This window comes from Leucobacter luti (assembly GCF_004217175.1).
In the GTDB taxonomy this organism is placed as follows: Bacteria; Actinomycetota; Actinomycetes; order Actinomycetales; family Microbacteriaceae; genus Leucobacter; species Leucobacter luti.
In genome coordinates this window covers 291,135-406,477 of sequence record NZ_SHKI01000002.1, presented here as the reverse complement: position 1 = coordinate 406,477, position 115,343 = coordinate 291,135, and the positions used below count along the sequence as shown (strand labels likewise).

Sequence of the window (115,343 nt, the reverse complement as noted above, 5' to 3'; positions counted from 1 at the left end):
GTGCCGCACATCCCCGTTGACTTCGGCGCGCTCGGCGTCGACTTCGCCGCGTTCTCGGGCCACAAGATGCTCGGCCCCAACGGCATCGGCGTGCTCTACGGCCGCCCCGAGTTGCTCGCGGCGCTGCCGCCGGCGCGCACCGGCGGGTCGGCGATCACGCGGGTCACCATGGAGTCCGCGGAGTTCATGCCGCCGCCGCTGCGCTTCGAGCCCGGCACGCAGCCGGTCTCGCAGGTGGTCGGCCTCGGCGCCGCCGTCGACTTCATCACGCGCGCTGACCTCGCTCGCGCGGCGGTGCGCGAGCACGAGCTCGTTGAGCGGCTCGTGGCCGGGATCACAGAGACTCCGGGGCTCCGGCTCCTCGGCCCGGCCGACACCTCGCAGCGCATCGCGCTCACCGCGGTGTCGGTGGCGGGTGTCCACGCGCACGACGTGGGGCAGTTCCTCGACGAGCAGGGCGTTCTCGTGCGCGTGGGGCACCACTGCGCGCAACCGCTGCACCGGGCCCTCGGCATTACATCGAGCACGCGAGCGAGCGTGCACCTGACCACCACAGAGGACGAGGTTGATCGCTTCCTCGACGCGCTCCGCGGCGCACAGCGGTATTTCGGAGCGGAGGTGTCGGCGTGAGCGCGCTCGACGGACTGTACCAAGAGGTCATTCTCGATCACTCGAAGCGCCCCATCGGCAAGGGTGAGCTCGACCCGGCGGCGGGCGCGCTCACCGCGACGCACCACGAGTTCAACCCGAGCTGCGGCGACGAGATCGACCTGTCAATCGCGGTTGATCCCGAAACGGGCCGGATCTCGCAGCTCGCCTGGGAGGGCCAGGGCTGCTCGATCTCGATGGCGTCGGCCTCGATCCTCTCGCAGCTTGTGCGCGACGAGGAGCTGACGATCGCGGGGGCCCGCGAGCGGATCGACGCGTTCAGGCACATGATCCAGGCGCGCGGCGCCGAGGAGCCCGACGAGGATCTGCTCGGCGACGCGGTCGCACTGCAGGGCGTCTCGAAGTTCGTGATGCGCGTCAAGTGCGCGATGCTCGGCTGGGTGGCGCTCGAGGCGGATCTGGCGCAGGTCGACGCACAGCGCGCGGGGGCGTAGTCGTGGCCGCGATCGAGATCACCCCGGAGAGCGCGCTGCCGGAGATCCGCGCGGCCCTCGCCGCCCTTGAGGATCCGCGGGCGCGCGCCGTAAACGAGCGACACGGCGACGACCACGGCGTCAACCTCACCAAGCTGCGCGGCGTCGCGAAGGCGCTCAAGCGAAACCATCCGCTCGCGCTCCAGCTGTGGGCCACGGGTGGCTCGCCCGAGCGGCTCGTCGCACTGCTCATCGCAACGCCCAGGGCCTTCAGCGCGGCCGAGCTCGACGCGATGCTGCGCGACGCGCGGATCCCGAAGGTGCGCGATTGGCTCGTCAACTACATCGTCAAGAAGAGCCCCCACGTCGAGGAGCTGCGGCTCGCCTGGTTCTCCGACCCGGATCCCCGGATCGCCGGATCCGGGTGGGCCCTCACCTCCGATCGAGTGGCGAAGCGCCCCGAGGGGCTCGACCTCGCGGGCCTGCTGGATCAGATCGAGGCGGAGATGCCGGCTGCGCCCGAGGGCTTGCAGTGGGCGATGAACGAGTGCCTCGCGCAGATCGGCATTCACCACGCTGAGCTGCGCGCCAGGGCGCTCGACATCGGTGAGCGGCTGCAGGTCCTCGCGGACTACCCGACCCCGCCGGGCTGCGTCTCCCCGTTCGCCCCCATCTGGATCACCGAGATGGTGGCGCGCCAGAAGTAGCCGCTGCGCGCGGCTGCCTCGCGCCGCCACCCGCTCGGTCGCCCCGCGCCGCCCGCCCGCTCGGTGGCCTCGCGCCGCCGCCCGCTCAGCCGCCGACCCGGCTCACCAGCGTCGCGGTCGCGCTGCCGGAGGCGGCGAGGCGGTCGGCGACCTCTCGCGTCATCGCTTGCAGTGCCGCACTCGCGTGCGTGGGCGCCATGTCCGAGCGCCGGGCGAGGCTGACCGTGCGGGTGAGCGCTGCGCCGGCGAGCGGCGTGGCCCGCAGCTTCGGCCGGTCGACGGCCACCATCGCGGGCACCACGGCGACCCCGATGCCGCGTTCCGCGAAGCGCAGCGCCGCGTCCATCTCCACGCCCTCGACCGCGACCACCGGGGTGAGCCCTGCCGCGCGATACGCCGCGTCCATCGCCACGCGCAGGTCGTAGTTCTCCGGGAACACGATCTGCGGCACACCCGCGAGCTCCGCGATCGTCACGGCGCGCTGCGTCTCGTCGGGCGCCGCCGCGAACGGGTCGGGCCGGTCGGCGGCGGAGACGGCGACGAGGCGCTCGCTCAGGATCGGCTCGCGATCGAGCACCGCCCGCGCCTCCCCCGCACCGACGCTCGTCACGATGAGCGCGAGATCGAGCGCACCCTCCATGAGCGCGGCGATCAGACTGCGCGAGCCGCGCTCGAGGATCTCGATGTCGATCCCGGGGTAGCGCTCGTGAAACTCGGCGAGCACGTCGACCACGAGGCTCGTGCAGAGCGTGGGGGTGGCCCCGAGCCGGATCCTGCCGCGGCGGAGGCCCGCCATCTCGGCCATCTCGCTGCGCGCGGTCTCGGCGTCGGCGAGCATGCGGCGCGCGAGCGGGAGCAGGCGCTCCCCCGCGCTCGTGAGCGCGACGTTGCCGCGCACCCGGTGAAAGAGTTCCACGCCGAGCTCGCGCTCGAGCGTGGCGATTTGCCGGCTGAGTGAGGGCTGGGCGAGGTGGAGCTGCTCGGCGGCGCGCGTGAAGTGCCCGGTAAGGGCCACCTCCGCGAAACCACGCAACTGGTCGAGATTCACACTCAATAGCATATCCGCATCGTCGTCATCCGCTCTATTCATTGGAGTAATCGTCACTGAGTGCCTAGCGTGGTGCGCATGCACACCACACCAGCAGCAGATCGCCCCGAACGCCTCCTGTCCACCTCCGTCCTCGTCATCGGCACCGGCGGCGCCGGCCTGCGAGCGTCGATCGAGCTCGCCGAGCGCGGCGTCCAGGTCCTCGCCGTGGGCAAGCGCCGCGCGCACGACGCGCACACCACTCTCGCGGCCGGCGGAATCAACGCCGCGCTCGGCACGATGGATCCGGAGGACAGCTGGGAGCAGCACGCGGCGGACACGCTCCGCGAGTCGTACTACCTCGCCGATCCGGCGATCGTCGAGGTCGTCACGAAGGGGGCCGCGGAGGGCATCGCCGACCTCGAACGCTGGGGCATGCCGTTCGCCCGCGAGGAGGACGGCCGGATCAGCCAGCGGTTCTTCGGCGCGCACAAGTACCGGCGCACCGCCTACGCGGGCGACTACACGGGGCTCGAGATCCAGCGCACGCTGATGCGTCGCGCGGCAGAGCTCCAGGTGCCGATCGTCGACACGATCTACATCACCCGGCTGCTCACGAGCGCGGGGCGCGTCTTCGGCGCGTACGGCTTCGACATCGTTGACGGCTCCCCCGTGGTGATCCACGCGGACGCCGTGATCCTCGCGGCCGGCGGGCACACTCGCATCTGGCGCAACACCTCCTCCCGGCGCGACGAGAACACCGGTGACTCGTTCCGGCTGGCCGCGCTCGCGGGCGGCAAGATCCGCGACGCCGAGCTCGTCCAGTTCCACCCGTCCGGGATCCTCGAGCCGACCGAGGCCGCCGGCCTGCTCGTGTCGGAGGCCGCGCGCGGCGAGGGCGGGATCCTGCGCAACGCGCTCGGCGAGCGCTACATGGAGAAGTACGATCCCGAGCGAATGGAGCTCTCCACACGGGATCGAGTCGCGCTCGCCAGCTACACCGAGATCGTCGAGGGACGCGGCACCACGAACGGCGGGGTGTTCCTCGACGTGTCGCACCTGCCGCGCGAGCAGATCCTCGCGAAGCTGCCCCGCGTGTACCGCAACCTCATCGACCTGCAGATGCTCGACATCACCGAGGAACCGATCGAGATCGCCCCGACCGCGCACTACTCGATGGGCGGCGTGTGGGTGCGCCCCGAGGACCACGGCACCGGGGTGGACGGACTCTACGCGATCGGCGAGGCGTCGAGCGGACTGCACGGCGCAAACCGGCTGGGCGGCAACTCGTTGATCGAGCTGCTCGTCTACGGCCGGATCACGGGGGCCGACGCCGCCGCGTACGTCTCGGGGATCACCGAGGTGCGGCGCGACCCGGCCGCGGTCGCCGAGGCGCGCGCGGAGATGGCCGGGCTTCTGACCGAGCGCGGGGCGACGAGCGAGAGTCCGCGGCGCCTGCAGCGCGCACTGCGCGATCTCATGACCGAGCACGCCGGCGTGGTGCGCAGCGAGGAGGGGCTCACCGCGGGCCTCGCGAAGCTCGCCGTCCTCGAGGAGCGCGTCGCGAACGTCACAGCACACCCAGACATCGCAGGCTTCGACGACCTCGCGCACGCCTTCGATCTCTACGGTTCGCTCCTCGCCGCGCGCGCCACCCTCGAGTGCGCCCTCGAGCGCCGCGAGACGCGTGGCTGCCACAACCGCTCCGACTACCCGGAGACCAGCGCCGAGCTGCAGGGCAACTTCGTGTGGACCCCGGAGGGCGGGGCCACGTTCGAGCCGCTGCCCGAGGCGCCCGAGTCGTTCCGGGCGCTGGCGTACGCGACGGCGGACGAGACGGTCGTGGGCAAGCTCGTCGAGTAGCGCTGGGGTCTAGTGTGCGCCCGGGCTCCATTCGGGGCCCGGGCGCACGCGCGCGGGGCCGGGGCGCGTGGGGCCGGCGGGGTTCGGCCGCGGAGCTGGGCTTGGAACGCCGAGTGGCGCCTCCGCCCGCCGTCCACAGCCGCGATTTCTGACCCCCGAGCCCGAATTCGCCACCGTTTCTGTGGACAACCCGCGGCGCGTGCCCCGGCCGATGGACACTCGGAGCATGACTCAGCCGCAGACCGCCCCCAGCCCAGCCGCCCCGCGCGTTCTCACCTGCCACACCCCCGCCGACTACCTCGCCGCGCTCCCACTCCTGTTGGGGTTCACGCCACAGGACTGCCTGGTCGCGGTGTGCTTCTCGGGCAGTAGGTCCGGGCCCGCGCTCCGGATCAATCTGCCACCCGACGATTCTCCGGAGCGGGTCAGCGAGTTCGTCGACGTCTTCGTCTCGGCACTCGACTCGCTCCACGACGCCCCGCACGGGCGCGGCCACTCCGCAGCGCCGCCGCACGCAGTCGCCATCGCCATCGTCACCGACGAGCGCTTCGCTGATGAGCGCTTCGCTGACCCGCCGGATGCCTCCGGCGCAGCAGGCCCACCCGGCGCACCCCGCGTGCCCCGCGTACCGCGCACGCCCCACGCGCCCCACGCGCCGCACGCCGCACTCGCCCGGGGCGTGAAAGACGCGCTCATCGGCGCCGGGCTCGCGGTCCGTGAGCTGTGCTGTCTCGCGGCCGACGGCTGGGTCAGCTATCTCGATCCGCACGCACCAGCGGGTGGGCACCCCCTCAGTGAGATCGAGACCAGTCCCATCGCGCTCGCGGCGACCCTGCGCGGCGACGAGGTCCGCGATTTCGCGGCGGTGAGCGCGATTCCCGAGGCGGACCCCCAGCGCGCCGCCGCGGTCGTCGCCGCGCTTGCGCGTCTGCAACGCAGCGCCCCGTCGGAGCGGCCCTCGATCCAGCGCACCGCCGCGGCCGCGCGCATGCTGCGCCGGCCGCAGGCGCTCACCCCGCGGGACACCGCGGCGCTCATCCGCACGCTGGCCCACCCGGTGCAGTGGTTCGGCGTCGTGCTCGGAATCCTGCTGCCCCCGGAGCGCGCAGCGGTGCTCATGAGTGAACCCCAGACGGGCGCGCAGCTCCGGCGCATCGCGGGCGACACCGCGGCCGGGGTGGCACAGCACCGCGGTGCGCTCCTGTTCCTCCTCGCGTCGTTGAGTCCGGAGTTCACCGAGCACGAGCGGCTTCCCGCGGTGCGGGATCGCCTCCGCACCGCAATCGCTGAGTGTCCGAGCGCCGACCGGGCGCCACTCCTCGCGCTGAGCGCGTGGCTGTGGTGGATGTGTGGCATCCAGAGCGTCGCCCAGGTGCACGTCGATGCGGCGCGGGACATCGACCCGAACTCGGTGCTTGCGCTCACGGTCGACCGGGTCATCGTCGTCCCCAGCCACGTGAAGCGGGTCCCCGATGTGGTCGGCAGTGGCCTCTGACGCGGCGGCTGGGCCAGACGCCGCGCCTCAGCGCTCCGCGGGCACCCCGCGCGCTCGCCGCACTTCTGCCCCGAGTAGCTCAACGATCCGACGCACCTCGTCCGCCTGGAGCGGCGCTGGCAGCGTGAACCGCAGGGCGGTGTGGGCGTCCTCCGGCGACACCCCCAGTGCGAGCAGCACGGGCGACGGCTCGGATTTGCCAGCGGCGCACGCGGAACCAGACGACACGGCGAGGCCCGCCGCGTCGAGCGCCACCAGCAGCGATTCCCCGCTCACCCCCGAGACCGTCACTGAGGCGTGCCCGGGCAGCCGCTCCTCGGGGTGGCCGGTAAGCACAATCCCGGGCACCCGTTCGAGCAGTCCTGAGATCAGCGCGTCGCGGCTCAGCATGAGCTCGAGCGCGGTGGTCCCGATCTCCCGCGTCGCCGCCGCAACCGCCGCAGCGAAGCCGGCGATCCCCGCCACGTTCTCGGTGCCGGAGCGCACGCCGCCCTCCTGCCCGCCGCCGTGCACGAGCGCCTCGATGGGGGTGCCCCGGCGCAGCAGCAGCGCGCCGACCCCCTGCGGGCCACCGAACTTGTGCGAGGCGACCGTCAGCGCGTCGACCGCCAGGCCCGGCCAGGCCTCGGCGTCCCTGCCCGGCTCGGTGCCCTCTATGTCCGCGGCACCGCGGGCCTGGCCCGCGGTCGAGCCGAACGAGACCGGCAGGCTCGCCGCGGCCTGCACCGCGTCGGTGTGGACCGGCACGCCGAGCGCCCGCGCGGGTGCCGCGAGCTCGTGCAGCGCCTGCACGGTCCCAATCTCCCCGTTCGCTAGGCCGATCGACAGCAGCGTGGTGTCGGCGCGCAGGGCCTCCGCCACGGCCGCCACCGCCACCCGGCCGTCCGCGTCGACCGGCAAGATGCTCAGTTCGAAGCCGAACACGCGCTCAAGGTACCGGCACGATTCGAGCACCGAGGGGTGCTCGATCGCCGAGGTCACGAGGTGCCGGCCGCGCGGCCGCGCCAGCGCGAGGCCCACGATCGCGAGCGCGTTCGCCTCGGTGCCGCCCGAGGTGAACACCACCTCGCTCGGCACCGCGCCGAGCGCGTCAGCGATGCGCTGCCGCGCCGTCTCCACCTCCGTGCGCGCGCGAAAGCCCGCCGAGTGCACGCTTGAGGCGTTCGCCTGGCCCGCGTCCCACACGGCGAGCATCGCGGCGCGCGCCGCCGGTCGCAGCGGCGCCGTCGCGGCGGCATCGAGGTACCCGGCGCTCACCGTGCACCCCTCCGGCCCGCCGCGCGGAGTTCGGCCGCTCGGGGGCGGCCGGTGGCTTGAGGGTGCCTGGCGACTCGGGAGTGCGAGGGCCCGGCGACGCGCGGCGACATCACGCGGCGTCGAGCCCCAGGTCGAGCGCCCGGGCGCCGTGGGTGAGCTGCCCCACCGAGATCACGTCCACCCCGGCCTCCGCGATCCCCACCACCGTGTCGATCGTCACCCCACCGCTCGCCTCGACGATTGCCCGGTCGCCGATCAGCGCCACGCCGGCGCGCAGTTCGTCGGTGGTGAAGTTGTCGAGCAGGATCCCGGTCGGCCGCGCCGCCAGCACGGGCTCGATCTGCTCAAGCCGGTCGACCTCCACCACGATCGCGGTCGTGTGTCCGGCCCGCTCCCGCAGTCCGGCGAGGGCCGCGGTCGTCGAAGCTGCGTCGTCGGCGCCGAGCGCCGCGAGGTGGTTGTCTTTCACCATGATCGCGTCGGAGAGGCTAAACCGGTGGTTCGATCCCCCGCCCGCGCGCACCGCGTGCTTCTCAAGCGCGCGCAGTCCGGGCGTCGTCTTCCGCGTATCAGCGATCCGCGCACCCGTGTGCGCCACCGCTGCCACGAAGTGCGAGGTCAGCGTCGCGATGCCGCTCATGCGCTGACTAAAGTTGAGCGCCACACGCTCGCCGGTCAGCACGCCCCGCGCCGGGCCGGCAATCTGCGCAAGTACGTCGCCCGCGATGAACGGGGTGCCCTCCGCGACCAGCTCTGTGACGGTCACGCGCGGATCCACCTGCCGAAACGTCTCCTCGATCAGCGGGCCCCCGGCGAAGACTCCGGCCTCGCGCGCCACGAGCCGCGTGGCCACGAACGCCGCTTCGGGGGTTGTCAGCTCAACGGTGAGGTCGCCCCAGGGGGCGTCCTCACCGAGCGCGGTCTCGACGATGCGGGACACAAGATTTGGGGTCAGCATGATGACAGGCTCCTCACGGATTCGGGGACGGGTGACGGGGCGGCGGCCGCGCTGGCGGGCTCACGGGCGGAGCCGACGGCCGCTGCCGCACCTGCCGCCGCTGCAAGACCGTGGGGTCCGGCGGTGCGAAGCGTGAGCCGCAGGGGCCGCCGCTGGGCCTGCGCCGGGTCGGTCTCCGCGCAGTCCGCGCGCTGGTGCGAGCCGCGCGACTCCCGCCGTGCCGCGGCTGCCGCGCACACGAGCGCCGCGAGCGCCGCGGCGTCGCCGGAGTGCCGCTCGAACACCGTGGCGGCGGCGCGCAGCCCGCCCGCGTCGCGCTCGATCCCCAGCCCCGCACTGATCGCCGCGGTCACCGCGGTCGCGCTCTGAGTGCGGGCATCTGCGCTGGCCTCGGGGCCGGAGCCGACGGCGGTCTCAGCGACGGTACTGCCGGCAGTGGTGGCCGAGACGCCACCTCCGGCCGGGTCTGCGAACACCGTGGCGGCGGCGCTGCCGGCAGCGTGAGCCGCGGCCTCCGGAACCGCGACGGCGGCGGCACTGAGCAGCTCAGCAAACCCGCGGCCGCGGTGCTCCCACCCGCCCCGGTCCGTCGCGGCGGCGCGGCCCACGGCGGCACCCCACACGAGCCCTTCGAGTAGCGAGTTTGAGGCGAGCCGGTTGGCGCCGTGCACCCCGGTGGAGGCGACCTCCCCGGCTGCGAAGAGCCCGGGCACCGACGTCCGGCCGTCGAGATCGCACGCAACGCCGCCCATCGTGTAGTGCGCGGCAGGTGCGACCGGAATCGGCTCGCGCGCCCAGTCGAGTCCGCGCGCGGCGACGGTCGCCGAGATGCCGGGGAACTCGCGCGCGAGGGCGCCCGCGCCGCCGGCGCGCTCAATGCCGGTCGCGTCGAGCCACACCTCCGTCTCGCCGCGCTCGCGCAGCACGCGGTGGATCTCGCGGGACACCACGTCCCGCGGCGCGAGGTCGGCGAGCGGGTGCCGCCCCACCATAAACCGAGTTCCCGCGCCGTCGCGCAGCACGGCACCGGCGCCGCGCACTGCCTCGGACACCAGCTCACCGGTGCCGTCCGCGGCGACGTGCAGCACGGTCGGGTGAACCTGCACGAACTCGAGATCGGCGAGCAGAGCTCCCGCGCGCGCAGCGAGCAGCACGCCAGTGCCCCGCGCCCCCGCGTGATTGGTGGTGCCCGGGAACAGGCCGGCGTAGCCGCCCGTCGCAAGCACGACCGCGGCCGCGCGACGAGTGCTGCGCACGCCGCCCGGTCCCCGCAGCACGGCCCCGGTGACGGCGCCCGCGTCGCGCACCAGTGATTCGACGTGCGCGCCCTCGGTGAGCCGCAGGCGCCCCACAGCCGCAGCGTCGCGCACGCGGTCTGAGAGGAAGGCGTGCAGCACTGCGCCGGTGCGGTCGCCGCCAGCGTGGACGATCCTCGCCGCGCCGTGCGCCCCCTCGAGCCCCAGCTCCGGGAGTCCGTCGGGTCCGCGGTCGATTCCGAGCCCCGCCTGGATCAGCGCGCGCACCGCGCCCGCACCGTCGGCGGTGAGCTGCGCGGCGGCCTCCCGATCGACGAGTCCGGCGCCGGCGGTGATCGTGTCGGCGAGGTGCGCGCGCTCGCGGTCCCCCGCACCAATCGCGGCGGCCACACCACCCTGGGCGAGCGCGGTGTTCCCACCGGCAAGCCGATCCGCGTCCGGAAAGATCCGGCCCGGCGTCACGAGTTCAACGTCGGCTCCGGCGGCGAGCGCAGCGAGCGCGCACGACAGCCCGGCGACCCCGGCACCAACGACGAGGATCACGGCCGGGCCGCGAGCATCCGCTCAAGGGCGACCCGCGAGTCACCAGCAACGTCGTCCGACACGCGGATCTGGTTGGGGGTCTCGCCCGCGAGCAGCGCCTCGAGCGTCCAGGCGAGGTAGGCGGGGTGGATGCGGTACATCGTGGAGCACGGGCACACCACCGGGTCGAGGCAGAAGATCGTGAGGTCCGGCCGCTGCTGCTGCAGCCGGTTCACCAGGTTGATCTCGGTGCCGATCGCGAGCACGCTGCCCGGGGCGGCCGCCTCGACCTCTTTGCGAATGTACTCGGTCGATCCGGCGCCGTCCGCGGCCTCGACCACGGCCGCCGGGCACTCGGGGTGCACGATCACGCGCGCACCGGGGTAGTCCGCGCGCGCCTGCTCGATCTGGGCCACCGTGAATCGCTTGTGCACCGAGCAGAACCCGTTCCACAGGATCACACGCGCGTCGCGCAGCTGCTCGGGGGTGTTCCCGCCGAGAGCGAGGTGGGGGCGCCAGAGCGGCATCTGCTCCTCGGCGATCCCCATTTCCTTCGCGGTGTTGCGGCCCAGGTGCTGATCGGGGAAGAACACGACGCGCTGGCCGCGCTCGAACGCCCACTCGAGCACGGTGCGCGCGTTCGAGGAGGTGCACACGATCCCGCCGTTGCGACCGCAGAACGCCTTGATCGCCGCCGACGAGTTCATGTAGGTCACTGGGATCACCGGCTGGAGCTCGCCCTCCGCGGCCGTGCCGAGGGTGGCGGTGAGGTCGCGCCAGCAGTCCTCCACCTGCTCGATCGTTGCCATATCGGCCATCGAGCACCCGGCCGCGAGGTTTGGCAGGATCACTGCTTGCTCGGGGCCGGAGAGGATATCGGCGGTCTCGGCCATGAAGTGCACGCCGCAGAACACGAACGCTTCGGCCTCCGGGTGCTGCTTCGCGGCCTGCGCGAGCATGAACGAATCGCCCACGAAATCCGCGTGCTGCACGATCTCGTCGCGCTGGTAGAAGTGGCCGAGAATCTGCACCCGGTCGCCGAGCGCCGCCTTCGCGGCAATGATCCGCACGGTGAGCTCCGCATCGCTCGCTCCCGTGTACTCCGCGGGGAGCGGGCCTTGGCGCGGCGCGAGCGCGGGAATGTCGTCGGCTGCGGAGGCGCCCGGACCGTACCCGGGGGCGCGGTCGATCGCCCAGGGATCATCCGCGAGCTCGGTGTCGCAGCTCGAGACGCCGGTGGCGCGCAGCGCGATCGGCTTGCGGCCGGCCGGCACCAGCTGTGGTTTGCCGGGCCCGGTCGCCGGGGACAGCTCGGCGCGCTCCCGCGCCGCGGCGCCGCGGATGAGTTCGTGCACGCTGGTCATGTGATGCTCCTCGGTGAGTTCGGGGCCGGTGTCGCCGCCGGGGCGGCTGCTGGTGGGGTGTCATGGGGCTCGGCGGCGGGCGCCGGCTGCGCCGGCACGACAGGTTCGCCGGATCCGCCCGGGCCGCCGGACGCGCCGGAGCCGCCGGGGCCACCGGACGCGCCGGACGCGCTGAAGCGGTAGAGCCTGGCGGGCCGGTGCGCGCCGCCCGTGGCCATGCGCCCGGTGTCGGTGAGTCCGCCCCGCGCAAGCGCCTGGCGGCGGAAGTTCGCGGGGTCGACTGGCTGCCCCAGCACCGCCTCGGTCACGGCGCGCAGCCGCCCGAGGGTGAACTCGGGGCCGAGGAACCGGTGGGCCACGTCTGCGTACTCGGTTTTCGTGCGCAGGCGGGCGAGCGCGTGAGCCACGATCTCCGAGTGGTCGAACGCGAGTGGCGGCAGCAGGTCAGCTGAGAACCAGGCGACGTTGGCGGGCACCGCGTCGGTGCCTGCGCCGCCCGCGTCAGCCGCTTCCCGGGGCGCGGCAGCGGACGTCGGCCCGATGCCGGCCGGCACAGCCGGGTCATCCCAGCGCCGCGCGGCCCCGGCGACGGGAGCCGCTGCAGGAACCGGCAGGGCGGCGGCCGGATCCGTGTCGAGCTCGTGTTCGCCGTAGAGCGCCCAGTAGGCGATCGTGACGAGGCGCTGCGCCTCAGCTGAACGCTCCACGCTGCCAAAGGAGTACAGCTGCTCAAGGTGGCCGGGGCTGCGCCCGGTCGCCGAGCGCAGGCTGCGCAGCGCGGTGTCGTCGAGGGTTTCGTGCCACTCGGTGGGGCCGCCCGGCAGCGCCCACTGCCCGAGGAACGGTGCCCGGGTGCGGCGCACGAGCGGCAGCCAGATCGTGCTCCCCGCGCCGGCTGCGTCTGCGCTGCCCACAGCCGCACCCTGGGGTGGACGAAGCGCAAACGCGACAACCGACACCGCGACCGCGGGCGGAAGATAGCGCCGCTCACTCGCGCTGGTCTCCGCGTACCGCATCGTGCGCTCCCTCGGGTCACCGGCCGGCAAGTTAAAGTCAGAATGACTATAAGTGAGTGTACTCCCGCATCCCGCGGTGTCAATCCGAGATCGACGCGCCGCGGGCCACTCCCCCGCGTCCGTCATTTCCCGGAGGCGCCGCGGACACAACTGTGGTGCGATGTACGCACCGCTCGTGTGCGAGCGTTCGCCCCGTGCGCTCACCCGGAGTGCTCGGCTCATTCGAAGGAACCACATGGACCTCACCAGCACGCTCCCGCGCCGCGTCGTCGTGACCGGCGCAATGTCAGGAATTGGCCGCGCCGTCGCCGAGGGGGTGCTGTCGAGCGGCGGGAGCGCCCTCAGTCTCGACCTCGGCACGCACACGTGGGAGCACCCGCGCTTGAGCTCGCGGCGCGTCGATATCACGAGCGAGGCAGAGGTCACCGCAGCGTTCGCCGAGGCGGAGACGCTGCTCGGTGGGACCCCCGACGCGGTGGTCCACTGCGCGGGGATCTACCAGTGGGGGCCGCTCGAAGACACGACGGTTGCGGCGTGGGAGCGGGTGCTGCGGATCAACGCCACCGGGGCGTTCATCGTGTCGCGTGCGGCAGCGACCGCCCTTCAGACGGGGGCGATCGTGCTGCTCTCCTCGGTCGCATACGGCCGCGGCGACGAGATCGAACCCGGGGCCGCGTACTCCGCGAGCAAGGGGGCGATCGTGAGCCTGACCCGCCAGCTCGCCGCCGAGCTCGGTGGCCGCGGCATCCGCGTCAACGCGGTGGCCCCCGGCATGATCCTGACCCCGATGCTGACGCTTGGGGACGACCCGGCGGCAGTGACCGCGCTGACGCAGCGACTCCCGGCGCGCCGGCTCGGGACTGCGGAGGACGTCGCGGCTGCCTGCCTGTTTTTGGCGAGCGGCGCCGCGTCATACATCACCGGCGCGACGCTGCCCGTCGACGGTGGCTATCTGAGTTCGTAACGGCGTCTGAGCGCAACGCGGCCCGGTACGGGCCACCAGGTGATCCGTACCGGGCCGCGGGTGCTCCGCGAGCGGTGGGCGGCCGCTACGCGCGCTGCTCACCCCCGGGTCCCGCGGCAGCCACTGCGCCGGCGACGTCTTGGTGGCTCTCGTCGCCCTCGTCGCGCTCATCGTCCTCATCGTCCTCGGCCATCCACGCTTCAAGCTTTGCCCAGAGCCCGCTGAAGAACGGCACGAGGCCGCGCGGCATCGTGAGGATCACGACGAGCAGCACGACTCCGAGTGCCGCGAGACGCACCTCCGGGAGATCCTGCAGTTGCATCTGCACGAACGAGAGCAGGAGCGTGCCGACGATCGGGCCCGCGACCGTGCCCATCCCGCCAACGACGAGCATGGTCACCACGAGCGTCATCGGGCTGAGCCCCATGAGCGTTGGTGAGGCAACGGTGAAGACGTTTGCGTACAGCGCCCCGGCGACCCCCGCGAGAAAGCCGGAGATTGCGAATACAAGCATCTGGTAGGTCTTCTGGCCGATACCGCGCGCGGAGGCGAGCGCCGGGTTGTCGCGCATCGCGATCATGCCGTTGCCGAGCGGGGACCGCACCAGCACGAGCACAATCAGGGTTGTGGCCACCGCGGCGACGAACGCGACCCAGTAGTTCAGGCTCAGCGCCCCCGGCCCGGTGAAGCCGAAGCCGCCGAAGCCAGACAGCCCGTAGCTGCCACCGGTGATCCCCGACTGATCGGCGACGATCAGCAGGCGCACCACCTCGGCGAAGCCGAACGTCAGCAGCGAGACGTAGATGCCGCGCAGCCGCAGCACCGGGATCGACAGCAGCAGCGCGATCCCGCCGGAGACACAGCCGGCGATGATGAGCGAGAGCCACGCCGGCACCGGGAGATAGATGGTGATCAGCGCGGCCGAGTACGCCCCGAGCGCGTAGAACGCGAGCTGCCCAAAGTTCCACACCCCGCCGTACCCGAGCACCAGGTTCCAGCTCTGTGCGAGCGTCAGCGTGATCATCGCGAGCGTCGCAACGCTGAGCCAGCTCCGATCCGGCGCGATGAGCGGGAACAGGGCACCAATTGTGAGCGCCACGATGATGAGCAGCGGCCGCGGGCGCGGCCAGCCCATCGCGCGGGCATCCCATCGCGGCAGCGCCGCCATGCGGCCAAGAGTTGCAGTGTTGTCGGTCATAGCCTTGCCTCCTGCGGCTTGCCTGCGATTCCGAATGGGCGCACGATGAGCACCACAACGATGAGCGCGTACAGCACGGGCATCGCGTAGGTGGCGCTCCAGAAGATGGACACTGCCGCCTGCACGAAGCCGATAATGTATGCGGCGATGATGGTGCCGCGCGTACTCCCGAGCCCCGCAAAGATCGCGACGATCAGCGCCTGCAGCATCGGCAGCTCCCCCATCGTCGGCGACACGAAGTACACCGGCGCGAGCAGCACGCCGGCAAGTCCCGCGAGCCCGGCCGCAAGCCCCATCGTGAGCACATACGCCCGCCGAGCCGGAATGCCCATGAGCCGCGCCGCATCGAGGTTCTGTGCCACGGCGACAATCGCGAGCCCATAGCGCGACCGGCTCAGGAACAGGCCGAGCGCAACGAGCGCCACGATCGCGATGGCCGCGGTGAGGATCTGATGCCACGTGATCGACACCCCGGCCGTCAGTTCGATCCTGCCGGGCAGCAGCGTCGGGAAATCCTTCTGCCGCGGCCCGAAGCTGAGCTGGACGATGCTCTGCACGATCGAGGCAATCGCGAAGGTCGAGATGAACGCCGTCATCTCGAAGTCGACCCCGGCCCGTCCCACGAGCCGGCTGATACCCACGCCGTAGCTCAGCATGCCGAGAATGAACGTGACGATCACCGCGAAGATCATTGCAATCCACGGCGAGACGCCAGTGCCGTTGACAAGCGCCCACGCCGCGACACCGCCGACCATCACCATGACGCCCTGGGCCATGTTGAGTACCCGGAGCGTTCCGTACACGAGGCTCATACCGATCGTGATGAGCGCGAGCATCGAGCCCTGCACGAGCGCGCTCACGAGCGTTTGAAGAATGAGGTTCATTCTGAGACCCCCAAGTATGTTTCGCGGATCGCGCGATCGTCGAGCAGCTCGGAACCGCGACCGGAGCGGACGACCGTGCCGTTTTCGACCAGGTGAATGTCGCGCGCGAGGCTCCGCGCGCGGTTGATATTTTCCTCGACGAGGAGCACGGTCATGCCGGTATCGACGATGCGCCTGATCTGGTGGTACACCTCGTCGACGATCACCGGGGCGAGCCCGAGACTCGGCTCGTCGATCATGATGAGCCGGGCGTCGCCCATGAGGCCCCGCCCGATCGCGAGCATCCGCCGCTCGCCGCCCGAGAGCGTGCGGGCACGCTGGCCGCGCCGCTCAAGGAGACGAGGAAAGATGTCATACACTTCAGCAATGCGCTCGCGCGACCGTTTCGCCGCGGTGCGGGTAAAGGCACCGAGCACCAGGTTTTCCTCGACAGTCATGTCCGGAAACACCAGGTCCCCCTGCGGCATGTGGATCAGGCCGAGCTCAACGATCTTCTCCGCTTTCAGTTTGGTGATATCGGTGCCGTCGAACCGGATCGACCCCGAGCGCACTCGGAGCAGCCCGCTGATGGCGCGCAGCAGTGTCGTCTTCCCGTGCCCGTTTGGACCAACGAGCGCGGCGCACTCCCCGGTTGCCACACCGAGCGTGATCCCCTGCACGATAACCGTCGAGCCGTATCCGGCGACGACGTCGGTGAGTTCGAGCATTATGCGTCCCCCTTCCGTGCGATTCGATTCGCTGCGGTGGTGGTGGCTTCCTCGGCGGATGACCCGAGGTAGACCCGGACCACCTCCGGGTCGCTCATCACCTCGCGGGGCTCGCCCTGGCGCAGGGTGCGGCCCTGGTCCATGATGAGCACCCGGTCGGCGAGCGCCATCAGCGCCCGCATCACGTGCTCGATGAGCACGATGGTGATCCCCGCGTCATTAATGCGTTCAAGCAGTTGCAACAGCGCGTCGATTTCATCGTCGGTGAGACCACCGAACGGCTCATCGAGGAACAGCATCGACGGCGAGCTCGCGAGCGCCGAGGCGATCATGAGCCGTTTCTTGTCATAGACCGGCAGTGGCCCAGACACCTCGGCTGCGCGGTCGCCGAGCCCCACGAACTCGAGCGCAGCGCCGGCGCGGTCCCAGACCTCGGGGTCACGCGTGAGGCTCCGCCACCACGGTTTTCCCGAGCCGAAGTGCGCACCCACCACCGCGTTCCCCATCACGGTCTCGCTGTCGAAGACCGAGGGCTTCTGAAAGGTTCGTGTAATTCCAAGGTGGCAGATCTCGTGAATCGATGAGCGCTGGATCGGCGATCCCTCGAACAGGACCTCGCCACTCGTGGCCCGCACCATTCCGGTGATCAGATCGAACAGCGTCGTCTTCCCCGCACCATTGGGCCCGGCGATCCCAAAGATCTCGCCGCGCCGCACGTCGAAGCTCACCGAGTCCACCGCGGTGAGCCCGCCGTAGCGCTTGGTCGCCCCGCGGACCTCGAGCTGCGCCTCGGGCGCCGTGCCGCTCACAGCCACGTCGGCAGCACGAACTCGCCCTTGCCGTAGGGGGCCGGGGAGAACAGCACCTGTTCTCCGTCCTGAATCTGGTAGGTGAGGTGTGGCATACCGAGGCTCGGGTCGTCGGTGGCGTCGGGGTACGGGATCGCGGTGAGCTCCTCTGCCCCAAAGCGGTAGGTGCCAACAACGCCGCGGAACGTGAGCGCCGACACCGCGCTCGACACCGCCTCGAAGTTGTACGGGTCACCCGCGCGGGAGGCAGCCAGGGCCCACAGCCGCACAATGTCGTACTGGGCGCCAGACTGGCTGAGACCGGCTTCTGTGCCGTACGTCTTCGCGTAGCGCTCACGGAAAGCGAGCCCCATCTCGTCGGGCAACGTACCGATTGTGGTTGACCAGACCACCCCGTTCGCGGCGTCGCCAGCCAGGTCGATGTACTCGGGAACGCTCGGCCCGTACTGCTGGTAGAGGAGCGATGGCGTCGGCGCGGTCGCGAACTGCTTCGCGAAGCTCGCAAGGTCGCCCGCGAGATAGTCGGTGACGAAAATCAGGCCGGGCGGGTTGTTTCGGATCTTCGAGAGCTGGGGGCCCCAGTCAGCGTAGGGAACCGAGACCTCCTCGTACATCGTGATGTCCCACCCCATCTCGCGAAGCCCCTCCTGCATCACGGTGGCGATCGAGATCGAGTACGAGTCGTTGCTAGAGATCACCGCGGCGCTCTGCGACGAGGGCACCCACACGCCCTGGTCGATCCACTCCTGCATGAGCTGCAGGAAGCCGCTCGCGTACCACGGCTCGGTGGGGCAGCACTGGAAGATGTTCGTGATGCCGTGCTTCACGACGTAATCAGTGTTTGCCTGGAGAGTGTTCGTGTGGAAGAGCGGCACCCCGGCCTGCGCGTACGTGGGGAACTCGACCGAGGTTGCCGTCGTATACCCGCCCGACGCCGCAGCGACGTTCTCTCGCGATACGAGCCGCTCGGCAACCTGAATGAAGTTCTCGGGCGCTTGGTCCGCGATGTCCCCGATCACGAGCTCGACCTGGCGCCCGAGCACGCCGCCGGCCGCGTTGATGTCTTCGACCGCGAGCTCGGCACCGCGGACCATCTCCTGTCCGTCTCCGGAATACGGCCCGGTGACCGGAGCAACGATTCCGAACTTGATGGTCTCACCACCGCCAGCCGCACCAGCCGTCGTCCCGCCGCGCCGCGGCGACATGAAGTAGCCGCCGGCGCCGCCGGCGAGGAGGCCGGCCGCGCCGGCAATCCCGATGCCGCGCACGAGGTCGCGCCGCGTGACACGCTTTCGCTGTGGCGCAGGATTCGGTGTCGTCTCGCTCATTAACCACTCCTTTGTGAAGGTTCTTCCGGCGTCAGTGAGGTGGGTCTGCGCACCACCGTGCCGTCAGAAACTCACGCTAGGCGAGGGCTTCGTAGGAGAGCATGCGTCATTTGACGGATTCGGCGCCCGGATCGAGCCAACTCGGCACCTCGAACGCCGAGATGTCCCCAAATGGTTCGGGATCGAGCAGGGTGTGATCCCCCGCCTGGATCTGGTAGACGAGGTGCGCCTGACTGAGCGCTGCGTCGGGGGTGGTGTCCGGGTACAGCTTCGGTGCCTGCCCCGTCTCACCGAAGTAGTAGACGCCGTTCACCCCGCGATAAGGCCATCGGCGCAGGTAGCGCACCACATCCGCGGTGTTGCGCGCGTCAACCGATGACCACGCCGCTGCAAGCATTCGCACCTGGTCATACACCGCGCCGGCAATCGACCACCCCGGGTCCTGCCGGAACTTCGCACGATACTGCGCGCGGAACCGACTCCCCAGCTCGTCGTCGTATGTTCCCGTGGTGGTCGACCAGATCACCCCGTCCGCACGGGGTCCGAGCTCGCGCACAAACCCGGGGTTTGACGGCGAATAGATGCCGTAGACGAGTGCCGGCACGCCACGCCGCAGGAACGCCTCGTGGAACGCGATGAGCTCACTATCGACGTAGTTTGCGATCAGGATCACGTCCGGATCGGCCGCTGCGACCGTCTCCATGACCGCGTCCCAGTCAGTTCCACCCACCGGCGTAGCGATCGACTCGGTTACCGCCCACCCCGCCGCGACAGCCTGATCCCTGAACAGTGGGGTCGCGACGTGCATGCTCTGCGACGGCATCTCGAGCGGCACGATCGTGCGGCTGCGCGCTGCCCAGCCGCCGGTGCGCTCAAGCTTGTCGAGGAGCCTGAGCATGCCGGCGCCGTAGTACGTCTCCGAGGCGCACGTCTGAAAGATCATGCCAAACTTCCACGGCTCCTGCTCGGCCCGGCGCACATCCGCCTCGAACGTCGCCGTGTGCAAGAACGGCTTCCCGTACTCAGCGATCTCTTCCATAAACTGCGGGTGCTCGGCGCTCACGTAGCTTGAGATGATCGCGTCGACGTCGGCGGCGAACAGGCGGTGCAGCGCCGCACGGATATCTGCCCAGTCGAACGTACTCACGATCTCGTGAATCGGCTCGATCAACCGACCGCCGATCCCGCCCTGCTGGTTGATCTCATCAACCGCGAGCAGCGCTCCGTTCAGCGTCTGTTCGCCGTCTGAGGAAGAGTGGTCCGGTACCACGATCCCGAGCCTGATCGGAAGCCGCGTCATCACTTGCGTACGGATCGGCAGGTACCCGCGGTCGAGCCGCCGGTGCACCGCGAGCTCGAGCTCGGCAATCCCGATCCCGCCCTCGTCTGGAACGCCGCCCGGCAGCGGCAGGCGCAGCAGACCGAGATCGACCGCGAGCGCGGCGAGCCCCCCGCGCGAGCTCTGGCCCAGCTTTTCGAGAAGCCGCTCGAGCTGACTGGAGACGGTCCTGGCGGCCGTACCGAGGCGCTCGGACACTCCACTGTTCGTCAGACCGAGGGCCACGAGGGTGAGTACGTCGAGCTCACGAACCGTGATGCCGCGCGGCATCTCCACCCGCTCGACGCGCACCACGACCCGGTCCGGGGCGGCCCCGAGCGGCCCGTGCGCGCCCTCCCGCGAGAGCTGGACGTCGAGCCAGCGGTCGCCGTCGCGCCAGAGGAAGCGCAGCGCCGGTCTCCCAATGAGCAAGAACGCTTTCGCGTACGCCCAGATATCCGAGGGCACCTGGGCCGGCAAGATCCCGTCCGGCGTATCCGCCGTAATCGTGCGCTCAATCGCCTGATCCGACATGTGGTTCTCCTGGTTTTCCTGATCCCTCGCTGACACGCACGGTCAGGTAGCGAGGAATCCTCCGTCGGCCGCCAATGCCACGCCCGTTACGTATGAGGAGGACCTGCTGATCAGATAGTAGCAAGTCTCCGCGATCTCCTCGGGCGTGCCGGCTCGGCCCAGCGGGAGCCGTTGCGCAAGCTCGCGCGTCGGGGCGTCCTCCCCCGCGACCAGCCCCACTCGGAGGAGATTCACGCGCACCCCAAACGGGCCCCACTCGACGGCGAGCTGTCTGGTCATCCCCGCCAGGCCGGCGGCCGCTGCGCCCGGGGACACCCGGGGCAGGCCCGCGATTCCGCGGCTCGCGGAGGCGTCACCGAGGAACACTACAGCGCCGTCGTCGACGGGGGCACCGCCGCGCAATCGGAGCATCTCGCGCACACCGGCCTGCGCAAACAGGAACGCGGCTCCCAACTGCCGCTGCACGTCACGCCACCCGGCCACCGACTCGGTGACGGCCGCCACCGTGTGCTCAGCGTGCGTCGCGTAGACCAGCGCTGCGGGCGCTCGTCGCCACTGCGAGGAGAGCTGGGAGAGCACCGATTCGACGCCGTCAGGGTCGCTTGGGCTCAGCGTGTGGCACTGCACCGGAAGCGACCCGAAGGCGCGCGCCTTCGCGGTTCCGACGAACGCGACGCGCCAGCCGCGCTCAATAGCGAGGCTGGCGAGCGCCACGACCACGGGACTCGCGTGCCCCGAGATCACGAGCCCCGGACTGTCGGTGCACTCGATCATGCGAACGACACCCCGCCACTGACGGAGATCTTCTGCCCCGAGACGTACGCGCTGTCCGGGCACGCGAGCCACGCGATCGTCGCTGCGACGTCCTCGGGAGTGCCGTGCCGACCGACCGGCACCTCTGCGCGGAGCTCGGCGTATCGTTCGTCGGCACTGATCCCGCGTGCCCGCGCCTGGAACTCGACCTCCTCGGCGTGCATCGGCGTGAGAATGTATCCCGGCGCGATCGTGTTCGCGGTGATTCCCGCCGCACCGAGTTCGAGCGCGAGCACGCGGGTAAGCGTGTGGATCGCTCCCTTGCTCACGCAGTACGGCGCCCCGTCTTGCACCGGCTCGTCGCCGAACAGCGAGCCGAGGTTGATGACGCGTCCGCGGGGTGAGCGGCTCAGCAGTGGCGTGCACTCCTGGATCAGTGCAATCACTGCCACAACGTTGATCTCGAGCGTGCGGCGCAGCGCCGTGAGGTCGAGGGTCGCCACCGGCGCGGATTCTCCGCCGCTCGCCGCGTTATTTACGAGCACATCGAGTCTCCCGAACGCCGCGTCTACGCGCGCGACCAGCTCAGCTCGGACCGCTGGATCAGTCGTATCACCCACCACCGCGACGGCGCGGCCCGCAGCGATGTCGTCCACGAACGCCTCCGTGAGTCCCGGTGAAAGATCGCACACGCCAACGCGCAGGCCGTCGGCGAGAAGCCGGCGCGCGGCGGCGAGGCCGATACCCGACGCAGCCCCGGTGACGACCGCGACGGCCTGGGAGATCGGGGTCGACCGACTGGCGGCAATAGTCATGGGCGTGGTCCTCCTTGTGCGTGGGCAGTCATTCCAACCTTCTCCGGCACGACACCGAGGGCTCATCGGTCAAATGACGTATGAGCCGCTGCGCGGCACTCCCCAGCCGTACGTCGAATGACGCATGCAGCCGCGCTGAAGTGGACCAGAGAATTGGAACTGGCCCGAGCGTCCCAGCTCGGGAACCGCGATGAGTGAGGAATCAACGATGAACACGCTCCAGTGGACGCTCAGTATCGACGCGGGCGGCACGTTCACCGACGCGATCGCCCGACGAACGGACGGGGAGATCAGGGAGGTGAAGGTTGCTTCAACGCCGGACGACCCCTCTCGAGGCTTGCGCAATGCCGCAGCAGCCCTCGCGGACGCCGGGGTCGTGCTGGCAGACGCGGCGCTCGTCTGCCACGGCACGACGGTCGCCACAAACGCGACGCTCACCGGCAATCTTGGTCGCGCGGCGCTCGTGACCACCGCAGGCTTTCGCGACGTGCTCGGCTACCGACAGCAGAACCGGCCGGACGTGTACAGCCTGACCCCCACGCCCCCGGCCGAACTGATTCCCCGGGAACTGCGCTTCGAGGTGCCCGAGCGGCTCGATTCCGCCGGCGAGGTACTCGTTCCGGTGGACACGGCGGCACTCGCGCGTCTCATCACCGAACTGCGCACCGCCGATCCTGAAGCGATCGCGGTGTCATTCCTCTTCAGCTACCTCAATGACGCGCACGAGCGCCAAGTCGGCGACGCGCTGCGCGCTGCATTCCCAGATCGGCCAGTAACGCTGTCATCGGAGGTGGCACGCGAGTTTCGCGAGTACCCGCGCACGGCAACTACCGCGATCAACGCTGCCCTGCGCCCGCTCGTCGAGCAGTATCTCAACCGTGCCAGCCAGGCGCTCAGCGCCGCGGGTGTCGAGACGCCGCTGCTCGTCATGCAGTCGAACGGCGGCAGCGTCCCGGCGACTCGCGCGGGCGAGGAGGCGCACCGGCTCGTACTCTCCGGCCCGGCTGGCGGCGTCGCGGGGCTCGCCGCGCTCGCAGACGCCCTCGACGAACCAAACCTCATCAGCGTCGACATGGGCGGCACCTCGACAGACGTGTGCCTGCTCCGCGGTGGGGCGATCCCGTTCACCACCATCCAGGAGATTCAGGATCATACGCTTCTCGCGCCCACCGTGGACATCCACACGATCGGAGCCGGCGGGGGCAGCATCGCCTGGCTCGACGCGAGCGGGAGCCTCAAGGTCGGTCCTGCTTCGGCGAAGGCCGTCCCCGGACCCGCCTGCTACGGACGCGGCGGGACCGAGCCGACGATCAGCGACGCGCACGTGGTGCTCGGCACGCTGGGCGCCGGTGAGCTCGCGGGTGGGCTCGTCATCGATCGCGAACTCGCGGTCGCGGCAGTCAACCGCGTGGCGAAGCCCCTCGGCATGACCCCGGAGGAGGGCGCCGAGGCGATTCTCGCGATCGGGCTCGCCCACATGATCCGCGCCGTGCGCAAGGTGAGCGTCGAACGCGGCCTCGACACCCGCGAGTTCAGCCTCGTCCCGTTCGGCGGGGCAGGTCCGCTGCACGCCGGCATGCTGCTGCAGCACATGCCACTCAAGAGTGTGATCATCCCCCTCCGCCCGGGCCTGTTCGCCGCGGACGGCCTGCTCGTCGCCGGGCTGCGCCTCGACCGATCGCAGACCGTGCTGCGCGACGCCGACCCAGCGGGGACCGCCGAGCTCAGCGCCTGGTTTGACACAGCCGCCGGCGACGCGGTCGCCCAGTTCTCCGAGGACGGCATATCGGCCGAGGCGGTTACCACGACGGCGACCGCAGACTGTCGCTATCGCGGCCAGGGGTTCGAGCTCAACATCCAGCTTCCAGACTGGGAGCCAGCGACGCTCGCAACCATCCCCGAACGCTTCCACCGCGCGCACGCAGAGCGCTACGGTCACGCGAACACCGCGGAACCGGTCGAGATCGTCACCGTGCGGCTCTCGTCGACCGGTGCGGTCAGTCGGATTACCGAGCGCGCGACACCAGTGGCGAGCGCATCACTCACCGATGCCGCGGTGATCGCGACGCGCGACACACTGCTGCCCGGGTTTGGCGTCACCCCCACCCCGGTCATCGACCGCGCGCAGCTCGCCGCCGGCACCGAGTTCTTCGGCCCTGCAATCATCCAGCAGATGGACGCGACGACCGTCATCCTGCCCCGCCAACGGTGCCGCGTTGCGAGCACTCTCGACATCGTCGTCACTGACACTCACACGGAGGAATCCCGATGACCACCATCACCATCGATGCGGTGACGTTTGAGGTTGCATCCGCCGCTCTGCAATCGGCAGCGGAAGAAATGGGCAGTATCCTCAAGCGCTCGAGCTACAGCCCGATCATTCGCGACATGGACGACTTCTCGTGCGCGATCTTTTCGGCGAGCGGCGAGCTCGTGGCACAGGCCGACTACATCCCCGCCCAACTCGGCGCGATGTCGCTTGTCGTGAAGTCGATCCTTACCCGTTGGGAGGGTCGGATCCAGGAAGACGACGCGTACATCTGCAACCACCCATACATGGGCGCGATGCACCTTCCAGACGTCAACATCGTGACCCCCATCTTCTCCGGCGGCGAACTCATCGCGTGGGCCGGCACCGCTGCGCACCACATCGACGTGGGCGGAGTCAACCCCGGCAGCGAGGGGCCAGAGCTCACCGAGCTCTACGGCGAGGGCGTCGTACTCCCGCCGGTGCGGCTGTCGATCGCCGGCATCGAGAACGAGGATCTGGTCGCGGTTCTCACCGAGAACTTCCGCGATCCGCTCTCAACGCTCAGTGATCTGCGCGCCCAGCGCGCCTCCTGCAAGCTGGGTGAGGAGCGGGTGCACGAGCTTGTGCGGCAGTACGGCCGCGCGGAGCTCCTCGAGGTGATGCAGCGCATGCTCGACTCGGTCGAAACCGCGGTTTCCCGGCTCCTGGCGCAGCTGCCGGACGGTGTCGGCGAGGCGGAAGGGTCGCTCGATGACGACGGCGTCGGCGGTCCACCAACGCGGATCCATGCGCGCGTCGAGAAGCGCGGCAATCGGCTGAGCATCGACCTCTCCGGGTCAGATCCGCAGACAGCCGGGGCCATGAATATTCCGTGGGCGAGCGCGCGAGCCGGCCTCGTCTACGCTGTGCGCTGCGTGGTGGCGCCGGGGCTGACTTCGAACGACGGCCTCCTGCGGGTGCTCGACATCACGGCACCCGAGGGCACCGTGGTGAACCCGCTCCCGCCCGCCGCCGTCTCGATTCGCCACAACTCCTGCCAGCGCCTCGCAGACACGCTCATTCGCGCGATGCAGGATTTGTGGCCGGATCGGGCGGTCGCTTCGAGCACCGTCACTTTCTTCAGCTTCAACGTGGGGTCCACCCATCCAAAGACCGGACGGTCGTCGGTGATGGCCGATGTCGTCGGAGGCGGCACCGGCGCGACGCGCGACAGCGACGGGATCGATGGCGTCGACACCTATATGTCAAACGTCGGCGTGATGCCCACCGAGGTGGTCGAAACGAACTACCAGATCCGGGTTCGGCGCACCGAGTTCCGCCCCGGATCCCAGGGACTCGGTGAGTTCCAGGGCGGACTCGGACTCATCCGCGAGTACGAGATCCTCGATCACCCCCAACACGCAACCTTCTACGCGGAGCAGACGGACTCACGGTTTGCTCCGGAGGGCGCGGGCGGCGGGGGCCGCGCTCTCCCCACGCAGATCACCGTGCTCGCCCCGGACGGGAGCGTGGTCGACCGGCCCATGAAGACCTCACGGGTGCTCCCGGCCGGTTCAGTGGTGCGCGTCGAGACGTCGGGCGGGGGCGGATACGGCGATCCAGCGCGGCGCAGCGCAGCGCTCAGAGAGCGCGACCTGCGCGACGGACGCCTCGCCGAGCGCAGCAACGAGGACGCACGATGAGCCAGTGGCCGAACGATCACCCGTACGCGGCAACGTTGAGCTTCGACTTCGATGCTGAAGAGGTGTGGATCGGCGAGAACCCGGCGAACGCGCACGCCCCCGGCGTCCTCTCCCAGGGGCGTTTCGGACCGCGGGTCGGGGTACCGCTCATCCTCGACCTACTCAACCGCGCCGAGGTCCGCGGAACTTTCTACGTCTCTGGCAAGGATGCGCTCAGGCACCCCGAATCGGTGCGCAGCATCATCCAAGCCGGGCACGAGGTCGCCCACCACGGGCACTCGCACACCTCGCCGACCACGCTGAACCGCGTCGAAGAAGAACACGAGCTGCAGCTCGGACTTGAGACGCTCCGAGACCTCGGGGCAGACGTCGTGGGGTACCGCTCCCCCTCGTGGGAGTTCAGCGAGCACACCCTCGACCTGCTTGTGTCCGCCGGTTTCGAGTACAGCTCGAACCTGCTCGATCACGTTCTCCCCTACCGCCACGAGGCACACGACCTCAGCGAGGTGCCCGTGTCTTGGCTGCTCGACGACGCACCGCACTTCTGGTTCGCAAACGATACCTGGGAGAAGACCATCCGGTCGCCCCGCGAAGTGCTCGACGTCTGGCTCCCTGAAATCGACGGTATCGCCGCGCTCGGTGGCCACGTGATGCTCACCACCCACCCGATGATCTCTGGGCGTCCGTCACGGCTCGCGATGCTCGACACCGTGATCACACACCTGCAGGAGACGGGTGCGTGGATCGCCACCACGCGCGAGATCGCCGCGCACGAGCGTGCGCACGGCCCGCTCGAACTACACCTCGGAGGAACACGATGACCGCGAGCACCGGCGCCACGCCGCAACAGTATCCTCGCATTCGCGTGCGCGGCAGCGCGGCAGCGCGCGCGCACCAATACGGCGCCGCAGCGGCCCCGCAGATCCGCATTATCCGCGACGGCTACGAACGCGCGTTCGCCGCGAAGGGCATCGACTGGGCCGCCGCGGTCTCCACCGCGCGGTCGTACCTCCCGGCGATCGAGACGCACCTCCCGCTCCTCCTCGACGAGATTCGCGGGATCGCGGCGGGCAGCGGGCTCGGCTTCGACGACATCCTCACGATCAACTGCCGCACCGAGATCCTCAACGGCGCGACGGCGGCGGGGGCGGTGCGAGCCGCCGGCAAGGCTGCCGGCGAGTGCACATCGTTCGCGCTCGAGGCCGACCGCACCGCTTGGGGCACCCCCGGCGTCGGGCAGAACTGGGACTGGCTCGAATCGCTGCAGCGCGGCGCGATCGTCCTCGAGGTGGAGCGCACTGATGGGCCGAACTACGTCACCCTCGTCGAGGCCGGCCTGCTCGCGAAAATGATGCTCACCGCCACGGGACTCGCCGTGGGCATCAACACGCTCGTGTCGTCGCTCGACGGCGCTGTTCAGGGAGTCCCGTTCCACTTCATGATTCGGGCGCTCGCCGACGCCGAGCACGTTCCCGCCGCGCTCGAGTCGCTTGCCCGCTTCCCCCGGGCGTCGTCTGGGAACTACGTGTTCGCCGGTGCGGACGGGGCCGTGCTCAACGTCGAAACGGCTCCGGGGGACGCAGCCGGCGTGCGTGCGCAGCTGAGCGACACCGGGGCAGTGGCCCACTCGAATCACTTCATCGATCCGGTGGCCGGCGGGCACGATCTCGCCCCGCTCGCGCTTGCAGACAGCTATTTCAGGCTTGGACGCATCACTCGCTCGGTGGTGCAGCGCACCTCCCCCGTGACCGAGGACGAGCTGCGAACAGCGCTCTCAGACCACGCGGGATACCCGAACTCAGTGTGCTGTCACCCGGACACAGCCGCATCCCCGGACAGCCGGTGGAAGACCCTCGCAACGGTGCTGCTGCGGCCGAGCGAGCGCACACTCACCTACGCTGCCGGCCCGGCGTGCGAGCATGCGTGGGAGACAATCGACTATTCCGAGTTCCTCCGAGCCCGCCCTGTTCTGCCCGCAGCGTGACCCAGAAGTGTCCCTCGAAAGACACAAGAATGTCACGATCCAGAGACACAGGCCACGAAGTGGGATATGCTCAGTCGCAAGACCAGTAATGCCGAACGTTGGGATTCACCAGCAAGTTTTGTCCGTCGCAAACACGCGGCACAGCTACCAGTCTCCACGTCGGCGCCGTCGCCGTGGCACCCCGGCCGCTCTTCGCGGCCAGCAACACAAAGGAAATACAGTATGGCCACCGGCACCGTGAAATGGTTCAACTCCGAAAAGGGCTTCGGCTTCATCACCCCCGACGACGGAGCATCCGACGTCTTCGCGCACTTCAGCGCGATCCAGGGCAACGGCCGTCGCGACCTGTTCGAAGAGCAGCGCGTCGAGTTTGACATCGAGCAGGGCCCCAAGGGTCTGCAGGCGAGCAACATCCGCGCGCTCTAAGTAGCAAGAGCTGCGCGGTGAGGAATCTCACCGTTTGAGGGAGGTCGACCGAAAGGTCGGCCTCCCTTCGCGCGTCTACGGGGTCCGTCGCGTTGTGCGCGCCCCGCACGCGGCCGCCGGGCGCGCCTGCCGCACTGTGCGCGGCCGCCCGGCGCTCCGGCCGCTCTGTGCTCGGCCGTCCGTGGCTCCGGCCGCACTGTCCGCGGCCGCCCGGCGCTCCGGCCGCTCTGCCGCTCGGCCGCCCAGCGCTCCGGCCGCTCTGCACTTCGGCCGCTCTGCACTCCCGATGAAGCTGTTCGGCCGCTCTGCCGCTCGCATTTGTAGGTGTGCGACACCCCGTTCGACAGCCGCCACTCCGGCCGTTACATTCGGAGGCGAGCGGCCACGAACTCGGCGCCGCTTCCCCGCCGCCCCAGGCGAGGCGCTTCACGCTCACTGAGAGAGAGCCGCATGTCACCGTCGACGTATCCGCACCTGCTCGCCCCGCTCGACCTCGGGTTCACCACGCTCCCCAACCGCGTGATCATGGGGTCGATGCACCTCGGCCTCGAAGAAACCGAAGGCGGCTTTGAGCGGCTCGCCGCGTTCTATCGCGAACGCGCGCGCGGCGGAGCGGGCCTCATTGTCACCGGCGGGATGGCGCCCAATGACGAGGGCCGACTCACCGCGGGCGCCGCACTCCTCGTTGAGCAGAGCGACGTGGACCAGCACCGCCTCGTCACCGACGCGGTGCACGCCGAGGGCGGGCGCATCGCCCTCCAGATCCTGCACTCCGGACGCTACGGCGCGCACCCACGCCTCGTCGCTCCGAGCCCCATCAAGGCACCCATCTCGCCGCTCACGCCGCGCGAGCTCAGCGACGCCGACGTCGAGCGCACCATCGACGACTTCGTACGTACTGCGCGCCTCGCGCAGCAGGCCGGCTACGACGGCGTGGAGATCATGGGCTCCGAGGGCTACCTGATCAACGAGTTCATCGCCGCCCACACCAATCACCGCGTCGACCGGTGGGGCGGCTCGTTCGACAACCGGGCACGCTTCCCCGTCGAAATCGTGCGGCGCGTGCGCGAGGCAGTCGGACCACACTTCATCCTGATCTACCGGCTCTCAATGCTCGATCTGATCCCCAACGGGTCCACCCCGGAGGAAGTGGCCGCGCTGGCCAGGCTCGTCGAGGCCGCCGGAGCGACGATCATCAACACAGGAATCGGGTGGCACGAGGCCAGGATCCCCACCATCGCGAGCTCCGTGCCGCGGGGCGCGTTCGCCTGGGTTACGAAGCGCCTCATGGGCGCGGTCTCGATCCCGCTCGTCACCACGAACCGGATCAACACCCCAGACGCCGCCGAGCGGATCCTTGCCGACGGCTGCGCCGACCTCGTCTCGCTCGCGCGCCCGTTCCTCGCCGACCCGGAGTTCGTGGACAAGGCCGCGGCCGGCACTCCCGAGCGCATCAACACGTGCATCGGGTGCAACCAGGCCTGCCTGGACCACACGTTCTCCGGTCGCCTCGCGTCCTGCCTCGTAAACCCGCGCGCCGGGCACGAGACCGAACTCGTGATCGCCCCCACCACCGCGCCGCGCCGCATCGCCGTCATCGGCTCGGGCCCCGCCGGCCTTGCCTGCGCCACAACCGCGGCCGAGCGCGGACACGCGGTCACCCTGTTCGAGCGCGACGAGCGCGTCGGGGGGCAGCTCAACGTCGCGCTGCAGGTGCCCGGCAAGAGCGAGTTCGCGGAGACGCTGCGCTATTTCTCGGGGCGGATCGCCGAGACCGGGGTCGAGCTGCGACTCGGCACCGCGGCGACCGCGGCGGACCTCGCAGAGGGCGACTTCGACGAGATCGTGATCGCAACGGGCGTGCACCCTCGCCTGCCAGACTTCCCCGGCCTTGACGATCCGCGGGTGGTCACCTACCTCGACGTGCTTCGTGACCGCGTGCCGGTCGGCGCGCGGGTCGCGGTGCTCGGGGCCGGCGGAATCGGCTTCGACGTCGCCGAATTCCTCACGCAGGAGGGGCCGGAGGATCCCGCCGACGTGGGCGCGTTCCTCGCGCACTGGGGCGTCGACCCCGCAGCGACCACCCCGGGCGGGCTCACCGATCCGCCTGCCGCCGACGGCGGGCCTGCCGCACCACGCTTGATCGTGATGCTGCAGCGCAAGGCGGGCAAGCTCGGCGCCGGGCTCGGCAAGACCACCGGCTGGATCCACCGTACCGAGCTCGCGAAGCGCGGCGTGCGCATGGTCCCCGGCGTCGAATACCGCGGTGTCGAGGCCGACGGGCTACGCGTCGCGGTTGACGGCGCAGAGCAGACGATCGAGGCTGACACGATCGTGCTGTGCACTGGGCAAGACCCGGCGCGGGAGCTGCACGCGGAGCTCGCCGGGCGCGGGATCGCCGCGCACCTCATCGGCGGGGCCGACGTGGCCGCAGAGCTCGACGCGAAGCGCGCGATCGACCAGGGCACGCGGCTCGCCGCCGCGCTCTAGCCTGCCCGTCGTTCTCGCGCGGCGCCCCACCCGATTCGCCCTGCCCTGTTTGCCCTGCCCGCGGGCTCGGCGCCGCCCGCCGCCCGCCACCCGCCACCAGTCACCCGTCACCCGCCGCCCGCCGCCCGCCGCCCGCCGCCCGCCGAGTGGAGCCTAACTCCCCCTTCGCGCCACTCTAAGGGGGAATCTGACTCCACTTGATGCGGGAGGACGCCCGCGTCGGGACGCACGCAGCGGGATGACCGCAGTGGGGTGCCCGCGCGCGGGATGCCCGTGCGCGGGCCTGGCAGCGCGTCAGGCACGGCACGCGGACGCTAGGCCCGAGGCATGGCGCGCGCCAGGCGAGCGCCGACTGCACCGTCCTCCTTCTCCGAAGGTAGCTAAATCTCCCCTTCGGACGGCGCGAAGGGGCGATGTGGCTCCACTCGGGCCGGGGCCGGGGCGGGCCGGCGCAACTCGTGCGGCGAGACCCGCTCGGGGTTCCCCCTCGGGTGCGCATCAGCCCAAGCCGCCTCGGACGCAGCCACCTCCGCCCCTGCTCGAGTGGAGGCAGACTTCCCCTTCGGGCGGCGCGAAGGGGAAGTTTCGCTCCACTCGGGAGGGTGGCGCTGACGCGAAGGGGGAGTTTGGATCCACTCGGGAGGAGAGCCAGGGGTCGAGAAGGCAGAGTCAGAGTCAGAGTCAGAGTCAGAGGCAGAGCACGGGCCAGGCGCGGACCAGGAACCAGGAACCAGGAACCAGGAACCAGGAACCAGGCGCGGGCCAGGGATCAGCGAGCGCGGGCCAGGACCCAGCGGGCGGGGCAGCCTCAGCCGAGGGTCGCGCGCGCTGCGGCGAGCGCCTCGGCGACCACCTCGTCGAGGCGGTGCCGGCCCGCACCGAGCCCGGCCCAGTGCCACACCGCCGCGACGAGCGCTGCGGCGTAGCCGGCGCCCACGATCTCGGCGCGGAACCCCGCCCCGTCGTCGCCGGATACCCGCGCGGCGATCGCCTCCGCCAGGCGCAGCTGTCGCTCGGCGCGTCCGTTCGCGAGCTCGGCCTCGACGCCCATGGTGCGCGCGTCAACGATCGCGAGCGCGAGCGTGTCTGGGGCGGGCCCCGTGGCGAATCCGGCGAGCGCGTCCGTGAGCGGCAGTTTCGGATCGGCGAGCGCGGCCAGCACCCCGTCCACCCGCCGGTCGAACACGAACCAGAGGATGTCGGACTTGCCGGCGAAGTAGTTGAAGAAGCTCGAGCGGCTCACGCCCGCGCGGCGGGTGATCTCGGTCACCGACGTCGCCTCGTACCCCTGCTCAAGGAAGAGCTCGGTCGCGGCGTCGGCGATCGTCTCGTGCGAGGAGGCGCGGGGGCGGCCGCGGGCGGGCGTCGTCATCGTTTCACTCTATCCCGGGCGCCGGCGCGCCCGGCACGGCCGCGCCGCCGCCCACCCCAAAGCCCGCACCGCAGCCCACCCCAAAGCCCGCACCGCAGCCCGCCCCACAGGCCGCGCCGCCGCCCGCGCCACCCGTGCTCGCATCGGACCCAGCGATGCCGTACACTCGATTTGTTGAACCGAATCTAACAACGGGAGTTGACGCACCATGATCCTGTCATCCAAGCGGCTCAGCCCACGCGGGAGCGCCATCGGCCTCGCGGCACTCGCCGGCGTCGCCGCGCTCGCGCTCAGCGCGTGCGCGGCCCCGGCCGATTCGAGCGAAGCAGGGAGCCCAGTCGCGGGCGGCACGCTCGTCTACGCCACGGGCGACGCCGAGCCGACCTGCCTCGACCCGCACGTGGGCGGCAACTACCCGCAGGCGCTCATTTCGACGCAGTACCTCGAACCGCTGGTGGGTCGCGACGCGTCTGGCAAGATCACCCCCTGGCTCGCGAGCGAGTGGACCACCAGCGAGGACGGTCTGACCTGGGACTTCACCCTGCAGGACGGCGTCACTTTCACCGACGGCACCCCGCTCGATGCCGCGGCGGTCAAGGCGAACATTGAGCACCTGCAGGATCCGGAGACGCAGTCGTCCACCGGGTACCTCGCGGTCGCAAAGGTGGCGTCGGTTGAGGCGGTCGACGATCTTCACGCCAGGTTCACGCTCTCGGCGCCGGACTCCGCGCTGCTCGAGTCGCTGAGCCAGCAGTGGACGGCGATCCAGTCCCCCGCCGGGATCGAGCGCGGCATGGAGGAGAACTGCCAGGCCCCCATCGGCACCGGCCCGTTCGTGGTCGAGAAGTGGACGCCGCAGCAGAGCGTCACGCTCGTGCGCAACGATGACTACCGCACGCCCGGCCCAGAGGCCGACCACGACGGCGCCGCGCACCTCGACGGGATCGAGTGGCGGTTTATCCCCGACGCGGCGACGCGCTACGCGGCGCTCGCCTCGGGCGAGGTGCAGGTGATCGACAACCCGCTGCCGAGCGACATCGTGGCCGCGGCCGACGCCGGGATCGAGCACATCGACGCGCCCCGCCCCGGCTCGGTGAACCGGATCGAGCTCAACTCGGCGCAGGCTCCGTTTGACGACGCGCGCGTGCGGGAGGCGTTCATTCGCGCGGCGGATCCGGATCCGGGCATCGAGTCGCTCTACCGCGGCACCGCGCAGCGCTCCACCTCCCCGCTCGCGAGCACCGAGCCGGCAGCGGCGAGTAACGAGGAGCTGTTCACCACCGACGCCGCGGCGGCAGAGAAACTCCTCGACGAGGCCGGCTGGACCGAGAAGGGAGCCGACGGCGTTCGCAGCAAGGACGGCGCGCCCCTCACCGTCAGGTTCCCGGTCAGCACCAACCAGTCGGTCGCGGCCGAGCAGTCGCTGTTCGAGCAGATCCAGGCAAACACCGCCGCGGTCGGCTTCGACGTTCAGCTGGAGCCGGTTGATCTGAGCAGCTGGTACGCCGCGCTCGGCGCGAACGAGTACGAGGCAGTGAGCGCGCCGTACACGAAGGTGGGGCCAGACGTGCTCCGGATCCTCTACCACTCGGACGGGATCGTTCCCGCGCCGTCCGGCTACTTCGCGAACCACGCCCAGCTCGCGGATCCCGAGCTCGACGCGCTCCTCGACGAGGCCTCAGCGACGCTCGATGAGGACGCACGCGCGGAGCTCTACGCCGACGCGCAGCAGCGGATCCTCGAGAGCTTCACGGTGCTGCCGCTCTACGACCAGCAGAACCACTTCCTCACGAAGCAGGTGGCCGGGGTCACCACGCTCGGCACGGTCGCGACGCCGACGTTCATCAACGCGCAGCTCACCGAGTAGTCGCGCGGTGGGGTTTCGGGGCGCGGGCGGGGCCACGCCGGTGCGGCGCCGGCCGCTAGCCTGATCAGGATGAGTACGACGGGAAGCACCGCGCCCACACGCCGCGCGAGCGCGCCATCGCGCCCGCGCGGCCGACGCGGCCGACGCGGCCCTCGCGCGCGGCGGCTCGTGCGGGCCGTGCTTGGCCGGCTCGGAGCTGCACTGCTGGTCGTGTGGGTCACGGCGACGATCGTGTTCGTTGCCCTCCGCGTGAGCGGCGACCCGCTCGAAGCGATCCTCGGCGGGCCGGGCTCGCAGGCCGGGCCCGAGGCGGTCGCGCTCGCGCGGAGCAGCTACGGGCTCGATCAGCCCGTCGTGGTGCAGTACCTCTCGCAGTTGTGGCGCACCGCGACACTGCAGTTCGGCGACTCGTACGCGCGGAAGCAGCCGGTCGCCGAACTGCTCGCGGCGAACGTGCCGCCGACGATCCTGCTCGCGTCGCTCGCGCTCCTGCTCGCCTGGGCACTCGCGGTCGTGGGCGCCGTGATCGCCGCGCTGCCGCGCGGCCGCGCGGGGCGGGTGGTGCGCGCGGTGCTGGGCGGGATCGAGACGCTCGTGTCGGTGACCCCGCACTTTTTCCTCGGCGCGATCCTGATCCTCGTGTTCGCGAGCGGCCTCGGCTGGCTGCCGGCGACGAGCTCGGGGGCAGCGCCGGCGGGCCTCGTGCTGCCGGTCGTCACGCTCGCCGTGCCGCTCGCCGGGTATCTCGCGCACGTGATGCACGGCTCCCTCGCCGAGGCGGAGGCCGCCCCGTTCGCGGCCACCGCGCGGGCCCGCGGCGGCTCCGAGGCGCGGGTGCTGCTCACGCACACGCTGCGCCACGCGGCGCTGCCAGCGCTGGCGCTGTCCGGTTGGGCGTACGGCTCGCTGCTCAGCGGGGCCGTGGTAGTCGAGGCGCTGTTTGCCAGGCAGGGGCTCGGGCGGCTACTACTCGAGGCGACGCTGGTGCGCGACGTCCCGGTGGTCGTCGGCGCGGTCGCGGTGATCGCGCTGATGTACGTGGTCGTAATGCTGATCTCTGACGTGCTCGAGGTGATCGTCGACCCGCGCCTGCGCTCGGAGCGCGAGCCGACCGCGGAGGCTGGCGCATGACCCGCGGCCGGCGGTTCGGCGTCCCCGAGTGCGCGAGCCTCGCCGTGCTCCTCATCGCGGCGGCGGCGGTGCTCGCGCCCCAGCTCCTCGCGCCCGGCGACCCGCTCGCCGTGCACCCGGCCGACGCGTTCGCCCCGCCATCATTCGCCCATCCGTTTGGCACTGACGAGTCCGGCCGCGACGTCGCCACTCGCGTGGTGCACGGCGCCGCCGCGTCGCTCGGGATCGGCCTGGCCGCGACCGGGATCGGGATCGGGATCGGCGCGCTGCTCGGCTTCGCGGCCGGACTCGGCCCGCGGCCCGTCGACGCGGCGCTCGGCCGGCTGTTCGAGGTGCTGTTCGCACTGCCGACCCTGGTGATGTCCCTGCTGTTCATCGCCGTGCTGGGCAGCGGGCCGACCGCCTCAATCCTCGCGATCGGGCTCGCCACGATCCCGGGCTACGCGCGCCTGCTGCGCTCCCGCGTGCGGGGCGTGGCGGGCAGCGGCTACGTCGAGTGGGCGCGGCTCGACGATGTCTCCCCCGGCCGGGTGTTCGTGCGGCACGTCGCCCCGAACGCCCTGTGGCCGCTGGTCTCGGCGGCCACGCTCGGTGTGGGCCAGGCGATCGTGTGGGTCTCCGCACTCGGCTTCCTCGGTCTCGGCACCGAACCGCCGGCGCCCGAGTGGGGCGCGATGCTCAACGCGGGCCGCGTGTACCTCACGAGCGCGTGGTGGATGACGGTGGGCCCCGGGCTCGCGCTCGTGCTCACGGCCGCCGCGCTCACCGTGATCGGCCGCCGCCTCGCAGACGGGAAGGACCTCACATGAGCCACGACCAGGAGCCCGCCGTCGCGCCACCGCCGCCCACTGGGCACCCGTTGCTCGACGTGCGGGCGCTCACGGTGCAGCGCCCCGGCGGAGACGCCGTGCTCGCGGACGTCGATCTCGCGGTGGCGCCCGGCGAGTGCCTCGCGATCGTTGGCGCGTCGGGCGCCGGCAAATCGGTGCTCGCGCGCACCCTGCTCGGTCTCACCCAGGCCGAGCGGGGCTGGCGGGTGCAAGCCGACGGCCTCGACCTCGCGGGCAACGACCTGCGCGCGGCGGGCCCCCGGCGGTGGCGGCGCGTGCGCGGCGGGACCGTTGGCCTCGTGTTGCAGGACGCGCTGCAGTCGCTCGACCCGCTGCGCACAATCGGCGCCGAGGTGGGCGAGGCGCTCGCCGTGCGGGGTGTGCGCGGCACGGCACGGCGCGCCGCGGTCGTGGCGGCACTCGCCGCGGCCGGCCTGCCCGACCCGGAGCAGCGGCTCGCCCAGCGCGCGAGCGAGCTCTCCGGCGGTATGCGGCAGCGCGCGCTGATCGCCTCCGCGCTCGCCGCCGGCCCGGCGCTGCTCGTCGCCGACGAACCGACCACCGCACTCGACTCCGCCACCGCCGCACACGTGCTGGCGAGTTTCAACGACATCCGCGACCGCGGCACAGCGATCCTGCTCATCAGCCACGACCTCGGCGCGGTCGCGCGGATCGCGGATCGGATCGCGGTGCTCGACGGCGGCAGGATCGTGGAGCGCGGACCCGCGGCGCGCCTGCTCACCGCGCCGGAGCACGCGGCCACCCGCGCGCTCGTCGCGGCAATCCCGCGCGGGCCGAAGCCCACGCCCCCGGCACCGCGCGGCGGCGGCGAGCTCCTCCGCCTCGCGGGGGCCGCGCGCCTCTTCCCCGCGCCGACGGGCGGTACCACCGGCCTGCGGGGCATCGACTTCGAGCTCCACCGCGGCGAGTCCGTGGGCGTGGTCGGCGAGTCCGGAGCGGGTAAGACGACGCTCGCTCGGATCATCGCCGGGGCCGAGCGCCTCGACACGGGAACGATCACGCGCGCCACGCCCGCACCGCGGGTCCGGCTGATCCCGCAGGATCCGGTCGCGACGTTCGATCCGAGGTGGCGGGTGGAGCGGATCCTCCGCGCCTCGATCCGCCCGGAGAGTCACACCGCCCCGGCCGAGCTGCTCGCCCGGGTCGGTCTCGGCGCCGAGTTTCTGACGCGGCGGCCGCGCACGCTCTCGGGCGGCCAGCGACAGCGCGTCGCGATCGCCCGGGCGCTCGCGGCGGAGCCCGACGTGCTCGTGTGCGATGAACCAGTGTCGGCCCTCGACGTGGCCACCCAGGCGGGGATCCTCGACCTGCTGCGCGGGCTTCAGCAGCGCCTCGGCGTAGCGCTCGTGTTCGTGTCGCACGATCTCGCCGCGGTGCGCAGCGTGTGCGACCGGGTGCTCATTCTGCGCGACGGGGTGGTCGTCGAGTCTGGCGACACCGAGCGGGTGTTTGGCGCCCCGCAGGATCCGTTCACGCGCGAGCTCGTCGCGGCGAGCGCCGGTTAGGATCGCGCAGCCGAACTCCGGCTAGGGCCACGCAGCCGAGCTCCGGTTAGGATCGCGCAGCCGAAATCCGGCTAGCGCGGCCAAGCGCAGGTTCCCGCCGCCGGGCCCCTCTCAGCACTGCGCGAGGAGCGCGCGGTGCAGGGTCGGATCACCGCTCAGCTCGGGGTGAAACGCGATCCCGGTGACGGTGCCGAGGCCGCTGCCGGCGCCGCCTCCGCGCCCCGCGCGCACAGCTGGCTCCGCCCCGGCCTCCGGTCCGACCGGCGCGCTCGTAACCCCGAGGATTCTCCCGTCGAACCGGGTCACCACGCGGGCGGCCGGCCCCACGGCAACGATCTCGGGGGCTCGGATCAGGGCGCCGCGCACCGGCCCCAGGCCGCACACGGCGAAGGCGGCCTCACAGGAGGCGAGCTGCCGCCCGAGCGCGTTGCGGCGCACGGTCACGTCGAGGCCGCCGAGCGTGCGCTGGCCGGGTGCCGCGTCGCGCAGGCGCGCGGCGAGGAGGATCAGCCCCGCGCAGGTGCCGAGCGTTGGCGTGCCGCCCCGGATCAGCTCGCCGAGCGGCTCCGCGAGGCCCGTGCGCCGGAGGAGCCGGTCGATCACGCTCGACTCGCCGCCGGGCAGCACGAGCGCGTCGAGCCGCGGGCCGTCTGGGCCGCGGAGCTGGGCCGGGCGGCGCACGCGCACCACGCGCGCGCCCAGTCCCTCGAGCATCGCCGCGTGCTCGGCGACCCCGCCCTGCAGCGCGAGCACGCCGACGGTGGGCGCGGCACTCACCAGCCGCGCTCGGCGAGGCGGTGCGGCGCGGGGAGGTCTGACACGCTGATCCCCACCATCGCGGGGCCGAGCCCGCGTGACGCGGCCGCAACCGCGGCCGGGTCTTCGAACTGCGCGGTGGCCGCGACGATCGCCGCGGCCCGCTTGGCTGGCTCGCCCGACGTGAAGATGCCGGACCCCACGAACACGCCGTCGGCGCCGAGCTGCATCATAAGCGCCGCATCAGCGGGGGTCGCGATTCCGCCGGCGGTGAACAGGACCACTGGAAGCGCGCTGCGCTGCGCCACCTCGGTCACGAGATCGAGCGGCGCCCGCAGCTCCTTCGCCGCGACGTAGAGCTCGTCGGGCGCAAGGCCGCGCAGGCGCGCGATCTCGCCACGGATGGTGCGGATGTGCTTGGTGGCTTCGGACACGTCGCCCGTGCCCGCTTCGCCCTTCGAGCGGATCATCGCGGCCCCCTCGGCGATGCGGCGCAGCGCCTCCCCCAGGTTCGTTGCGCCGCACACGAACGGCACGGTGAAGCCGCGCTTATCGATGTGGTTGACGTAGTCGGCGGGGCTCAGCACCTCTGACTCGTCGATGTAGTCGACGTCGAGCGCCTCGAGCACCTGGGCCTCGACGAAGTGACCGATCCGCGCCTTCGCCATGACGGGGATCGAGACTGCAGCCTGGATCCCCGTGATCAGATCCGGGTCGCTCATGCGCGCCACCCCGCCCTGCGCACGGATGTCCGCCGGTACGCGTTCGAGCGCCATTACGGCGACCGCGCCGGCGTCCTCCGCGATGCGCGCCTGCTCGGGGGTGACCACGTCCATGATCACCCCGCCCTTGAGCATGTCGGCGAGCCCGCGCTTTACGAGCGGCGAGCCGGTCTGGGTCGAATCTGGGGCCTGGGGTGCTGATGTGGTGGTCATGCCGTCCACCATGTCAGCCGGTCTTGGTCTGCCTCAAGATCCAAGAACATGGATCTTCAATGGACCAAGAGTTTCCCCAGATCCGAGCCAGTTCGGGTTACGCCGCCCCGCGCCCCAGCTTCGACGGCCACCAAATCTTCCGCCCGATGTCATAGCTCAGCGCTGGCACGAGGAGCGAGCGAACGATGAACGTGTCGAGCAGCACACCGAACGCCACGATGAACGCGATCTGCACGAGGAAGAGGATCGGGATCACCGACAGTGCAGCGAACGTCGCCGCAAGCACCATACCGGCAGAGGTGATCACGCCGCCCGTGATCGAGAGCCCGCGCAGAATCCCCTCGCGCGTCCCGTGCCGCAGTGACTCCTCACGCACCCGTGTCATCAGGAAGATGTTGTAGTCGATCCCGAGTGCCACGAGGAACACGAAGCTGTAGAGCGGCACCGCGGGGTCCACACCGGGGAAGTTGAACACGTGCGTGAACATCCAGCCCGCCACGCCCAGCGCGGTGCCAAACGACAGCACCGTGGTGGCCACGAGCAGGAGCGGGGCAAGGATTGAGCGCAGCAGGAGCATGAGAATGAGCGTGATCACGAGGAGCACGATCGGGATGATCAGCGTGCGATCGTGGATCGAAGCGTCGTTCGTGTCGATCGCGGTCGCCGTGACGCCGCCCACGATGGCGCCGGGCGCCGCGGTCTCGAGCTCGGCGCGCAGTTCGCGCACCGTGTCAGCCGCGGCGTCCGAGTCGGCCGCGGCGGTGAGCGTGCCCTGGAGCAGCACGTCGCCGCTCGCGACGGTCGGTTCGATCGGCGCGGTTGCGGCGCCCGGAGCACCGGCGGGCGGGCCGGCGGGCACGCCAACGCCGTCGGACGTGACCGGCAGCGTGCCGCTCGGGGCGTCGCTCGCGGCGACCGTCACCCCATCGATCCCGGACGAGCCGAGCAGCACATCCGCGGCCTCCTGGAGCTTCGACTCGGGGGCGATCACGGTCACGGGGCTTCCGGATCCGCCCGGGAAGTGCTCGCCGAGCGCCTGCTGCCCGTCGCGCGCCTCGGAGGTCCCGAGCACGAGGTCAGACTGCGGCACGCCGGTCGCGTCGAGCTGGCTGGCGCCCACCACGCCAACCGCGAGCAGCACCGCGGTCACGATCCAGATGGGCCGGTGCCGACGCTTGATCCAGCCGGCGAGCTTTGCCCACACGCCGCCGTGGATGCCGTGCTCGGCCGCGACAACCTCAGGCTCAAACTTTGGCCGCTTGGGCCAGAACGCCGCGCGGCCAAAAGCGAAGAGGATCGCCGGGAGCAGCGTGAGCGCGGCGAGCATCGAGAACACGATGCCGATCGCAGCGATCGGCCCGAGGGAGCTGTTCGATTTGAGGTCCGAGAGCAGCAGGCAGAGCAGACCAGCGATGACCGTGCCACCGGAGGCGAGGATCGGCTCGATCGATCCCTTGAGCGCGCGCATGGTGGCGGCCCCGCGATCCTGGACCAGGCGCAGTTCCTCGCGGTAGCGGGACACGTACAGCAGCGAGTAGTCGGTTGCGGCACCGATCACGAGGATGAAGAGGATGCCCTGGGTTTGCCCCGAGAGCATGAGCAGCCCCCACTTCGCGAGCCACCAGTTCAGCAGCAGCGCCGCCGTGAGCGCGATCACGCTCGTTGAGAGCACGGCGACCGGCAAGAGTAGCGAGCGGTAGACGATGATCAGGATGATGAACACCGCGAGCAGCGCGACGCCCAGCAGGATCCCGTCGATGCCCGAGAAGCCGTTGACGAGATCCGCGGTGAACCCCGCGGGGCCGGTGACGTAGACGCTGACTCCGTCCGGCGCACTCGCGCGCAGCTCATCGCCCACGGCCGCGACCGTGTCGCGCAGCCCTTCCCCGCTGTCGAGCGGCACAAAGGCCTGGGCGGCCTTCCCGTCCTCGGACGGGATCAGGGGCGAGAGTTCATCTGACACCCCCGGAACCGTGTCCGGGAGCGCGGTCACCGCGTCAGAGAGCGCGGTGAGCTCCGACTCGGTGAGTTCCGAGTCGCTCGCGACGACCACGACGGCCGGGATGTCTTCAGAGTCGTTAAAGTCGCCGAGGCGCTGCTGCACCTGCGTGGCGTCGGCCGAGGTGGGCAGGTAGGTGGTCTGGTCGTTCGACGACACCTCGCTCACCTTGCCGAAGTAGGGCCCACCGATCCCGCTCACCGCGACCCACCCGATGATGAGCACGGCGGGCAGCAGTATCCGCAGCCACTTCCGCCGAGGTCGTCCTGCGTGATTCGCGGTCATGGCGCGTCCCCCATTTATCTAGCCTGGTTAATTAATATCCTAAAGCTTACATCTATTGCAGGCTAATATAACATCATGACGTCGCCCAATGCAGAACCGCACCCCACCGCGGACGGGATCTACGATGTCGAGAGCAATGACCCTGACGGCCGGCTCGTCGACCGCGCTGGCCTCGACCCCGCAGCGCTCGGCGAGATCGGAGCTGTGATGTCGGCTCTCGGCGCGCTGCGCGAGTCGGAGGACCGACTGTCCGAGGCATCCCTCGCCTATATGAAGCTCGGCCGCACCGACATGCGTGCGCTCCACTTCCTCATCGTCGCGGAAAACGAGGGCCGCGTTGCGACGCCGGGCGCCATCGCGGCGCACCTGCGGATCACCACCCCCTCAACCACCAAGCTGCTCGATCGGCTTGAGCGCGGCGGCCACGTGGTGCGCGCGATCCACCCCAGTGACCGGCGCGCCTTCGCGATCACCGTCACCCCAGAGACGCGCGAGGCCGCGTACCGCACCGTCGGCGTGCAGCAGGCGAAGCGCTTCCACGCCGCGGCCCGGCTCTCATCCGAAGAGCGCGAGGTCGTGACGCGGTTCCTGCGCGATATGGCCGCGGAGATCGACGTCAGCGGCGAAGACTGGGCGCAGCCCGGCCACTAGCTCCCGCCGCGCCCGCTAGGCTCAGTGAACATGGCACTAGGCGCGACGATTCACACGTTCGAGATCCAGCTGGCAGACGTGGACCGCGGGGTGTACGACGAACTGCAGTTGCGCGTCGCCCGCCACCCGTCTGAGACCGCGGCATACATGGTCACCCGGGTCCTCGCCTACTGCCTGGAGTACGAGGAGGGCATCGCGTTCAGCGCCGGCGTCTCCTCAACCGACGAACCCGCGGTGCTGGTGCGGGACCTCACGGGGCACATCACCGCGTGGATCGAGATCGGCGCCCCTGATGCGGCACGCCTCCACCACGGCAGCAAGCTCGCAGACCGCACCGCCGTGTACACCCACCGCGACGCGGCAAAGCTGCTCACCTCGTGGGAGGGCAAGACGATCCACGAGGCGGAGAACATCGTGGTGCGATCGTTCGATCCCGGATTTATCGACACCGTGGTCGCCCCACTTGAGCGCCGCAACACCATGACGGTGTCGCTCACCGAGGGGCAGCTCTACGTCGACCTGAACGGCGCGTCGCTCAGCTCGGCCGTGCACGAGCACCGGGTCGGCTAGCGGAGCCCGCGGGGCTAGCCGCGCGGGCTCCGGGGCGGGCATTGCCCGCCCCGGCACACCCCTAGATAATTGGGCGCCCCTCACGCCGCGCCTGCCGCCAGTCGGCGAAGAACGCCCTGACGATCACGGTGAGTGTGCCCGCCACAATCACGGGCCACACGAGAACGTACACGGTCAGCAGGATCGTACTCAGATTCATGCGGGGTTCCTTTCAAGTTCCACGGCCGGTAGCTCATCCACGGGGTCGAAGTCTCCCGTGCGCTCCGAGATGAGCGCGAAGTCAAAGCGAGGTTGGCGCGACGCGAGCGTGATCGCCACGCACACGAGCGTGCTCACCGCGTATGCAACGAGCGAGCCCGAGAGCACCGGGTACTGGTGCAGGAAGCCGATCGCAAACGGCGCCGCGGCGAGCGTTGACACCGCAGCGACCACGAAGGCGACGCGCTTGCCAAAGAACCCGAAGGCCATGAGGCCAAGCACCACGCCGATTCCGATCGTGGCGAGCACGTCGCTCACGAGGCCGACTCCCCCGTCGAGACTGATCCACTCGAAGCGCACCGGGAGGAACGCGGCGAGCGCGGCGACGACGGCGACGCTGAACGCCGCGTTCGTCACCCGATCCCAGTAGAAGCTCGCGATCACTGGGAAGACGAGCGCGCCCCAGAGCGCGCCAACAAACACCAGCAGGTCGAGGATGTTGAGCTGCGATCCGGCGAAGAACACCCCGGCCGTGATCGCGACGATCATCGTAATCCGCCCGATCAGCACCATCGTGCGCGGGTTCGCCCGCCCCTTACCCGCAACGTTCTGGCCGTAGATGTCCGCCATCACGATCGAGGCGAGGGCGGTGAGATCCGCATCCGCCGTCGACGACAGCGAGCCGATGATCATGATGAAGAACAGCGCGAGCAGCGCGGGCGGCAGGTACGTCGCCGCGAGCTGCGGGATCAGGTTGTTCACGTCGCCGCCGGCCGGCTCGATCCCCGCGTACAGCGCGATCACGCCGAGCATGCCGATGCCGATAATCGTGGCACCGTAGCCGACCGTCGCGGTGACGAACGTCTTCTTGATCAGGTCCTCGCGCACCGCGAACAGCCGCTGCGCGATGGTCTGATTCCCGATCGCGTAGGCGAGCACCGCAGCAATGTAGGGCGCACCCTGGTTGAAGAATGCGTCGGACGAGAAGAAGTCGCCCTGCTGCGGGGTGAGGCGGTGCGCGCCGGTCTCGAACAGCTCTGGGCCGCCCGCCGCGAAGAACACGACCGGGATGATGATCACGACGGCGCCGAGCATGAACACGACCTGCACGAAGTCGGTGAGCACCGAGGCGCGGAACCCCGCCCAGAGCGTGTAGAGCAGCACGCCGGCGCCGATCGCGATCACTCCCTGCGTGAACGTGAACGGGGAGAGCATGTCGATCAGCGCGCCCCCGGCGATGAGGTTCGACGTGAGGCTAATGACGCTGCCCAGCACGTTTGACCCGGCGAGCATGAGCTGGCTCGAGCGGCCGTGCCGCGCGAACATCACCTCGGCGATGGTGTGCGCGCGAGGCGCGACCTGCCTGATCCGGCGCCCGAACGGGTAGATCAGCAGGATCATGAGTGCACCCCAGAGCCCGTAGTGGATCGGGCCGGAGAGGCCGTACTGGAACCCGGAGGTTGCCGAGGCGTACATTGAGGCGGCCCAGATCCAGGTGGCGGTCATGGAGGCGGCGGAGATGCCGAATCCGATGCGCCCGCCGCCGGTCATGTAGCCGTCGGCGTTCTCGCGTTTCCGGCTGATCCGGAGCGAGATAATGAGGCTTGCGCCAAAGAACAGGATGAACAGGCCCAGGACGACCGGGCCCGAGAGCTGCTGGAGCTCTTCCATTGCGTTTTCCTTTCAGAGTGCGGATTGTCGGCGACGATGCCGGAGAACCGTAGTGAAAGAAAACACGCTAAGTGGGGATGCAGCAGACGGGGATGAGGAGCCGGGAGTACCCGGTTGAGCGCAGGGATCGGCGCGCTGTGAATCGCGGGGAGCGTGAGCGTGCCGGTGGTTCGGTGCGCCCGCGCGTGACGGTGGCGGGAATGAGTCCGGGGGTGATGTGTGCGTCCCTTCGACGGCTGGATAGGCGGGTTCGCCCTCCCAATACCTATCGCACTCGAGGCCTGAGGGCCAATCCGGGAGCCCCGTCGGGCGCGGAGCGCGGCGACGGGGACGGACCGGGCGACGCGGCCGACGAACTCACCAACAGGGCGGGGCGCCGATCCGGTACCCCGCCCCACTCACCCAATCACGGGCTATCGCACGAGGCGCGCAATGGCCCGCGTCGCCTCCGCGATCTTGTCCTCGGCAACCTGGCCACCCACTCGGGCGGCATCGGTGACGCAGTGCCGCAGGTGATCCTCGAGCAGCCCGAGCGCCACACCCTGCAGTGCGCTCGTGATCGCCGATACCTGCGTGAGGATGTCGATGCAGTACTGCTCCTCCTCGACCATGCGGTGGATACCGCGCGCCTGCCCCTCGATCCGCTTGAGCCGCGCCAGGTACTTGCTCTTGTCGGAGAGGTAGCCGTGGGAGCCGTGGTCACACACGGTCGCGGTGTCCGCACCCGCGGCAGCCTCGGGAGCCGCGACCTCCTCAGCCCCGAGCGGCGCGGCAGCAACCGCCTCGTCGACGATGCTGACGGGCGCTGCGGTGATGACCTCAGTGGTGCTCATGGTGTTCTCCGAACGTGAGTGACGGTGCCGGTGGCCTGTGCGGGGCCGCGGGCCCTGACGCGCTGCGACCCCGACAGATACAGGATACCCTAGAGGGGTATCTTTCACCAGGCCACACAAGGGATCACGAACGCCAGCCATCGCCGGGGTCGCGCTTGACTTATACCCCTGGGGGGTATAGCTTCAGAGTGTCAATTGAAAGGACGCCACGATGAGCACGAGCCAAGACCAGGGTGCCGGACGCGCATCCCCGGAACGCACCCGGGCGCACGACCGGGCCGCCGCAGCCGCAGGAATGCGTCGCTGATGCGCGCTCCACTCAAGCTCGGACTGTATGGAGCAGGGCTCGCCGTCGTCTTCGGCGCGGCAGCGCTCACCGCACACCTGGTGGTCCCCGAGCAGAGCGTGCAGGATTGGATCAGTGATCCTGCCCCCACTCACACAGGAGGAACCGACATGACTTCACCCATCTCCGCAACTTCCGACGCCCACGACGCAGCGACCGAGGCACCCGGCTTCGGCCTCACCATCGCGCAGGACGGCTTCCAGCTCGCTCACGTGACGGCGCCCACCGAGCCCGGGGTCGCCGGAACGCTCAGCCTCTCCGTGACCGGCCCCGACGGCTCCCCCGTGACCGACTTCGTCGTCGAGCACGAGCAGAAGCTCCACCTCATCGTGGCCCGCGGCGACGGCCAGCGCTTCCGCCACGCGCACCCCACCATGGCGGCGGACGGCACCTGGTCACTGCCATGGGAGTGGGACGCTGCGGGCAGTTACCGTGTCTACGCAGACTTCATCCCGGCCGCCACCGGGGAGCCGCTCACGCTGTCGACGATGGTGCAGGTTGCCGGCCCATTTGAGCCGCAACCCGCGACCCTGTCAAGCGAGGCTACGGTCGACGCGTACGACGTCGCGGTGCGCGGCGATCTCCTCGCCGGCACGCCCACCGAGCTCACCTTCACCGTGACGCGCGGTGGTGCCCCGGTCACCGGGCTCGAGCCGTACCTGGGGGCGTTCGGCCACCTGGTTGCGCTCCGCGACGGCGACCTCGCCTACCTGCACGTCCACCCGCACGGTGCAGCCCCGAAGCCCGGCGACACCTCCGGCCCCGACATCGTCTTCGAGGTCACGGCGCCGACTCCGGGCACCTACCTGCTCTACCTCGACTTCCAGGCGGCCGGCGAGGTCCACACCGTGCCCGTCGTGGTCGAGGCCACCGGCACGGCAGACGCCGCGTCTCACGCGGGATCGAGCACCACTCACCAGGAAGGCCAGGCACGTGAGCACGACTAGTGCCCCCCAGTCCCGAGAGAACCACGTCGAGCTGCTGATCGGCGGCATGACGTGCGCCTCGTGCGCCAACCGGATCGAGCGCAAGCTCAACAAACTCGACGGGGTCACCGCGAGCGTCAACTACGCGACCGAGAAGGCGACCGTCACGGCCCCCGCGGGCGTCGATCCACAGCTCCTCATCGAGGAGGTCGAAAAGACCGGGTACTCCGCGGCGCTTCCCGCGCCCCCCAAGGGGGCTGCAGAGGCGGACGGCGAGTCCCCCGAGGACGCCGAGCTGCGCTCGCTGCGGCACCGACTCATCGGCGCGGCAGCGCTCGCGGTCCCCGTGATCGCGATGGCGATGATCCCAGCGCTCCAGTTCGACTACTGGGGGTTTGCCTCGCTCGCGCTCGCCGCGCCAGTGGTCGTGTGGGCCGGCTGGCCGTTCCACAAGGCCGCCTGGGTCAACCTCAAGCACGGCTCCGCAACGATGGACACCCTGATCTCCATCGGCACGCTCGCCGCACTGCTCTGGTCTATCGTCGCCCTGTTCTTCGGTACGGCCGGGGATCGCGGCATGCGACACGCGTTCGAGTTCACCGTCTCGCGCACCGACGGGCTCAGCAACATCTACCTCGAGGTCGCCGCGGGAGTAATCACATTCATCCTGATGGGGCGCTACTTCGAGAAGCGCTCGAAGCGTCAGGCCGGCGCAGCACTGCGCGCGCTGCTTGAGCTCGGCGCAAAGGAGGTCGCGGTGCTCCGCGACGGGGTGGAGACCCGCATCTCCATCGACGACCTCACGGTGGGTGATGAGTTCGTGGTGCGCCCCGGTGAGAAGATCGCCACGGACGGCGTGATCGTCTCCGGCAGCTCAGCGATCGACGCGTCGATGCTGACCGGAGAGTCGGTGCCGGTCGAGGTCACCGTCGGCGACGCGGTCACGGGAGCGACGGTGAACGCCGGCGGCCGGATCGTGGTGCGCGCCGAGCGGATCGGCTCGGACACCCAGCTGGCGCAGATGGCGAAGCTGGTCGAGGACGCGCAGTCGGGCAAAGCCGACGTGCAGCGACTTGCCGATCGCGTTTCCGGCGTGTTCGTGCCGATCGCCATCGCGATCGCCGTCGCAACGCTCGGCGCCTGGATCGGCGCGGGCTTCCCGCTCAGCGCCGGGTTCACCGCCGCCGTTGCGGTGCTGATCATCGCGTGCCCCTGTGCACTGGGACTCGCCACCCCCACGGCCCTGCTCGTCGGGACCGGGCGCGGCGCTCAGATGGGCGTGCTCATCAAGGGACCTGAGGTACTCGAGTCGACGCGCAAGGTCGACACAATCGTGCTCGACAAGACCGGCACGGTCACCACGGGCAAGATGACCCTCACCGACGTGATCCCCGCGGCGGGCGTCGACCGCGCGCAACTGCTGCGCCTGGCGGGCGGGCTCGAAGACGCCTCCGAGCACCCGATTGCGCAGGCGATCGCGAAGGGGGCCACCGCCGAGGTCGGTGACCTCCCCGTGCCCGAGTCGTTCGCGAACATTGCGGGACAGGGCGTGCAGGGCGTAGTCGACGGCCACGCGGTGCTCGCCGGACGGGACTCGCTGCTCGCGGAGTGGTCGCTGACGCTCGACGACGCCCTCGCCGAGGCAAAGCGCGCCGCCGAGTCGGCAGGCAAGACCGCGATCGCGGTCGGCTGGGACGGCGAGGCGCGCGGCGTGCTGGTGGTCTCCGACCAGATCAAGGCGACGAGCGCGGAAGCGATCAGCCAGTTCATCGAGCTCGGCCTCACCCCGGTGCTCCTCACGGGAGACAACCGGACCGTTGCCGAGCATGTCGCCGCCGAGGTGGGGATCACGCGGGTCTACGCGGAGGTGCTCCCCCAGGACAAGGTCGACGTGGTGGCCGCGCTGCAGCGCGACGGCAAGGTCGTGGCAATGGTCGGCGACGGCGTCAACGACGCCCCGGCGCTCGCGCAGGCGGACCTGGGCCTCGCCATGGGCACCGGCACCGACGTCGCGATCGCCGCAGCCGACATCACGCTCGTGCGCGGCGACCTCCGCGCCGCGGCAGACGCGATCCGGCTCTCCCGCCGCACGCTCAGCACGATCAAGACGAACCTGTTTTGGGCATTCGCCTACAACACGGCGGCGATCCCGCTCGCCGCGTTCGGGCTCCTCAACCCGATGCTCGCGGGCGCCGCCATGGCGCTCTCAAGCGTGTTCGTCGTGTCGAACAGCCTGCGGCTGCGCTCATTCAAGTCGCGGGCGAGCTCCGCCGCCCCGGCGGCGCCGAGCCGCCAGCGGCCCCAGCAGCCGGCCCTCGCGGAGGTCGCGCCGTAGCCGCGCCGCGCTCCCGTGCGGCAGCGCGCAGCACCAGGGCCCCGGCCCCGCAGCTCACTGCGGGTCCGGGGCCCTGGTGCGTGGCCTGTCTGATCCGCACGCCGCGGGTCGGGCGTCGCACCGTCCCGCTCGGGCCGCACGCCGTGGGTCGGGCTTCGGGCTTCGGGCTTCGGGCTCCGGGCTCCGGGCTCCGGGCTCCGGGCTCCGGGCTCCGGGCTCCGGGCTCCGGGGGGAAGCTACTGCATCGCTCCGACGAATACGAACGCGAAGGCGAGCACCCCGAGCGAAAACAGCAGCGAGAGGCTTCCGGCGACGATGCCGATGATTGCGAGCACGCGCGACTGACCGCGCCGGAATGCGAGGACTCCCGCCGCAAGCCCCACGGCGCCGACCAACGCGCTCAGCACGAGGGGCCACGCGCCGCCAAACGTAAAGAACACGAGCGCAATGAGGATCGCGCTCACGAGGCCGGCCAGGAACGCGGTGACCGCGAGCCCTCCGACGGGCCGGGCGCGTGCGGCGCGGTGCGGTGCGGTCATCGTGGTCCTTTACGAGTCGGGGCAGCTCGCCCGAATATAGCACCAATAAATGGCCTTCGTGCAAAATCACCAGTTGTCCACCGAGGCGGACCGGGTCACGCCCGCCGCCGGATCGGGTCTGCGCGGAGTCGAGGGAACGGGTCTGCGCGGAGTCGCGGGGACTCGCGCCTCCGGCACCCCGCGCGGGCGGCCGCAACCACCAACAAGAAAGACCCGGAACTCGCGCAGTTTCCTGCGGGAGTTCCGGGTCATTTTGTCGGGATGACAGGATTTGAACCTGCGACCCCGTCGTCCCGAACGACGTGCGCTACCAAGCTGCGCCACATCCCGATTTTGCGCTTTCACGCAAGGACTACTGTACCGGGTCGGGGGCCAAACTTGGAAATCGGGGCCGCCCGTCGCGAGATTCCGGGCGGGTCGGATCCACCTAGTCGGGGGCGACCGTGGTGAGCGTGGCGATCGTGACCGGGATTTCCTGCCCGGGCCAGGTGATGCGGAGCGCGTACGCGTCGGGCCCGTCCCCGATCTCGGCGTCGGAGACCGCGAGCGCTTCCGCGCCGCCGCCGGCGAGCGCCGCGGCGTCGAGCACGTGCCGGATCCGCAGCGTGGCGAATCCAGTGTCGGCGATCGTCACCCCGCCAAGCTCGGACACAGAGGCCGCCCACATCTCCGGGACCGGGCGATCCGGCTGTCCGGAGCCGCGGAGCTGACTGCGCGGCCGCAGCGGCACAGGCTCCCCCGCGTCTGAGTGCACGAACTCCTCCGCCTCGGTGCGGCCGTGCGCCATGGTCTCGGCGAGCACGGTGCGGCACACCGGGTCGCCGGCGCCATCGCTGATCCAGCGCGTGCCGAGCACGCCGTGCGCGGAGGTGCCCACGAGGAACTCCTCGCCGTCGGCGATCGCCGCGCCGCGGTACGTGAGCACGGCGTGGTAAATCGTGTCGTCGCCGGCCGTGACGAGGTGCCCCTCGATCCCCACCTCGCCCTCCGGGTCATCGAGCCGATACGAGGCGACCTTGCTCAGCGCGCTGGCGTCGCCCCGAAACCACGGCCGCGTGGGCAGCCACGCGGCGAGCAGCTCGAGCTTTGACGGGGACATCGTGGTGTCGTACATGAGTGCCATGTCGCGATCCTACGCCCGAACGACGCAGCGCCCCACCCCCAATCGGGGATGAGGCGCTGCGTACCGCGGAAGCGGCCGGGGTTACTTGCCCTGGTTCTTCACGCGCGATGCGCTGCGGGCGCGCGCGTTTGCCTCGAGCACGACCTTGCGGATGCGCACGGCCTCCGGGGTCACCTCGACGCACTCGTCCTCGCGGGCGAACTCAAGCGACTCCTCGAGGGAGAGCTGGCGCGGCGGCGTCATCGACTCGAACGAATCGGAGCTCGCGGCACGCATGTTCGTGAGCTTCTTTTCCTTCGTGATGTTCACGTCCATGTCCTCGGAGCGCGAGTTCTCACCGATGACCATGCCCTCGTAGACCTCCTGCGTGGGCTGGACGAAGAACGTCATCCGCTCCTGCAGGTTGATCATCGAGAACGGGGTGACCACGCCGGTGCGGTCCGCGACGATCGAGCCGTTGTTGCGGGTCACGATCGGGCCGGCCCACGCGTCGTAGCCGTGCGAGATCGCGTTGGCGATACCGGTGCCGCGGGTGGTGGTCATGAACTCCGAGCGGAAGCCGATCAGGCCGCGCGACGGGACGATGAACTCCATGCGCACCCAGCCGGTGCCGTTGTTCACCATGTTCTCCATGCGGCCCTTGCGAGACGCGAGGAGCTGCGTGATCGCGCCGAGGTGCTCCTCGGGGGTGTCGATCGTGAGGTGCTCGTAGGGCTCGTGCGTCTTGCCGTCGACCTGCTTGGTGACCACCTGGGGCTTGCCCACGGTGAGCTCGAAGCCCTCGCGGCGCATGTTCTCGACGAGGATCGACAGGGCGAGCTCGCCTCGGCCCTGCACCTCCCACGCGTCCGGACGCCCCACGTCGACGACCTTGAGCGAAACGTTACCGACGAGCTCGCGGTCAAGACGATCCTTGATCATGCGGGCGGTGAGCTTGTGGCCCTTCACCTTGCCCACGAGCGGCGACGTGTTCGCGCCGATCGTCATGGAGATCGCCGGCTCGTCGATCTCGATCATCGGCAGCGGGCGCACATCCTCGGCGTCGGCGATGGTCTCGCCGATCGTGATGTCCTCGATACCGGCGATCGCGACGATGTCGCCGGGGCCGGCCTTCTCGGCGTTGTAGCGCGAGAGCGCCTTGGTGAGCATCAGCTCGGTGATGCGCACGTTCTGGACCGAGCCATCGTGGCGCACCCAGGCGACCGTCTCGCCCTTGCGGATCTCGCCGTGGTGCACGCGCAGCAGCGCGATACGACCGAGGAACGGCGAGGAGTCAAGGTTGGTGACGTGCGCCTGCAGGGGGTGCTCATCGTCGTAGGTGGGGGCGGGGACGTGCTCGAGGATCGCACCGAAGAGCGCCTCGAGGGTGTCGCCGTCGGGCAGCGTGCCGTTTGCGGGCTCCGTGAGGCTTGACGCGCCGGCGCGACCCGAGAGGTACACGACGGGAACGTCGAGCACCGCGTCGACGTCGAGATCCGGGTGGTCCTCAGCGAGGTCCGATGCGAGCCCAAGGAGCAGGTCCTGGGCTTCGCTCACGACCTCGGGGATACGCGCGTCGGGGCGGTCAGTCTTGTTGACCGCGAGGATCACGGGGTGCTTCGCTTCGAGCGCCTTGCGGAGCACGAATCGGGTCTGCGGAAGCGGACCCTCTGACGCGTCAACGAGCAGCACGACGCCGTCGACCATCGAGAGCGCACGCTCAACCTCGCCGCCGAAGTCAGCGTGGCCCGGGGTATCAACGACGTTGATGACGATGGGGCCGTTTGTGGCGTGCTCACCCTCGTAGGAGATCGCCGTGTTCTTGGCGAGGATCGTGATGCCCTTTTCGCGCTCAAGATCGTTCGAGTCCATGACGCGGTCATCGACGTCTGCGTGAGCGTCGAATGAGTTGGTCTGACGCAGCATGGCATCGACGAGCGTGGTCTTGCCGTGGTCGACGTGTGCGACGATGGCAACATTGCGGAGGTCTTCGCGAGTAGCGAGAGCCATAGGGGTGGTGTCCTAACGTGACGATCTGATCGTCGACAGGGCGGGGTGCCGGGCGCCGCGGGGCCTCCCCCAGCGGCACCGAAGAAGCCGACGCACTATTTTAGCGGATTCAGCGGAGATTCGCTCACAGCAATCGTATATGATCAATAAATGACTGTGCACCCGAAGCTTACACCGGGTCTGCTGGCAGTCCTCTCCTTCCTCGCGGCGACCGGCCCGTTCGCCACGGACATGTATTTGTCGTCGTTCACGCAGATCGCGTCCGACCTTGGGGCGCCCGCGTCGTCGGTGCAGCTCACCCTCACCGCGTTCCTGCTCGGGATCGGATCTGGGCAGCTCGTCCTCGGCCCGCTCTCGGATCAGTGGGGCCGCCGCCCGATCCTGCTCGTCGCGCTTAGCGTCTTCGCCGCGACGAGCGTGGCAATGGTGTTCTCGCCAAACGTCGGCGTGCTCATCGGGCTGCGCTTCTTGCAGGGCTTCGCCGGCGCTGCCGGGGTGGTGGTGTCGCGCGCGATCGCCGTGGATCTCACGGAGGGTGCGGCCGCGATCCGCGCGATCAGCCTCATCGCCATGTTTGTGGGGCTCGGCCCGCTCATCGCCCCGCCCGTCGGTGGCGCGATTGCCGCCGTCGCCGACTGGCGCGCGGTGCTCGCCACCCTCGCCGGGCTCGCCGTAGCGATGCTCGTGCTTGCCGCGGTGCTCGTGCCGGAGTCGCTGCCCCGCGAGCGGCGCAACGCCGCAGGACTACGCGCGGCCCTCCGCAACTTTGCCGCGCTGCTCGGTGACCGCGGCTTCCTCCTGCTCATGTGCGTCTTCGGCCTCGGCTTCGGCGGCATGATGGCCTACATCTCCGCCTCCCCGTTCGTGGGGCAGATCATCCTCGGGATGTCGCCGTTCGTCTACTCGCTCGCGTTCGCCGCGGGCGCGCTGGCGATGATCACCGCCAACCTCATCAATGCGCGGCTCGCCGGCAAGGTCCCGGCGACGCGGATGCTGTTCATCGGGACGGTGTTCGCGCTGCTCGCCGGGACCGGGCTCACCGTGCTCGCCACGAGCGAGGCGCTCACCCCCGCCTCGTTCATCGCCTGCGCGTTCACGCTCACCGGCGGCACGGGGCTCATCATGTCGAACGCGAGCGCCCTCGCGCTTGCCCGCGCAGGGGCTGCGAAGGGATCCGGGTCTGCGCTGCTCGGCGCGAGCCAGTTCGCGGTCGGCGGCCTCGCCTCGCCGCTCGTGGGTGCGTGGGGCGAGCACACGGCCGTACCGATGGCGGTGTTCGTGCTCGGCGTCGCGGTGCTCGCCTGCGTGGGCGCGGTGATCGTGCACCGCACCACCCCGCGCTAGCGCTTCGCGGGGCGCGGGGCGGTGGGCGGCCGGTTCCTCGCCCCGCGCAGATCCGACCCTCTAGCGCAGATCCGACCCGTTGGCGCAGACCCGACCCGGCAGTCCAGCGAGAACCGGGTCGGATCCGGGCTAACGGGTCGGACCTGAGCGCGGGCAGGTGTGGCCGGGCTCGGTGCGGCGCGGCAGGGCACGGCGCGGCACGGCTGCACCGGCGCAGATCCGACCCCTTCACGCAGATCCGACCCTCGCGCGCAAATCCGACCCCTCGCGCGCAGATCCGACTCGGCAGTCCGACGAGAACCGGGTCGGATCTGTGGCAAGGGGTCGGATCTGAGCGCAGCTCGACACGGCGCGGACCGGGAGCACAGCCGTGCCCAGGCAGCGCCGGGGCGTGGGATGGCCGGGCGGGCCGGGATGCAGCCACACCCCGCCAGCGCAGATCCGACCCTCAGGCGCAGATCCGACCCGGAAGACCAAGTAAGAACCGGGTCGGATCTGGGCCAACGGGTCGGATCTGAGCGCAGCCCGGCACCGCCCGGGGCGACCCGGCGCAGCTAGGCGCAGCCGCGCTACACGGGCCCGACCGCGCCAGACGGGCAGCCGCGCTACACGGGCCCGACCACGCCAGCCACGCTGACCGCGCCAGCCGCCCAGCCAGGGCCCGGCGGCTACCCCTCGCGGAGCTCGCGGGCGCGCTCGCGGCGAATCGCCTGCTCCGCCGGATCCGGGACCGGCAGCGACGCGAGCAACCGCTGCGTGTAGCGCTGCTGCGGGTCGCGGAGCACCTCATCGACGGTGCCGCTCTCCACGAGCTCCCCCTTTGTGAGCACCCCAACCCGATCGGCGAGGGCGTCGACCACCGCGAGATCGTGCGTGATGAACACCGCGGCGAAGCCGAGCTCGGCCTGCAGCTCGGTGAACAGTTCGAGCACGCGCGCCTGCACCGACACGTCGAGCGCCGAGGTCGGCTCGTCGGCGATCAGCAGCTTCGGATCGAGCGCCAGCCCGCGGGCGAGCGCCGCGCGCTGCCGCTGCCCGCCCGAGAGCTCGTGCGGGAATCGGTCCCCGTATGCGCGCGGCAGCTGCACCGCCTCGAGCAGCTCGTCGACGCGCGCCCTGGCCGCGCCGGGATCGCGCGCAATCCGCTGCACCACGAGCGGCTCGGCCACGTTCTCGGCGATGGTGAGCAGCGGATTGAAGCTCGACGCCGGGTCCTGGAACACGAAACCGAGGTCGCGCCTCGCGGATCGGAAGCGCCGCTCGCTGAACCCGACCATCTCGTGCCCGAGCACCTGCAGCGAACCGCCCGTCGCCGGGGTGAGGCCCGCGATCGCGCGCCCGATCGTCGACTTCCCGGAGCCAGACTCCCCCACGAGACCGTAGATCTCGCCCGGGGCGATCTCGAAGTCGATGCCGCGCACCGCGAGGAACCCGGGCTTGCCGAGGCGCCCCGGGTACCGGATTTCGAGGCCGCGCGCCGCGACGATCGGCGCGGGCGCAGGGACCTCGGCCACGCCAACGGCGCCGGCCACGCCAACGGCCTCGGCCGCGCCAACGGCGCCGGCCGCGCCAACGGGCCCAGCCGCAGCCCCCGGCCGCTCCGCCACCACGATCCGCCCCTCGCCGAGCCGCAGCACGGACCCGAGCAGCCGCTTCGTGTAGTCCTCGCGCGGGTTCGCGAACAGCTCGGCCACCGGCGCGCGCTCAACGACCACGCCCTCGTACATCACGGCCACGTCGTCGGCGAGATCCGCCACCACCCCCATGTTGTGGGTGATCAGCAGGATCGCGGTACCAAACTCATCGCGCAGTCGCCGCAGCAGGTCGAGGATCTCGGCCTGCACGGTCACATCGAGCGCGGTGGTGGGCTCGTCGGCCACGATGAGGCCGGGGTTGAGGGCGAGCGCCATCGCGATCATGACGCGCTGCTTCTGCCCGCCGGAGAGCTGGTGCGGGTATGAGTCGACGCGCTCGTGCGGCTCGGGGATCCCCACCCGCTCGAGCATTTCGATCGCGCGTGCGCGCGCCTCCCGCTTCGAGAGCTCGCCGTGGGCGCGCAGCCCCTCGGCGATCTGCCAGCCCACCGTAAATACCGGGTTCAGCGCGGTCGACGGCTCCTGGAACACCATTGCGACGTCCCGGCCGCGCACGCGGCGCAGCTGCTCGCCCGACAGGTGCAGCACGTCGTTCGCCTCGCCGCCGTCACGGGTGCGCAGCACCACCGACCCCGAGGCGATCGCGGTCTCGGGCAGCAGGCCGAGCACGGTGCGCGCCGAGACGCTCTTGCCGGAGCCGGATTCACCCACCACCGCGAGCACGCGCCCGGGCTCCACGGCGAGCGACACCCCGTCGACCGCGCGCACCGCGCCGTGGTCTGTGGCAAAGGTCACCGCGAGGTCGCGAATCTCGAGCACGTGGCCGGCGCTCCCCCGACCGTTCAGTGCGGTCTCGCTCATGCGTCAGATCCTTCCCGCTGCGTCCCGACAGAGGTTGCCGAGACGGTGCCGCTGCCGGCCTTCACGCGGCGGCGACTGCGCAGCCGCGGGTCCGCGAGGTCGTTGAGGCTCTCCCCCGTGAGGGTGAGTCCGGTCACCACGAGCACGATGGCCAGGCCCGGCCAGAGGCTCGTCCACCACACGCCGTTCGTCACATCGGCGATTGCCTTGTTGAGGTCGTAGCCCCACTCGGCGGCGGAGTTCGGTTCGATACCGAAACCGAGGAAGCCGAGGCCCGCGAGCGTGAGGATCGCCTCGGACGCGTTGAGCGTGAAGACGAGCGGCAGAGACCGGGTCGAGTTACGCAGCACGTGCCGGAACATAATCCGGCTGCGGCTCGCTCCCACGACACGGGCAGACTCGACGAAGGCCTCGGACTTCACCCGCACCACCTCGGAGCGCACCACGCGGAAGTACTGCGGGATGAACACGACGGTGATTGACAGTGAGGCAGCCCAGATGCCGCCCCACAGGCTCGACTGACCGCCCGAGATCACGATCGACAGCACGATCGCGAGCAGCAGCGACGGGAACGCGTAGATCGCGTCGGCGATCATCACGAGCACGCGGTCGAGGGCCCCGCCGATGTACCCGGAGACGAGTCCGAGCAGCGTACCGGCGAAGATCGAGCTGACCACCGCGATCAGGATCACGAGGAACGCGGTGCGCGTGCCCCAGATCACCCGTGAGAGCACGTCGTAGCCGGCGATCGTGGTGCCAAATGGATGCGCTGCGGAGGGCGCGGAGAGCGAACCGAAGTCGCCGTCGGGCCCGCTGAGCGCGGAGAACGAGTATGGCGCGAGCACGGGCGATGCGAGCGCGGTGAGCGCGAAGAGCACGACGAGCACGAGCCCGGCGACCAGCATGCCGCGCTGCAGCCCAACGCTCTGCCGCAGCTGCTTGATCAGCGGCCAGCCGTGCCAGCCGCGCTCGCGCCGCGGCGCGGTCAGGATCGCCACAGTGTTGAGTTCACTCGACATCTCAGTACCTCACTCGCGGGTCGATGAGCGCCGCGACCACGTCGACGACGAAGTTGCTGAGCGCGACGATCACCGCGAGCAGCGCGACGATCCCCTGCACGGCGACGAAGTCGCGGGCGCTCAAGTAGTGGGCGAGCTGGAACCCCAGCCCCTTCCACTCGAAGGTGGTCTCCGTGAGCACCGCACCGCCGAGCAGCATGGCGATCTGCAGCCCGATCACAGTGATGATCGGGATCAGCGCGGGGCGGTACGCGTGCTTGGTGACCAGCCGGAACTCCGAAACGCCGCGCGAGCGCGCCGAGTCCACGTATTCACGACCGATCGTGCCGATCATGTTGGTGCGCACGAGGCGCAAGAAGATGCCCGCCGTCATCATGCCGAGCGTGAGCGCGGGCAGGATCGCGTGCAGCAGTACGTCACCCACGTTCGCGAGGCTTCCCGTGCGGATCGCGTCGATGAGGTAGAGCCCGGACGGGTCCGGGAGCATTTGCAGTTGCAGCTCCGTGGCGATCGAGGCTCTGCCCGAGACCGGCAGCCAGCCGAGCCACACCCCGAAGATGAGCTTCATGATGAGGCCGGAGAAGAACACGGGCGTCGCGTAGGTGAAGATCGCGAACACGCGCAGCACGGCGTCTGGGCCGCGGTCGCGGTAGTACGCGGCGAGCATGCCGAGCGGGATCCCCACGACGAGCGCGACGATGAGCGTGTACACGGCGAGCTCGAGGGTGGCCGCACCGTAGGTGACGAGCACCTCGGTGACGGGGCGCCGGTCGCTGAAGGTGACCCCGAAGTTGCCGGTGAACACCTGGCCCAGGTACTCGAAGTACTGCACGATGAGGGGGCGATCGTACCCGGCCTCGGCAACGCGCTTGGCGAGCTCTGCCGGAGGGAGCCGGTCACCGACGGAGGCGGTGATCGGGTTGCCCAGGGTGCGCATGAGGAGGAACACCATCGTCACGAGGATGAAGACGGTGGGGATGATGAGGAGCGCGCGCCAGAGGATGAAGCGGCCGAGACCGCCCCCACCGCTCCGGGTCTTGATCTGCGCGCTCGCCGTCGAGGCGGCTTCGGTGATCGTCATGATCGAATCCGATGACACGGGAACAGCGGGCAGGCGCTCACTCGCGCCCGCCCGCTGCACACGGCGTCTACTTGGTTAGCGTCCCGAAGCGGAACTTGAACGACGCGTCAAGCGTCACCCCGTCCACGCCATCGACCGCGACCGCCACCTGAGCGCCCTGCTGCATCGGCAGCGTCGACAGGTCCTCGGCGAGCAGATCCTGCACCTGCTCCAGGAGCTTGGCGCGGGCGTCCTCGTCGGCGGTGACGCGCTGCTCGTCGATCAGCTTCACCACCTCCGGGTTGTCGTAGTGGTTCACCAGGAAGTTGTCCGGCATGAAGAACGGCGTGAGGTAGTTGTCGGGGTCCGAGTAGTCGGGGAACCAGCCGAGCTGGTGCGCCGGGTAGAGATCCGCGACGCGATCCTCCGTGTACTGGCCCCACTCGGTCGACTGCAGGTCAACCGCGAACAGTCCGTCGGCCTCAAGCTGCGCCTTGATCTGTGCGTACTCCTCGGCCGAGGCCGCGCCATAGCGCTCGCCCGCGTACTGCAGCTGCAGCGTGACCGGCGTCTCGACGCCCGCGTCGGAGAGTCGCTTCGCCGCGCGATCCGCGTCGGGTCCACCCTCGCCGTCGCCGTACAGGCCCTTGAGGGCCTCGTTCGCGCCGAGCAGCCCCTCGGGAATGTACGAATAGAGCGGGGTGTAGGTGCCCTTGAACACGTCGGTCGAGATCTTCTCGCGATCGATCGAGTCAGCGACCGCCTGGCGCACCGCGAGCGCCTTCGCGGGATCGGCACCCTCAACGCTCGCGCCGTAGGGCATGGTGTTGAAGTTGAAGACGATGTAGCGGATCTCGCCGCCAGGTCCCTTGACCACGTTGAGGCCGTCGGTGCCCTCGAACTTCTGCACGTCGGTGGCCGAGACGTTGCGGAACGCCACGTCGACGGCCTTCGTCTCGATCGCCTGGCTGAGGTTCGACTCGTTGGCGAAGTACTTCATGTTGATCGAGTCGGTCTTGGGTGCGCCCCAGAGGCCGTCGTAGTCCGCGAACGCGGTGTAGGCGATCAGGTTGCCCTTGTCGAAGTTGGTGACCGCGTAGGGGCCGGCGAACGGGTTTGCGGCCACGAGCTCCTGGTCGTCCATCACCGCGTCGGCCGGGAACACATCCTCGTCGACGATCGGCCCGACGGGGCTCGAGAGCACCTGCGGGAAGGTCTGGTCGTTCTCGGACTTCAGCGTGAACACGACCGTCGTGTCGTCGGGCGCGGCAACGCTGTCGAGGTTCGCGAGCAGGCTCGACGGCCCGTTCGGATCCGCGATCGCGACCTGGCGATCAAACGTGAACTTCACGTCGGAGCTGGTGAGCTCGTTGCCGTTCGCGAAGGTGAGGCCCGGCTTGAGCTTCACGGTGTACTCGGTCGGCGCGGTGAACTCGGCCGACTCAGCGATATCGGGCGCCACGGTCGACTCGCCCACCGGGTTGTTGAGCAGGAACGGATAGACGTTCGTCATCACGGCGAACGAGCCGTTGTCGTACGCACCGGCGGGATCGAGCGAGGTGACCACCTCGGTCGTGCCGATCGTGATCGCGCCGCCGGAACCGCCCGCGCTGCCCGAGTCACCCGAGCCGCCCGTGCCGCCGCCGGCGCACGCCGTGAGCAGCACCGCGCTGCCGAGCAGAGCGACACCAGACATCATTGTCTTTTTCAAGAGCTTCCTCCATCCAGGAGAACGCGCGCCACGCTGCGTCGTGCAGCGCTGCACGCATCCAATCTACGCTCCGAGCCTACCGAACGTTCGGCCACGACTTGGTCGTCGCGACCAATTTGTAACACTCGGCGTTGTAGACCCCCGCACACGCAGACAGCACGAGGCCGGGCGGATCGAAACCGATCCGTCCCCGGCCCCGCGCTGTGTCTGCGGTGCTGAATCACGCCTCACCGAGGCGCGCGAGTGCTAGCTCACCCCGAGCTCGATTTTTGCCCCCGGAATCGCGGCGAGAAGGTTCTTCGTGTACTCCTGCTGCGGGTTCTCGAACACCTCATCGGTGGTGGCCTGCTCCACGATCTTGCCCTGCTGCATCACGCAGACCCGGTCCGCGATCAGGCGCACAACCGCGAGGTCGTGCGTGATGAACAGGTACGTGAGCCCCAGCTCGCGCTGCAGCTCCGCGAGCAGATCGAGGATCTGCGCCTGCACGAGCACGTCGAGCGCGGAGACCGCCTCGTCGAGCACGAGAATGTCGGGCTTCAGCGCGAGACCGCGGGCGACCGCGACGCGCTGCCGCTGCCCACCCGAGAGCTCGTTCGGGTACCGAGTCGCGAGCTCACGCGGCAGCGAGACCTGATCGAGCAGCTCGTTGACGCGCGCCTTGCGGCTCGCGGCGTCGCCCACGTTGTGGATGTGCAGCGGCTCCATGATCGTGTTGCCGATGTTGTGCAGCGGGTCGAGCGAACCGTACGGGTCCTGGAACACTGGCTGCAGGGTGCGGCGCAGATCGAAGAGCTCGGCACGGGACATCCCGGCCGTCTCTTTCCCCGCGATCCGGATGGTCCCGGAGCTCGGCTTCTCAAGCTGCAGCACCATCTTCGCGATGGTCGACTTGCCCGAGCCAGACTCGCCCACGAGCGCCATGGTCTCGCCGCGGTTCACGGTGAAGGTAGCCCCAGAGACCGCGTGGAAGTCCTCCGAGCCGAAGCTTCCCTTGCGGATCTTGTAGACCTTGCCGAGGCCGGAGACCTCGATCACCGGATCGTTCGGGCGCACCTCGCTGCCGAGGCCCTCCGCGATCGCCGCGACATCGAGCGTACCGGTCGGTGCCGCCGGGATCGTCGCGTCGCTGCCAATCCGGCGCGAGGCCAGGCTGGGGGCGGCCGCCACGAGGCGCTTCGTGTACGGGTGCTGCGGCCGCTCGAGGATCTCGCGGCTCGGGCCCGACTCCACGATGTTGCCCTGGTACATCACGATCAGCTTCTCAGCGCGCTCAGCCGCAAGGCCGAGATCGTGCGTGATGAAGACGACCGCGGTGCCGAGCTGCGAGGTGAGGTGCTCAAGGTGGTCGAGCACCACGCGCTGCACGGTTACGTCGAGCGCGGAGGTGGGCTCGTCAGCAATGAGCAGCTCAGGCTCGGCCGAGAGACCGATTCCGATGAGCGCGCGCTGCTTCATCCCGCCAGAGAACTGGTGCGGGAACTGCTTCATGCGCTGCTCGGCGTTCTGGAGCCCGGCCTGTTCGAGCACCTCGACGGCGCGAGCGTGCACCTCCTTGCGACCCTTCGCCAGGCCGTTCGCCCGGATGGCTTCCTCGACCTGGAACCCGACCGACCACACCGGGTTGAGGTTTGACATCGGGTCCTGCGGCACGAGGCCGATCTCGCGTCCGCGAATCGACTCCATCTCACGCCGCCCGATCCCCACGAGCTCGCGCCCCTGCCAATCGATCGACCCGGCCGTGATGTGCCCGGTTCCGGGCAGCAGGTTCATGACCGCGTGCATGGTGGTGGACTTGCCCGAGCCGGACTCCCCCACGATCGCGACGGTCTCGCCCGGGTAGACGTCGAAGCTGACGCCGTGCAGAACTTCCTTGGGGGCCTTGTCGACCTTGAACGCGACGCGCAGATCGCGCACGCTGAGCACCGGCTTCATTTGCTGTTCTTCGTTTCCAGTCGTTGCGGCGCTCATCGGCGTGCCCTCGCCTTCGGGTCGAGTGCGTCGCGCACGACCTCACCCAGCAGGATGAAGCCGAGCACCGTGATGGTCAGTGCGAGAGACGGGTAGATCAGCGGCATCGGGTCCGTGCGCAGCGACAGCTGTGCCGCGCTGATGTCGTTGCCCCAGCTGATGAACTGACCGCTGGGAAGCCCCACGCCCAGGAACGAGAGCACCGACTCGGCGACGATCGCCGACGAGAGCGAGATCGTGGTGACCACGATCGCGGGTGCGATCGCGTTCGGGAGCACGTGCTTGATGAGCGTCCGGATCCGCGACAGACCGAGTGACTCGGCCGCCATCACAAAGTCGGCGTTCTTCACCCGCAGGATCTCACTGCGCACGATACGTGCGGTGATCGGCCACGAGAACCCACCGATCGCGAGCGCGATCACGAGCGGGTTGCGGTGGTTCGCAAGCACGCTCATCACCACGACGGCCGCGAGGATGTAGGGGATCGAGAAGAAGATGTCGCCGATGCGGGAGAGCAGGGAGTCGAGCGCGCCACCAAAGAACCCGGCGAGCGCGCCCATGATGGTGCCGACCACGAACGTGAGTGCGATCACCATGAGGCCCACGGACACTGAGGTACCCGTGCCGTAGACGATGCGCGAGTACACGTCGCAGCCCTGCTTGTTGAAACCGAGCGGGTGCCCGGACGTGGGAGCGCCGTTCGAGTTCTGCAGCCCGCACGCGCGCGGGTCAACCTGGGTAAACAGGCCGGGGAACAGGGCGACGAGAGCGACGACGAGCAGGATCGCCGCGGAGATCCAGAACATCGGGCGGCGGCGCATATCGCGCCAGGCATCAAGCCACAGCGTCGACTTCTTCTCGGCGATGCGCACCGCGTCAACGGCGGCAACCGGCGTCTCGTCGACCGGCGCTACGAAGTGCTCTGCCACCGGGCGAGTGCCGCGATTGGCTGGTGTTTTCGGCTCAGGCATAACGAATCCTCGGATCGAGTACGGCGTACATGAGGTCAACGAGCAGGTTCACACCGAGGTAGATGAGGACCATCACGGTGACGAACGAGACCACCGTCGTGTTCTCGCCCTTCAGGATCGCGTTGAAGAGGACGTTGCCGACGCCGGGGACGTTGAAGATGCCCTCGGTCACGGTGGCGCCGACCATCAGGATGCCAAAGTCTGTCGCGGTGTTCGTGATCGTGGGGATCAGCGAGTTGCGAAGCACGTGGACCGGGATCACCCGGCCGCGACTCAGGCCCTTCGCGTACGCGGTGCGCACAAAGTCCTGGTTGAGCGTGTCGATGACCGAGGCGCGGGTGAGGCGCATGCTCGTCGCGTACAGGCTCACGCCGAGCACGAGTGCCGGCAGGATCATGTCCTTCAGCGGAGCGCCGGTGCCCACCGTTGGGCTGAACCACCCGAGCTTCAGTCCGAGTCCGTACTGCGCGATGAACGCGATGACGAAGATCGGGATGCTCATAAACACGAGCCCGATGATCAGGTTGATGTTGTCGAAGAACTTGCCCTTGCGCAGCCCCGAGAACAGGCCGATCACAATGGCAAGAACGAGCGAGATCACGATCGCCATGATCGCGAGCTGGATCGTCACGGGGAACGTGCGAGCGAGGATCTCCGACACCGGCTCACCCGAGAAACTCACCCCGAAGTCGCCAACCAGGATGCCCTTGAGGTAGAGCAGGTACTGGATAAAGAAGGGCTGATCAAGGTTGTACTGCTCGCGCAGCCGCTCAAGGATTGCCTCGCTCGGGACCTTCTCGCCGAACATCGCGGCGACGGGGTCTCCCGGCATGGCAAAGACCATGAAGTAGATCAGGAAGGTGGTGCCAAGAAGCACCGGGATCACTTGTAGGACGCGGAAGAGGATATATCTCAGCATTCGCCGGTCCCCCCGCGCTCGATTGCGCTATGCATAATGTGTATTCTCTCGCAATTGTGGTGCGCCGCAAACCTGAGGACTTCGGTGTCCCCGGCCTGCAAGTCTTTGGCTGCGCCGCGACACGGGTGTCGTCACGACGCAGGGAAAGCCCCGGAGCATGCTCCGGGGCTTCCCGCAGAAGGATTACTTCTTGGTGATCTCGTTGAAGATCGGGACCGAGTTCCAGCCGAACGTGACGTTGTCAACGTTCTCGCTGAAGCCACCGGTCGTGCCCTGGTACCAGAGCGGGATCGACGGCATGTCCTCGAGGAGGATCTCCTGAGCCTGGTGCAGCTTGTCGATCGACTTCTCGTGATCGGCTTCCTGCACTGCCTCGTCGAGGAGCGTGTCGAACGCCGGGTTCGCGTAGAACCCGTGGTTCGAGCTGGCACCCGAGTAGTACAGCGGCTGCAGGTAGTTGTACGCGCCCGGGTAGTCAGCCTGCCAGCCCGAACGGAACGGGCCGCCGACGACGTCGGACTCGCGATCGTCCAGGAACGCCTGGAACGTGGGGTAGAGCTTCGGAGCCGCGGTCACGCCGAGCGTGTTTGACCACTGGTTCGCAACTGCCTCGATCCACACCTGGTGCGGGCCGTCGGAGTTGGTGGCCACCTCAAGGGTGCCCTCGAACGGCTTGATCGCGTCGGCCTCTGCCCACAGCTTCTTCGCCTCTTCGGGGTTGAAGTCGAGCTTCTCGACACCCTTCAGGTCCTCGGTGTAGCCGTCAACGATCGGCGAGGTGAAGTCGCGCGCGGGGATGTTGGTGCCCTCGAAGATCACATCGATGATCTCCTCGCGGTCAACAGCCATCGACAGCGCCTGGCGGCGCAGCTTGCCTTCTTCGCCCTCGAAGTTGTTGAGGTTCATCGAGACGGTGAGCGTGGTGAGCAGCGCACCGGCCTGGTTGATGGCGCGGTCGCCGAGCTCGTCCTGGAACACCGCGAACGAGGTGTCCGGGATCTGGTCGAGCACGTCGAGATTGTTCGCGAGCAGGTCCGTGTATGCCGCGTCGAGCGAGGCGTACATCTTGAAGTCGATGCCGTCGTTCGAGACCTCACGGGGCCCAACGTAGGTGTCGTTCTTCACCAGCTTGATCTCGACGTCGTGCTTCCACGCGTCGTCGCTCGCGAGCTTGTAGAGCCCGTTGCCGATCGGCGCCTGGCCGTAGGCTTCCATGTCCTCGAACGCGACGTCGGGCAGCGGGTAGTACGCCGAGTAGCCCAGGCGGTCGCGGAAATCGGGAGTCGCCTCGATCGTGAAGGTCTGATCGTCAATGATCTTGAGGCCCTCGAGCGCCTCGACCGGCTCGGTCTCGCTGAAGCCCTTGATCGCGCTGAAGAAGTACTGGTTGCCCAGCGCGTTGTCGACGTTTGCCGCGTAGTTCCAGGCGTCGACGAAGTTCTTCGCGAGCACCGGGGTGCCGTCGGAGAACACAGCGTCGTCGCGGAGCTTCACCGTCCACGTGGTGCCGTTGTCGGTCTCGATCGACTCAGCAACACCCATCTGGGTGGCGCCTTCTGCGTCGTAGTAGACGAGACCTTCCCAGAGTGCGTCGACGACCTTGCCGCCGCCCACCTCGGTCGTGTCTGCCGGGATGAGGCCCTTCTGGGGCTCGGTGCTGTTGACGGAAATGATCCCGCCTGATTCGCCACCCGAGCTAGCCGAATCTCCACCCGACGTGCAGCCGGACAGAGCGAGCGCGCCTGCGGCGGCCAGAGCGATAAAGCTCAGAGCCTTCCGTGATCGCATCACTGATTTCCTCCTTCGGATATGTCCATCGGAGGAGTGCTGTAAGTGTACGCGTGTGCATAGCGCACATCCCCCGCGGACTTGTGTGTACCCAACAAGCTTATCCGTCAGATGAAGGTGCTCATGCACGTTTGGGGCGCCGTGACGACTTCGTAACGAGATACTGTGGAACTCGGCAACGATTCTGCGGACCAAGCGGCGTTGGCTGTGCAATTCCGCAGAGCCAGACCCCGCGGCGTGCCACGGCCCCGCGCGATACGCTGGCCGCATGCACACTGCGCCCGCCTCCCGCTCCCGGCTGCGCTGGGAGATCGCCATCGTGCTCGCGCTCTCGTTCGGTGCCTCCGCGGTGTACGCGATCGTCAACATTGTGGAGCGGCTCACGCGCGACACGGCACTCTCGGAGCAGACCGCGACGATCAACCGCTCACTCGCCGAGCGGCCGCTGTTTGACCTCGTGTATCAGCTGCTCGCGTTCGGCTTTGGGCTTGCGCCCACCGCGCTCGTAGTGTTCTTGCTGTGGCGCTCGACCGCGCCGCACCTCGGCCGCCTCGGGTTCGGGGCGCCCGTTGCAACAGGGGGACCCGGGAGCGGCACCGCGCGGCGCGGACGCTGGTGGCTGGGCGAGACCGGTTGGGGATTCGGCCTCGCCGCGTTGATCGGGATCCCCGGGATCGGGTTCTACCTCGCAGCCAAGGCCATCGGGATCAACGTGACCGTCGTACCGACCGCGCTCGATGCCTTCTGGTGGACGGTCCCGGTGCTCATCCTGCAGGCGCTCCGCGCGGCGCTGAGCGAGGAGCTCATCGTCGTCGCGTACCTCTTCGACCGCCTACGGCGGCTCGGCTTCGGCGCCGTCGCGATCATCGTGACGAGCGCCCTCCTCCGCGGCAGCTACCACCTGTACCAGGGGTTTGGCGGCTTCCTCGGCAACGTGATCATGGGGCTCGTCTTCGGGTGGGCGTACCACCGCTACGGGCGCGTGCTCCCCCTCATCGTGACCCACTGGATCCTCGACATCTTGAGCTTCGCCGGGTACCCGCTCGCGCTCGCCCTGTGGCCGGCGCTGTTCGGCGCCCCGGCCGCCGGGTAGCGCGGTTGAACCCGTGGCAGGACGGTCCCGCCGGCAGGACGGTCCCGCCGGCAGGACGGTCCCGCCGGCAGGACAGCCCTGACGGCAGGGCGGGGCCGCCGAGCGGGCCGCCGCCGCTGCGAGTCCGCGGGTTAGGCGGGCTTGATCGTCTTCGTCCAGGCGTCGAGCAGCCCCCACACCTCGTCGTAGAGCTCGGGCGCGGCCTCGCACTTCGTGGCCGGCTTCGCGACCTCGAACGTGCCGTCGGGAAGCTTGGTGGCGCCCCACGCGGTGCGCATCGCCGCGCAGGACTCGGGGAACGAGTTGAACAGGTCGCCCGTGAGGCGCAGCTCATCGTCGGCGCCGATGTTGAAGCTCGCGCCGCCGAGCCGCTGCGGCCACTGCGACGTGGCGTTCCAGGGCCCGATGGGGAACGGGATGGTCTCCCCCACGTCGACCGACGGTACCTCGTCGTCGTCCGACTCCGGCGACTCGGTCTCAGACGGCGCGGGCGTGCTGGGCTGCGGCGCCGTGGTCTGGCTCTGCGTCGGTGACGAGGTCGCGGTCGGTTGCGCAGTGGTCTCGGGCTCGCCCTGGCCGCGCGCGATGTTGAGCACCACGATTGACGCGACGATCGCGAGCACCGCGACAATCCCGACCACGATCCACGGCTTCGCGTTCGGCCCGCCCGCGCGGCGCTCCCGGTCTTGGGCAGCGCCGACGGCGCCGCGCTCGGCAGGGAACTGTGCGGTGCGCACCCGGTCCGCCTGCTCGTAAGCGAGTCGCTCGCGGGCAGGGACGGGCTCGGGTGTCTCTTCGCTCGGGCCGAAGAGTTCCTCCAGTGGGTCCTTATTCACACCCCCACCCTAACCACTCAATCCGGGGTTTCAGTGTCACCGGGCCCGTGAACGCGCGACTCGGCGCCCGCCAGTGGCTTACGCGGCGGCGTCAGCGAGCGCCGCGATGTGCGGCGCGTCGGTGCCGCAGCAGCCGCCGAACGCGGCGGCGTTGGGCGCGTACGAGCGCAAGGCAAGCTCCCCCGCGGCGAAGGCGCCCGGGGCGTCGCCGGCGCCCTCGTCTCCGTGTTCAGCGGCGTTCAGTCGGAACCCAATAATGCGCGTGAGTTCGGCGGATCCGGCGTCCGCGGCGAGGCCGCGCGCAACCTCGCTCGGGTGCGCGCAGTTCACGAGGAATCCCACGGCCGCGCCGTCGGTGGCCGCGTCTGTCGCGGCAATGGCGGCGGCCACGGTTGACCCGTCGCCCAGCAGGCCGTCGGCACCCACCGCGAACGAGACCGCAACGGGAATTCGGGCGGCCTGGGCCGCGCGGACCACGCCGATCCCCTCGGCCGCGTCGAGCATCGTGACGGCGGTGACCCGATCGGCTCCGGCCTCAGCGAGCGCGGCAACCTGCGGCGCGTGATACTGCTCGGCCTCAGCGGCCGTCATGCGCTCGGCCGCGACGTACTCGTCGTAGCGCGGCCCCACGCACCCGTTGACCACTAGATCGGGGAACTGGTCGTCGCCGGTCTCGCGCACCAGCGCCACCGCGTCGGCGTTCGCGCGGGCGAGCGCCGCGGCATCAGCACCGACCCGCGCACCCCAGTCGGGGTTGGCGCGCCAGGTCGGCGTGTCGAGCACGAGGGGCAGCCCGCGCTCCGCGGCGAGCTCGACGAATGGGCGATAGTACTCGCGCAGCGCGTCGCGGCCCGCCGGGGTGTCGAGCAGCACGAACGCCGCAAACTCAGGCAGCTCCTGCCCGAGCCGATCGCCGAGCGCGGTCTCGATCCCGCCGTCGGTCAGCGTGACCGGAGCCGTCTCGGTGGTGTCGTGGTGCGTTTGGGCCTGCGTGGTCATGCGTCACTCCCTCGGTTCGGTTGCATCGTTTCGAGTGCGGCGAGGATCTGCGCGCGGCGCGCACCGAACTCGGCGACGCGGCTCTCGTGCCGCGCCATCACGCCGGCGTCCCGCAGCGCGATCGTGCCCGGATCCTGGCGCTCCAGCCCCGCCTGCCACCGCGCCGCGATCAGTGCCATGCGCGCCTCGACCGCGTCGAGCAGCGCAGCTGGCGCGGTGTCGCCGTAGGCCGCCGCAGCCAGCGCGATGCGGCGCGCGGCGTCCGGGGCCGGAATCTCGCGCAGCAGCGGCACACCAGACCAGCACATGAAGGCGAGGTCGTCGATCGGCCGCCCGGGGCCCGCGCGATCCCAGTCGATCATGCCGGCGAACTCGCCGTCGACCACCACCCAGTTGTAGAGGCCGGGATCGTTGTGGCAGATCACCTCGTCGGGGCCGAGGTCTTGCACGCCCTGGCGCCACTCGCGCGGGCCCGGCCGAAACTCGCGCACCGCGTCGTGAAAGCGCCGCAGCCAGGCCGCGGCAGCGGCCAACGCGGTGTCGCTCACCTGCTCGGTCTCGGGGTCGAGCGTGGCCCCGGGGAGGTAGTCGAGCACCTCGCGGTGCTCGACGTCGATGCCCCGCACGGCAGGGATCCCGTCGAGGCCGCGCGCGTTCAGATACCCGAGCAGCTCGTGCACGGCCGGCGTCCACGCCCCGGTGGGGCGGTGCACGCGCGTCACTCCGTCAGCGCCCGCGATGCGCCAGACGCCGCCCGATCCTCCCGGCAGGTGTTCGCTCTCCACGCTTCGACCGTAGCGCACGCGGCGGCAGGATTACACCGGTCTGATGGTGCGGCGCGGCGGGGCGGACTGCTGGATGCGCGCGATGCGCTGCTGCCGCGCCGCCTCCTGCACACGCAGGAGGTCGATCGGGCCCGTGTGCGGCGGCGGCGCGCCGTGGAGCTGCGCGTGCAACCGCTCCATGCGGGTGTCGAGCTCGGCGGCCGTGTCCGCGGCGTGCTTCAGTTCGCGGGTGAGGGTGTCTGGGACCTGGCGCGCGTACTTGTAGTAGATCTTGTGCTCGAGGCTCGCCCAGAAATCCATCGCGATCGTGCGAAACTGCACTTCGACAGGCACGTCCACACGACCGGTCGAGAGGTACACGGGGATCGAGAGGATCGTGTGCAGGCTCTGGTACCCGTTGTCCTTGGGCGTCTCGATGTAGTCCTCGACCTCGAGCACCGTGATGTCGTCCTGCTGTGTGAGCAGCTCAAACAGGCGGTAGACGTCGTGAATAAACGAGCACGTGATGCGCACCCCGGCGATGTCCTGGATCTCGGTGCGGATCACGTCGAAGTCGCTGCTGATCCCGCGCCGCTCGAGCTTCGCCACGAGGCTGTCGACTGACTTTACCCGGCTCGACACGTGCTCGATCGGGTTGTACTCGTGCATGTGCAGAAACTCTTCGCGCAGAATCGCGAGCTTCGTCTCGACCTCCTGCATCGCGAAGCGATACTCGAGCAGGAACCGTTGCATCTGATCGCCCAGCGTGCGGAGCGCGCTTGCCGAGATGGTGATCTCGTCACCGGCTTCGGTGTCCTCAAGGCGGGGTGTGACAGCGTCCGATGCTGGAGTGTTCATGCCGCCAGGTTAGCGTCGATCCGTTTGAAGCGGCTGTGATTATTCGGCACGCAGCCCGCACCCAGGGCAGCCCGGGCCTCCTCCCAGCTCGCAGTGAACTTTGCCTCGAGATACTTGGATGCATGAACATTCTCGGATTCACTGCACTGGCACTTGCCCGCGGCGCCACGCCCGAGGAAGCCGACGAGATCTTTGAGCGGCTCGGCAACATGCCGCTGAGTTTCCGCACGCCGTCGTCCGTGATTTCGGACATCGATCACGCGCTCCTCGCGATCCGCGCCTAGCGCCCGGCCTAAGTGAGACCCGCGATCAGATTGATCACGGCGGCGAGGATCCCCGCGCCGAAGAGGTACGCGAGCAGCGACTGCGCGATCACGATGCGCCGGATCTCCGTGCGACTCACGTTGGTGTCTGACACCTGGTATGTCATGCCGAGCCCCACCGAGAAGTAGGCGAAGTCGACGTAGCAGGGATCGGCGTCCTGGTTGAAGTTGATCCCGCCGGCGGGAGCGCTGCCGCGTTCGCTTCCGCTTCCGGTCTCGCCGTCGCCGTCCCCGTGCCCGTCCCCGCCGTCGTCGTAGTAGACGCGGGCGTAGTGCAGCAGATAGTTGGTCTGGATCAGCGCCCACGACGAGACCACGCTCAGCACGGCGATGCCGGCGAGTACGAACGCCGCCGCGCCGGAGGCGTGGCGCGCCTGCACGATCACCACGACCACCGCGGCGAGGCTCACGACGCTGCCGGCCACCGCGATCACGCGCGCCAGCCGGTGGCCCGGATCCTCAGCGGTTGCGTGCGCGCGCGTCGCGGCGGCGTCCATCGACCACACCTGCACGAGCACCCACACCGTGCTCACTAGCGCGAGCACGCCCCAGCCGACGAGCACCCCGGCAGCGGGGCCGAGCGCCGGGGACGCGGCGGCCCCCGTGGCGATCCCCGCGACGATCGCGACGGCCCAGCGCAGCCGCAGCTGCGCGCGCACGGGAAGAGTACTCATGAGGGGAGGCTACGCCCCATCGTGCTCGGCGCGGAACACGTGCACCAGCGCGTTCGCGTGCCCGTGGCCCATCCCCCGCTCCTTGAGGAACGCCACCTGATCCATGTGCTTCTGCCCCGCGAGCGGCCGCAACTCTGCCAGCCACTCGTCGATCGACCTACCGTACTTCGCCTCGATCGACGGAAAGTACGATTTCGGCCCCTTCACCTGTTCGGCCACGCTGCCCCCTGATGCGGTTCTGTCGAGTGTGTCGTGCCCCCGACTCTACTGCCCCGCGACGCGCGCCGGGAGTGGCCGGGCCGGGCGCTCGCCGGGCGCGGTCCGGGCGCGTCAGTCGTCCCGGCAGATCGTGCCGGCCTTCGGCAGGTCCCCGTCGACCAGGTACGCCGTCACCGCATCGTCAATACAGCTGGATCGGTCGGAGTACGATGCGGCGTGCCCCTGGCCATCCAGAGTGAGCAGCGTCGCGTTCCCGAGCTCTGTCACCAGCTCCTGCGCGTACTGGTAGGGCGTCGCGTGGTCGCCGGTGATCCCGATCACGAGAATCGGATCCGCCTCCGCCGCGTCGAAGCTCTCGGTAATATCGAGCCCGCTCTCGGGGAGCGCATAACAGGAGAGGTCGACGAACGGCGCGAGCGTATCGTCCGAGATCTCAGGCCCGCCGAGCAGCCGCGGGATTCCCGTGGCTCGGATGTGCTCGAGGAGGCCGGGGATGTCTGGCTCAATGGGGAACGAGTGGCAGGTCACCACCTCCATTGCCAGGTCGATCGCCCCGTCCTCGCCGGCGAACATCTCCCCGATCTCGTCGATCGCGTCCTGGTCGCCGAACAGCGCGAGCGCGATCCGGTCGAGGGCCCGCCCGCGCTCGTAGTGGCTCTGGTAGAGAGTGTCCGTGAGGTAGGACTGCAGCGCGTCGCCGTCGATCCGCGTGCCGTCGCTGGCAACGAGGGGATCCTCGTTGAGCTCGCCGAGCACGCGCAGCAGCGAATCCTCGTCCACAAACGGGCACACCTCGACCTCGTCGCGGTACTCGGTGCGGCACGAGGTCGCGAGCGCCACCGTCGCGTTTGCGACCGCGACGGCCTGATCGAAGTGGTGGATCGGGCTCGCCCACTCGGCGTTCTCGGCGCTATCGAGCACCATCCGCCCCACCTGATCCGGGAAGATCGTCGCGTACGTGGCCCCGAGCATCGTCCCGTACGAGTAGCCGATGTAGTCGAGCCGCTCCGCGTCCATGAGGGAGCGCAGCAGCTCCATATCGCGGGCCACCTGCGAGGTGCCCATGGTGTGCGCGATCGGGTTGTCCGCGACGCAGGCCCCCAGCTGGATCGCCGGGATCTCGGAGCCCGCGCCGTCGCAGTTGAGCGGAGTGCTCCCGCCGATCCCGCGCGGGTCGAAACCGAGCAGGTCGTAGTCCGCGAGCACCGGCCCGAAGTCGGGCGAGAGCGGCATCCCCAGCATGAAGTCGACGCCCGTGGCGCCGGGTCCGCCCGGGTTGCCGAGCAGGGTGCCGCGGGGAGACGCACCGGTCGAGGGGATGTGCACGATCGCGAGCTCGATCCGATCGGCGTCCTTCCTGTCGGACCAGTCGAACGGGGCCATCACCGTGCCGCAGCGGATCGCCGGGGTGTCCACACCAACGTCGTCGAGGGCACCGGCGAGTCCCGCGTCAAGACCGTCCGCGGCGGTGCACTCGCGCCAGTCGATCTGCTGCGCGTACACGTCGGGGAAATCGCTCTTCTGGTGCGCCGCGGCCAGCGACTTGGGCACGCTTTCGGTGTGCGGGGCCTCGCTGCTGCGCGGGATCCCCGGTTGCAGCGACGCACAACTCGAAAGTGTGAGGGCCAGGGCGATTGCCCCGCCGATGAGCCGGCCGGCCCGCGGCCAACCCGCCCGCTGTGCCGGCTTCGCCCGCTTCGCCTGCTTCGCCCGCTGTGCAGTCAACATGCTTGCAATGCTAGACGGCGCGGTGCGCGGCGCGCCCGGGGCGGGGCTCTGCCGGCTAGGACACCTTCTTCACGACGCTCGATTTGAGCTTCAGCTTGCCGAAATCGGGGAGTTTCGCGTCGATGTCGTGTCCGTCGCCCTGGTCGGCGGTGAGACGGATGCCGCGCACCTTCGTGCCGACCTTGATCGTGCCGCCCCCGCCGCCGGAGACCTTCACGCTCTTCACGAGCGCGACCGTGTCGCCGTCGGCCAGCACGTTGCCCACGGCGTCCCGGATCACGCCGTCATCGTCGGAGCCGCCGGCCGCGGACCCGTCCCCGGCAGCGGCCGGGTCGGCGGGCGCCCACTCGTGCCCGCACATGGGGCACACCAGCAGAGCCCCCGACTCGTAGGCGTACTCGCTCGCGCACTCGGGGCAGGGCGGCAGGCTCGCGGGCTCGGTGGGGGTGCTCGCGGGGGTGTCGTGTTCGGTCATGCTGGGGCTCCTTTGAGGGGGGTCGGGGCGATCCAAGCGTAGCGGGGTGGCGCCGGGTGGGGTGCACGGCCTGCGCCACGCACCTCAGCCCGCCGCGCCGCGCCGGGGCGCCGCGGGGTCCGCCCCGCCACGCCACGCCCCGCCACCCCCGCCGAGTGTGCGCAAAAGCCCCCTTCGCGCGGCGTGAAGGGGAGGTTTCGCTACGTTCGAGGTTCAAGGGCGTGGCCCGGCGCGCGCGCACCGGAGTCACCCGCGCCCTCCGCGAGCTCCGTCCCGCTGCGCAACACCCACGAGGCCCCGTCTGCATCGACAAATCCAACCTGGGTAATCATGCCCTTCCCCTTCCCCTTGACGAGCAGGTCCACGGGCTCTGGCAGGAGCGACAGATCGATCAGGCTCCCCCAGTGGTACGTAGGGTGGCTGGGGACGACGAAGCGCCCCGGGGGCACCGCACCCAGTTCGAGAGCATGATTCGCCACGCCCCCGCTGAGTCGCTGGCTCTCGACCCTGACGTTGTACACGGGCTTATCCGATCCGTTGAACAGGTAGATCGCCCAGGTCTCGTCGGATCCGCGCTGCGGAAGCTTCGCACCAAGGGCGAATACGAGCGCGGCCTGCTCGCGTCGACGTCGTTCCTGTGCTTCGCGCTCGCGCCCGGTGAGTTTCGCATCCCGGGCCTCCTCTACGAGGAGCATGCGTTTGTTTACCCGCCAGGCGACAACCGCGGCGGCGGCAGCCAGGAATCCACCAAGCCCACCCACCCATTCTGCAACAGTTCCAAGTTCAATCAACATGATCTATGGATATCTAATCGATTGGAAAATTACAGGCGCCCCCATGGGTTGACCGCACCTTTGCGTGCGACGCTGGCGCAACTTGCGTGTTCCCGGTCGCATTCGGCCCACGGAACACACTCGGCGTACTGTGCGTCACCCACGCCCCACCACCCCCTCCCCGCCGCGCCGCGCCCCGGGGCGCCGCGGGGTCCGCCCCGCCCCGCGCCGCGCCACCCCCGCCGAGTGTGCGCAAAAGCCCCCTTCGCGCGGCGTGAAGGGGGCTTTTGCGCACACTCGGCGGGGTGTGGGCCGCGCGGTGCTACTCCTCGATGCCGTCGACGATGAAGTGCAGGTTCGCCTCGCTGAGCGCCAGCACGTGCTCGCCCGGCACGAGCGTGTCGAGCCCGTCGAGGAACTCCCTGATCCGGAGGTTGTCGCCCTCATCGGGGACGTGGAGCACCGCCTCGCTCGCGTCGGCGTTCACGGGCACGGTCACGTAGATGTACCCGCCGTGCGCAGCAACTTCGAGGTTCGTGGTCACCTCGACCCCGAGCACGGTGTGGGTGTCCAGGTCCTGCACCGGCCACAGCGACCAGGTCAGCGCCCCGGCGGCGATCGCCGCCGCCGCACCCGCGCCGAGCCACACGGCCCGCCGTCGCGGGCGGCGAGCTCGCCGCCCCCGCCGCCCGGCGGCCCCGGCACCAGCGCCCCCGGCACCAGCAGCTGCCGGGCCCCCATCACCGGCGCCGCCGCCCCCAGCGCCGGCAGCCGCCGCAACGCCCGCCGGAGCCCCCACTAGGTCCGCTACGCCCGCCAGTGCCGCCGAAGCGTCCGTCGTGCCCGCGGGCTGTGTCGATTCATCCATCGGCTCAGTTCCTTTCGCCTTCGGTCTTCGCGCGCTGGCGCCGCACGCCGAACGCGGCGGCCCCGATCCCGAGCAGCAGGGCCACGAGCCCCGCGTAGCCGAGCGTGAACCCGCTCCCGGTCAGCGCCAGGTCGCCGATGATCGGGATCCCCGCGATCGGGTCGACGGTGCCCGGCACCCGCGCAAACGGGAACCCGAGCGTGCGGTCGTCGCGCACGGCGGACACGACCACCTGGCCGGCCTCGTCGAGCTCGGTGAGCTGCGCCTCCTGCGACACCGCGCGGCGCTCCGCGAGCGTCGCGGTGGTGCTCCCGGCGCTGAGCCGGTAGCCGCGCGGCACCTCGATCGTCACGCGGTACTCGCGCGGCAGCAGGTAGCCGGCCGCCGCCGCGTCGTACTCGGTGGGCAGCACGCTGAACGCGTAGCTGCCGTCGGCCGCGGTGCGCTGCGTGGCCGCCCCGGTGGCGTCCTCCGCGATCCGCCACTCGCCGGCCACGCGCTCCCACAGTGTCACCTCGCGGTCCGCGAGCGCACCCTCGCGCGCCTGCCGCGCGCCGTCCTCGTTCGCGTCGTCCCAGACGGTGCCGCCGAGCTCGCTGAGGTGCGGCGAGGTGCGGAGGCCGATGTCGGTGTGCAGGTCGTCGCGCGCGGTGGCCATGTCGACCACCTCGCCGTCGTGGTCGGCGATCGCAAACACGGGGGTCGCCCCGGTGTGCGGGGCGCCGCCGTCCGCAGCCGCGAGCGGGCTGATGTCGCTGTCGCGGGTGCGGTCGTCGCCCACGTTGAGCGGCGACCACTCCTGGTAGCCCTCGCGCACTGCGGTGACCCGGTACTCGCGGGGCGCGAGGAAGCGTGCCTCACCCTCCTCGTAGTGCGTTGGCGCGACCTCGAAGCGGTACTCGCCCGTCTCCGTGGTCTCCACGGAGCCAACGCCGGTGAGGTCGTCGATGCGCACCCACGCCTCGTCGATCCGCTCCCACAGCTCGACCGTGCGGCCGGCGATCCCCGGCTCCCCCGAATCCTGGATTCCGTCGAGGTTCGCGTCCTCCCAGACCCGGCCGCCGATCGCGACCGAGGTGTCGAAGACGGTGAACCCGGCGTCGGCCGTGCGCACGTCGCGCGCGGAGTCGAGCACGACCCCGTCCGAGTCCACGTCGACGAGGGTGATCGCCTCGGTGAGCACGGAGCTCAGGGGCCGATCGATCTTGATTCCGGCGACGTCCCCCTTACTCCGGTGGAAGAACACGTTGTCCACCTCGACCAGGCGCAGGTTGGCGGGCGCCAGTGCGAGCACGCGGTACTCGATGGGCTGCCGGTAGTGCGGCGACTGCTTATCCAGATCGGCGACCTCCACCGCGAACTCGTAGTCGCCGCTCGCGCCAGTGACCACGGTTGCGTTGCCAGCGGTGTCGGCGCGCGGTTCCCACAGGCCGGTGTCTCGGTTGAGGGCGTACAGGGCCACCTCGATGCCGGGGATCCCCGGCTCGTCGCTGCCCTGCGCGCCGTTGGCGTCGCGGTCGTCGTAGAGGGTGTCGCCAAGCACGCGCACGGTGTCGTGAGTGACCACGCCGCCGTCGATCTCGGCGGTGTTCGCGGCGCTCGCGTAGTCGGCGCGGCCGGTGGCGTCCGCCGCGACGAGCGCGAACTCCTCGGACACCGCGGTGTGCGCCGGATCGGCGATCGCGTGCGCGTACCTGGCCGCGCCCCCGGCGACGAGCGGTTCGAAGCGCGAGTCAGTCCCGTCGCCGCCGCCGGCCCTGAACGGCGCGAGCGACTGCCGCGAGCTCAGTTCGAACTCTGCGACGTACGTGTGCGGCCGCGTGAAGCGGGCGCTCGCGGGATCGGTCTCGGCGACGTCGGCCGTGAACTCGTAGGCACCCGCGGCGTCGGTGTGTGTCTCAGCGACTGGCACGAGCTCGCCGTCGACAACGCGGTTGAGCACCACGCGCACGTCTGCGAGCCCCGGCTCACCGGGCCCCTGCACCCCGTCGCGGTCGCGGTCGTCCCAGAGGAGGTCACCGATCGTGGCGGTGCGCGGGAGCGGCACGAGGCCGAGGTCGACGTGCTCGGCCGGCACCCCGGCTGCGGTGTCGATCGGCAGGAGCTGCTCCTGGAGCTCGCCGAGGATCCGGCTCTCCGAGACCGCGGTGAGCGTGGCGCCCCGCGCGGCCGCGGTGAAGTCGCTGTCGACTGTCGGGTCGTCCCCGGCGCCCAGCGCGGTAACGGCCTGCCAGAGCGGCACCTCGTCAACGCGCACCCGGTACTCGTAGGGCACGAGTGCGGCGCTGTCAATGATGTGGAGCTCCTCGAAGCGGTAGGAGTTCACCCCGGCGAGCTGAATCGTCTCATCGTCCGCCGTGGCGGCCGCAGGTTCGATCATGCGCCCGGCGGCGTCCCGCTTCGCGTCGACCCACCCGGCGCTGGTGCGCACCTCGAGCGTCGCCGTGTAGACAGGCTCGGCGGTCTCAGCGTCGTTCCGGATCCCGTCGCCGTCGGTGTCGATGAACACCTCGCCGGCGAGCGCGGATCTGGCGTGGGCCAGAAGCCCGAGGTCGATCGTGTTGTCGGTCACGCCGAAGGCGACTCCGGTCTCGTCGTCGATCTCGACGACGCTGATCAGGTGCTCGCCCACCGCGTCAGACTCGTGCATCGTCCCGTTCGGGAAGAGGTCGGAGTCGAGCTCTTGGGAGCCGGTGGGCGACGGGCCGCGCGAGTGGGTCGGTGCGAAGGTGTAGCCCGTCACGAGCTCGGTGACCACGACCTGGTACCGCGTCTCGATCGCGTCGGATCCGTCGTAGACGGTGCTGGGCACCCGGGTGAAGTAGTAGTACCCGTCGTCGTTCGAGGTCGCCGTTTGCGTATAGTCGGTGCGCTGCCATTCCCCGTCGACCCTGAGGTACTGCTCAAGGGCGAGCTGCTGCCCGGCGATTCCCGGCTCGTCGGCGTCCTGCAGCCCGTTCCGGTTGCGATCATCCCAGACCCGGTTGCCGATCACGCCGTGCGTGGAGCGGTCGTAGAAGCCGATGCTCACCGAGTCCCGCGGCGCGAATGCCGTGGTGTGAAGCCCCTCAAGGTCGAAGTTCAGCGGGTTCGTTTTGACGATCCGCGTGCCCTTCTCAGTGAAGCCGTCGTTGTCGCTCGCCTCGGCAAACGGGTCGGTGTGGTGCAGGAACGGGGACACGAGCCGCTCGGGGTTGAAGCCGCCGGTCTCGTCGGTCACCTCGACCGTGTACTGGCGGTCGACGGGCAGCAGGGTGAACGAGTAGTTGCCCTGCGCGTCGGTGACCGCGACCATGGGCGCCCCGCTCGGGTCGAGCACGGTCTCGCCGTTCAGCCGCTTCAGGGTGACGTGGTAGCCGGGGATCCCCGGCTCGTTCGGCCCGGCCTGGTAGCCGTCGAGCGTCGCGATGTCCTCGCTGAAAACGGTGCCGCCGAATTCGATCATCTGGGCGATGCCGAGGTCAAAGCTCATGCGCTGCGCGTCGCTCGTCTGCGCGTCGACGCGTGCCGGATCGGTGATCGCCACGAGCGCCGCGGTGTCAACCGCCGCGGGAATGTCGAGGACCTCCCCCGGCCCGTAGCTGCGCACGCCGGTCTCCTCGAACACGGTCTCCGTGGTGGTGGAGAACGCGTCGTACTCGCGCGGGAACTCGAGCAGCACCCGGTAGTCGCCCGGCGCGATGTTCGAGAACGTGTAGTAGCCGTCGTTGCCGGCGATGTCGCTCTCGGTGACGGTGACGAGCGGCCCCTCGGACGCGATCGGCCGCAGGAACACCTCGTCGAGCACCGATTCGCCGCTCGCCTCGTCGACCACCTCCCAGCCGTCGCCCACCTCGTGGATCGGGTTGCCGAGCGCGTCGACGTTGTAGCCGCGCGGCGTGAGCAGCGTGGCGGTGACCCCGTTGATGCCCGGATCGTCGATCTCGCCGTCGAAGTCGAGGTCGCGCGACGGCTGCAGGTGCGTGCGGCCGTTGCCGTCCACCGCGGGCTCGCCCTCGTCCTGCTCCCCGTTGTAGTTCACGTCGTTCCACACGTAGTTGCCGAGGTACACGCGGTCGCGCTTCTCGGTCGCGTACACGCCGGCGTTGTTCGACTCCTGCGGGATGAAGCGGCTCACCCGCTGCGTCGCCATGAACGAGTTCCACAGCGACGACTCGCCCTTGCGCTCCTGCGCATCGAACTGTTCGAGGTACGCGGGGGCGTTCAGCGGGGACTTCATCGTGTAGGTGAAGGTGAGCTTGTTCTGCCCCGGCAGCTGCTCGCTCGCGCTGTTGAACAGGACGAGGATGCTGCGCGCCTTCCGCAGCAGTTCCGGGTTGCTGCCCTGGAGCTCGGCGAGTGGCACGAAGTGACGATCTCGCACCGCGGACGCGGCCCCCGGAATCCCCAGGGAGTCGTAGAACGACTCGCTCGCGGCCTCGGCGTGCGGCACCATGTCGGCCTCCACGATCTCGCCGCCCTGCTTCGTGAACGGGCCCACAAACACGGTGTACTCGCTCGCGCCGTACGTCTTCTTGTCGGCCCCGTCGCGCACCAGCTTCATGCCGTCCGGGTTGAGCCAGGCGGAGTACTGCGAGCCGCGCGCGATGCTCGAGTTCGTGATCGAGGTGTCGTCGAGCGACGGGAGCACGTCGTAGAGGATCGGGTACGGGTACGCGCGCTCCCCCGCCTCCTTCGAGTTGTCGACCGAGACCTCAAACGAGAAGTCCCCGCCCTGCCGCACCGGGGTGAGTTCCGGGGCGACCGTTCCGGCGCGGTTGAGGTCGGAGTAGGCGACCTTGCGCTTGCCAAAATTGTCGTAGGTCTCGTACTGAAACAGCGACTTCTCCGAGAACACCAGGCGGTCGTTCAGCAGGCGGTTGTCGTTGAAGTCACTGCTGTCGGTGGCGTAGCCCAGCCGGTTCGCGGCGTTCTGCTGCGAGTTCAGCGGGTGCAGCAGCCCGGTGTTGTTCGTGATCATGGCGCGCGATTTCAGCTCGTCCGGATCGGCGCCGGGCGAGTACGCGTCGACCGAGCCGATGAACTCGACCACGATCTTGTCACCGGGCGCGACGCTCCCCTCAAACCAGATCGACACGACGTTGCGATCAAACCCGGACCAGGGGCCCGAGTAGATCCGCGTGTGCTTCAGCTCCGAGTCGAGGCTCGCCTCGCTGCCGTCGGCGTGCACCAGCTTCCACGTCCACAGGTTGCTGTCGGCCGCCGTGAGCGAGTACCGCGAGCGGTGCGCGCTGTCCAGCGGGTGCGCGGCGTCGATCTCGTCGCGCGGCACGTAGCTGAAGTCGCCGCTCTCCATCACGGCCGGGAGCTGGAACGTGACGAACGGGTTGACCAGCGTGTCTTCCGCGTAGGTGTTGTCTTCCTCGCGCGACCACATGCTCTCGTCGGCGTTGATGAACTCGCCGGTGAACTTGAGGTGCGGCGACGACTTGGGCGCGATCGCGGTGATGTCGGACCAGCCGAAGCGCTGATCCGCGGGCTTCGTGGAGTCGCTGCGGTAGTACAGCGAGTTGTACTTCACGTTGACCACTGGCCGCGACGGGGTGAGGTAGGAGCGGGTCTCGCTCTGCGCGAGCTTCGACACCCGCGCGGCCACGTAGTTGCCCCAGAACTGCGCGGTGTCGTACACGAACAGCGTCGACTTCGCGTTCGAGGCGATCCGCACGCCGATCGAGATGGCGTTGTCCGTCACCCCGGCCGGGTACGGCGTGGTGCTCCGGTTGCTCGGATCGGTCTCGAGCACCGACTGCGCGCCGTCGGTGTCTGGATCCGCGTCGATGTCGAGCCGCGCGCCCTGGGGCACCAGGAACCGCTCGGGCATGAGCGCGCGCACGATCACCCGGATCTTCTGCATCCCGCGCTGCTCCGCCTGCGGAATCTCAAAGCGCTCGTTGTCGCGCAGCGAGGTGCCGCCGGGGTTGAGGAGGCGCCAGCCGCCGCCCTCGTAGCCGTCCTCCGCGCGCTCGTCCGAGACGTACACGAACGTCTTGAACGCCGCGTCGAGCTCGGTGCCGCTCGCCGCGAGTCGCTCGGTCGTATCGGCCGGCAGCGCCCACGCACCAGACGACACGTACCGCGTGCTCGCGGTGATCGGCTGGTTGCTCACGGAGACAGTGCTCTCGTTCGTGGTGTCGGTGGGCAGGATGTTCTCGATCACGAGCTCGGTGAGCGCTGAGCCGGTGTTCTGGGCGTGCGTCACGAGGTACTCGATCGTGTCTGACGAGTTGAAGTACGTGTCGCCCGAGAGCCCGTTCGAGTACGCGATGCGCGGCCGCGTGGTGTTGACGCGCACCTCGCCGCGGGGCTTCAGGATCTCGATCTCGGCGGAATCGGCGGCGTAGCGGCTCGCAAGCTCCCCGTCGCCGTCGATGTCGATCCCCGAGCCGACGTCGCTCGCGTGCGTGTGGTATTTCATCGAGGCGAGTGACTGCACGATGAAGTCCTCGGCGCGCTGGGCGTCGGCGGAGCCGCTCGGGATCAGGCTCGTGTCGTCGGCGATGAGCGAGACGTACGAGTCGACGATGAGTTCGTCGGCCGTCCACACCGTCTCGTCGGAGACCACGTTGTCCTCGTAGCCGTCGACGAGCTGCACCTCGTAGAGCATCGTGAAGCTGTCGCCGGACTTCAGCTCGCCGCGCGTGCCGCGTTCCCCCGCCGGCGTCGTCACGAGCCACTGCACGCGGCTGCGAGACTCATCCGCGGCGGTGAGGCTCGGGGTGAGCCGCTCAACGGAGTAGCCGAGGGCCTCGAACGCGGCGCGATCGAGCACCTCGTCGCCGACCCGGATTCGCACCTCGCCCGTCGCCTCCGCGAAGTTCGTGACGAACTGGGTCACCACGAAGCGCGCGTTGTGCACGTCGCCCGCCGTCTTCAGCGTCTCGTAGGGGTTCGCCTCCTGCACCGGCTCGTTCGTCACCTCGGTGACGTACCAGTACTTGCCGGCGGCGTCGACCTGGATCAGCTCGGATCCGGCTGCCTCCGCCGTGTTCGCCGCCGTGGTCTCGTTCGTGATCGACGGTTTCTTGAGGTTGAGCGCCGTGCTCCCGTACGCGCCGGTCTTCTCGTGCCGGCTTGGGAGGCCCGACGGGGTAAACACGGCGGCGGGCTCGGTCCAGCCCACGCCCGCGTTGAGCCGGATCGCGGTGTCGTCGGTGTAGCGCTGCGTGGGCTCGATCAGCCGCTCAGTAATCTTCAGCGCCCCCATGTTCGCGCTCCACGTGCTCGTGGAGTCGCGGCGCACGCGGTCGTTGGCGGTGATCGCGAGCCCGTTCGAGGATTTCACGTTGTTCGGTGCCGCGGAGACGCCCTGGTCGCGCGCGCTCAGCGACGGGGTCGAACCGGTGGTGTACTGCTCGGACACGACCGGGTTGAACACGGGGCGCGAGGTGTTCGCGAAGGTGAGCACGTCCTGGTAGCGGGCGTCGTCGGTGTCGGCCCCGTAGAGCGGGGTGTCGATGGTCACCACCCGCGGGGCGACCACGAGCGACTCGCCGCTCGCGATGTCGGCGGCCCGATCGTCGCGCGCGGTGAAGTGCAGCACGAAGCGCTTCCCGAGCGGATCCTCAAGCAGCTCGACCCGCGCGTCAAAGAGCTCCGAGACGTCGCGCGCCGGCGTTGCCGCGCCGAGCGCGAGCGTGTTGACCGTCGCGGTGAAGTCGAGCTGCTGCACGTCGTCGAGGTCGGCGGTGTACCGCGCGAAGCTGCCGTCGGCGAGCACGGGCGCCACGCCGTACGGCAGAGAGATCGTGACCGTCGGCTCGAACCAGGTGCCGCGCGCACCGCCGATCGTCTGCGGCGCGTTCTTCCAAATGTCGTCATTGAAGTTCTCGCCGGAGTAGCGGTTGTAGCCGCTGTTGACGCGGTTGTACTCGCCGAGCACCTCGAGCTGCTGGTTCTCCACCGTGGAGCGCAGGGTGAACTCCTCGTACAGGTCGACGCTGAAGTCCTCGATCGTCGGGTCAATCCCGTCCGGGTAGGTGTCCTTCGCGGCGGCGCTCCAGACGCGGAGCGTGGGGGTGCGCATCGCGATCTGGTCGCCCGTCACGAGCGCCGGCCGGCCGTCGGCGGCGGTCGTCTCGGTCGCCTGCGCGTTGAGCCCGCGAATGTACGTGCCCCACGGCTCCACCGCGAAGTACGAGCTGTACGAGCCGAAATCGTAGGCGAGATCGGTGACGGCGAGGCCCTGCGGCATGCCGTCGTTGGGGAAGCGCGCGGTGTTGTAGATCCCGATGTCGCGAGAGAACGCGCCGTACTGCGCGCCGTAGATCTCCAGGTACTCCTCCGCTGCGATCGACGTGAGCGTCAGCTCGTCGTGCCAGGTGGAGAGGCCGTCGGCGGCGGGCGGCACCTCGTCGGCCACGCGCACGCGCACGTGTACCGTCTGCGCCTGCGCATCGGCGGCGGCCGTGCCCGGGGCGGCCCCGGACGTCGCCGCGGCCGAGCCGAACATGCCGGTCACTGCGCCGGCCACCCGCACGCGGATCACGTACGGGATCATGTCGTCGCGGGTGCTCTCCGCGAAGGTGCCGGCCTCCTGCGACTGCGCGGGGGCGCGGTAGCCGCGGTCGTCCTCCGGCGTCTGCAGGATCTCGGTGGTGCTCGCAAGCTCGGCGCCCGCCGCGTTCACCGCGGTGACCCCGAGCAGCTCGCCCGACGCAGCCGTGGGGCTGATCCCCGGCGGCAGAATCTCGGTGTACTCGAGTCCGCTCTCGATAGCCCGGTCGCCGAGGTTTGCGGCGTGCAGCCGCACAGTGAACTCCTCGTGGAGCTGCACCGCGTAGCTGTAGTCGTCCTCGACGTACGGCGTGTAGCCGAGACGGTGTCGGTTGTACGAGTTAAGCGAGCCGTCGTGCTCGATGAAGTTTGCCGGATCGGTTCCCCACGCGGCCCGCTCGGTGTCGGGCACCATTTCGCTCGCGCCGTAGAGCCACGCCCGGTTCAGCTGCATCCCGTCCTGGGCCCACATGATGCGCTCGGCCGCCCGCACCGCGCCGTCGTTGACGCGCGCCTTCGCGGCGTAGCCGAAGTTCTCGTCGAGCGCGGTCGCGGCGAACGTGGTGTAGAGATCGTTGGTGGCGGTCTCGCGCAGGTAGGCGGTGTGCGACTTCTGCGTGTTCGCCGAGGCGTCGTAGAAGGTCGCCTGCGTGTACGAGGCGGGCGAGTTGCTCGCGTCGCGGCGCCGGTCGTTCGCGCCGGGCTGCCAGGAGAACGAGTTGGACAGGAACTCGGTCGCGGTCATCTCGTGCCCGCGGTCGCCCGTAATGCCGGCATCGTGGAGCAGCGCGGCCATGTCCATGCTGTGCTGCTGCGCCGTGCTCGCGACGGGCACGTTGCTCCCATACCAGCCGAAGAACGGCGCGAACACCGCGGAGCCGTCGGCGTAGCGCGCGACCGGAAGCCCCTGCTCGCGAGCCTGCGCGGAGTAAATGATCTCGAGCTGCTCACCGCGTCCGAGGTCCTCGCCAGTGAACGTGTACGTGAACACCTGGAACGCGATCGTATCGGCCGGGTTGACGGTGGTGTTCACCGGCTCGGCGGTGGCCAGGCGGCCCCAGCCGTCGTTGCGGCGGTCGTTCGCGAATGTCTGCGCGCCGGCGACGTCGAGGCCCGCGACCGTCTCAACCGTGACGGTCGGCAGGGTAATGTCGCGCGGCGTCCCGTCCGCGCCGAGCACGCGCAGCTCAAGCGCCCCGGCCTCGATCGCGGCGGCGACGTCGAGCGTCCCGCCGCGCACGAAGCCGTTCAGCTCCGTGCTGAGGTACTCGGGGATCTTGTCGACCACCACGGGGGTGCGCAGCGGCGCCTTCCCGTTCGGGGTCGTGGTGCTCGTGCCCTGGGCAGTGGTGTGGTTCTTGGCCGTGAGGCGGTAGTGCACTTCGTCGCCCGCCCGGTAGCCGGTCTTGCCGAGCGCCGCGCCGTCGTAGGGGGCTTCGGCCTCTGCGCGCGTGTCGAACGACTGGATGTTGAACTCCACCGACGGGATCGCCTTGTACGCGGTCTGCGCGGCCTCCGTGCGGAAGCTGTACGTCGCAACGTCGCGGTCGGAGTCGTCGCGGTGCGTGAGTCGGGTCTGCGCCTGCGACGCGATCCGGTACGACTTCGTGGTCTGCGCGCCGGCCGTCTTCCAGTGGCCAATGCCGGGAATGGTAAACGCGGGCGCCTCAAAGGTGGCGCCGCCGGCACCGAGCGCCGGCACCACGCCGTACTCGATCCACAGCTTCCCGATCTCACGCAGCGCGTGCAGCTCGGGGTCGAAGTCTGCCGCGGCCACCCACGCGCCCGACGCGTCCTGGAAGTGCACGCGCGGCGGCGTCGCCCGTCCGGTGGACCCGTCCGGCAACGTCGGGGTGGGCACCTCGGGGAACCCGGTGAGCTCGAAGCCGCCGAGGCCGCCGGCGTCGAGGGTCACGAAGAGGTCGAGCGCCGTGTTGTCGTGCAGGATCTCGTTGCGGATGTTCTTCACGGTGAGTGTCATCGCCTGCCCGGAGACGTTCTCCGAGTCGAAGCGGCTCTCGATGACCAGCTGATTCGGATCGGCGTAGCGGTACGCGGTGTTGCTCAGCCTGCCGAGCTGCTCGACGATGCCGTCGCCGTCGAGGTTCACCGCGGCGGTGGCCCCGGTCACCCGGTTCCCGGCCACGCCGTCGCTGTTGTAGCTCATGAAGTGGTGCGCGTAGCCGGGGCGCGCGTACACGTTCCACTGCAGCGTCTTCCCCTGCGTGGCGCCGGGATCGGCGCTGACGTCGTTCGTCGCCGTGTACTCCACCATGAAGAACACCGATTCGCCGTCGCCGAGGGTCAGGTCGAAGCGCACATCCGAGCGCTTGCCGTTGAGGCGCGTGATCTCCACGGCATCCGCGGGCACGTCGACCGCGGCGCTCGGGCTCTCCCCGATCAGCGCGGCCCGATTGCCGTCGGCGAGCAGTTCGGCCGAGGCCGCCGTGACTGCGGAGACCTCAAGGTTCGCGGGCGCCTCGATGTGCGCCACGGGGGTGAAGACGGGGAGCGATCCGGGACCCGCGTCGTCGCTGCCCGTCGCGCCGACGTTGCGCAGCTCGTAGAGCACCTTCGCCGTATCGCCCACCGCGATGTTCGTGTAGTTGATCTGCGTGCCCGTATCGGCGTCGTAGAACAGTACCGTCGCGTCTGCGCGCGTTGAGTCGTGCTGCATATGCACGGCGAGGGCCTGCATCCGCGCCACGCGGGTAAACAGGCGCGGGGCGCGGTCGCTGCTGGCGGAGCTCGCGAGCGTGAGCGTCGGCTTCGCGCCGGCGTTTCCGGTGCCGGCCGAGACGAAGATCGGGTTGTACGACGTGACCGCGGCGCTCGCCGTGAACGCGCTGTGGTACATGATCTGCTCGGTGCTGCCCTTGCTCCGCTCGGTGACGAAGCTCGGCTTCGAGTTCCAGTTCGAGCCGTCGGCGTCCTCATCGACCCAGGTGCCCGTCACGAAGACGTCTCCCCCGTCGCGCATCCGCGTCGGGAGCGGCAGGTCGGAGTTCGCGCGCGTGAGCGAGCCCCACAGGCCGATCGTCTCGTCTCGCGGCGCAAACGACACCGTGATGCCGTCGACGTGCTGCTTGTGCAGGGTCGCCGCGCCGCCGAGGGCCACGTCGAACGGTTGCGACCGCAGCGTCCCATCGTCGAAGAGCGTGCGCAGGTCAAACTCCCGCGCGCCGGTGTCCCGGTTGAGCGTGAAGTCTGCGAGCGGGATCAGGTGCTTGGCCCCACCCTGCGAGACGGCCACCTCGGCGACGGACCAGTCCCCCGCGAAGATGTCGTCCGGGATCGCGATCAGCTGCGACCTGAACGCCGGATCCGGCGTGAGCGTGACCACCACGTCCTTGATGTCCGCCTCGGAGGAGTTTTCGATCCCCGCGGCCACCTGCGTCGTACTGGGCGTTATGCCGTCGGCGAGGTAGTCGTACACCTTCACCCGGTCGAAGCTCAGGTCGAGCTTCGCGCCGAGCTTCGGGGTGTACCCCGTGAGCGTGGCGCTCGACGTGTGCATCAGCGTGCGCTGCTGGGTATCGGCCGGCACCCGGTACAGGTTCGTGGTGCCCTGCAGCGCGGTGTTGCCGTTGACCACGCCGCCCACGCGCACGTCGACCTCGGCGAGCGAGGCGCCCAGCGTGTCTGGAGCGACCCCGTCGATCTCGGCGGTGCGCTCGCCGAAGCCCGCGATCTCCTCGAACACTGCCTCGAACCGCTTGGGGTGGCCGCCGCCGGCGCCGAAGGAGACGGTAAAGCTCCCGTCGCCGTCGTCGTGGATGCCGCGGGCAACCGAGTTGTCGTAGTCGAAGCGCGCGGTGTCGCCGAGGGGCGCGGCGAGGTCGAGCGAGACGATGTCGCCGCGCGGGCCCGTGACGCGCACCGCCGTGAGGTACTGCAGCGTGCTCGTCGGCGCGATCGTCACGTGCGTCGCGTCGAGGTTGTAGACCGCACTGTCGTCGGGGCTCGCCGGATAGACGAACTCGTAGACGAGGGCGTCGTGGAACGATGCCGGATCGTACATGCCCAGCCACTCGTCGTACTCCGTCGCCGCCGGGGAGTACACGTCTGGCCCGTGGCCCGAGTAGTACGACCAGTTCGCCGTGTTGACGTTGAAGATGCTCGCGAGGTACTCGCCGGTGCTTCCCATGGGGATCACCTTGTTGGCGAGCGAGGTGCTGTCGTTCGCCCCCGTGCGCGACTGCGCGAACGGGTAGGCGACCAGGGAGTTGATCCTGGCGCTATCGCTGCGCGTGAGCTCGGTGCGCGTCCCAAACGTGTCGGTCGCGGTGAGCGTGGTCGCCCGCTTCCCCGTCACGGACGAGGAGTGGAAGCGCCCCATGTACTCGATCACGTCGTCGTGGACTCCGGCCATCTGCGGCGCGGCGTCGGTGCTCTCGCGCGTGAACTCGAGGTTGACCGCCACCCGCGAGACCGGGGACGCCGGGCGCACGTCGGCGTCCCACGCGTCCTTGTAGTACGGGTGATCGCTGACTCCGGCGACCGAGTCGTAGCTGGTGAACAGCTCGCTGTCCGGGGTCCCCGGGCGGGCCGTGCCGATCCGCCAGTAGCCGGATCCCTCCTGCGAGTTCTCCACCCAGGCGTCACCGGGGATCGTCTTCCAGAGCTCTTCCTTGCCGTCGACCATGCGGAACAGGTCGACCGAGTCGAGGTAGGGCCGCACGTCCTCGCGGATCTTCACGTAGTAGAGGTCGAACTGCTCGTGCGGCAGCGCAACGTCGACGCTGACGCGCTGGTCGTTGTTCTCGGAGCTCGCCGTGGGGCGCGTGAGCGTGGACGTGAATCCGCCCAGCGACTTGTATCCCTGGTCGAGGGTGTAGTCCTGCGTGTTGTAGGTGGAGCCGCGGTTCCACCAGCGGTAGATGTCGACCGAGTACGCGCTGCCCGCGCCGAGCGGCTGGGTGACCTGGTTGACGCCCTCGACCTTCACCTGGGTCTTCGTCTCGCGCACCTGGATCTGGTTCTGCTTCGTCGCGCTCTTCGAGTCAACGTACGGCGTCTCCTGCGTGCCGGTGAAGGTGGCGCGCAGCGCCTGCGACGAGCCGATCTCGATGTCGGCACGGTACTCGACGATGGCGATCGTGCTGAGCGCCGCGAGGCTGAGATCGGTGCCGGCCACCACAATCCGGTCGATGTTCCGCAGCGTCACGTCCGCGGCGGTCACCTCGGTCTCGGTGAAGCGCTGCTCGACGCCGGCGGCGTCGACGAACGTGATCGACGGAGCGGTGGCGCCGTCGAGATACGCCTGCTGCAGCGTCAGCTTCGAGAAGGCGAGCGCACCCGACTTGGTCGGGGCGAGCATGTCGATCACGTACTCAGACGACGGGGAGGTGACCCCGCGAGTGTCGAGCTGGTACTCGGCCGCGAATGTCGACTCGTAGCCCACGTTCGTGGTGGTCTTCGTCTTCGTCGAGCCGTACACGCCGACCACGTCGACGGCCGGCACGAGCTCGTTGGGCAGCCGAATCTCCAGCGTCCCCGTCGTCTCGCGGGTCGTGTCGCGATCGTACGGCTTCGGCTGGTACGTGCGGATCTCGCCCGTGACGAGGTGCTTCGTGTCGAGGCCGTGCCCCACCGTCGCCGCGACCGACGCGAAGTTCACCGCCCCGTCGGACGTGAGCGCGTCGGTGTCGATCACGATCTGCGCCGCGCGCTCGGGGAGTGCCACCACGAAGTCGCCGCTGCCGCTGTACGCGGCGAGGTCAACGGTCTCCTCGTCGCCGTCGAGCGTCACGATCCGCACCCGCACGTTTTCCGCCTGCGCAAAGAGGGCCGCGCGCAGCGTGAGCTCGGCCCGCTTCAGTGCCTCGGCCTTTGCGTTCAGGGTGAGCGTGGTGGTCGAGGTCGCCGCGGTGGTCCCGTTGACGCCGAACACGAAGTCGAGGAGCGTCTCGGCCCCGTACGCCACGGTGGCACGGTCTCCGGCGCCGTCGATGCTGACCGCGATGCTCGGCACGACCTCCTCCGGATAGATCACCGTGAACGTCGCGTCGAGCGGGGTCTCGTGCGGCACCTCCGTGTACGTGGTGTCGTCGCCAAAGTCGTCGTTGCTCGCGATCTTCTCGACGAACACCGCCGTCGCCGTGCCGGTCATCTCGCCGACCCGGGAGGGCTCGCCAAAGACGCGGATCGAGACCGGCAGCGCCTCGTACGCCTCGACCCGATCCGCCAGGCCGAACGCCAGCGTGCGATCCCAGTCGAGCCCCGCGAGCTCAGACAGGTCGAAGGTGAGCGTGGCCATGCCGGTTTCGGCGTTCACCTCGGGCGGTGCGCCCTGAACCGAGCGTGAGACGGTCTCACCTGTCCGCTCGTCGACGAACGAGTAGCTCACGCCGGCGCGCTCGAAGCGCTCAAGCTCGGCCTCGGGGAGCTCATAGCTCACCCGCGTCGGCGCGAAATCGGGGTCGACCTCGTACCGCACACGCGCGTCGAACGTCGGCGCGTTCGCCCCGCTGCGCAGCTCCGAGATCTCGGTGAAGGTCTCGTATCCGTAGACCACCTCGCGCTGCTCCGGCACGTGCGTGAACGAGAAACCGTATTCCGGGAGCACAATCTCGCGCTCCGCGATCCGCGTCTTCGACCAGTTCGCGGTCTTCGCGAACAGGATGTTCGTGATCGCGGTCACGCGGAAATTCGTCGGCGGATTCGGGAAGCCCTGCCGGCTCAGCGGCAGCGAGATCAGGAACTTGCGCTCCGTAGCGCCGGCCGCGCCCGCCGGGGTGATTTCCTGCCGGTTCGCACCGTGCTCACGATCGATCGTCAACATGCCGGTTCCGGAATACGTGTACGGGATCTCGTCGGTGAGCTCGCTCGCCCCATCCCAGTCGGTCACGTCGTAGATGAGCACGCCGCCCTCGCCGGGCACCCCGACGAACTGGCCGGAGGTGTCGTTCCGATCCTCGTTCGGGGTCGCCGGCCCGCCCTCCGCGTACTTCCAGCGGTTGATGTCGAAGGGAATAATCCCGTTGACGTCGCTGTCGGTCGAGTCGATGTCGAACGTCACCGAGTAGCCGTCGATGTTGGCGGCGATATTGTCCGAGGTGTTCGAGAGCGAGTACTGGTAGTCGACGTACTGGTAGCGGTCCCAGATGGGCACCAGATCGGGCCCGCCGCCCGGTACGTAGGAGTCAATCTCGGTCTCCCAGCGCAGGTCCGAGGAGATCACCGACACCCGCGACTCGTCGTCGAGCCCGTTCGGCGTGGTCCACGACGAGCCGTCGACGCGATTGAACATCTCGTACGAGACGGAGCCGTTCACCTCGAAGCGCGTGCCCTCCGGCACCCCGCCGTACGGGCCGTCGGTGCCGTCGTTGTACGTGGTCAGGAAGATGTCGAACGCCGGGTTCACGCCCGCGCGCAGGTCGCCGTCGTACTCCATCACGATCGGGCCGCCCTGGACCGTCGTGTCAGAGATCACGTTCCAGCCGCCGCCCGCGCTCACCCGGCCCTGCACGCCGAGCGGGGTGGGAGCCCGATCGCGGCCCACCACCTGGTAGCCGCCGTTCGCATACTCCAGCGAGGGGAGGAACACGGTGACGCGTACCCCGGTCGCCGCACCGGACGCGTAGCCCGGGACGAGCCGGTAGTTCACCTTCGTCTCCGTGCCCGTTGAGAGCACGATCGACTTCGAGTTGAGGTAGCCGGGATCCCCCTCGGCGACCGTGCCGTTCAGGGTGATGCTCGGCGTATCAGCCGCAACCGCGGCCGGGAGTGATCCGACACCCCCCGCGACGTCGACGAGCGCAAGCATCAGAACGAGGGTCGCCGCAGCCACCCCTGAGAAGAATTTCTTCACCGCAATATCCCCCGGGGCCCAGTGTCCCCATGTCCCCTTGTGACCCGTGAAGGTCGGTGTCCGCGCGGCCCGCTCTCGCGGCATCGCGCGCCGGCCCTCCCCCGAAGGCCTTTCCCCGAGCGAGCGAACTCGCTCAGGCTTCGACGCAGCGAAGCGCCGGATCAATCAGTTGTGGGCCGTTTCCACGCGTGCTGATCCGGCGCCTCAGCGTCAGCCGGGATCGCTCCCGGATACAACTCAGACGTTAAAACGCCACTCGCAGACGTCGCCGTCCTGCATCACGTATTCCTTGCCCTCCATGCGGGCTTTGCCCTTGGCGCGAGCCTCGGCTACCGAACCGGCCTCGACGAGATCATCGAACGAGATGATCTCGCCCTTGATGAAGCCCTTCTCGAAGTCGCCGTGGATCACGCCGGCCGCCTGCGGGGCGGTCGCGCCCTTCTTGATCGTCCAGGCGCGCGCCTCCTTCGGTCCCGCCGTGAGGTAGGTCTGCAGGCCGAGGGTGTCGAAGCCCACGCGCGCGAGCTGATCCAGCCCGCTCTCCTCCTGGCCGATCGAGGCGAGCAGCTCTGCCGCGTCCTCGTCGTCAAGCTCGATGAGCTCGCTCTCGAGCTTCGCGTCAAGGAAGATCGCCTTCGCGGGCGCGACCAGAGCCGCGAGCTCGTCGAGCTTCGCCTGATCCTGCAGCACGCCCTCGTCCACGTTAAACACGTAGAGGAACGGCTTCGCGGTGAGCAGCCCGAGCTCGCGAATCGGCTCGATGTCGATTCCGCTGAGCGACAGCAGCGTGCCCGCGTTGAGCGCCTCGGCCGCGGCCTTCGCGGTCTCCACGACGGCCGGGTCGATCTTCTTCGACTTCAGTTCCTTCTCGTAGCGCGGCAGCGCCTTCTCGACGGTCTGCAGATCCGCGAGGATCAGCTCGGTGTTGATCGTCTCCATGTCGCTGGCCGGGTTCACGCCGCCCTCGACGTGAATCACGTCCGGGTCGCTGAAGCCGCGCACCACCTGCGCGATCGCGTCAGACTCGCGAATGTTCGCGAGGAACTGGTTGCCGAGCCCCTCGCCCTCGCTCGCGCCGCGCACGATGCCGGCGATGTCGACGAACGACACCGGTGCCGGCAAGATCCGCTCCGAGCCGAAGATCTCGGCGAGCTTGTCGAGCCGTGCGTCGGGCAGATTCACCACGCCGACATTCGGCTCGATGGTTGCGAACGGGTAGTTCGCTGCGAGCGCGTCATTGTGTGTCAGCGCGTTGAACAGGGTCGACTTGCCGACATTCGGGAGTCCGACGATACCAATTGAGAGAGCCACGAGGGTCAAGTCTAGTCGCTGGTGAGCGCGCGGGCTCCGCGGCGGCGCAGCGTGCGATGTCAGCGGGGTGTGTCAGGCTAGAGGGGTGCCCGTTGATTTCACCGCGATCGATTTCGAGACCGCGAACAACCACCCGTCGTCGGCGTGCGCCGTCGGCATGGTCAGAGTCCGCGACGGCAAGATCGTGGACCAGGCCGAGTGGCTGATCCGCCCGCCCGTCGCGCACCCGCAATTCCTGTCGTTCAACGTCAAGATCCACGGGATCACAGCCGACATGGTCGTCGCCGCCCGCGACTGGGCCGGGCAGCTCGACGAGCTACGTGACTTCATCGGCGACGACGTCGCGGTGGCGCACAACGCGAGCTTCGACATGGGCGTGATCCGGGCCGCGTGCGCCGAGACCGTCACCCCCACCCCGCGCCTCAAGTACCTGTGCAGCGTGCAGGTCTCGCGCAAGACGTACGACATCCCGTCGCACCGGCTCCCCCTCGCGGCGGCGGCGGCAGGCTACGGCGAGTTCGCGCACCACAACGCGCTCGCCGATTCCGAGGCGTGCGCCGCGATCGTCATCGACGCCGCCCGGCGGCACGGGGCCGGCGACATCCGGCAGCTTGCCCGGGCCACCGGTCTGCAGGTGCAGCAGCTGAAGGCGATCCCGCTCAAGCTCTGACCGGGGCGCGTCCGGCCCGCCGCCCACCAATGTCAGTGGCACCTGACATCCTGTCGTCATGACCCCGATCACCCTCGCGCTCCTCCTCACGCTCGTCGCGCTCATCGCCGCAGGTGTTGGCGCCGCCGTCGGCGTCGCCGTGCGCGGCCGCGCCGCGACGCGCGAGCTGGCCGCCGCCGCCGCCGAGTACGCGGCCGACACCGAGCGCGACGTGGCACTCGCCACGCAGCGCGCCAAGCTCGACGCCGAGGCCGGGGCACGGATCCTGCGCGAGGAGCTCGCGGCAGCCGAGACCCGCGTGCTCGGCCTTGAGGAGCGGCTGCGCGACGCGCACCACCACGCGCGCGAACGGTCGGACCTCGATCGCGAGGAGCAGCGCGTGCTGCAGCAGCTCGCCCCGCTCCGCGACAGCCTCGGCAAGCTGGAGCACACCGTCGCCGCGATGGAGCAGCAGCGCGCCGCGCAGCACGGCGAACTCAGCCAGCAGCTGCGACAGGCGGCGCTCGCGGAAGACAAGCTGCGTGGCACCGCGGAGGGGCTCGCCGCCGCGCTGCGCTCAAACAACACCCGCGGATTCTGGGGCGAGACGCAGCTGCGCCGCATCATCGAGGCGGCCGGCATGATCGAGCACGTCGACTTCGAGCTCCAAGAGCAACTCGCCACCGACCGCGGCACGCTCCGCCCAGACGTCGTGATCCATCTCCCCGGCGGCAAGGCAATCGCGATCGACGCGAAGGTGCCGTTCGACGCCTACCTCGAGGCGCAGCACCTCGCGGCGACGGCCGGCGGCTCCGGTGAGCACGCCGCCGCCGCGGAGGCGCGCCGCACGGCGCTCCTGGCCCAGCACGCGCGCGCCCTGCGTGAGCACATCGTGGCGCTCAGCAAGCGCGACTACGCGGGCGCGCTGCCGGATTCGCCCGAGTTTGTCATCGCGTTCCTGCCGAGCGAGTCGCTGCTGTCGAGCGCACTCGACACCGACCCGGTGCTGCTCGAATACGCGTTCGAGCGGCGCGTGGCGCTTGCCTCCCCCGTGAGCCTCTGGGCAATCCTCAAGTCCGTGGCGCACAGCTGGCGGCAAGACTCGCTCACGGCCGAGGCGCGCACGCTGTTCGACCTCAGCCGCGAGCTGCACAGCCGCATCGGGCGCAGCGCCACCCACCTCGACAAGCTCGGGCGCACGCTCTCGCGCGGGGTGCAAGATTACAACGCGTACGTCGGCTCATTCGAGCGGCACGTGCTGCCCACCGCCCGCAAGATCAGCGCGCTCAACGGCGAGCAGATCGGCCCCGACCCGGCCCAGCTCGACGTGGCGGTGCGCCCACTCATCGCGCCCGAGCTCCGGCCCGAGCCGGAGGAGCGGCCGGGGGCCGCGGCTTCGCCGGTGGCTGCGGCGCCAGCGACAGCGCCGCCGGCGTCGGCGTCGGTTCCGGCCGAAGCGCCGGTGCCGGCCGACACGGCGGTGCCAGCTGAGGCGCCGTCGGCCCACACGGCGTCGGCCGCGGCTGGGCCGGCTCCGTCCTCGGCCGCCGCCGCCGCGCGGCCCTCCTCGACCGGGTCCGCGGCCGCCGTGCGGTCCGGGTCTGAGCGCGCGGCGCGGCCGGTGCCGGATGCCCCCGCGCCCGCGGCGTCGGCCGGGGCTCCCCCGTCGGCTTCGGCTTCGGTTCCGGCCTCGGCTTCGGCTTCGGCTTCGACACCAGCGACGTCCGATGCAGCGGATGCGTCAGCCGCCTCAGCCGAGGTACGCGCCGGGGCTGCGCTGCCCGCCTCAGTCTGGCCCGCGGAGCCGGGGACCGCGCCCGAGGCCTAGCGTCGCGCGGGGTTCCGCCCGTCGTCCACCGTCCCCACCCGTATTCCGCCGCCCCGCCCCAGCACCGCCAGTCCGCATGCACGGCGCACCCCGCCCGGCAGCATTCACGGCGCGCGCTGCGCGCAGCTTCTCTGCTTGTCGCGCGAACCCGCCCAGCCGCGTGAGTTCGCCGCGCACCGCGCGTCACGCCTGGCCCGGCCCCGCCCCGACCCCCTCGGGGCCAACGCCGCCCCACTGTGCTGTCACCGCGGACCGGCCACACCGCAGGGGCCCGCCGCTCCCCGCACGCACAGCTCGTCCCGGACCGGCTGCAGGATGTCTCCGCCGCGCGTACCCCTCCAGCCCCGGTCCGCTCGGGGCGAACACCGCCCTGCTGTGCTGTCACCGCGGCCCGGCCATACCGCAAGGGCTCGCCGGCCGCAGCACGCACGGCTCATCCCGGACCGGCTGCAGGATGCCGCCGCCGCGCGTGCGCATGCCGCTCCGCCCCCTCGGGGCGAACGCAGCCCCGGCTCGGGCTGCTCGAACGGCGCGGAACGTGCGCCCCGCTCCCCCGCTGCGCACCGTCCCACCCCGGCGGGTTCTCCCGGCCCGCCACAGGGTGATGCGGCACCGCACCGCGCGGCCCGCCGTGTCGCGGCGCGGCATCGCCCCGGCGACCCCCGTCAAACGCACCCACATCCGCCCCGTTACCCCACATCCGCCCCGCCCCATCACCAACAATCGCCCCAGAAGCGGGTCGGATATGGGCTAGCGGGTCGTGACTGCGAGGGTCCGCCGGCTCGGCCGCGCGTCCGCCCGACCGCTGCGCCGGCCCGGACTCTGTGCCGCGTCCGAACCTCGGCTCGGCATCACAGTCCGAGCGGGCCGCCGCACCAACCGATGCACTCGGCGACGCCCCCCAACCGCCACACACAGATCCGACCCGATCCTTCAGATCCGACCCGTCCCAACACGGCATACCACCCACTCAACGGGTCGGATGTGGGGCAACGGGTCGGATCTGTTGTGGGCGGTGTTGGGTAAGCGTGAGCGGCCCGTGGCGACCCGATACAGCCCGCGCTGCCCAAGCCAGCCGACGCGGGTCAGGCTTGCCCCGCGAGCCAGGCATTCTGCGCGAACCGTCGCGGTGGCACAGGCCGGCCCAGCACTGCCGCTCACAGGGCGTCAGGCACCGACCACACCTCACCTCGCCGCGCCCCATCGCGCCGCGCCTCACCGCTCAAATCCGACCCGCTACCTCAGATCCGACCCGCCCCAACACCGAGTACCACCCACGCGACGGGTCGGATTTGGGGCAATGGGTCGGATCTGGGATGGGTGGGTCCGGCCGCCGCCGAGACCCCCGGCCCCCTATCGCACCGCGCGGCGGGCCCAGTGTCCTTTGAGCCGATGGGCGGTCCTGCGGGCGGTGCGGGCGGTGGAGCGGTAATCGATGGGCGGTCCTGCGGGCGGTGCGGCGGTCGGTCGGTTGGGCGCGAAGCAGCCACATCACGGCTGCGGCCGGGTGCAGCCTGCGACGCCGATCGCCTCGCCGCCGCACAGCCCCACCGCGTGCCCCAGATCCGCCCCGTTATCCCACATCCGACCCGCTCCAACACCGAGTACCACCCACGCAGCGGGTCGGATGTGGGGTAACGGGTCGGAAATGCGCGAGTGGCGGAGGGGCGGGCGAAGCCGTGAGCACCGCGCCGGCCACGGGCGGGTGGGCGGCGGGGAGAGGCGCGGCGCGGCGGGGCGCGGCGGGGCGCGGCGGGGCGCGGCGGGGAGGGGCGCAGCGCGGCCGGGCGCAGCGGAGCGCAGCGCGGCGCAGCGGGGCGCGGCACGGCACGCCCCTGCGCAGCTACCGGGCGCAGCACGCCGGCCCACCACCAGCGCGCTCCTCCGCAGCCGCAGGCGCACCGCAGCGCAGGCGCCCACAGACAGCGCGAGGCCCCGAGCGCGAACGCTCGGGGCCTCGGCGGCACCGCGGTGGGTGCGAACGCTACACGGGGATCAGTCCCAGCGGCTCGGGTCCATGTCGCTGATGATGTGGCGGATGGTGCCCGAGTGCGAGCGCATCACGATGCTCTCGGCGCGCACGAACGGGCCGCGGCGCTGCACGCCGTCGATGAATTCGGCGTCCGTGATGCCGGTGGCCACGAAGTAGCAGTTGTCGCTCGCGACGAGGTCGTTCGCCTCGAGCACACGGTCGAGATCGTGACCGGCGGCGAGAGCGCGCTCGCGCTCCTCGTCGTCCTTGGGCCACAGGCGGCCCTGGATCACGCCGCCGAGCGCCTTCACCGCGCACGCGGTGATGATGCCCTCGGGGGTGCCGCCGATGCCGACGCAGAGGTCGATGCGCGAGTCCCAGCGGGCCGCGTTCACGCCGCCGGCGACGTCGCCGTCCATGATGAGGCGGGTGCCCGCCCCGGCTTCCCGGATGTCGGTGATGAGCTGCTCATGGCGGGGCCGATCGAGCACGGCGACGCGGATGTCGGAGACGTCAACGTTCTTGGCGCGGGCGAGCGCCCGGATGTTCTCGCCGATGGGCCGGTTAATGTCGACCACGCCCACACCCTCGGGTCCGCACACGAGCTTGTCCATGTAGAACACCGCGGACGGGTCGTACATGCTGCCGCGGTCCGCCACGGCGATCACGGAGAGCGCGCCGGGGCGGCCCTCGGCGGTGAGCCGGGTGCCGTCGATCGGGTCAACGGCCACGTCGCAGTCGGCGCCCAGGCCGTTGCCGACCACCTCGCCGTTGTACAGCCAGGGCGCGTCGTCCTTCTCGCCCTCGCCGATCACCACGGTGCCGTTCATGTTCACGGTGGAGAGGAAGCGTCGCATCGCGTCGACGGCCGCGCCGTCGGCGGCGTTCTTGTCGCCACGCCCGATCCAGGGCGTCGCGCGCATCGCTGCCGCCTCGGTCGCGCGAACGAGTTCCATCGCGAGGTTACGGTCGGGCTGCCACTCGCCAAGCGAAACAGGTTCAGTCATGAGACCCAGCTTACCGCGTCTCCCCCGCGTCTCCTCCCGCTGCTCAGCCCGAACCCGTAGACTGAATTCACTACGGGCGGGAGCGCGACTGACGCGCGCGCCCACCGCACTGCACCGCAGTCACGAATTCACGTCACGAATCACGAGGAGCACACATGCCCGTCGCAAGCCCGGATCAGTACGCAGCAATGCTCGACGCTGCGAAGTCGGGGGGCTTCGCCTTCCCCGCCGTGAACGTGTCAAGCTCGCAGACGCTCAACGCCGCCCTGCAGGGCTTCGCGGAGGCTGGCTCGGACGGGATCATCCAGGTGAGCTTCGGCGGCGCCGACTACTTCGCCGGGCACACGGTGCAGAACCGCGCGGGCGGCGCGATCGCGTTCGCCAAGTACGCGGAGGAGGTCGCGAAGGCCTACGACGTGACGGTCGCGCTCCACACGGATCACTGCCCCAAGCAGCACCTCGAGAGCTTCGTGCTCCCGCTGGTCGCGGCGAGCGAGGAGCGCGTGGCGCAGGGCGGACTCCCCTACTTCCAGTCGCACATGTGGGACGGATCGGCTGTGCCGCTCACCGAGAACCTCGAGATCGCAAAGGAGCTGCTGCCCCGGCTCGCGGCGATCAACGTGCTGCTCGAGGTCGAGATCGGCGTGGTCGGCGGCGAGGAAGACGGCATCGCCCACGAGATCAACGATCAGCTCTACACCACGCTCGAAGACGCGGTCGCCACGGTGGAGGCGCTCGGCCTGGGCGAGCAGGGCCGGTACCTCACCGCGCTCACCTTCGGTAACGTGCACGGCGTCTACAAGCCGGGCGGCGTGAAGCTGCGCCCCGAGCTGCTCGCGGAGATCCAGTCGGGCCTGCAGGCACAGTACGGCACGGGCGAGAAGCCGCTCGATCTCGTCTTCCACGGCGGATCGGGGTCCTCGGCCGAGGAGATCGCCGAGGCAGTACGCAACGGCGTGATCAAGATGAACATCGACACTGACACGCAGTACGCGTTCACGCGTCCGGTCGCCGACTACATGTTTAAGAACTACGACGGCGTGCTCAAGATCGACGGCGAGGTCGGCAACAAGAAGCAGTACGACCCGCGCGCGTACGGCAAGGCGGCGGAGACCAGCATGGCGGCCCGCATCGCCCTCGCCGCCGAGCAGCTCGGCTCCGCCGGGAAGTCGGTGAGTGCCTAGTGCCTGAGCAGCCGACCGGATCAGAGCAGGATCGCCCGGCATCGGGCGCTCCCGCCGAGCCGCAGCACACCGCGGACGCCCCGGCGTCCCCGGCGGCACCGCAGCGCCCGGCGCAGCCCGCCTACGGTGAGTACGCGCCCGAGGGCTGGTCGTGGCAGCCGGAGGGCACGCCCGACAGCGCGGCCCCCGAGGCGGCGCCCGGCTCCGCAGCTTCCGCAGGCGCGGCGCCGCAGGCCGCGGGCCAGCACGAGGCCGCACCCGGAACCCAGATGGCGGCACCCCCGGCGGGCGTGCCGCACAACCTCGGCGCCCCCGCGCGCCCGGACGCGGCCCCGCAGCGCGCCGCGGGCGACCCGTACCGCGCGGCCGCGGCCGCACCGCAGGCGCCCGCCCCGCAGACGCCCGCGGCGCAGGATCCGGGTCAGCCGTCGCAGCTGCCGCCCGCGTACCGCGTTCCCGGCCCGCGCGGGCCGCGCATCGGCGACCGCGTGATCACGATCATGCTGCTCGTGCTCGGCGCGTTTGGCGCACTGAACATCTCGTCCTCGTTCTTCGGCCTTGAATCGCAGATCAGGTTCACGGGCGTGATGATCGGGATCGAGGACCCGAAGCTCGCGTCCTGGATTGGCCCGCTCGGCGTGATCAGCGGGCTCGTCGTGCTGCTGTTGTTCGCGGTCACGCTGATCTTCTCGATCCAGCGCATGCGCGCAAACAAGCTGGCGTTCTGGGTGCCGCTCGTCGCCGGCGTGGTCGCCGCGATCGTGCTGATCGTGGTCCCCATGATCGCGATGGGCGGGGCGCCCGAGATCATGCAGCAGCTTGAGAGTGATCCCACGGGCTCGCTCGACAAGATGTTCGAGTACATCGAGCAGCTGCAGCAGCCGTAGCCGCACCCCGGCACCGCCGCGCCACAACACCACTGACTGAGCCGGCCACTCCCCTGGGGAGTGGCCGGCTCAGTCAGTGGTGCGGGGACGGGCGGCGCGGTGCGCGCCGCCCGGGACGCTACCGCACGTGGCCGCCGAGGGCGCGCGCGTCGCGCTTGCCGTCGGCGTCCTGGCGCAGCTCCTTCGGGAGCGAGAACACGAGGTCTTCCTCCGCGGTGACCACGGCGCGCACATCGGCGTAGCCGGCCTCGCCGAGGTCGTCGAGGAGCTCCTGCACGAGCACCTCGGGCACGGAGGCGCCGCTGGAGATGCCGACCGTGCGCACGCCCTCAAGCCACTCCTGCTTGACCTCTTCAGCGAAGTCGACCAGGTAGGCGGCCTTTGCCCCGTACTCGAGGGCGACCTCGACGAGGCGCACCGAGTTCGAGGAGTTCGTGGAGCCGACCACGAGCACGAGGTCCGCCTCGGGCGCGATCTTCTTGATGGCGACCTGGCGGTTCTGGGTCGCGTAGCAGATGTCGTCGCTCGGCGGATCCTGCAGCTTCGGGAAGCGCTCACGGAGGCGGCGCACCGTCTCCATCGTCTCGTCGACGGAGAGCGTGGTCTGCGACAACCAGATCAGCTTCTCGGGGTCTTTCACCACGAGCGACTCGACGTCGTCCGGGGAGTTAACAATCGTGATGTGGTCGGGGGCCTCGCCGGCGGTGCCCTCGACCTCCTCGTGCCCGGTGTGGCCGATGAGCAGGATCTCCATGTCCTGCTTCGCGAAGCGCACGGCTTCCCGGTGCACCTTGGTGACGAGGGGGCAGGTCGCGTCGATCGCGTGCAGTCCGCGGTCGTCGGCGGCCTGCACCACGGCGGGCGACACTCCGTGCGCGGAGAACACCACGTTGGCGCCCTCGGGGACCTCGTCGACCTCCTCCACGAAGATCGCGCCCATCTTTTCGAGCGTCTTCACCACGTGTACGTTGTGCACGATCTGCTTGCGCACGTAGACGGGGGCGCCGAAGCGATCGAGCGCCTTTTCGACCGCGACCACCGCGCGGTCGACCCCGGCGCAGTAGCCGCGCGGCGCGGCGAGCAGCACCTGTTTGGCGCCGTCGACCTGGACGTTTTTCAGGCGGCCGGCCTGGCGCCGCATCCGGGGCATCGCGAGGCTCACGACGGGCGCACCAATGGTGCGCTGATCAGGCAACGTGGCAGGGGTACTCATGCGGGCAATTCTACCCCGCCTTCCCTCAACGCTCCCGGGGTATGCGCGCCCGCCCGCCGCTAGGCTGGGTGCATGGCCGAATCAGGATCTGGAGCCGCGCCGGGAGCGAGCCCGGCGACCCGCGACACCCCGTGGCCGGTGGGCCTGATGAGCGAGAAGATCGCCGCCTGGGTGGATCGCCTCGGACAGGTGTGGGTGGAGGGCGAGATCACGCAGTGGCAGCTGCGCGGCGGCCACGTCTACGGCAAGCTCAAGGACCTGGGGCAGGACGCGACGGTGAGCTTCACGGTGTGGCGCTCGGTGGCGCAGCGCCTCACGAGCGAGTTCGCCCAGGGCGACCGCGTGATCGCGCTGGTGAAGCCCAATTTCTGGGTGAAGGGCGGCTCGCTCACGGTGCAGGTGTTCGACATCTCGCACGTGGGCCTCGGCGAGCTGCTCGAGCGCCTGGAGCGCCTGCGGCGGCAGCTGCAGGGCGAGGGGCTGTTCGACGCGTCGCGCAAGCGCCGGCTGCCGTTCCTTCCCGGCAGAATCGGACTCGTCACCGGCCGCGACTCCGACGCGGAGAAGGACGTGGTGCGCAACGCGACGCTGCGGTGGCCCGGCGTGCAGTTTCGCATCCACTACGCGGCGGTGCAGGGCGACCGGGCGGCCGCCGAGGTCACGGCGGGGATCGAACGGCTCGACGCGGACCCCGAAGTCGACGTGATCATCGTGGCCCGCGGCGGCGGCGATTTCCAGAACTTGCTGCCGTTCAGCGACGAGCGCGTGGTGCGCGCGGCGGCGAACGCAACCACCCCGGTGGTGAGCGCGATCGGCCACGAGGCGGATCGGCCGCTCCTCGACGAGGTGGCGGATCTGCGCGCGTCGACACCGACCGATGCGGCGAAGCGCGTGGTTCCCGACGTGGGCGAGGAGCTCGCGGGGATCGATCAGGCGCGCGCTCGCATGACGTCCCGGCTGGGCCAGCTGCTCACGCACGAGACGGATCGCCTGTCGCAGCTGCGCGGCCGTCCGGTGCTGCGCTCCCCCGAGCGGATCGTCGACGAGCGTGCGGAGGAGCTGGTGCGCTGGATCGCGCGCGGCACGGAGCTCGCAGACCGGGCGGTGGTGGATCGCGGGCGTGAGCTTTCGCAGCTGCGCGCCAGGCTCACCGCGCTCTCCCCGCGCGCAACGCTCGAGCGCGGCTACGGCATCGTGCAGCTCGCGGACGGCGCGGTGCTGCGCGACGCGGCCGGGGCCCCCGCGGGCACGCAGCTGCGGGTGTCGTTGGCGAGCGGGCGGATCGCGGCGGTGTCCGAGGGCGACGCGGCCGGCTAGCCAGCACGCGCGCTCAGACGCGCAGACCGGGGCGCTCGCGCGGGACGGGCGCGGCGCAGGCGACCGTTCGGGCACTCATTCGATCGCGCCCGCCGCGCCGCTGTCGGCGCTTGGCGTTCGCGTGGGATACTGCCAGGCATGGGAAAGGCACACGCGGCGGGGCCAGATGGCGGAGGCCCGCGCGCGGATGCCGCCGAGGAGTCGACCGGGCTCCTGGACCAGGTGGACGAGCAGCTGATCGGGCTCCTGGAGCGCGACGGCCGGATGAGCTACGCCGACCTCGGCGCCGAGGTGGGGCTCACCCCCGGGGGTGCACGCGCCCGCGTGAAGCGGCTGCGCGAGCGCGGCGTGGTGCGGGTGCTGGGCGTGACCAACCCGCACGCGGTCGGGCTGCGCAGCATCGCGAGCCTGCAGATCGAGGTGCGCGGCGACATCGACCGGGTCGCCGATGACATCTCGGAGTTTCCGGGTGTGCGCTACATCGTGCTCGGCTCGGGCAGTTTCAGCCTGCTCGTCGAGGTGTACGCGCAGACCCCTGGTGAGCTCTTTTCGCTGATCAACAGACAGATCCGAGAGGTGAACGGGGTGTCGCGCATCGAGACGTTTCTCTACGACTCGGTGCACACGCACCGGCCGGTGTTTCCCACGACGAACGGGCGCTAGTCGGGCGGCTTTTCGCCACCCGCTCGCCCCGCCCGACACCGCCGGGCAGCGCCCGCTCGCCCCGCCGGACACCGCCGGGCGGCACCCGCTCGCCCAGCCAGGAGCCGCCGGACGGAGCGTTCACGAGCCGCTCGACTCCGGACCGCCTGTGGGCCCGGAGCCATTCGCCCGGAGCGCTAGACGATCATGCCGAGCGCACGCGCGAGTTCCGCGGAGCGGTCGATCACGTCAGTCTGCCAGGCGGTGAGTTCGCGCGTGGGCGAGTCGCCGATCGACACGTTGAACGGGTCTTCGACGCCGGTGGTGATGCCGCTCAGCGCCTCAAGCACGGCGACCCCGCAGAACGGAACGTGCACGGCCGAGTAGCCGCCCTCGTGCGAGAACACGATCTTGCCGTCGCAGGCGTCGGCGGCGATGTCGAGCAGCCGCTCGGCGATCCCGCGGAATCCGGCAGAGGTGACGCTCATGCGGCCCAGCGGGTCGAGCGCGGAGGGGTCGAAGCCGCTCGACACGAGGATGATGTCCGGGGCGAACGACCGGATCGCCGGTCCGGCGACGCGGTCAACGGCCGACCAGTATGCGCCGTCACCGGAGCCGGCCGGCAGGGGCACGTTGATGTTGGTGCCAGCGCCCGGACCGCCGCCCTGCTCGTCGGTGAGGCCACTGTCGACGGGGAACAGGCGGTCCTGGTGCACCGAGATGGTGAGCACGTCTGGATCGTCCCAGTAGATCTTCTGGGCGCCGTTCCCGTGGTGCACGTCGTAGTCAAAGATGGCGACGCGACGCACGCGGCCGGCGGCCCGGAGCGCCTCGATCGCGATCGGCACGTTCGCGAACAGGCAGTACCCGCGCCCCTGGTCTGGCTCGGCGTGGTGCCCGGGCGGGCGCACGAGCGCGTACGCGTTGTCGACGACCCCGTCGAGCACCGCCTCCGCGGCGGCGAGCGTGCCGCCAGCTGCGAGCTTCGCGATCTCAAAGCTGCCGTGCCCGAACGGCGAGAAGCCGTCGCCGGCGTCTCCGCCCCCGGCATCTGACTGCGCACGGATCCGCTCGACATGGCCCGCGGTGTGCACTCGCAGCAGCTCCTCGTCGGTCGCCTCGCGGGCGGGGACCCGGGTGAGGCTGTTGAGCAACCCGGAGACCTCAACGAGCCCGGCGAACCGGGTCTTCGATTCGGGGCTTTCGAAGTTGCGGTAGGGCTGCACGTGTCCGCCCGAGGGCACGAGCCCGGCGTGAGTGCCGGTGTCGTGCCAGGCGTACTGCTCGTGCCACACATACCCAGTTTTGCGCGTCATCGCGGTGTCCTTTCGGCTTGGCCGGCTCCTTGGCTCCGCTGCCCAGGTCCGGCGCGATCCACCCTAGACCCCGCGATTCACAATTCACAATCAAAAGTTACATTGCAGTGACGAAACCGCAACGGATCAAAATGTGTATTGACTATCCGCGGGTGACGTGGTCATATTATTCACGCCGGGGGTCAGGATCGACACCCAGCTGCGCCGTCATCCCGCACCACCGCGGGGCACGACGTCAACGACAAGGGAGTCACAGACATGAAACGCATGCGTCGCACGCTCACCGCGGTCGCCCTCACCGCCACCGCGGCACTCGCACTCGCCGGCTGCTCGTCAGGCGGCACTGACTCGGCCGGCGACTCCGGCTCTGACACGGGCGGCAGCCAGGGCGCGGTCGCCATGAGCTTCGCCGGGCTCGATATCCAGATCTGGAACGACATGCTGCCGTTCATGGAGACCGTGGTCACCGATGCCGGCTACGACTTCGTGACCGACGATCCCAAGTGGAACGCGCAGACGCAGGTGCAGGACTGGGAGTCCTGGATCGTGCGGGGCGACATCAAGGCGATCATGGGCTACCCCGTGCAGTCCGACGCGATGGTCGCGGTCACCTCGCAGGCCAACGACGCCGGGATCCCGGTGCTCGGCTACGGCAGCACCTGGGAGGGTGTCGCCGGAGCCGTGGTGCTCGACCACGAGGCCGACGGCCGGGCCGCCGGCGAGCGCGCCGCCGAGTGGATCGCCGAGAAGTACGGTGATGAGAAGGTCGACGTCGCCTTCCTGGGCTGGCCCGACACCGACCTCGGCCGCCTCCGCGGCAAGGGCATGCTCGACGCGCTCGACGACGCGAAGCTCAACCTCAATATCACCGAGCACAAGGTGCTGAGCCTCGACGACGGCTACGCCGCGGTGCAGAACCAGCTCAACGCGGTGCCGACCACGAAGGTCTGGCTCGCGATCGCGAACGATCCGGCCCTCGGCGCGTACCAGGCGCTCACCGACTCGGGTGTCTCCCCCACCGACGACAGCATGCTGCTGCTCAACCTCGACGCGACCGACGCCGAGCTCGAGATCATTGCCGAGCCCGATTCGTTCTGGCGCTACGCGTACATCGCTCCCGCGCGCCAGCTCGCCGAGGCGAACGCGCAGATGCTGGTCGACGCCGCCGAGGGCAAGACCGTCACCGACCAGACCGTCCCCACCACCGAGGTCACCTCGGAGAACGCCGAGCAGTTCCTGCTCGCAAACCAGTAGCCCACTGGCCCGGGCGGCGCAGCGCCGCCCGGGCCAGGCGCACGGTGGAAGGAAACAGCATGACCCAGTCAGCAGCAGACCCCGGGGCCGCGGTTCCGGGGGCACCGCCGCGGGACGCCACGCGGCTCGAGTATTCGGGGGTCACCGTCGAGTTTGGCGCCACGCGCGCGCTCGACGACGTGAGCTTCGCCGCGGCCCCCGGCGAGATCATCGGCCTGCTCGGCCACAACGGAGCGGGCAAGAGCACCCTGTGCAACGTGACCACGGGGGTGATCCAGGCAACGAGCGGCGCGTTCAGCGTTGACGGCGTCCCGGTGGCGCGGCGCCTCACGCCGCGCGAGGCCGCGCAGCTCGGCATCACCGTGATCCATCAGGAGCCCGCGCTCGCCCCCAACATGACCGTGCTCGAAAACCTGTTCCTCGCGCGCCAGGCGCCGCCGGCGAAGGATCGGCGCCGCCTCGCGAGCGAGGCGCTCGCGACCGTCGGGGCGCAACTGCCGCTCGAGATGCCCGTGGAGGCGCTCGGACTCGGCGAGCGCCAGCTCGTCGACCTCGCGCGCGGCCTCCTCGCGGGTGAGATGAAGGTGCTGCTGCTCGACGAGCCGACCGCCGCGCTCGGCAAGGCGGAGACCGAGGCGCTCCACGCGCTGATCCGCTCGTTCGCGGCGCGCGGCGTGACCGTGCTCTACGTGTCGCACCGGCTCCCCGACATTCTGGAGGTGTGCACGCGGATCGTCGTGCTGCGCGGTGGCGGCCTCGTCGTCGACGGGCCCACGACCGATTTCACCCCGGAGCGCCTCGCCGAGGCCCTCGTGCCAGACCTGCGCTCGCTCGATTTCACGCACACCGAGCCGGGCCGCCCGATCATGGAACTCCCCGCGGGCGACGAGCTCGCCGACGAGCTGGTGGTGCGCGCGGGCGAGGTGGTCGGCCTGTTCGGCATGGCCGGCGGCGAGCAGTTCGCGATCGCCGCTGGGCTGGCCGGGGCCGCGCACCCGCGCAGCTACCGCCTCGACGGCGCCGAGGTGAGGTTCTCGTCCCCCGGCCAGGCGATCCGCCGCGACGTATTCTTCGTGCCGCCGGATCGCGACACCGAGGGTCTCGTGGGCTCGGAGACCGCCCTCGACAACGTCATGCTGCCCTGGTACGGGGAGACGGGCGCACGCGGGTGGTGGGTGTCGGCCGCGTCCGGCGCCGCGACGTACGAGCGGGCGCGGGCCGCACTCGACATCCGCGGCCCGGGGCCCGACGCCGAGGTGTCGCAGTTCTCCGGCGGCAATCGCCAGAAACACCTGCTCGCCAGGTGGCTCTACCCGGCGTTGCCGAAGCTCCTCATCCTCGCCCAGCCCACGCAGGGTGTCGATGTCGGCGCGAAGCTCGACATCGTCGAGGCCGTGCGCGACGCGGCGGCCGCCGGCGCGGCGGTCCTCGTCGCGTCGAGCGAGTCGGACGAGATCGCCAGCATGTGCGACCGCGCGGTCACCGTGCTCGGCGACCGCCTCACCTCGGTGCCACGCTCCCAGAATTTCAACGCGGATCTCCTCGCGTCCCTCCTCTCCGCCGCCGAACCGGCACGAGCCTGACCGAAAGCCTCACATGAACTCCGAACGCCTGAAGATCTTCGCCGCGAAGAACGGCATCTTCCTCGCTCTCATCGTCCTCGTCGCCGTCTTCTCGATCATGCGGCCAAACTTTTTTTCATTCGCGAACGGCCAGAGCATCCTGCTCCAGGCCGCCGAGCTCGGCCTCATCGCGATCCCCGCGGCATTCCTCATCATGTCCGGGTCGATCGACCTGTCGGTCGGCTCGATCGCGTCGGCCGCGGCGATCACGGGCGGCCTCACCATGAGCAGCACCGGTTCAACACTCCTCGGCTTTCTCGTGGCGATCATCACCGGCATCGTCGCCGGCGCGCTCAACGGCTTCCTCATCTCCTACCTGGGACTCAACTCGTTCGTGGTCACGCTCGGCGCGCTCAGCGTGTGGGGCGGGTTCGCCCTCCTCATGTCCGACGGCCGCACGATCCCGCGCGCCGATCTGCCCGACGCGTTCCGCGCGATCGGCACGCTGAAGATCGGCCCGGTGCCGATCCAGATCGTCGCGCTCGTGCTGGTGATCGCCCTCGGCTGGTACGTGCTCAACCACACGAAGTTCGGCAAGGAGGTGAAGGCGATCGGCGGCAACGAGCGTGCCGCGCGCCTCATGGGCGTGGATGTGAAGCGCTCGCGCTTCCTGCTCTTCGTCGCGACGGGCGCGTTCTCGGCGCTCGCGGGCCTGTTCCTCTCGGCAAAGGTGCAGTCGGCGAACCCGAACATCGGCTCGGGGCTGGAGCTTGAGGTGCTCACGGTCGTGCTGCTCGGTGGCGTCGCGTTCGAGGGCGGCGTCGGCCGGATCAGCGGGGTGGTCGCCGGCCTCCTATTCTTCCGCGTGCTCCGCGCGGGGCTCGTGTTCATGCAGGCGTCCCCGTTCCTGCAGACGATCCTGATCGGCGCGACGCTGATCGTGGCCGTTGCCCTCGACAGCTCGGTGCAGCGGATCATTCGCAGCTCGTGGGCGAAACTCGGACGCAAGGCGGTGGCCGCGGAGGCCCCGGCGGGCGGGTAGCGCCCGCGCCGAGTGACCACGCAGCCGCGCCGCTGGCGAGCCCGAGCGGGCCCGTCAGCGGCGCGGCCTGGTTCACCGGCCCCCGGCGCGGACCCCCGCGGCGACGCCCGGGATCCCGCAGGCACCGCACACCCGCGCGGACTAGACTGGTCCCATGTCTGTTTCCGCGACCCCGGATCCTGCCTCCCTCAGTTACGAAGAGGCCAGAGACGAGCTCATTCAGGTGGTCTCCCGACTTGAGCAGGGCGGTGCCACGCTCGAGGAGTCGCTGCAGCTCTGGGAGCGCGGCGAGACGCTCGCGGCCCGCTGCGAAGAGTGGCTCATTGGCGCCAGGCAGCGGCTCGAAACCGCGCGGCAGGGTGCCACTAGCAGCGAACCCGAGACGTCTGGAGCTGGCGCGTAATTATGGCGAAGAAGAACACCCCGCCCGTGGTCGTGGCCGAGCTCGGCCGCCCCGAGACGCCCTCGGAGACCGCCGCGCGCAAGGCGAAAGACAGCCGCCTGTACCGGCAGCGCAAGACCGTCAACAACCTCGTCTTCTCCCTGATCGTCACCCTCGGACTCGTGCTGGTGATGTACCTCGCCGTGCCGCGCGGCGTCGGCGATTTCGAGAACCGCTCGGTCGACGTGATCGAGCTCGCGAGCGACGCCGCACCGAGCGCCGGGCGCACCCTCGCCGCGCCCGCCGTTGGCGACGGGTGGCTCGCCAAGCAGGCCCAGCTGCGCGGCAGCGGCAGCGGCGTCACCTCGTGGCAGCTCAACTACACCACCGCGGACGAGGCCTACGCGGCGGTGACGCAGGCGTTCACCGCCGACGGCACGCCCGTCAACGACACCTGGATCGCGGAGCAGCTCGAGCAGCAGGCGCCCACCGGCACCGAGGAGCTCGGCGGCGTCGAGTGGATCGTCTACGACCACACCGACCGCAACCCGGACGAATCGAACATGCTGTTCGGCCTCCAGGGCACCTGGGGCACCGACACGATCCTCGTCTACGGCACTGACTCGCCCGCGACGATCCGGGTCCTCGCCACGCAGGTGGTCGAGTCGCTCGGCGACCCCGCCACCCAGACCCCGAAAGAGAGCGAATGAGCATCCCCCACGCCACCCCCCGTGTGACCCCCCAGCAGGCCTGGGACGCGTTCTCGGCGGGCAACGAGCGCTTCGTCGCGGGTGCGTCCGCGCACCCGAACCAGAATGTTGAGCGCCGCAGCGAGCTCGTCAATTCGCAGACGCCCGACGTCGCACTGTTTGGTTGTTCGGACTCGCGTCTCGCCGCCGAGATCATTTTCGACTGTGGCCTCGGCGACCTGTTCATCGCGCGCAACATGGGGCACGTCGTGGCGGAGTCAATCACGGCGTCGATGGAGTACGCGGTCACCGAGCTCGGCGCCTCGCTCATCGTGGTGCTCGCGCACGACTCGTGCGGGGCCGTCGCCGCGGCGATCGACCAGTCGAGCCGCACCCCGTCGTCCACCACGAGCTCCGTGCGGCACACGCTCGCGCCGATCCAGCCGGCCGTGCAGCAGCTGTGGCTCCGCGACAACACCGACACCCCGTACGCCGACGCCGCGAAGATCGACGCGAACGCCGTGGGCCGGATCCACCTCTCCGCCACGGTGAACGAGCTGCTGCGCACCTCGCGCGCGATCAGCGACGCCGTCGACGCGGGCACGCTCGCGATCGTCGGCTGCCAGTATCGGCTCACCGAGGGCCGCGCGGTGCCCTACACGGTCGTCGGCCCCGTTGCCGTCGACCTCGCCCCGCTGAACTAGCTTTTCTCATCCCCAATCCGTAATTCTGAGACGAAGGACTGCTGTGACCGAAGAGATCGAGTACCGCATCGAGCACGACACGATGGGCGAGGTTCGCGTCCCGAAGAACGCGCTCTACGCCGCGCAGACGCAGCGCGCCGTCGAGAACTTCCCCATCTCCGGCTCCGGCCTGGAGTCAGCGCAGATCGTTGCGCTCGCCCGCATCAAGCGCGCAGCCGCAATCGCGAACCAGGAGCTCGGGATTCTTGACGCCCCGATCGCCAACGCCATCGTCGCGGCCGCCGACGAGGTCATCGCCGGCGCGCACCACGACCAGTTCCCGGTCGACACGTACCAGACCGGATCCGGCACCTCGTCGAACATGAACACCAACGAGGTGCTCGCCACGCTCGCCACGAAGCACCTCGGTGCCCCCGTGCACCCCAACGATCACGTCAACGCCTCGCAGTCGTCGAACGACGTGTTCCCCACCTCGGTGCACATCGCCGTGACCGGCGCGCTCATCGAGCAGCTGAAGCCCGCCCTCGCGCACCTCGCCGAGGCGTTCGAGGTCAAGGCCGAGCTGTGGAAGACCGCGGTGAAGCCCGGGCGCACCCACCTGATGGATGCCACCCCGGTGACGCTCGGGCAGGAGTTCGGCGGGTACGCCGCGCAGATCCGCTACGGCATCGAGCGCATCGACGCCGCGCTCCCCCGCGTCGCCGAGGTGCCCCAGGGCGGCACCGCCGTGGGCACCGGCATCAACACCCCGCTCGGCTTCCCCGAGAAGGTCATCGCTGAGATCGCCGCGTCGAGCGGCCTGCCGATTACGGAGGCACGCAACCACTTCGAGGCGCAGGCAAACCGCGACGGCCTGGTGGAGGCCTCGGGCGCGCTGCGCACCATCGCCGTGTCGCTGACGAAGATCAACAACGACCTGCGCTGGATGGCCTCGGGCCCCAACACGGGCCTCGGCGAACTGCACATCCCCGATCTGCAGCCGGGATCCTCGATCATGCCGGGCAAGGTCAACCCCGTGATCCCCGAGGCAGTGCTCATGGTGTGCGCCCGCGTCATCGGCAACGACGCAACCATCGCGTGGGCCGGCGCGTCGGGCTCCTTCGAGCTCAACGTGCAGATCCCCGTCATGGGCACCGCGCTGCTCGAGTCGATCCGCCTGCTCTCGAACGCGTCGCTCGTGCTCGCCGACAAGACCGTCGCTGGCCTTGAGGCAAACCTCGACCGCGCCGCGGCGCTCGCCGGCATGAGCCCCTCGACGGTCACCCCGCTCAACCGCCTCATCGGCTACGAGGCCGCGGCGAAGATCGCCAAGCACTCGGTCGCCAAGGGGATCACGGTGCGCGAGGCGGTCGTCGATCTCGGCTACGTTGAGCGCGGCGAGGTCTCAGAGGCCGATCTCGACAAGGCACTCGACCTGCTCTCGATGACCCACCCGGGCGTCGCGAAGTAGCGCGAACGAGTTCGCGAGCGCGGCGCGCTCACACACGGCCGGGCGGATCCACGCGGATCCGCCCGGCCGTTGGCGTCCACGGGGCGGGCCGCACGGGAGAGTGCGGGGGCCGGGCCGCACGGGAGAGTGTGGGGGCCGGGCCGCGCGGCCGCACGAGGGCCGGGCCGGACGGGGGCCGGGCCGGACGGGCGCCCGGGAGGCGTAGAGTGGCGCACATGGACGCGCACGCCACCCCGACCGACTGGCAGCCACGGATCGAGGCCGTGTGGGCGGACGAGACGCTCACACCCGGCGAGGTCGTCACGCGAATCTCCGTGCTCGCGAGCGAGCTCGGCCCCACAGATCCGCGCGGCCCGTTCGAGCTCGGGGGCGCGCACGATTCGGCGGGCGACGAGGCCGCGGCAGCACTGCACTACGAGCGGGCGATCGAGCTCGGGCTCTCGGGGAGCGCCCGCGCCGAACTCGACATCCAGTACGGCTCCACGCTGCGCAACCTCGGCCGCCACGACGAGGCGGTGGCGGTGCTCGCGCGGCACGTCGGCGACACGGAGCGCGATCCCGCGCTCGGCGCAGCCCCCGAGGCGTTTCTCGCGCTCGCGCTGCACTCGGCCGGTCGCTCAGACGAGGCGCTCGCCGTGGCGCTCGAGGCCCTCATCCCCACGGTCCCCCGCTACCAGCGCTCACTGCGCGGCTACGCCAGCGCGTTGCGGACGGCCGGTGCGGCGCCCGGGCGGCATCCGTCGCCGGGCACGGGGTCGGGGCCGGGGCCGGGCACCCTCCCCGCTTAGCGCCCGCGGCGCTTGATCACCCGGGTGAGTAGCACGCCAATCGTGCCCTGCGCGATCACCGCGACCACGAGCGCGAGCAGCACGGCGTCCCATCCGCCGGTGAGCTGGCGCAGCGCGCCGGCACCCAGCGGGCCGAGCGTCGCGAGCGAGTAGCCGAGGGACTGCACCACCCCGGACACCCGCGCGGACTCCCCCGCGTCGGCGCCAAAGCCCGCGATCAGGGCGAGCACGAGCGGGAAGGCGCACATGCCCACCCCGACGAGCGCCGCCCACAGCTCCGGCAGCGCGGCCGGGGCGAGCAGCAGTCCGCTGAGCGCGGCGACGCTCGCGACTGCGACGAGCACGAACCCCACGCGCATGCCAACGATGCTGCGCGCGAGCGGCACGACGATCACCGTCGCCGGAACCCCCACCGCCATCGTGATTCCGAGCAGCATCCCGGCGCGCGGGGCCGAGATTCCGGCGTCGATCGCGATCGACGGGAGCCACCCCATTGCGACGTAGCTCAGCAGCGCCTGGAGCGCGAAGTAGGCGGCGAGCAGACCGGTGCCCGCGGGCAGCGGGCGCCGCACTCGCGTCGCGGGGTCGGTGCGCGCCGCACCGGTGCCCGCCGCTTCGGTGCCCGCTGACGATGTCTCAGCACGCGCCGGCGCGACGCGGCGGCCGGGGACCCGGGGAGCGCGGGGCGCAACGACGGCCCAGACGAGGGTGGCGAGCAGCGCGGGCAGGGCCCAGAGCGCGAGCCCGAGCGTGGGCGAACCGACCGCTGTGGCGAGCGGCACGGCTGCCGCGGCCGCGGTGGCTGCGCCGAGCGACATGACCGTGGAGTACGCGGTGGTGACCGGGCCGATCCGCTGTCCGAAGTGGGCGCGCACCACGGCCGGGAGCAGAATGTTCACCACGGCGAGGCCGCCCGTTGCGAGGATCGTGCCGACGATCACCACCCACGGCTGCGGGATGGCACGCACCGCGAGGCCGAGCGTGAGCGTGAGCATGCCGAAGAGCACCATCCGCTCGGCACCGAGCCTGGCCGCGAGGCGCGCGGTACCCACGCCGGCGAGGGCGAACACGGCCGTGGGAATCGCGGGGACGAGCACCGCGCTCGCCGGGGTCAGTGCCCCCGACTCGGTGAGCGCGGTGAGGAGCGCGCTCGCGCTCGTGACCCCGAGTCGGAGATTCAGCGCGACGAGCAGCAGCGCACCGAACAGCGGCAGCGCGCGGGCAGAGAACCACCGGGGCATCGAACCATCCAAACTGCGCGGCGCGTTGCGCGCCCCGCCCACACCATCACGACAAGCGGCGGGCGCCCGGCGAGCGGTCGGCCGGGCCCCTGCCCCGGCGATTCAGACGCACAAACATCCAACGTCTAATCATCGGGCGTGGACTATCATTGCACACATGGCACTCGACCCGGTACAGCAGCGTTCCCTGAGCGATCAGGTCGTCGAGCGACTTCGCACGGAGATCGTCGAGGGGCGCTGGCGCGTGGGCGAGCGGATCCCACCCGAGCCCGAGCTCATGGCCGACCTCGGTGTCGCGCGCGGCACGCTGCGCGAGGCGCTCCGCGCGCTCCAGTACTCGGGCATGCTCGAGATTCGGCGCGGCGACGGCACCTTTGTGCGCGCACGGAGCGAGGTCCCCGGGGCCCTCGCCCGCTCGGCCGGCAGCCTGCGCGACGTGCTCGAGGCCCGCAGCACGCTCGAACCGCAGCTCGCCCGGTTCGCCGCGGAGCGCGCCGACGCCGCAGACACCGACCGCATCGCGGCCGCACTGAGCGCCCGCGCCGCAGCCGCAGACGACGAGTGGGTGGCCGCGGACGTCGCCGTGCACGAGGCGATCGCTCGCGCCGCTCACAGCCCGATCCTGTTCGAGGTCTACACCGCGCTGCTGCCGCTCCTGCACGAGTCGATGCGCGCGGCGCAGACTCACGACGGGTTCTGCCGCGACGAGCGCCGGGGTCACGACGACGTGCTCGCCGCCATCCACGCGCGCGACCCGGAGGCGGCTGCGGCGAGCGCCGCGGCAAACCTCAGCGCCACCGAGGCCTGGCACGCGGAGCTGCCGCCGCGCTAGAGGTGGGCGTCGAGCTCGGCCACGATGTCGTCGTACCCCCGCGCCGCCGCGAGCTCGCGGGGCGGCGTCCCGTTCCCGTCTGGCAGCGTGGGGCTCGCACCCGCGTCGAGCAACTGTCGCACCACGAGCAGTTGCTCGGGGCTGCCGGATCCGAGCACGATCGCCTCGTGCAGCGCGGTCCATCCCAGGCTGTTCACGTGATCGAGGTGCACCCCCGCCTCGATGAGGATCTGCACGGTCGTGACCCGGCCGTGTTCGCTGGCGGGGATGAGGGCGGTGCCGCCGTAGCGGTTCGTCGCGGTGGTGTCTGCGCCGTGCGCGATGGTGGCCCGCAAGATGTCGTCGA

Annotated in this window: 87 protein-coding genes and 1 tRNA gene (2 of these 88 cut by a window edge); 38 read left to right on the top strand and 50 right to left on the bottom strand. The window is 70.1% G+C overall.

All coding sequences use genetic code 11. From position 1 onward, the window contains the following. The 3 genes in view from EV139_RS01715 to EV139_RS01705 are tightly spaced (at most 2 nt apart) and all read left to right on the top strand, a layout consistent with a single transcriptional unit that may run on beyond the window. Nucleotides 1-630 carry the 3' portion of an aminotransferase class V-fold PLP-dependent enzyme gene (locus EV139_RS01715; protein ID WP_130452585.1) on the top strand. 678 nt of this gene lie to the left of the window's left edge, so 630 of the gene's 1,308 nt are visible here — the last part of the coding sequence; its start codon lies beyond the left edge, outside the window; its stop codon occupies nt 628-630. Continuing rightward, a complete protein-coding gene (gene sufU / locus EV139_RS01710; protein WP_130452584.1) occupies nt 627-1,103 on the top strand; it encodes a Fe-S cluster assembly sulfur transfer protein SufU in 477 nt (158 codons plus the stop codon). Before EV139_RS01715 ends, sufU begins: the two co-directional genes overlap by 4 nt. A gap of 2 nt (nt 1,104-1,105) precedes the next feature. Further along, complete coding sequence (locus EV139_RS01705) at nt 1,106-1,789, top strand: DNA alkylation repair protein (protein ID WP_130452583.1); 684 nt, start codon at nt 1,106-1,108, stop codon at nt 1,787-1,789. Between the two features lie 85 nt (nt 1,790-1,874). On the opposite strand, the gene EV139_RS01700 is transcribed toward EV139_RS01705, so the two are convergent. Continuing rightward, complete coding sequence (locus EV139_RS01700) at nt 1,875-2,879, bottom strand: LysR family transcriptional regulator (protein ID WP_237465638.1); 1,005 nt, start codon at nt 2,877-2,879, stop codon at nt 1,875-1,877. 36 nt (nt 2,880-2,915) lie between these two features. On the opposite strand from EV139_RS01700, the gene EV139_RS01695 reads away from it, so the two are divergent. Continuing rightward, a complete protein-coding gene (locus EV139_RS01695; RefSeq protein WP_130452582.1) occupies nt 2,916-4,679 on the top strand; it encodes an FAD-binding protein in 1,764 nt (587 codons plus the stop codon). Nucleotides 4,680-4,905: 226 nt separating this feature from the next. After that, a complete protein-coding gene (locus EV139_RS01690) occupies nt 4,906-6,174 on the top strand; it encodes a DUF4192 family protein (RefSeq protein WP_157992967.1) in 1,269 nt (422 codons plus the stop codon). Nucleotides 6,175-6,201: 27 nt separating this feature from the next. On the opposite strand, the gene EV139_RS01685 is transcribed toward EV139_RS01690, so the two are convergent. The 5 genes from EV139_RS01685 to EV139_RS01665 form a co-directional block, all read right to left on the bottom strand. Then, on the bottom strand, nt 6,202-7,431 hold the full coding sequence (locus EV139_RS01685; RefSeq protein ID WP_130452580.1) for a cysteine desulfurase family protein: 1,230 nt from the start codon (nt 7,429-7,431) through the stop codon (nt 6,202-6,204). Nucleotides 7,432-7,540: 109 nt separating this feature from the next. Beyond that, a complete protein-coding gene (gene nadC, locus EV139_RS01680) occupies nt 7,541-8,389 on the bottom strand; it encodes a carboxylating nicotinate-nucleotide diphosphorylase (RefSeq protein ID WP_130452579.1) in 849 nt (282 codons plus the stop codon). Next, entirely contained in the window at nt 8,383-10,188 is a 1,806-nt protein-coding gene (locus EV139_RS01675) for an FAD-binding protein (protein WP_130452578.1), read from the bottom strand. The genes nadC and EV139_RS01675 overlap by 7 nt, the downstream gene beginning before the upstream one ends. After that, nucleotides 10,185-11,531 carry a quinolinate synthase NadA gene (gene nadA, locus EV139_RS01670; RefSeq protein ID WP_130452577.1) on the bottom strand — a complete coding sequence of 449 codons (1,347 nt, stop codon included), beginning with the start codon at nt 11,529-11,531 and terminating at the stop codon, nt 10,185-10,187. Before nadA ends, EV139_RS01675 begins: the two co-directional genes overlap by 4 nt. Beyond that, nucleotides 11,528-12,547 (bottom strand): NUDIX hydrolase, encoded by a 1,020-nt coding sequence (locus EV139_RS01665; RefSeq protein WP_198677408.1) that lies wholly within the window; start codon nt 12,545-12,547, stop codon nt 11,528-11,530. The genes nadA and EV139_RS01665 overlap by 4 nt, the downstream gene beginning before the upstream one ends. Nucleotides 12,548-12,782: 235 nt before the next feature. Here EV139_RS01665 and EV139_RS01660 point away from each other — a divergent pair, with 235 nt between their 5' ends. Next, nucleotides 12,783-13,511, top strand: coding sequence for an SDR family NAD(P)-dependent oxidoreductase (locus EV139_RS01660; RefSeq protein ID WP_157992966.1), 729 nt, complete (start codon nt 12,783-12,785; stop codon nt 13,509-13,511). A gap of 85 nt (nt 13,512-13,596) precedes the next feature. Here EV139_RS01660 and EV139_RS01655 read toward each other — a convergent pair whose 3' ends face one another. From EV139_RS01655 to EV139_RS01620, 8 genes are all read right to left on the bottom strand, one after another. After that, nucleotides 13,597-14,709 carry a branched-chain amino acid ABC transporter permease gene (locus EV139_RS01655; RefSeq protein ID WP_130452575.1) on the bottom strand — a complete coding sequence of 371 codons (1,113 nt, stop codon included), beginning with the start codon at nt 14,707-14,709 and terminating at the stop codon, nt 13,597-13,599. Further along, nucleotides 14,706-15,593, bottom strand: coding sequence for a branched-chain amino acid ABC transporter permease (locus EV139_RS01650; protein WP_130452574.1), 888 nt, complete (start codon nt 15,591-15,593; stop codon nt 14,706-14,708). Before EV139_RS01650 ends, EV139_RS01655 begins: the two co-directional genes overlap by 4 nt. Beyond that, nucleotides 15,590-16,300: an ABC transporter ATP-binding protein gene (locus EV139_RS01645; protein ID WP_130452573.1), complete on the bottom strand. Its 711-nt coding sequence runs from the start codon at nt 16,298-16,300 to the stop codon at nt 15,590-15,592. The genes EV139_RS01650 and EV139_RS01645 overlap by 4 nt, the downstream gene beginning before the upstream one ends. After that, the gene (locus EV139_RS01640) at nt 16,300-17,109 is read right to left on the bottom strand and encodes an ABC transporter ATP-binding protein (protein ID WP_157992965.1); all 810 of its coding nucleotides are present in this window, start codon (nt 17,107-17,109) and stop codon (nt 16,300-16,302) included. Before EV139_RS01640 ends, EV139_RS01645 begins: the two co-directional genes overlap by 1 nt. Further along, on the bottom strand, nt 17,106-18,437 hold the full coding sequence (locus tag EV139_RS01635) for an ABC transporter substrate-binding protein (RefSeq protein WP_130452571.1): 1,332 nt from the start codon (nt 18,435-18,437) through the stop codon (nt 17,106-17,108). Before EV139_RS01635 ends, EV139_RS01640 begins: the two co-directional genes overlap by 4 nt. A 106-nt stretch (nt 18,438-18,543) precedes the next feature. After that, nucleotides 18,544-20,289: an ABC transporter substrate-binding protein gene (locus tag EV139_RS01630; RefSeq protein WP_130452570.1), complete on the bottom strand. Its 1,746-nt coding sequence runs from the start codon at nt 20,287-20,289 to the stop codon at nt 18,544-18,546. Between the two features lie 42 nt (nt 20,290-20,331). Then, the gene (locus EV139_RS01625) at nt 20,332-21,063 is read right to left on the bottom strand and encodes an SDR family NAD(P)-dependent oxidoreductase (protein WP_130452569.1); all 732 of its coding nucleotides are present in this window, start codon (nt 21,061-21,063) and stop codon (nt 20,332-20,334) included. Continuing rightward, a complete protein-coding gene (locus EV139_RS01620) occupies nt 21,060-21,857 on the bottom strand; it encodes an SDR family NAD(P)-dependent oxidoreductase (RefSeq protein WP_157992964.1) in 798 nt (265 codons plus the stop codon). Before EV139_RS01620 ends, EV139_RS01625 begins: the two co-directional genes overlap by 4 nt. 208 nt (nt 21,858-22,065) lie before the next feature. Here EV139_RS01620 and EV139_RS01615 point away from each other — a divergent pair, with 208 nt between their 5' ends. The 6 genes from EV139_RS01615 to EV139_RS01590 all read left to right on the top strand — a co-directional run bounded on the left by EV139_RS01615 (nt 22,066) and on the right by EV139_RS01590 (nt 30,690). After that, complete coding sequence (locus tag EV139_RS01615) at nt 22,066-24,129, top strand: hydantoinase/oxoprolinase family protein (RefSeq protein ID WP_198677407.1); 2,064 nt, start codon at nt 22,066-22,068, stop codon at nt 24,127-24,129. Further along, the gene (locus EV139_RS01610; protein WP_130452566.1) at nt 24,126-25,790 is read left to right on the top strand and encodes a hydantoinase B/oxoprolinase family protein; all 1,665 of its coding nucleotides are present in this window, start codon (nt 24,126-24,128) and stop codon (nt 25,788-25,790) included. Before EV139_RS01615 ends, EV139_RS01610 begins: the two co-directional genes overlap by 4 nt. Next, nucleotides 25,787-26,611: a polysaccharide deacetylase family protein gene (locus EV139_RS01605; RefSeq protein WP_130452565.1), complete on the top strand. Its 825-nt coding sequence runs from the start codon at nt 25,787-25,789 to the stop codon at nt 26,609-26,611. Before EV139_RS01610 ends, EV139_RS01605 begins: the two co-directional genes overlap by 4 nt. Continuing rightward, nucleotides 26,608-27,774: a C45 family autoproteolytic acyltransferase/hydrolase gene (locus EV139_RS01600; RefSeq protein ID WP_130452564.1), complete on the top strand. Its 1,167-nt coding sequence runs from the start codon at nt 26,608-26,610 to the stop codon at nt 27,772-27,774. The genes EV139_RS01605 and EV139_RS01600 overlap by 4 nt, the downstream gene beginning before the upstream one ends. 222 nt (nt 27,775-27,996) lie before the next feature. Continuing rightward, nucleotides 27,997-28,200: a cold-shock protein gene (locus EV139_RS01595; RefSeq protein ID WP_130452563.1), complete on the top strand. Its 204-nt coding sequence runs from the start codon at nt 27,997-27,999 to the stop codon at nt 28,198-28,200. Between the two features lie 450 nt (nt 28,201-28,650). After that, complete coding sequence (locus tag EV139_RS01590) at nt 28,651-30,690, top strand: NADPH-dependent 2,4-dienoyl-CoA reductase (RefSeq protein WP_130452562.1); 2,040 nt, start codon at nt 28,651-28,653, stop codon at nt 30,688-30,690. An 808-nt stretch (nt 30,691-31,498) separates the two neighbouring features. Here the strand turns inward: EV139_RS01590 and EV139_RS01585 are convergent. Then, nucleotides 31,499-32,062 carry a TetR/AcrR family transcriptional regulator gene (locus EV139_RS01585; protein ID WP_130452561.1) on the bottom strand — a complete coding sequence of 188 codons (564 nt, stop codon included), beginning with the start codon at nt 32,060-32,062 and terminating at the stop codon, nt 31,499-31,501. 208 nt (nt 32,063-32,270) lie between these two features. Between EV139_RS01585 and EV139_RS01580 the strand changes: the two genes are divergently transcribed. The 4 genes from EV139_RS01580 (at nt 32,271) to EV139_RS01565 (ending at nt 37,416) form a co-directional block, all read left to right on the top strand. After that, the gene (locus EV139_RS01580) at nt 32,271-33,929 is read left to right on the top strand and encodes an ABC transporter substrate-binding protein (protein ID WP_130452560.1); all 1,659 of its coding nucleotides are present in this window, start codon (nt 32,271-32,273) and stop codon (nt 33,927-33,929) included. 69 nt (nt 33,930-33,998) lie between these two features. Beyond that, the gene (locus tag EV139_RS01575) at nt 33,999-35,060 is read left to right on the top strand and encodes an ABC transporter permease (protein ID WP_130452559.1); all 1,062 of its coding nucleotides are present in this window, start codon (nt 33,999-34,001) and stop codon (nt 35,058-35,060) included. After that, a complete protein-coding gene (locus tag EV139_RS01570; protein WP_130452558.1) occupies nt 35,057-35,869 on the top strand; it encodes an ABC transporter permease in 813 nt (270 codons plus the stop codon). Before EV139_RS01575 ends, EV139_RS01570 begins: the two co-directional genes overlap by 4 nt. After that, nucleotides 35,866-37,416, top strand: coding sequence for an ATP-binding cassette domain-containing protein (locus tag EV139_RS01565; RefSeq protein ID WP_130452557.1), 1,551 nt, complete (start codon nt 35,866-35,868; stop codon nt 37,414-37,416). Before EV139_RS01570 ends, EV139_RS01565 begins: the two co-directional genes overlap by 4 nt. A 111-nt stretch (nt 37,417-37,527) precedes the next feature. Here the strand turns inward: EV139_RS01565 and pdxT are convergent, their stop codons facing one another. The 3 genes from pdxT to EV139_RS01550 all read right to left on the bottom strand — a co-directional run bounded on the left by pdxT (nt 37,528) and on the right by EV139_RS01550 (nt 41,391). Then, nucleotides 37,528-38,193: a pyridoxal 5'-phosphate synthase glutaminase subunit PdxT gene (gene pdxT / locus EV139_RS01560; protein ID WP_241988936.1), complete on the bottom strand. Its 666-nt coding sequence runs from the start codon at nt 38,191-38,193 to the stop codon at nt 37,528-37,530. Further along, complete coding sequence (gene pdxS / locus EV139_RS01555) at nt 38,190-39,107, bottom strand: pyridoxal 5'-phosphate synthase lyase subunit PdxS (protein WP_130452555.1); 918 nt, start codon at nt 39,105-39,107, stop codon at nt 38,190-38,192. The genes pdxT and pdxS overlap by 4 nt, the downstream gene beginning before the upstream one ends. Before the next feature lie 97 nt (nt 39,108-39,204). After that, nucleotides 39,205-41,391 (bottom strand): MMPL family transporter, encoded by a 2,187-nt coding sequence (locus EV139_RS01550; protein WP_130452554.1) that lies wholly within the window; start codon nt 41,389-41,391, stop codon nt 39,205-39,207. 75 nt (nt 41,392-41,466) lie between these two features. Here EV139_RS01550 and EV139_RS01545 point away from each other — a divergent pair, with 75 nt between their 5' ends. After that, complete coding sequence (locus tag EV139_RS01545) at nt 41,467-42,042, top strand: MarR family winged helix-turn-helix transcriptional regulator (protein WP_130452553.1); 576 nt, start codon at nt 41,467-41,469, stop codon at nt 42,040-42,042. A 30-nt stretch (nt 42,043-42,072) separates the two neighbouring features. Continuing rightward, nucleotides 42,073-42,612, top strand: coding sequence for a YaeQ family protein (locus EV139_RS01540; RefSeq protein WP_130452552.1), 540 nt, complete (start codon nt 42,073-42,075; stop codon nt 42,610-42,612). 61 nt (nt 42,613-42,673) lie between these two features. Here the strand turns inward: EV139_RS01540 and EV139_RS15930 are convergent, their stop codons facing one another. From EV139_RS15930 to EV139_RS01530, 3 genes are all read right to left on the bottom strand, one after another. Beyond that, complete coding sequence (locus EV139_RS15930) at nt 42,674-42,811, bottom strand: putative transporter small subunit (protein ID WP_198677406.1); 138 nt, start codon at nt 42,809-42,811, stop codon at nt 42,674-42,676. Continuing rightward, nucleotides 42,808-44,481 carry a sodium:solute symporter family protein gene (locus EV139_RS01535; RefSeq protein ID WP_130452551.1) on the bottom strand — a complete coding sequence of 558 codons (1,674 nt, stop codon included), beginning with the start codon at nt 44,479-44,481 and terminating at the stop codon, nt 42,808-42,810. Before EV139_RS01535 ends, EV139_RS15930 begins: the two co-directional genes overlap by 4 nt. A gap of 413 nt (nt 44,482-44,894) precedes the next feature. Further along, nucleotides 44,895-45,314: a metal-sensitive transcriptional regulator gene (locus EV139_RS01530; RefSeq protein WP_130452550.1), complete on the bottom strand. Its 420-nt coding sequence runs from the start codon at nt 45,312-45,314 to the stop codon at nt 44,895-44,897. 306 nt (nt 45,315-45,620) lie between these two features. Between EV139_RS01530 and EV139_RS01525 the strand changes: the two genes are divergently transcribed. Both EV139_RS01525 and EV139_RS01520 read left to right on the top strand, forming a co-directional pair. Continuing rightward, nucleotides 45,621-46,607 carry a heavy-metal-associated domain-containing protein gene (locus EV139_RS01525; RefSeq protein WP_130452549.1) on the top strand — a complete coding sequence of 329 codons (987 nt, stop codon included), beginning with the start codon at nt 45,621-45,623 and terminating at the stop codon, nt 46,605-46,607. A 46-nt stretch (nt 46,608-46,653) separates the two neighbouring features. Further along, nucleotides 46,654-48,921, top strand: coding sequence for a heavy metal translocating P-type ATPase (locus EV139_RS01520; RefSeq protein WP_130452868.1), 2,268 nt, complete (start codon nt 46,654-46,656; stop codon nt 48,919-48,921). Between the two features lie 236 nt (nt 48,922-49,157). Here the strand turns inward: EV139_RS01520 and EV139_RS15790 are convergent, their stop codons facing one another. The 4 genes from EV139_RS15790 to typA form a co-directional block, all read right to left on the bottom strand. Continuing rightward, nucleotides 49,158-49,460, bottom strand: a complete 303-nt coding sequence (locus EV139_RS15790; protein ID WP_157992963.1) for a hypothetical protein — start codon at nt 49,458-49,460, stop codon at nt 49,158-49,160. 256 nt (nt 49,461-49,716) lie between these two features. After that, nucleotides 49,717-49,790 (bottom strand) — tRNA-Pro (locus EV139_RS01510). Between the two features lie 97 nt (nt 49,791-49,887). Then, entirely contained in the window at nt 49,888-50,583 is a 696-nt protein-coding gene (locus EV139_RS01505) for a maltokinase N-terminal cap-like domain-containing protein (protein WP_130452547.1), read from the bottom strand. An 81-nt stretch (nt 50,584-50,664) separates the two neighbouring features. Then, the gene (gene typA, locus EV139_RS01500; protein WP_130452546.1) at nt 50,665-52,572 is read right to left on the bottom strand and encodes a translational GTPase TypA; all 1,908 of its coding nucleotides are present in this window, start codon (nt 52,570-52,572) and stop codon (nt 50,665-50,667) included. A gap of 150 nt (nt 52,573-52,722) precedes the next feature. Here typA and EV139_RS01495 point away from each other — a divergent pair, with 150 nt between their 5' ends. Beyond that, entirely contained in the window at nt 52,723-53,916 is a 1,194-nt protein-coding gene (locus tag EV139_RS01495; protein ID WP_130452545.1) for a multidrug effflux MFS transporter, read from the top strand. Between the two features lie 668 nt (nt 53,917-54,584). Here EV139_RS01495 and EV139_RS01490 read toward each other — a convergent pair. From EV139_RS01490 to EV139_RS01455, 8 genes are all read right to left on the bottom strand, one after another. Next, nucleotides 54,585-56,372: a dipeptide ABC transporter ATP-binding protein gene (locus EV139_RS01490; RefSeq protein ID WP_130452544.1), complete on the bottom strand. Its 1,788-nt coding sequence runs from the start codon at nt 56,370-56,372 to the stop codon at nt 54,585-54,587. Beyond that, nucleotides 56,369-57,391, bottom strand: coding sequence for an ABC transporter permease (locus tag EV139_RS01485; protein ID WP_130452543.1), 1,023 nt, complete (start codon nt 57,389-57,391; stop codon nt 56,369-56,371). Before EV139_RS01485 ends, EV139_RS01490 begins: the two co-directional genes overlap by 4 nt. A 1-nt stretch (nt 57,392) precedes the next feature. After that, a complete protein-coding gene (locus EV139_RS01480; RefSeq protein ID WP_130452542.1) occupies nt 57,393-58,472 on the bottom strand; it encodes an ABC transporter permease in 1,080 nt (359 codons plus the stop codon). A gap of 67 nt (nt 58,473-58,539) precedes the next feature. Further along, nucleotides 58,540-60,147 (bottom strand): ABC transporter substrate-binding protein, encoded by a 1,608-nt coding sequence (locus EV139_RS01475; protein WP_130452541.1) that lies wholly within the window; start codon nt 60,145-60,147, stop codon nt 58,540-58,542. Nucleotides 60,148-60,408: 261 nt separating this feature from the next. After that, nucleotides 60,409-62,133: a dipeptide ABC transporter ATP-binding protein gene (locus tag EV139_RS01470; RefSeq protein ID WP_130452540.1), complete on the bottom strand. Its 1,725-nt coding sequence runs from the start codon at nt 62,131-62,133 to the stop codon at nt 60,409-60,411. Next, a complete protein-coding gene (locus EV139_RS01465; RefSeq protein WP_130452539.1) occupies nt 62,130-63,104 on the bottom strand; it encodes an ABC transporter permease in 975 nt (324 codons plus the stop codon). Before EV139_RS01465 ends, EV139_RS01470 begins: the two co-directional genes overlap by 4 nt. Then, nucleotides 63,097-64,023 (bottom strand): ABC transporter permease, encoded by a 927-nt coding sequence (locus tag EV139_RS01460; RefSeq protein ID WP_130452538.1) that lies wholly within the window; start codon nt 64,021-64,023, stop codon nt 63,097-63,099. Before EV139_RS01460 ends, EV139_RS01465 begins: the two co-directional genes overlap by 8 nt. Nucleotides 64,024-64,206: 183 nt before the next feature. Beyond that, on the bottom strand, nt 64,207-65,811 hold the full coding sequence (locus EV139_RS01455; RefSeq protein ID WP_130452537.1) for a peptide ABC transporter substrate-binding protein: 1,605 nt from the start codon (nt 65,809-65,811) through the stop codon (nt 64,207-64,209). A 268-nt stretch (nt 65,812-66,079) separates the two neighbouring features. Here EV139_RS01455 and EV139_RS01450 point away from each other — a divergent pair, with 268 nt between their 5' ends. Continuing rightward, nucleotides 66,080-66,904 carry a CPBP family intramembrane glutamic endopeptidase gene (locus EV139_RS01450; protein ID WP_130452536.1) on the top strand — a complete coding sequence of 275 codons (825 nt, stop codon included), beginning with the start codon at nt 66,080-66,082 and terminating at the stop codon, nt 66,902-66,904. A 131-nt stretch (nt 66,905-67,035) separates the two neighbouring features. On the opposite strand, the gene EV139_RS01445 is transcribed toward EV139_RS01450, so the two are convergent. The 4 genes from EV139_RS01445 to EV139_RS01430 form a co-directional block, all read right to left on the bottom strand. Beyond that, nucleotides 67,036-67,740, bottom strand: a complete 705-nt coding sequence (locus EV139_RS01445; RefSeq protein ID WP_241988935.1) for a hypothetical protein — start codon at nt 67,738-67,740, stop codon at nt 67,036-67,038. Between the two features lie 78 nt (nt 67,741-67,818). After that, complete coding sequence (locus EV139_RS01440; RefSeq protein ID WP_130452535.1) at nt 67,819-68,739, bottom strand: homocysteine S-methyltransferase family protein; 921 nt, start codon at nt 68,737-68,739, stop codon at nt 67,819-67,821. After that, nucleotides 68,736-69,524 carry a phosphotransferase gene (locus EV139_RS01435; RefSeq protein WP_130452534.1) on the bottom strand — a complete coding sequence of 263 codons (789 nt, stop codon included), beginning with the start codon at nt 69,522-69,524 and terminating at the stop codon, nt 68,736-68,738. Before EV139_RS01435 ends, EV139_RS01440 begins: the two co-directional genes overlap by 4 nt. A gap of 30 nt (nt 69,525-69,554) precedes the next feature. Next, the gene (locus EV139_RS01430; protein WP_130452533.1) at nt 69,555-70,361 is read right to left on the bottom strand and encodes a GTP pyrophosphokinase; all 807 of its coding nucleotides are present in this window, start codon (nt 70,359-70,361) and stop codon (nt 69,555-69,557) included. Between the two features lie 122 nt (nt 70,362-70,483). On the opposite strand from EV139_RS01430, the gene EV139_RS15785 reads away from it, so the two are divergent. After that, a complete protein-coding gene (locus EV139_RS15785; protein ID WP_157992962.1) occupies nt 70,484-70,645 on the top strand; it encodes a hypothetical protein in 162 nt (53 codons plus the stop codon). Between the two features lie 8 nt (nt 70,646-70,653). On the opposite strand, the gene EV139_RS01425 is transcribed toward EV139_RS15785, so the two are convergent. From EV139_RS01425 to ychF, 8 genes are all read right to left on the bottom strand, one after another. Further along, a complete protein-coding gene (locus EV139_RS01425; RefSeq protein WP_130452532.1) occupies nt 70,654-71,358 on the bottom strand; it encodes a DUF1345 domain-containing protein in 705 nt (234 codons plus the stop codon). 9 nt (nt 71,359-71,367) lie between these two features. Beyond that, nucleotides 71,368-71,577, bottom strand: a complete 210-nt coding sequence (locus tag EV139_RS01420) for a DUF4287 domain-containing protein (protein ID WP_130452531.1) — start codon at nt 71,575-71,577, stop codon at nt 71,368-71,370. A 111-nt stretch (nt 71,578-71,688) separates the two neighbouring features. Then, nucleotides 71,689-73,305, bottom strand: a complete 1,617-nt coding sequence (locus EV139_RS01415; protein ID WP_130452530.1) for an alpha/beta hydrolase — start codon at nt 73,303-73,305, stop codon at nt 71,689-71,691. A gap of 55 nt (nt 73,306-73,360) precedes the next feature. Beyond that, a complete protein-coding gene (locus EV139_RS01410) occupies nt 73,361-73,780 on the bottom strand; it encodes a zinc ribbon domain-containing protein YjdM (RefSeq protein WP_130452529.1) in 420 nt (139 codons plus the stop codon). 200 nt (nt 73,781-73,980) lie between these two features. Further along, nucleotides 73,981-74,574 carry a hypothetical protein gene (locus EV139_RS01405; protein WP_130452528.1) on the bottom strand — a complete coding sequence of 198 codons (594 nt, stop codon included), beginning with the start codon at nt 74,572-74,574 and terminating at the stop codon, nt 73,981-73,983. Between the two features lie 301 nt (nt 74,575-74,875). After that, nucleotides 74,876-75,421 (bottom strand): hypothetical protein, encoded by a 546-nt coding sequence (locus EV139_RS01400; RefSeq protein WP_130452527.1) that lies wholly within the window; start codon nt 75,419-75,421, stop codon nt 74,876-74,878. A 4-nt stretch (nt 75,422-75,425) separates the two neighbouring features. Beyond that, the gene (locus tag EV139_RS01395) at nt 75,426-91,727 is read right to left on the bottom strand and encodes an SdrD B-like domain-containing protein (protein ID WP_241988934.1); all 16,302 of its coding nucleotides are present in this window, start codon (nt 91,725-91,727) and stop codon (nt 75,426-75,428) included. Between the two features lie 237 nt (nt 91,728-91,964). Beyond that, nucleotides 91,965-93,038, bottom strand: a complete 1,074-nt coding sequence (gene ychF, locus EV139_RS01390; RefSeq protein WP_130452526.1) for a redox-regulated ATPase YchF — start codon at nt 93,036-93,038, stop codon at nt 91,965-91,967. An 85-nt stretch (nt 93,039-93,123) separates the two neighbouring features. Between ychF and EV139_RS01385 the strand changes: the two genes are divergently transcribed. Both EV139_RS01385 and EV139_RS01380 read left to right on the top strand, forming a co-directional pair. Next, the gene (locus EV139_RS01385) at nt 93,124-93,708 is read left to right on the top strand and encodes a 3'-5' exonuclease (RefSeq protein WP_130452525.1); all 585 of its coding nucleotides are present in this window, start codon (nt 93,124-93,126) and stop codon (nt 93,706-93,708) included. Nucleotides 93,709-93,766: 58 nt separating this feature from the next. Further along, nucleotides 93,767-95,515 carry a DNA recombination protein RmuC gene (locus EV139_RS01380; RefSeq protein ID WP_130452524.1) on the top strand — a complete coding sequence of 583 codons (1,749 nt, stop codon included), beginning with the start codon at nt 93,767-93,769 and terminating at the stop codon, nt 95,513-95,515. A gap of 1,995 nt (nt 95,516-97,510) precedes the next feature. Here EV139_RS01380 and glpX read toward each other — a convergent pair. After that, complete coding sequence (gene glpX / locus EV139_RS01375; protein WP_130452523.1) at nt 97,511-98,494, bottom strand: class II fructose-bisphosphatase; 984 nt, start codon at nt 98,492-98,494, stop codon at nt 97,511-97,513. A gap of 155 nt (nt 98,495-98,649) precedes the next feature. On the opposite strand from glpX, the gene fbaA reads away from it, so the two are divergent. Beyond that, the gene (gene fbaA / locus EV139_RS01370; RefSeq protein ID WP_130452522.1) at nt 98,650-99,678 is read left to right on the top strand and encodes a class II fructose-bisphosphate aldolase; all 1,029 of its coding nucleotides are present in this window, start codon (nt 98,650-98,652) and stop codon (nt 99,676-99,678) included. Continuing rightward, a complete protein-coding gene (locus tag EV139_RS01365; protein WP_130452521.1) occupies nt 99,678-100,565 on the top strand; it encodes a DUF6264 family protein in 888 nt (295 codons plus the stop codon). Before fbaA ends, EV139_RS01365 begins: the two co-directional genes overlap by 1 nt. A gap of 118 nt (nt 100,566-100,683) precedes the next feature. Here the strand turns inward: EV139_RS01365 and EV139_RS01360 are convergent, their stop codons facing one another. Then, the gene (locus EV139_RS01360) at nt 100,684-101,778 is read right to left on the bottom strand and encodes a 4-hydroxy-3-methylbut-2-enyl diphosphate reductase (protein WP_420029128.1); all 1,095 of its coding nucleotides are present in this window, start codon (nt 101,776-101,778) and stop codon (nt 100,684-100,686) included. 72 nt (nt 101,779-101,850) lie between these two features. On the opposite strand from EV139_RS01360, the gene xseA reads away from it, so the two are divergent. Then, nucleotides 101,851-103,095, top strand: coding sequence for an exodeoxyribonuclease VII large subunit (gene xseA, locus EV139_RS01355; RefSeq protein ID WP_130452520.1), 1,245 nt, complete (start codon nt 101,851-101,853; stop codon nt 103,093-103,095). A gap of 138 nt (nt 103,096-103,233) precedes the next feature. Next, nucleotides 103,234-103,758, top strand: coding sequence for an Lrp/AsnC family transcriptional regulator (locus EV139_RS01350; RefSeq protein ID WP_130452519.1), 525 nt, complete (start codon nt 103,234-103,236; stop codon nt 103,756-103,758). Nucleotides 103,759-103,934: 176 nt separating this feature from the next. Here EV139_RS01350 and EV139_RS01345 read toward each other — a convergent pair whose 3' ends face one another. Continuing rightward, nucleotides 103,935-105,053 (bottom strand): class II histone deacetylase, encoded by a 1,119-nt coding sequence (locus EV139_RS01345; RefSeq protein WP_130452518.1) that lies wholly within the window; start codon nt 105,051-105,053, stop codon nt 103,935-103,937. 258 nt (nt 105,054-105,311) lie between these two features. On the opposite strand from EV139_RS01345, the gene EV139_RS01340 reads away from it, so the two are divergent. From EV139_RS01340 to EV139_RS01305, 8 genes are all read left to right on the top strand, one after another. Further along, nucleotides 105,312-106,307 carry a sugar ABC transporter substrate-binding protein gene (locus EV139_RS01340; protein ID WP_130452517.1) on the top strand — a complete coding sequence of 332 codons (996 nt, stop codon included), beginning with the start codon at nt 105,312-105,314 and terminating at the stop codon, nt 106,305-106,307. A gap of 59 nt (nt 106,308-106,366) precedes the next feature. Further along, nucleotides 106,367-107,890, top strand: a complete 1,524-nt coding sequence (locus tag EV139_RS01335) for an ATP-binding cassette domain-containing protein (RefSeq protein ID WP_130452516.1) — start codon at nt 106,367-106,369, stop codon at nt 107,888-107,890. Nucleotides 107,891-107,903: 13 nt separating this feature from the next. Then, the gene (locus tag EV139_RS01330; RefSeq protein WP_130452515.1) at nt 107,904-108,911 is read left to right on the top strand and encodes an ABC transporter permease; all 1,008 of its coding nucleotides are present in this window, start codon (nt 107,904-107,906) and stop codon (nt 108,909-108,911) included. 154 nt (nt 108,912-109,065) lie between these two features. Further along, the gene (locus EV139_RS01325) at nt 109,066-109,314 is read left to right on the top strand and encodes an exodeoxyribonuclease VII small subunit (RefSeq protein ID WP_130452514.1); all 249 of its coding nucleotides are present in this window, start codon (nt 109,066-109,068) and stop codon (nt 109,312-109,314) included. 2 nt (nt 109,315-109,316) lie between these two features. After that, nucleotides 109,317-110,003: a DUF4245 domain-containing protein gene (locus EV139_RS01320; RefSeq protein WP_130452513.1), complete on the top strand. Its 687-nt coding sequence runs from the start codon at nt 109,317-109,319 to the stop codon at nt 110,001-110,003. Further along, nucleotides 110,000-110,686: a carbonic anhydrase gene (locus EV139_RS01315; protein ID WP_130452512.1), complete on the top strand. Its 687-nt coding sequence runs from the start codon at nt 110,000-110,002 to the stop codon at nt 110,684-110,686. The genes EV139_RS01320 and EV139_RS01315 overlap by 4 nt, the downstream gene beginning before the upstream one ends. 43 nt (nt 110,687-110,729) lie before the next feature. After that, a complete protein-coding gene (locus EV139_RS01310) occupies nt 110,730-112,136 on the top strand; it encodes a class II fumarate hydratase (protein WP_130452511.1) in 1,407 nt (468 codons plus the stop codon). A gap of 215 nt (nt 112,137-112,351) precedes the next feature. Next, nucleotides 112,352-112,924 (top strand): tetratricopeptide repeat protein, encoded by a 573-nt coding sequence (locus tag EV139_RS01305; protein WP_130452510.1) that lies wholly within the window; start codon nt 112,352-112,354, stop codon nt 112,922-112,924. On the opposite strand, the gene EV139_RS01300 is transcribed toward EV139_RS01305, so the two are convergent. After that, nucleotides 112,921-114,165, bottom strand: a complete 1,245-nt coding sequence (locus EV139_RS01300) for an MFS transporter (protein ID WP_130452509.1) — start codon at nt 114,163-114,165, stop codon at nt 112,921-112,923. The two genes, EV139_RS01305 and EV139_RS01300, sit on opposite strands and share 4 nt — an antisense overlap. A gap of 157 nt (nt 114,166-114,322) precedes the next feature. Here EV139_RS01300 and EV139_RS01295 point away from each other — a divergent pair, with 157 nt between their 5' ends. After that, nucleotides 114,323-114,997, top strand: coding sequence for a FadR/GntR family transcriptional regulator (locus EV139_RS01295; RefSeq protein WP_130452508.1), 675 nt, complete (start codon nt 114,323-114,325; stop codon nt 114,995-114,997). Here EV139_RS01295 and EV139_RS01290 read toward each other — a convergent pair. Beyond that, on the bottom strand, nt 114,994-115,343 hold the 3' portion of the coding sequence (locus EV139_RS01290; RefSeq protein WP_237465641.1) for an ankyrin repeat domain-containing protein. Its footprint extends 271 nt past the window's final position; only the last 350 of its 621 coding nucleotides appear in the window; the start codon falls outside the window, past its right edge — the gene reads right to left on this strand; its stop codon occupies nt 114,994-114,996. The genes EV139_RS01295 and EV139_RS01290 overlap by 4 nt on opposite strands.

Coding starts and splice junctions, on each gene's coding strand:
- EV139_RS01325 (WP_130452514.1), top strand. CDS start 109,066: ATGTCTGTTTCCGCGACCCCGGATCCTGCCTCCCTCAGTTACGAAGAG.
- EV139_RS01425 (WP_130452532.1), bottom strand. CDS start 71,358: ATGAGTACTCTTCCCGTGCGCGCGCAGCTGCGGCTGCGCTGGGCCGTC.
- EV139_RS01460 (WP_130452538.1), bottom strand. CDS start 64,023: ATGCTGAGATATATCCTCTTCCGCGTCCTACAAGTGATCCCGGTGCTT.
- EV139_RS01520 (WP_130452868.1), top strand. CDS start 46,654: ATGACGTGCGCCTCGTGCGCCAACCGGATCGAGCGCAAGCTCAACAAA.
- typA (WP_130452546.1), bottom strand. CDS start 52,572: ATGGCTCTCGCTACTCGCGAAGACCTCCGCAATGTTGCCATCGTCGCA.
- EV139_RS01565 (WP_130452557.1), top strand. CDS start 35,866: ATGAGCCACGACCAGGAGCCCGCCGTCGCGCCACCGCCGCCCACTGGG.
- EV139_RS01620 (WP_157992964.1), bottom strand. CDS start 21,857: ATGACTATTGCCGCCAGTCGGTCGACCCCGATCTCCCAGGCCGTCGCG.
- EV139_RS01650 (WP_130452574.1), bottom strand. CDS start 15,593: ATGAACCTCATTCTTCAAACGCTCGTGAGCGCGCTCGTGCAGGGCTCG.
- EV139_RS01470 (WP_130452540.1), bottom strand. CDS start 62,133: ATGAGCGCCGCAACGACTGGAAACGAAGAACAGCAAATGAAGCCGGTG.
- EV139_RS01495 (WP_130452545.1), top strand. CDS start 52,723: ATGACTGTGCACCCGAAGCTTACACCGGGTCTGCTGGCAGTCCTCTCC.
- EV139_RS01335 (WP_130452516.1), top strand. CDS start 106,367: ATGACCCAGTCAGCAGCAGACCCCGGGGCCGCGGTTCCGGGGGCACCG.
- EV139_RS01455 (WP_130452537.1), bottom strand. CDS start 65,811: ATGCGATCACGGAAGGCTCTGAGCTTTATCGCTCTGGCCGCCGCAGGC.
- EV139_RS01570 (WP_130452558.1), top strand. CDS start 35,057: ATGACCCGCGGCCGGCGGTTCGGCGTCCCCGAGTGCGCGAGCCTCGCC.
- EV139_RS01320 (WP_130452513.1), top strand. CDS start 109,317: ATGGCGAAGAAGAACACCCCGCCCGTGGTCGTGGCCGAGCTCGGCCGC.
- EV139_RS01535 (WP_130452551.1), bottom strand. CDS start 44,481: ATGGAAGAGCTCCAGCAGCTCTCGGGCCCGGTCGTCCTGGGCCTGTTC.
- EV139_RS01465 (WP_130452539.1), bottom strand. CDS start 63,104: ATGCCTGAGCCGAAAACACCAGCCAATCGCGGCACTCGCCCGGTGGCA.
- EV139_RS01590 (WP_130452562.1), top strand. CDS start 28,651: ATGTCACCGTCGACGTATCCGCACCTGCTCGCCCCGCTCGACCTCGGG.
- EV139_RS15930 (WP_198677406.1), bottom strand. CDS start 42,811: ATGAATCTGAGTACGATCCTGCTGACCGTGTACGTTCTCGTGTGGCCC.
- EV139_RS01400 (WP_130452527.1), bottom strand. CDS start 75,421: ATGGATGAATCGACACAGCCCGCGGGCACGACGGACGCTTCGGCGGCA.
- EV139_RS01660 (WP_157992966.1), top strand. CDS start 12,783: ATGGACCTCACCAGCACGCTCCCGCGCCGCGTCGTCGTGACCGGCGCA.
- EV139_RS01475 (WP_130452541.1), bottom strand. CDS start 60,147: ATGTCTGGTGTCGCTCTGCTCGGCAGCGCGGTGCTGCTCACGGCGTGC.
- pdxS (WP_130452555.1), bottom strand. CDS start 39,107: ATGACCACCACATCAGCACCCCAGGCCCCAGATTCGACCCAGACCGGC.
- EV139_RS01380 (WP_130452524.1), top strand. CDS start 93,767: ATGACCCCGATCACCCTCGCGCTCCTCCTCACGCTCGTCGCGCTCATC.
- EV139_RS01580 (WP_130452560.1), top strand. CDS start 32,271: ATGATCCTGTCATCCAAGCGGCTCAGCCCACGCGGGAGCGCCATCGGC.
- EV139_RS01295 (WP_130452508.1), top strand. CDS start 114,323: ATGGCACTCGACCCGGTACAGCAGCGTTCCCTGAGCGATCAGGTCGTC.
- EV139_RS01665 (WP_198677408.1), bottom strand. CDS start 12,547: ATGCGGTACGCGGAGACCAGCGCGAGTGAGCGGCGCTATCTTCCGCCC.
- EV139_RS01525 (WP_130452549.1), top strand. CDS start 45,621: ATGCGCGCTCCACTCAAGCTCGGACTGTATGGAGCAGGGCTCGCCGTC.
- EV139_RS01690 (WP_157992967.1), top strand. CDS start 4,906: ATGACTCAGCCGCAGACCGCCCCCAGCCCAGCCGCCCCGCGCGTTCTC.
- EV139_RS01505 (WP_130452547.1), bottom strand. CDS start 50,583: ATGGCACTCATGTACGACACCACGATGTCCCCGTCAAAGCTCGAGCTG.
- nadA (WP_130452577.1), bottom strand. CDS start 11,531: ATGACCAGCGTGCACGAACTCATCCGCGGCGCCGCGGCGCGGGAGCGC.
- EV139_RS01605 (WP_130452565.1), top strand. CDS start 25,787: ATGAGCCAGTGGCCGAACGATCACCCGTACGCGGCAACGTTGAGCTTC.
- EV139_RS01360 (WP_420029128.1), bottom strand. CDS start 101,778: ATGAGTACCCCTGCCACGTTGCCTGATCAGCGCACCATTGGTGCGCCC.
- EV139_RS01330 (WP_130452515.1), top strand. CDS start 107,904: ATGAACTCCGAACGCCTGAAGATCTTCGCCGCGAAGAACGGCATCTTC.
- EV139_RS01440 (WP_130452535.1), bottom strand. CDS start 68,739: ATGACCACGCAGGCCCAAACGCACCACGACACCACCGAGACGGCTCCG.
- EV139_RS01450 (WP_130452536.1), top strand. CDS start 66,080: ATGCACACTGCGCCCGCCTCCCGCTCCCGGCTGCGCTGGGAGATCGCC.
- xseA (WP_130452520.1), top strand. CDS start 101,851: ATGGCCGAATCAGGATCTGGAGCCGCGCCGGGAGCGAGCCCGGCGACC.
- EV139_RS01645 (WP_130452573.1), bottom strand. CDS start 16,300: ATGCTCGAACTCACCGACGTCGTCGCCGGATACGGCTCGACGGTTATC.
- EV139_RS01430 (WP_130452533.1), bottom strand. CDS start 70,361: ATGAACACTCCAGCATCGGACGCTGTCACACCCCGCCTTGAGGACACC.
- EV139_RS01530 (WP_130452550.1), bottom strand. CDS start 45,314: ATGAGCACCACTGAGGTCATCACCGCAGCGCCCGTCAGCATCGTCGAC.
- EV139_RS01315 (WP_130452512.1), top strand. CDS start 110,000: ATGAGCATCCCCCACGCCACCCCCCGTGTGACCCCCCAGCAGGCCTGG.
- EV139_RS01340 (WP_130452517.1), top strand. CDS start 105,312: ATGAAACGCATGCGTCGCACGCTCACCGCGGTCGCCCTCACCGCCACC.
- EV139_RS01595 (WP_130452563.1), top strand. CDS start 27,997: ATGGCCACCGGCACCGTGAAATGGTTCAACTCCGAAAAGGGCTTCGGC.
- EV139_RS01415 (WP_130452530.1), bottom strand. CDS start 73,305: ATGTTGACTGCACAGCGGGCGAAGCAGGCGAAGCGGGCGAAGCCGGCA.
- EV139_RS01490 (WP_130452544.1), bottom strand. CDS start 56,372: ATGAGCGAGACCGCACTGAACGGTCGGGGGAGCGCCGGCCACGTGCTC.
- EV139_RS01350 (WP_130452519.1), top strand. CDS start 103,234: ATGGGAAAGGCACACGCGGCGGGGCCAGATGGCGGAGGCCCGCGCGCG.
- EV139_RS01485 (WP_130452543.1), bottom strand. CDS start 57,391: ATGTCGAGTGAACTCAACACTGTGGCGATCCTGACCGCGCCGCGGCGC.
- EV139_RS01695 (WP_130452582.1), top strand. CDS start 2,916: ATGCACACCACACCAGCAGCAGATCGCCCCGAACGCCTCCTGTCCACC.
- fbaA (WP_130452522.1), top strand. CDS start 98,650: ATGCCCGTCGCAAGCCCGGATCAGTACGCAGCAATGCTCGACGCTGCG.
- EV139_RS01615 (WP_198677407.1), top strand. CDS start 22,066: ATGAACACGCTCCAGTGGACGCTCAGTATCGACGCGGGCGGCACGTTC.
- glpX (WP_130452523.1), bottom strand. CDS start 98,494: ATGACTGAACCTGTTTCGCTTGGCGAGTGGCAGCCCGACCGTAACCTC.
- EV139_RS15790 (WP_157992963.1), bottom strand. CDS start 49,460: ATGACCGCACCGCACCGCGCCGCACGCGCCCGGCCCGTCGGAGGGCTC.
- EV139_RS01305 (WP_130452510.1), top strand. CDS start 112,352: ATGGACGCGCACGCCACCCCGACCGACTGGCAGCCACGGATCGAGGCC.
- EV139_RS01345 (WP_130452518.1), bottom strand. CDS start 105,053: ATGACGCGCAAAACTGGGTATGTGTGGCACGAGCAGTACGCCTGGCAC.
- EV139_RS01545 (WP_130452553.1), top strand. CDS start 41,467: ATGACGTCGCCCAATGCAGAACCGCACCCCACCGCGGACGGGATCTAC.
- EV139_RS01300 (WP_130452509.1), bottom strand. CDS start 114,165: ATGCCCCGGTGGTTCTCTGCCCGCGCGCTGCCGCTGTTCGGTGCGCTG.
- EV139_RS01610 (WP_130452566.1), top strand. CDS start 24,126: ATGACCACCATCACCATCGATGCGGTGACGTTTGAGGTTGCATCCGCC.
- nadC (WP_130452579.1), bottom strand. CDS start 8,389: ATGCTGACCCCAAATCTTGTGTCCCGCATCGTCGAGACCGCGCTCGGT.
- EV139_RS01625 (WP_130452569.1), bottom strand. CDS start 21,063: ATGATCGAGTGCACCGACAGTCCGGGGCTCGTGATCTCGGGGCACGCG.
- EV139_RS01480 (WP_130452542.1), bottom strand. CDS start 58,472: ATGACGATCACCGAAGCCGCCTCGACGGCGAGCGCGCAGATCAAGACC.
- EV139_RS01630 (WP_130452570.1), bottom strand. CDS start 20,289: ATGTCGGATCAGGCGATTGAGCGCACGATTACGGCGGATACGCCGGAC.
- EV139_RS01700 (WP_237465638.1), bottom strand. CDS start 2,879: ATGAATAGAGCGGATGACGACGATGCGGATATGCTATTGAGTGTGAAT.
- EV139_RS01540 (WP_130452552.1), top strand. CDS start 42,073: ATGGCACTAGGCGCGACGATTCACACGTTCGAGATCCAGCTGGCAGAC.
- EV139_RS01585 (WP_130452561.1), bottom strand. CDS start 32,062: ATGACGACGCCCGCCCGCGGCCGCCCCCGCGCCTCCTCGCACGAGACG.
- EV139_RS01635 (WP_130452571.1), bottom strand. CDS start 18,437: ATGAGCGAGACGACACCGAATCCTGCGCCACAGCGAAAGCGTGTCACG.
- EV139_RS01550 (WP_130452554.1), bottom strand. CDS start 41,391: ATGACCGCGAATCACGCAGGACGACCTCGGCGGAAGTGGCTGCGGATA.
- EV139_RS01600 (WP_130452564.1), top strand. CDS start 26,608: ATGACCGCGAGCACCGGCGCCACGCCGCAACAGTATCCTCGCATTCGC.
- EV139_RS01405 (WP_130452528.1), bottom strand. CDS start 74,574: ATGTTGATTGAACTTGGAACTGTTGCAGAATGGGTGGGTGGGCTTGGT.
- EV139_RS01575 (WP_130452559.1), top strand. CDS start 33,999: ATGAGTACGACGGGAAGCACCGCGCCCACACGCCGCGCGAGCGCGCCA.
- EV139_RS01655 (WP_130452575.1), bottom strand. CDS start 14,709: ATGACCGACAACACTGCAACTCTTGGCCGCATGGCGGCGCTGCCGCGA.
- EV139_RS15785 (WP_157992962.1), top strand. CDS start 70,484: ATGAACATTCTCGGATTCACTGCACTGGCACTTGCCCGCGGCGCCACG.
- EV139_RS01410 (WP_130452529.1), bottom strand. CDS start 73,780: ATGACCGAACACGACACCCCCGCGAGCACCCCCACCGAGCCCGCGAGC.